This is a genomic window from Sabulibacter ruber, from assembly GCF_017355955.1.
GTDB classification, from domain to species: Bacteria; Bacteroidota; Bacteroidia; order Cytophagales; family Hymenobacteraceae; genus Nibribacter; species Nibribacter ruber_A.
In genome coordinates this window covers 2591740-2707082 of sequence record NZ_JAFFID010000001.1, presented here as the reverse complement: position 1 = coordinate 2707082, position 115343 = coordinate 2591740, and the positions used below count along the sequence as shown (strand labels likewise).

The window sequence follows — 115343 nt, the reverse complement described above, 5'->3', positions numbered from 1 at the left end:
TCTGATGGGGTGGTGCCTAAAATGCGGTAAATTTCATCAGACCAGACATCGGTCTGGTCTTCCAGGTTGAATTCCCAGCTGCCCAGGTGTGACAAGGTTTGGGCCTCTTTGAGGCGGGCTTCGCTTTTTTCCAGTTTTTCCACGGCAAGCAACAAGGCTTCCTGGCTGTCTTTCTTGGCAGTGATATCCCACCTGATCACCAGGAACTGGTAAGGCGTTCCGGCCTCGTCCAGAATAGGGACAATGGTGGTTTCGGTCCAGTAGTAAGTGCCGCTTTTTGCTTTACTCTTGATTTCGCCTTTCCAGATTTTTCCTCTGGAGACGGTTTGCCATATCTCATGGAAGAATGCTTCTGAATGGAAGTCTGGCCGGGTGATGCGGTAGTTTTGGCCTATGAGCTCTTCCTTGCTGTATTCAGAGATAGTGCAGAAGTTATCGTTGGCATAGATGATGTAGCCCTCTTTGTCTGTGATGGCCACAATGGAGGATTGGTCCAGGGCATACTTGTAGTCAGAGATCTCCTTGATTCTTTCGGCCACGCTTTTCTCCAGTGAGAGGTTGAGGCTTTTGATCAGTTCGTCGGCTTTCTTTTTCTCGGTGATATCTATAAAGGCAGCCACCAGGCGCTCTTGTCCGTCCAGGTTCACCAACTCGGCATGAACGGAAATGTGGCGTATCTCGCCGGTTACGGTTCTGGCTTCTATTTCAAAAGATCTAACGGTTCCCTGGTTTTGCAGGTCTTTGATAAGGGTGGCACGTGCTTCCGGGCTCTTCCATAGGTTCAGCTCAGTGCTGGTTTTGCCAATGACTTCTTCTTTCGTGTAACCAAAGAACCGGGTGCAGTTTTCATTCACGTCCAGGAAGATGCCCGTGTTGGCCTCTGAGATGGACTTCATGATGGGGCTCTTGTAGAAAATGGTTGAAAACAGAGCCTCGCTTTCTCTCAGTTTTTTCTCTGCCAGTTTACGTTGGGTGATGTCTTCAAACGCCAATAGCAGGCATTCAGAACCGTTCAGAAGAACCTTGTCAATGTTATAGGCAACATGCTTGATGCCCTTGGCGCTTCTAACCTGCGTCTCAAACCCCCTCACCATCTTTTCCTGGGCTGCCTGTTCCATCATGCGCTCCCTGGCGGTAGGATCAAGAAACATTTCTAAGTCTTCGGCGGTGCTGCCAATGACTTGGTCCCGCGTGTGTCCAAAGAAGTTCAGGGCATGTTCATTGGTGTCCAGGACTCTGCCCGATGGAACATCCACTATAGCCAGCATAATGGGGCTTTTGTAGAACAGGTTGGAGTAGAGTTGTTCTTTTTCCTTAAGAATGGCGGCTGCCTTGTTTCTGCTCTGTAGGTTTTTATAGATAAACCAGTAAGTGCTCAGGAAGAAGATGAACATAAACCCAGAGAAGGTCACAAAGGTGCCCAGCATCTCCTCTGACTGGTTTGTAGAGGTGTCATCGGTGAGGTGAAGATTATCCCTTTCCTTTTCTTCCACCAGATGCACCAGTGTCTTGATGGTATCTAGCCTGCTTCTCAGTTTGGCCTTGTTTGTAGATATAGCAGCAGTGTCCCTGGAGTTTTCTCTTGTACTGGAAACAAGCTCTTCTGCCGTTGGTACAAGGTTCTGGGCCAGTTGTGATACTTTATTGATGTAGCTGATCTGGGTGCGGTCAGTGACCTGAGCCTGTTGCAAGCTTTGCAGGTGCTTGGGGTAAAGCGCCAATGCCTGCGTGTACTGCTGTAAGGCACTCGTTTGTTTGTCTTCAGAATAGGTGATAGCCCCCTGCTCCATGTCCTGCAGGTTGTTATACAGTTCTTCAACAGACTTTAAAACCTGTAAGGAAATCTTCTCCTGGGCATTGCGGGTATGGTTTTCCTTTAGGTTCAGGTACGCAAGCGTGGTTAGAAATACCAGGCTCAGAAAAGCAGTAAGGAAAGCCCCAAAAAGTATACGCTGGATATGCATGGGTAAGTAAGCGAAAAGAGACAGGATAAGGGTAGGACTTATCTTTTACTTGTCTGTGGCGAAGTTTCCTGTAAATTATTGGTTGAAGTGAGGGATCTTCTTGAGTTACTGTAGCTTGTTTGATAATTCTACAAAGTTAAACTTATAAAGTACAACAAACTAACTTTGTCATTATTGTTATAAGTAGTATAAATTCTTTCTTCAGGAGAAAATTTAAGCTGTAAACTCCATGACACTGGTAAACAGACTTGGGGTAAACTTATTTAAGGGGAAGAAACGTTCCGTTACTGACTGATCTTAATTTACTTGGTATATTCATGGGGCAATCTCAGATGAATGCACAGTTTTGGTTTTTCTATGCCGTTTTGGCTGCCCGGTACTTGTTTATTGCGGGAGCGGCGTACCTCATTTTCTACACCTTCTTGCCGCAGCGGTTTGCCAGCCGGAAGATTCAGGCGCTTTTCCCTAAGCAGAAGGACTATGCCCGGGAAGTGGGGTATTCCTTTTTCACTTTCCTGGTTTTTGCCTTGTACGGAGTGGTGCTTTCCTCCAATTGGGTGAAGCCTTATACCAGAATTTATACAGATATTTCAGAGTTTGGCCTGGCGTATTTTGGGCTGAGTGTGGTAATGGCGCTGGTGATCCATGATGCGTATTTCTACTGGACCCATCGGTTCATGCACCATCCCCGCTTTTTTAAGTTGTTTCACTTAACGCACCATAAATCAGTGAATCCTTCACCGTGGGCGGCTTTCTCTTTCAGCCCATTGGAGGCGATTGTGGAGGGAGGGATCATCTTTGTGGTGGCGATGCTCATTCCCATTCATCCCTTGGCCATTGTACTGTTTCTGTTTTTCATGACCGTGTACAATGTGTATGGCCATCTAGGGTATGAGATTTATCCGCAATGGTTGGTCAACAGCCGCCTGGGGAAATGGCTGAACACTTCCACTAACCATAACATGCACCACAAGTTCTTCAAAGGGAATTACGGCCTGTACTTCCGGTGCTGGGACGAATGGATGGGCACCACCCACGCTAAATATGAGGAGACGCTCAACAAGCTGGTAAGTAAGAAAAAAGAAAAGAAGCCTTTGGAAATGGCAGATGCCCCCTGACAATCCAGGGCATCATGCCAAAGCCTCTGAAATGAAACAGCCTCGCAGATAATACCTGCGAGGCTGTTTTTTTGCCCTTTCCTGAAAATCAGGTCAGAAACGGATCTATGTTTACTGGTGCTTGGGCTTATTTGACGGGCTTAATCCCTTCAGAAGTCATGACCACGCGCTTCATGGTGCCGTCTTTGTTGTAATCAAGTCTGTCAATGCAAACCGATCGCCGGAAGCTTCCACCCTCAGGCTGAATAGCGCCGTTATGGTAGATAAAATAGCTTTTCCCTTTGAAATCAATGATGGCCTGGTGATTGGTGTTGGAGTTGCCGACCAGTTCGTTCAGGATGCCTTTGTATTCCCAGGGGCCTTCAATGCTCTTGCTCATGGCGTAGGCGGTTTTCTCCGGGAACTGGTAGGCATAAGATAAATAGTAATTGCCATTGCGCTTGTGCACCCAGGGTGCCTCCGTGAAATGGGGCAGTTTAATGGTTTTGATGGGGCCATCCAGCTCAATCATGTTCTTCTTGAGCTTGGCGTAATGCAGCGTGGTGTTTCCCCAGAAGATGTATGCTTTGCCATTGTCATCAATAAACACCGCAGGGTCAATGTCATCCCAGCCAATGGAGACATCGGTGGTCATGTTGTTGGTGATGAGTGCTGACCCAAGGGCATCCTTGAAAGGACCAGTCGGGCTGTCAGACACGGCCACACCAATGGCTTTGCCGGGTATGGTAGCGTGTTCTACCGTGGAAAACCAATAAAATTTGCCATCCCGCTCCACCACGTGAGAAGCCCATGCCTCACCTTTGGCCCAGGCAAAGTCTTTGGCCCGCAACGGTACTTTGTGTTCTGTCCAGGTGACCAGGTCTGGGGAGGAAAATACCAGCCATTCGTTCATGACGTAGCCTTCCCGTCTGGCAGGGGCCTCATCATGCCCGGCATACAGATAAACCTTGTCTTTGTACACCAGGGCAGCCGGGTCTGCGGTATACTTATGCGTGATAATAGGATTGCTGGTAGCCTTGAACACCGTGTCTGCGGGAGTAAAAGGGTTAGCTGCCGCGGAGCTCATTCCCAGGAGAGCGCCAACCCCGGCAGCCAGCATGCTTTTAGGTAGGTTATTCAAAAGATATGCAAGTGTGCTCATGCTTCAAAGGATAAAGAAAGAATAGCTTTTGCTGTGAGGTGCTCCGGAGTGGAGGAAGAATCCCGCTAATTAGGTAGAAAAGCTGTTTTGGGCCTGTTTTTAGGAAGACAGGCCCAAAACAGCTTATTAATTCATCTGCTTAAAACCAGGAAGCCTGGTGAGCAGGGTAGGTGGCCTTTGGGTTAGATACGGAAACGATTACTTCATTTCCAGCACCACCACCGAGAATGGAGGAAGCTCTACATTCAGGGTTTTACCTTTCAGTTTGGCTCCTTTGAAAGCGACTGGCTGAATGAGGTTTGGTTTGTCAAAGGTATTGTGGTCCTGCAAGGTCTTGGAGGTAAGAATCCGTCCGGATACCGACTTGTAGTTTGCCCCTTCAATATTCACTGAAACCTCCTGCTTTTTCTTGCTGTCAATGTTCACCAGAGAAACGTGGGTAACGCCATTCTTGTCTTTAGAGGCAGAACCGTTCACGGCGGTAAGTTTCTCATTGCCCAAGGTGTAGTCTGTGCTTTTCACCGTAAGTGGTAGGTAAGTAGCGTCCTGGTGCACATTGTACATCTCCATGACGTGGTAAGTAGGCGTGAGCAGCATTTTTTCTTCTTCGGTTAAGATAACGGCCTGCAGCACGTTCACCATCTGGGCCAGGTTGGCCATGCGTACGCGGTCTGAGTGGTTGTTGAAGATGTTCAGGGTAGAGCCGGCAATCATGGCATCGCGCATGGTGTTCTGCTGGTACAGGAAACCTGGGTTGGTGCCTGGCTCCACTTCATACCATCCGCCCCACTCGTCAACAACCAAGGCAATCTTCTTCTCTGGGTCATATTTATCCATGATGGCAGAATGCTTCTGGATAAGCTCATCCATGAACAGCGCCTGCTTCATGGTGGAGAAATACTGCTGCTCATCAAATTTCACCGATGGTCCCTTCTTATCCCAGTTGATCACAGAGTAATGGTGGAGAGCCACGCCCTCAATCAGGTTTTTAGGGATGATCTTCATGAGGGCCTCGGTCCAGTTGTAGTCCGCGGAGTTAGCGCCGGAGGCAATCCTGAACAGGCCGCCTGAGTTACCCCAGTCTGAGACAAAGGTGGCGTACTTGCGGTACTCGTTGGCGTAGTACTCAGCGGTCATGTTGCCGCCGCAGCCCCAGGCCTCGTTGCCAATGCCCCAGTACTTCACTTTCCAGGGTTTCTCCCGGCCGTTTTTCTTGCGCAGGGCAGACATAGGGCTCACGCCGGCAAAGTTGACGTACTGCACCCAGTCGGCTAGTTCCTGTACTGCGCCGCTGCCCATGTTGCCGGCCAGGTAAGGCTCGGTGCCCAGCAGTTCGCACATGTTCAAAAAGTCGTGCGTCCCGAAACTGTTATTCTCGGTTACGCCTCCCCACCAGGTGTTCACAATAGTAGGGCGCTGGTCTTTAGGCCCGATGCCATCCTTCCAGTGGTAGGTATCGGCAAAGCATCCGCCGGGCCAGCGCAGGTTAGGTATTTTCAATTTTTTCAAAGCGTCTACCACATCGTTTCTTACCCCGGCCGTGTTGGGGATTTTGGTGTTGCTTTCCCCCACGTAGATTCCGCCATAAATACAGCGGCCTAAATGCTCGGCAAAATGCCCGTAAATGTGCCGGCTAATGGTTCTGGTAGAGGTGGCAGGTACCGTGAGGGTGGCAGTACTTTGCCCATAAGACCCTAAGGCAATTAAAAAGAGCAAGGAACTTAAGATTGCGTTCTTCATACTTATGGTTGGTTTTATAGGTGTTCTGCTAGAAGAATTTGAAAGTGAAAGATATTTTTTGAAAAACTTTGCAATAAATATAAGTGTATTTATTACATTTATACAACCAAATTTTAACTTTAAGAAAAGAAACAGTCAAAGAGTTGAAAAATGGGGCTGCAGAAGAGGCTCAGACCTGTCTGGCCAACACAGCAGATACTAAACCACCAACTGGCCCTGAGCGTCAGAGCCAACAGACAGCTCCCCGGTGGGGTGGAAGATAAAACCCGGAGAAAGTAGGACACCTGATTTCTCTATATAATATAAGGTGTGAACCGATGAATCTGCCACAACCCAGATAAGGCTATAGCAGAGGTGATTTGACAAAGCTTCAGCAGAGGCTATTGTAATAGAAAGGAGTTTCTTTCTGAAGGCGTTTGCCCTCATGATTTACCAGGCACACATGCCCCCTGTGCCTGAACAGAGAGCCTATGTAAAGACCAATTGCTGGTTTTTTAACAAAATGATTCTGTAGAAATTTTTTACCCCTTGTTTGTTGCTAAAAAAATAAAACAGGGATACATTTATGAAAAATTGATAAATGTAAATTTAACACTTAATATTGCGCTCTACTCTTCTTGAGTCCTGGTGATCTAAGTTGAACACACAATCTTTATCTATAATCATAATCCTATGCAGCAAGTATTACTAATTAAGAAAGGGTGGATAGTGGTGCTCTTTCTATTGTATGCCTCAGTAACGCAGGTGGCAGCGCAAGGCCTAACCATTAAGGGGAAGGTCTCTGATGCGAGTGGGGCAGGATTGCCAGGAGCTTCCGTTGTGCTGAAAGGTACCAATATTGCTTCCGCTACAGACGTGGATGGTAACTACAGTTTAAGTGTGCAAAGTGGTACAGGAACTCTGGTAGTGTCTTACATAGGTTTTCTGCCCAAAGAAGTGGCTATCAACAACCAGACGGCCATCAACATAACTCTGGAGGCAGACGCCAAATCTTTAGATGAAGTAGTAGTGGTAGGCTACGGTACCCAGCGCAGAGCAGATATTACGGGTTCTGTTGCCGTGGTAGATGTAGCCGATATGAAGAAAGTATCCACTAATGATGTGGGTAACATGCTTCAAGGCAGAGTAGCCGGGGTAAGTGTAAACACCGATGGGCAACCAGGGGCCTTTCCTCAGGTTAGAATCAGAGGGTTAGGCACGTTTGGTAACTCAGATCCTCTTTATGTGATTGACGGGGTGCCAATTACGGGTGTTCCCCGCGATTTCAACCCAAATGATATTGAGTCAATGCAGGTGCTGAAAGATGCTTCTGCCGGGGCTATCTATGGGTCACGGGCTGCCAACGGAGTAGTCATCATTACTACCCGTCAGGGTAAGAAAGAAACCCCGCTGCAGGTAGAATATAACGGATATTATGGAATAGACCAGGTATGGCAGAAAATGCCGGTAACTAATCGGGCTAACTATCAGACCTTGAACAATGAGTCTCGTCTGAGATCAGGAACCAAACCGCTTGCTCCAGCCAATGACCCTAATAATTCCAGGTATGTCAACAATATTGACACAGACTGGCAGGAAGAGGGGCTGAAAACCGGAAATCGGCAGAACCACAACATCAACTTATCGGGTGGTGGTACTTCCAGTACCTATAATATCTCACTGGACTACTTCGGGAACGAAGGTACCTATGTAGGGAACGGCCCAAGCTATGAGCGGTACACGGCCCGGGTAAATACCACTTTAGAGAAAGGTATTTTCAAGTTCGGTCAGTCTTTGTTCTATGCCAGATCACACGAAAATGGATTAGTAACGGCCGATGGGGTTTTGGCCGGTGGCAGACCCCCGTTGATCAATGATTTAGTGATTGCCATCCCAACCATGGCGGTGTACGATCCGGCCAATGAAGGGGGCTTTGGCGGTACTTTGCAGGAAAGAGAAGATGCTATCTCTCTTAACGGTATTGGCTACAATAGCTTGATCAAAAGCACCACCGATGTAGACCGCATCTTTGCCAGTGGCTACGGAGAATTGCAATTGCTGAAGAAAGCAAACCATAACCTGAAATACAGGTTGAACCTGAGCCACGACGTGGTGACTGCCCGGGATAAGTCCTTCATCCCTACCTTCAACTTGGGTTACTTCTTCCCCAACGCCATTGCCCGCCTGAATGACAACTCAAGAAGATACCAAAGCACTTTGATTGAGAATACCCTGAACTATGAGGCTACTCTGGGCAGAAGCACTCTGGCGGTATTGGTAGGCCAGATGTACCAAACCGAAAACGGAGTATTCAGACAAGGCTATGCCGAAGGGTTCACCAAGCCTTATTACCCAGTGCTGAGCAACGGTGCTGTAAGTACCTCTTCGGGCACAGAAGACGCGCACGTGCTTTCTTCTTACTTAGGTAGAGTGAACTACAGTTTTGATGACAGATACCTGTTAACGGCTACCATGAGAAGAGATGGTTCATCGCGCTTCTCTCCGGTAAACAGATACGGGTACTTCCCTTCACTGGCCCTTGGCTGGAAATTAACCAACGAATCTTTCTTCACGTTGCCCAAGACCATTATCTCTGATCTGAAAATCAGAGCAAGCTGGGGTAAACTAGGAAATGAGAACATTGGTAACTACCGCTATCTGCCTGCCATCAACTCCAATGTGGTGTACACTTTCAACAATGGAGAGAGAGTTTTGGGTGGCTTGCAGACAAGTGTGGTAGATGAATCCATCAAATGGGAAGAAAAAACCACCTCTAACGTAGGGTTTGATGCCGTTCTCTTTGAAGGTAAAATAGATTTCTCTGCCGAGTACTACTACAGCAAGAGTGAAGACGTGTTGGTGGATATTCCAATCCCGGCTTCAGTAGGTTCTGTAAATTCGAGCTTGTTGGTAAACGCCGGAACGCTGGTGAACAAAGGATTTGAATTTACCGCGGGTTATAACCAAACCATTGGCGACTTCCAGTTTGGGGTTTCAGCTAACTTCACCACCCTCAAAAACGAGGTATTGAGCTTGGGAACCAATGTGAACTCAAGATTGGGCGTGGGTTCTATCACCGAGATTGGTGGTGAGGTAGGGCGCCATTACGGCTGGTTGGTAGACGGTATCTTCCAGTCTCAGGAAGAGATTGACAACCATGCTTTCCAAAAGCCAGGTACCTCTCTTGGCGACTTGAAATTCCGTGATATCAGCGGACCAGAAGGTACGCCAGATGGCATCATTGATACCTATGACCGCACATACCTGGGCAGCGGTATTCCTAAATACACTTACGGCTTAAACTTCAACGCTTCTTACAAGGGCTTTGACTTGACCATTTTCGCCTCCGGTAAAGGTGGTTACCTGATCAACAGCAGACTGTACAGAACCTTGATGCACACCGGTGGCGATGACAACTGGCACGAGGATATCCTGGACCGTTGGACTTCCACCAATACCGATACCAACATCCCGCGCCTGATCTGGACAGACCCTAATGAAAACGGTAGAGATTCTAACAGAGAAGGCTGGTTGCAGGATGGTACGCACCTGCGCATCAACACGGTTTCTCTGGGATACAACTTCAAGCCAGGCTTTGTAAAAGGGATTGACAAGGCGCGGGTGTATCTAACAGGCCAAAACCTCTACACTTTCCAGAAATACAAAGGCTACAATCCAGATTTCACGGCTGGAGTGTTTGAGCCTGGCTTTGACAATGGCTCTTTCCCAAGACCTAGGACTGTCATGTTGGGTGTTCAAGTTGGCTTCTAGTCCTAGCAATTCAGGTTTGTTAAACGCAAAAGAGGTTTAAAATGAAAAAGATAAAATACTATGTTATCGCATTGATGCTCCTGTCTAGCTGCGATGATGAATTAGAAATCACCAACCCTAACCAGCAAACTGCAGATGCATACTGGGCCACAGAAGCCCAGGCCTTTGCCGGAGTAAACGCTGTATATAACGCCTTAATCACAGACGGTACCTACCAGAGAACATTTCCCAGCTTCAATGACAGCCGCGGAGATGACATGTACGGCGACAGCCCGGCCGTTTACCTGGAGCTAGGCGGTCAGTTCACACTTCCTACTAATGCCGCAGAAACGCAATGGATCTGGAGAGACCATTACATGCTCATCTTCCGGGCAAACCAAGTGATTGCCAACGTAGGTAAAATGGATGCCAGCGTTATCAACGAAGAGGCTAAAAGAAGGATCTTAGGACAAGCGTACTTCCTGCGCGGATTGGCCTACTATAACCTAGCCACCACCTATAAAGCGGTTCCGGTGATCACCGAGCCTCCTTTTGACAAAACAGAATACTACCCTGCAACTGCTACCGAGGAGGAACTCTGGAACCAGGTTTTCTCTGACCTGAGAAACGGAGAAGAGATGCTGCCTGTCAACTTTGATGCCGTAGTTGGCCCAGACAGAGGCCAGAAAGGACGGGCCACCAAAGGAGCCGCCGCCGGATTGCTGGGTAAGGCATACCTGTACCGGAAAATGTATACCGAAGCCGAGGCTCAGTTTGCCAAGTTCTTCTCTGGTCCTTTACAGGGAGTATACTCATTGGTGCCTAATTACCGAGACAATTTCACCACCACCAACGAGAACAACGCCGAGTCTTTGTTTGAAGTGCAGTTCAGCGCTACCGGCGGCTCGGTAGGAAACTGGACCGGGGAGCCAAGCGCCAACTGGAGACAATTCATTGCCTTGCCGGTAGCCTACGGTATGCAGGGAAAGGCCTGGTCAGACTATCAGCCTACCCAGTGGATCTATAATGAATACAGACAGGAAAGAACGGTTGATAATCAGGTTGACCCAAGATTACCGGCCACCATTCTTTATTACAATGAGGCAGAAGGAAACACAACTGCTTACGGAGCACCCTGGCCAGATAACATCCGCAACCAGATCTATCCTAGAAAATACACCATGGAAGGCCAGGGTGTGCCTTTTGAAACGCCGGAAACGGGCGGTATGAACTACCGGGTGCTGCGCTACGCCGACATCCTGTTGATGTATGCCGAGGTTCTCAACGAACTGGGCCGTACGGCAGAGGCTTACCCTTACATTCAGCAAGTAAGATCAAGAGCTAAATTGCCTGACTTGGCCACGGTAAGACCTAACATGACCATAGAGCAGATGCGGGATCAGATTGCCCACGAACGCGCCCTGGAGTTTGCCATTGAAGGCCAGAGAATCCATGACATCATCCGGTGGGGTTGGTTGTACGATCCGGCTAAACTGGCCATGTTGAAAGAGCACGATGATGATTTCAACACCTGGACACCTGGCAATGAATACCTGCCAATTCCACAGTCAGAGTTGGACAACAACGCAAACCTGCTTCCAAATCCGGCTAACAAATAAGTAGAACATTAACTCCGCCGCTGCCTTGTGTTTATCTTGAGGCAAACTCAAGGTAGCGGCGGGTTAAGGCTTAGTTGAACTATCTTAATCAAGGGGCATTATGATGAACATCTTCAAAAAAATATTCACCTATACGCTGCTATCAGCTACCATTTTCACGTCAGCCTGTCAAGACGACGAGGAAGCTCTGACCGAAGTAGACCCGGAGATTTTTGCTCCCAAACCGTTTACGCTAGATGGGCTTAATGATACGTACGCGCCAATCGCTTCCAACGCCTTCTTCATGCAGTGGGGGCCCTACAATCTCCACGACCCTTCCATTGTAAAACACGGAGAATGGTTCTACGCTTACAGCACAGACGTTGCGTACGGCTCGGCTCCCAGAGTGGGTATTATGGTGCGTAGGTCTAAGGATTTGGTAGACTGGCAATATGTAGGCTGGGCTGTGAATGCCTTACCCGCTCTGGGAGTACAGCATATCACTTCTAACGGCGCCACGCCGGTGCAAGGCTTGTGGGCTCCGTTTATCATGAAGGTAGGAAACGAGTTCAGGTTGTACTACTCTCTGGCTGCTACAGAGGGACGGGTAAGCGCCATCGGGTTGCTTACGTCCAGCTCTCCTGAAGGTCCCTGGACCGAGAAAGGCCTGGTAGTGACTTCTGTGAACGAGGGGCCGGGTACTAACGCCATTGACCCGTCTGTGGTAGTGACTCCTGGCGGACAGCACTGGATGGTGTACGGCTCCTCCTGGGATGGCCTTTTTGAGTTACAGCTAAACCCTGCCACAGGTTTGCCTTTAGCCTCCGGCGACAAAGGAGTGCGCATTGCCAGAAGAGGAAGAACGGGCAACATGCCAAACGGAAACCTGGAAGGACCAGAGATTATCTACAATCCGCAGACCAACATGTACTACCTGTTTGTAGCGTATGACTGGCTTTCTACCAAATACAACGTGCGGGTGTTCCGCTCCACCAGCCCCAACGGACCTTTCCTGGACTGGAACGGCGTAAACGTGGATAACCTGGAAGACAACGGCCCAATGATCTTATCGCCTTACAAATTCATGAACCATGGCGGTTGGCAGGGAGTGTCGCACCCGGCGGTATTTCAGGACAACGGACAGTACTACATGGCTCACCAGGGAAGACCCGGCGTGAACCCAGGTTTTATGGTGATGCACGTGCGCAAAATCATCTGGACTCCGGAAGGTTGGCCCATGGTTTCGCCGGAGCGATACGCCAACGTAGAGCAGACCCCGGTAACCACCGCTGAACTGGCCGGGGAGTACGAGCAGATTGTGCTTACCCAAACCGTGGTGCCTGGTTATGCAAACGAGCAAACCGATCCTAACTTCTCAACAGCCTTCAACACCACGCTGGCAGCCAACGGAACCATCAACAATGACCCTAATAACACCTGGGTGTACAATGCGCCGTGGCTTGAGCTAAGATGGGGAGGAGGAGCGTTCATTGATAAACTGCACGTGTCCAGAGAAAGAGATTGGGAGAATAAAAAAGCTTCTACCATTGTCATGACTGGTTTAAACGGCGGCGGATTAGCCATCTGGCTGAAAAAGAAACAATAGGTGAGTTAGTTTGGACAAGCAGGTGTACGGAGAGGAAACCCTTCTTCAGTGCACCTGCACCTTTTCTTTCTTCCCTGTTTTAAGGCAGTTTTCTGGAAAGCAGGCACAAAACAATTGATCTTGCTGTAAAGAGACACCCCCAACTTTTTATCTCTATTTTCAAGAGTTCCTATGATACACAAAGCTTTACGGTTCTTAGCGGTTGCGCTGCTTCCTGTGCTGGGATATGCCCAGACAAGCAAGCTGCAAACCTTTCCTTTGTCTTCTGTGCGCCTTTTGGAGAGCCCTTTCCGGCAGGCGCAGCAAACAGACCTGTCTTACATTCTAGCCCTGGACGTGGACCGTTTATTGGCTCCTTTTCAGAAAGAAGCCGGAATTCGGCCCAAGGCAGAAAACTACGGCAACTGGGAGAATACTGGGTTAGACGGCCACATTGGCGGACATTACCTCTCGGCCATGGCCCTGATGTATGCCTCCACCCAGAATCCTGAACTTTTGCGCCGCATCAATTACATGGTAGACCAACTGGAAGCCTGTCAGCAGAAAAGCGGCAACGGCTACCTGGGAGGAACGCCCGGCGGAAAACAGATGTGGCAGGACATCAAAGCCGGAAAGATAGACGCCGGCAGCTTCTCCCTGAACAAGAAATGGGTGCCCTGGTACAACATCCATAAAACCTATGCTGGCTTGCGCGATGCCTACTGGTTTGCCGGGAACGAGAAAGCGAAAGACATGCTCATCAAGCTCTCAGATTGGTGCCTGGACCTGACCGCGAACCTCACCGATGCCCAAATCCAGGACATGCTTCGCAGCGAGCACGGTGGCATGAACGAGGTGTTTGCCGATGTAGCTGAGATCACGGGTGACCAGAAATACCTGAACCTGGCCCGTCGGTTTTCCCAGACATCGGTGTTGAATCCCTTGCTGCAGGGGAAAGACCAGCTCAATGGCATGCACGCCAACACCCAAATCCCGAAGGTGATTGGCTACCAGCGGGTGGCCGAAGTATCCGGGGATAACACCTGGACCAAGGCGGCTGATTTTTTCTGGAACACCGTGGTGAACAACCGGACGGTCTCTATTGGCGGCAACAGTGTGCGCGAGCACTTCCACCCGTCACAGGACTTCACGTCCATGCTTGAAAGCAATGAAGGCCCCGAGACCTGTAACACCTACAACATGCTAAAGCTCACAAAGCAGTTGTATCTGAACAAGGCCTCGGCAGATTACCTCAATTACTATGAGCGGGCGTTGTACAACCACATCCTCTCCTCGCAGCACCCCACCAGGGGCGGATTTGTGTATTTTACGTCTATGCGCCCCCGCCATTACCGGGTGTACTCCAGCCCGCAGGAAAGCTTCTGGTGCTGCGTGGGCTCAGGCCTGGAGAACCATGGCAAATACGGGGAACTCATTTACGCCCATGCAGACCAAGGTCTTTACCTGAACCTGTTCATTCCTTCTGAACTGGAGTGGAAAGAGAAAGGTCTCACCTTAACTCAAACCACGGCTTTCCCTTTTGAGGAAAAATCAGAAATAAAGCTGAAATTGAAGAAAGCCCAGAAGTTCACCTTCTACATCAGGCAACCAGAATGGGTGCGGGAAAACCAGTTCAAAGTACTGGTGAACGGCAAAGAAACCAAGGTGGCTTCTTCTGCCAACGGGTACGCCGGCATTGAGCGCAAATGGAAGTCTGGTGATGTAGTAACCGTGGTGCTGCCCATGCAAACCAAAGCAGAGTACCTGCCAGACAAATCACCCTGGGTGTCCTTTGTGCATGGCCCGATGGTTCTGGCAGCGGTAACCGGCAAATCAGACATGCCCAATCTGCTGGCAGATGATAGCCGCATGGGGCATATAGCCAATGGGCCGTTGTATCCACTGGAAGAAGCTCCTTTGCTGGTTTCCTCCGGCAAAGATCTGACAACTCATGTCATGCCGCTGCCTGGCAAACCATTTACCTTTACTTTGACCGGGTTGGTGGGGCAGAACCCAGAGCAGGCCCTGGAACTGGTGCCTTTCTACCAGATCCATGATGCCCGCTACATGGTCTACTGGCCGGTGACCACCCCAGAAGGGCTGGAGGCCAGAAAAGCAGCCATCAAAGAAAAGGAAAGAGAAAAACTGGCCTTGGCCCAGAGAACAGTAGACCTGGTATTGCCCGGTGAACAGCAGCCCGAGTCTGATCATGGCTTCCAGGGAGAGCGCACCGAGACCGGCGTGTTCAAAGACCGGCACTGGCGCCATGCCCGGGGCTGGTTCAGTTATAACCTGAAAAACAAAGGCCAGGGTGCCCGCAAGCTGCGCGTCACTTACTACGGCCTTGACCGTGACCGCAACTTTCAGATTCTGGTGAATGACAAGTTGTTGACAACGGTAGCCGCAGACGGCTCCGGGGGCGACAAGTTTGTGGACGTGGAATATGATATTCCCGCAGAAATAGTGAATAAAGCTTTTGATAATACCCTTAAAATAAAGTTTATGGCGAAAGAAGGCTCTTCCACGGCCGGCATCTACGAGGTGCGGTTGCTGAAGTAACCTTGTTTCCCATTGAGAATACAGGCTGGCGGGTGAACAGTCCTGAACCGAAAAAATAGATAGTACCTTTTTATTTGAACACCATGACGCACAAAACCTTTTCCTTTGCTGCCCTAGCTACCGGCTGTATGCTGGCGCTTAATGTGTCGGCGCAGACTCCTTCCACTAAGACCTTCCAGGTGAAAGCAGATCAGGTGTACGGCGAGATAGCCCCCACCATGTACGGCATTTTCTTTGAAGACATCAACCTGGGTGCCGATGGTGGTATCTACGCCGAGTTGGTTAAGAACCGTTCCTTTGAATTTGATACGCCCATGATGGGCTGGCAGGAGAAAAAGCAGCCGAATACGGAAGGCAGCCTGCTGGTACATAACCGCGGCGGAGTAAACCCTACCAACCCAAGGTTCCTGCGCCTTACTTCCAAGGCTGGCCAGGGCTATGGTCTGGTGAACGAGGGTTTCCGGGGCATGGGCCTCAAGAAAGGCGAGCAGTACAACTTCTCTGTTTGGGCAAGGCAGCAGCCTGGCAGCACCATGCCCATTACCGTTGAACTGCTGAACTCAAAAGGCGAGAAAATTGGGTCTGCCACCGTAACGCCCGCCGGCCAGGAATGGAAGAAATACACCGCCAGTTTAACGGCTACCGCTACAGATCCCAAAGGCCGTTTGCAGGTGTTGGCCCAAGGCCCGGGAGCGGTGGACCTGGACATGATTTCCCTGTTCCCGAAGAATACTTGGAAGCAGCGCCCTAACGGCCTCCGCGCCGACATGGTGCAGTTGTTAGCCGATATGAAACCAGGTTTCCTGCGTTTCCCCGGAGGCTGTATTGTGGAAGGACGTACTCTGGATGAGCGTTTCCAGTGGAAAAAAACCATTGGCGATGTGGAGAACCGTGCCACCCTGGTGAACCGCTGGAACACTGAGTTCAAGCACCGGCACACGCCAGATTATTTCCAGACCTTTGGGTTAGGTTTCTTTGAGTACTTCCAATTGTCTGAGGACATTGGGGCAGAACCGCTTCCCATCCTGAACTGCGGAATGGCTTGCCAGTTCAACACCGGCGAGGTAGTGCCGCTGGACCAGTTAGATCCTTACATCCAGGATGCCCTGGACCTGATTGAGTTTGCCAACGGGCCGGTTACTTCTGAGTGGGGCAAAATCCGCGCGCAGATGGGCCACCCGGCTCCGTTCAACCTGAAATACCTGGGGGTGGGCAATGAGCAGTGGGGCGAGCAGTACATTGATCGGTATAAACTGTTTGTGAAGGCCCTGAAAGCCAAATACCCGGAGGTGAAGCTGATTACTACCACCGGGCCTTTCCCAGATGGTCCTGAGTTTGAGTACCTGGACAAAACCCTGCGCGGCCTCAACGCCGAAATCATTGACGAGCACTATTACCGCGCGCCGGAGTGGTTTCAGCAAAATGCTACCCGCTATGATAAATATGACCGCAAAGGACCTAAAATCTTTGCCGGAGAGTATGCTTCCCAAACCGTAGCCATCGCCAGCCCGGATAACAAAAACAACTGGCGCGGAGCATTGTCAGAAGCCGCTTTTATGACCGGCCTGGAGCGCAACGCCGATGTGGTGGTAATGGCCTCTTACGCGCCGTTGTTCGCGCATGAAGAAGGCTGGCAGTGGACCCCAGACATGATCTGGGTGAACAACCTGCAAGCCTTCGGGACACCTAATTACTACGTGCAGAAACTGTTCTCTACCAACGTGGGTACGCACCTGGTGCCTATCCAGCGCAACAACGCCAACGTAACCGGCCAGGACAGTCTGTTTGCCTCGGCCAGTATGGATAGAAAAACAAACGAAGTGATCCTGAAAGTGGTGAACACCTCTGGTAAGGCGCAGGAAGGCGAGTTCCTGATTGACGGAGTGAAAAGCACCCAAAGCAAAGGAACCCTGCAGAAACTGAGAAGCAGCAACCTGGAGCAGATGAACACCTTCGCCAACCCAACGGCCATCAGTCCGGTGCAACAGCAGGTGCAGGTGAAAAACAAACGCGTGAAACTGGCGCTGGAGCCTTACTCAGTGAACGTGATCAGGGTGAAAGTTTCTCCAAACGCGGGCCAATACTCACAGAATACCAAGTAAAGAGAAGGGAGCGGTTTAAGGCTTGTGGTTTCGTTTTCGGGCTGTTTTGGGGGATTCAGCCTGGAAACACCCGCTCCTGCGCTCCCTTTCTCTCTTTACTTATGAATACCCGGCGGGCTGTTTTAAGGCTGATTTCTGAAGACCAAGCCGAAAACGGTGCCCCTTGTGTCTGTTGATTTCTATTTCTAAGCGGTTAAACTGCACCCATAGGATGACAATCTTTGTGAATAGATTTACTGGTCTCCTGCTGCTGGGGCTGTTCCTGCTCAGTGCCTGCACTCAAAAAGGGACCACTGGTTTCAGCGCTGCGCTGGAGAAGGAGTATCTGGTGGAGAGCCCGGATAAAAGCATTGCCGTTCGGTTCAGCCTTACGCCAGACCAACAGGCTACCTACTCGGTTTCCCGCGGCGGAGCTCCGGTGTTGCAGGACTCCAGATTGGGCGTGCTCATGGAAGACACCGATTTCACCAAAGGCCTGGCGCTGGAGTCTGTGTCTGACGTGGAAAAGGTGCAGGACACCTATGAAATCCTCACGGCTAAACGCAGGCGAAATTCCTACAAAGCCAACAAACGCACTTTCCGCCTCAAGAATGCCAGCGGCCAAAAGATGGAGGTCATTTTTCAGGTCTCTGATGACGGCGTGGCCTTTAGGTACTATTTCCCCGGCCAGACCTCGGGGGAAAAGAAAATCAGCCAGGAGATCACCAGTTTCAGGTTTCCGGAGAGCGCCAAAGGGTGGCTGCAGCCTATGTCAGAGGCCAAGACCGGCTGGAGCCAGACCAACCCGTCTTATGAGGAATATTATCTGAAGGGCATCCCGGTGGGCACGCCTTCGCCGCTCAAGGCAGGGTGGGTGTTTCCGGCGCTTTTCCAGAGCGGAGAGAACTGGGCTTTGATCACGGAGTCTGCCCCGGAAGGCGATTATTGTGCCTCCAGGTTGGCGCAGAACGCACCGGGCGGCGAGTACCTCATCGCGTTTCCGCAGGAGCCAGAGAAACACCCCGGCGGTATCTTGAACCCCCAATCTTCTTTGCCCTGGTACACGCCGTGGCGCATCATTGCCGTAGGCTCCCTGAAAACCATTGCGGAGTCTACCCTGGGAACGGACCTGGCGAAACCGGCCATCAAACTAGACCCCTCGTTCATCAAACCCGGAAAAGCAGCCTGGAGCTGGGGACTTCTGAAAGATGACTCCACCGTGTACGATGTGCAGAAACGCTTCATTGACTACGCCAGCCGCATGAAATGGAGTTACTGCCTCATTGACGCCGATTGGGACCGGAAAATTGGTTACGCCAAAATGAAAGAACTAGCCGATTACGCCAAAACCAAAAACGTAGGCCTGCTGCTGTGGTACAACTCCGCCGGAGACTGGAACACTACGCCCTATACGCCCAAAGACAGAATGCTGACCCACGAAAGCCGCATGCAGGAATTCAAACGGCTGCGCGAGATGGGCATCAAAGGCGTGAAGGTGGATTTCTTTGGCGGCGATGGGCAAAGTGTGATGCAGTACTACACTGATATTCTGAAGGACGCCGCCGAAAACCAGATACTGGTCAATTTCCACGGCTGTACGTTGCCCCGCGGCTGGCAGCGCACCTATCCTAACCTCATGACCATGGAGTCTATCAAAGGCTTTGAGTTTATCACCTTTGAGCAGCAGAACGCCAATGAGGAACCGGCCCACGCCACGGTGATTCCGTTTACCCGCAACGCCTTTGACCCCATGGATTTCACGCCCGTGAACTTGGACAAAATCCCTAACATAGACCGCAAAACCACCAAAGGCTTTGAACTGGCCCTGTCGGTGTTGTTCATTTCAGGCATTCAGCACTACGTGGAGACTCCCTCGGGCATGGCCAAAATGCCCGCCTACGTGCGGGAATACATGCGCCAGGTGCCCACCGTGTGGGAAGACTCTAAGTTTGTTGAAGGTTACCCCGGGAAAGAGGTAGTGATGGCCCGGCAGGCGAACGGCAGATGGTACGTGGCCGGCATCAACGGCGAGAATACCGCCAAACAACTGCAACTGGATTTGTCTTTCCTGCCCCGGAAAAAAGGTGACCTGATCACAGACGGGCAAGATGCATCGGGTTTTCAGCAGCAGAGTGCAGAGGTGCCAGCCAGTGGCAAATACACCGTGAACCTGAAACCCAATGGCGGCTTCGTGCTGGTGTTCCCGGGCCTGGAGACGGCAAGCCCAGGGAAATAGTCTTGCTTGCGATGCTAGGAGTAGTGCCAGGATTGCTTAACTCAGGTGTGGGTATCAGCCATGGGTGTAGAAGTTGATGAAAAGTAATAGATATGATTTAGGCCAGTTTTCCCCAAAAGAGGCTGTAAACAAACAGAGAAAGTATGAAAAAGATCATCAGACAAGTTTGCGTATCGCTGCTTTTTGTGGCAGGAATGGGATGCGCGCAGGCAAGGCAGGTGGCCACAGCACCGGCGGCATCCACGCCCGCGGCAGATACGAAACCCATCAGTGACATTACGGTGCATGACCCCGTGATGGCCAAACAAGGCAAAACGTATTACCTGTTCTGTACCGGTCCGGGTATCTCGGTGCTGTCCTCTACAGATATGCAGAACTGGAAACGGGAGAAACCGGTGTTTGCCACCGCGCCTGAATGGGCTACCAAAGCGGTAGCCGGCTTTAAAGACAACCACATCTGGGCTCCGGACATCAGTTTTTACAACGGGAAATATTACCTGTATTACTCCATCTCGGCGTTCGGGAAAAACACCTCGGCCATTGGCCTGGCCACTAACGTTACCCTGGACCCCTCTGACAAGGATTTCAAGTGGGTAGACCACGGCAAGGTCATAGAATCTATTCCGGGGCAAACGAACTGGAATGCCATTGACCCTAACCTGGTCACCGATGAGAAAGGTACTCCCTGGCTCTCGTTTGGCTCTTTCTGGGGCGGGCTGCAGCTGGTGAAAATGAACAAAGACCGTATGTCGGTGGCTGAGGAACCCAGCAAATTCGCTACCATCGCCAGCCGCAAAAAAGGGCTCACAATACAGACAAATCCGGCCCCTATACCAGGCAATCCGCCAGAAGCCGGTGGAAATGCGATAGAGGCCCCTTTTATTTTCAAGAAAAACGGTTATTATTACCTGTTCGCTTCCATTGACTATTGCTGCAAAGGAGCGAAAAGTGATTACAAGATGATTGTGGGAAGGTCTAAAAAGGTACAAGGACCTTATCTGGACAAGAACGGCGTAGCCATGGATGCGGGGGGCGGCACTATTTTGCTGGAGGGCAATGCGCAATGGAATGGGGTAGGGCACAACTCCGTGTACACGTTTGACAACACAGATTATCTTATTTTTCACGGCTACAGCGCTGCTGAGAACGGCCGGCCCAAACTGCGCATTGAGAAGTTGACCTGGGATAAAGAGCAGTGGCCGGTGGTTGCCTTGGCGCAGTAATCCGCGTTTTTTCACCGTTATTTAGCTCAGTTTTAGAAAAAAATCCCTAAAAACTCATAACTAACCCATGAAATACGTACTAAGACCAGTTTCCGCGTTGCTGTTAAGTGCCATGCTACTCGCCAGCGCCTGTAACCAGAACTCCGGAAACCAGGAATCTAAAGAAACCCAAACGCAAACTACTACTGCCAAAGAAGTGAAACTACCTGCCCGCGCTAACTTCCAGAAAACCATAGACGGTAAGCAAACCGATCTGTATGTGCTCAAAAACAAGAACAATGTACAAGTGGCCATTACCAATTACGGGGGCCGTTTGGTAAGCCTGTTGGTACCAGACAAAAACGGCAACCTCACCGATGTATCCATCGGGTTTGACAACGTGGAAGATTACACCGAAGGCGCCGATACCTTCTTCGGGGCTACTATTGGGCGTTATGGCAACCGCATCGCCAAAGGCAAGTTCAAGCTGGAAGGCAAGGAGTACACCCTGGCTACCAACAACGGCGCCAACCACCTGCACGGCGGTAACAAAGGGTTCTCCCGCGTGATTTGGGATGCCAAACAGGTAGACGATAAAACCCTGGAGCTGACCTACGTGTCTAAAGATATGGAGGAAGGATACCCCGGTACGTTGACCACCAAAGTCACCTACACCCTCACCGATGAAAACGAGCTGAAAATCAACTACCAGGCTTCTACTGATAAAACCACCCATGTGAACCTCACCAACCACACCTACTTCAACCTGAACGGCGAAGGCAGCGGTGACATATTGGGCCATACCCTGCAGATCAACGCAGACAGATACAATCCGGTAGACTCTACTTTAATTCCTACGGGCATTACACCGGTAGAGGGTACTCCTTTTGATTTCCGCCAGGCTACAGCCATTGGGTCCAGAATCAAAGACCAGAATGAGCAATTGAAGCACGGCAACGGCTATGACCACAACTATGTCCTGAACGGAAGCGCCGGCTCTGAAATGGAGAAAGTGGCCACCATAACCGGAGAGAAGAGCGGTATCACCATGGAAGTACACACCCAGGAGCCAGGCCTGCAGTTCTACAGCGGCAACTTCATGGATGCCAGCCACACGCTGAAGAACGGTACCAAAGATGAGTTCCGGTCGGCCTTCTGCCTGGAGACCCAGCACTTCCCAGACACGCCAAACCAGCCTGATTTCCCTAGCACCGTTCTGAAACCAGGACAGACCTATAACACCACCACCGTGTACAAATTCTCTGCGAAGTAATCCCTCGCATTGATAACACCTTCAGGCTCCCCGGAAATTATTGCTCAGGATAGTTTCCGGGGATTTTTGCAATTAAACCTTTCCCTGAAATCTTGCTCTAAGTACCAGAACTCACAAAGACGGGCGTTTTACGGCTGGTTTGGTTTAAACAGGCGCAAAACGGAAACACGCAGGACGTCCGCTTAAGGTGCGTTTTTGTGAAAAAGGTACTTACTCTTTAATTGCAAAGGTTCTGATCACCGTACAGGCGGTGCACTGCTCCTTATTTCCTTACTTGCGATGCGTTGGCGCAGAAAGCCCCGTGAAGAATAGCAAAATCAAATAGAGATAAATAGGCAGAATGAATTAGGTAAGTAACATGGAAAGCAATTTTATAGAAGATTTAGTATCTCTGCCTGCATTTGATACTGACGAAAAAAGTACAAGCGAAATGATGAAATATGCAGGGCAAACAAGGGTTCTTGTTGCCGTTGACTGTATCATCTTTGGGTTTGACGGCGAGAATTTCAAGCTGTTGTTGATCCAGAGAGGATTTGCCCCCGAGAAAAATAAGTGGAGCTTGATGGGCGGGTTCGTTCAGCCCCATGAGAGCCTGGAAGTAGGTGCCCAGCGGGTTCTAAAGCAACTGACCGGGCTGGAAGGAGTGTACCTGGAGCAGATTTCGGCTTTCAGTGAGCCTAACCGTGATCCTGTGGAGCGTACCATTGTGGTGCCGTATTTCGCCCTTATTGATATTCAGAAGTACCAGGCCCAGCTGAGCTCAGATTACCACGCAGAGTGGTTTCTGCTCAACGAGAAGCCCAAACTCATCTTTGACCACGAGCAGATGGTAGAGATGGCCAAAATGCGCCTGCGCTACAAAGCGGCGCTGCACCCCATCCTGTTTGAACTGTTGCCTGAGAAGTTCACCCTGCCGCAGCTACAGACCCTCTACGAGAAACTCTACGACACCACGTTTGACAAGCGTAACTTCAGCCGGAAGGTGCTTTCTACGGGGTTGCTGGTAAAGCAGGAAGAAAAAGACAAGGAGAATTCCCGCAAAGGAGCCTTCTACTTCAAACTGGATAAAGAGAAATACTATGACAACTTCCAGGCGTTTCTGAAGTTCATTCCCAACCCTGAGAAGTTCCTTATCTAACCATTGGTAGCCGGAGCGAAGAGAACTCTTTCAAGTTGCTTCCGGTGCTTTGGCAAGGCTCCCGTTTTAAAGGCAGTTTCTATAAAACAGCCCTAAAACGGGAGCCTTGCGCCTTTTATCAGTAAGTTTCAGGGAGTCTTTCGTATACCTTTTCCAGCAAATGAAAGAGGTTGGGAGTGGTTAAAGAAAAATTAAGTGTCATAATAACAATTTATAAATCTAAATTATTATAATTGTAAAATGATGCTTTGGTGAAGGAGATTTATTTATAAATCGGTAACCGCAGGGTCTCCTGCCAGACCAGAGCCAAATAACTTTACATCAATAACTTGGGATATGGGACAAGAGACATATGTAATTGGGGTGGACTACGGATCAGATTCGGTACGTTCTGTCTTGGTTGATGCGCGCAACGGCAAAGAAGTGGCGTCTTCCGTTTTCAACTACCCGCGCTGGAACCAGGGCCTGTTTTGTGAGCCGGCCGCCAACCAGTGGCGCCAGCACCCTTTAGATTATGTAGAGGGGTTGGAGAAAACCATCAAAGACTGCATTGAGCAGGCCGGAGGTGAGGCGGTGGCTAAGGCCGTGAGAGGCATTTCCGTGGATACTACCGGTTCTACTCCGGTGGCCGTTGACAAAAACGGTACTCCGCTGGCGTTGCTGCCCGGCTTTGAGAATAATCCCAATGCCATGTTTGTGCTGTGGAAAGATCATACCGCCGTAAACGAGGCGGCGGAGATCAACGCGCACGCCACCAGGTTTGATGTGAATTACCTGCAATACGTAGGCGGAATCTATTCCTCTGAGTGGTTCTGGGCCAAGCTCTTGCACGTGCTTAGACAAGATGAGCAAGTGCGGGAAGCTACTTACTCCTGGGTAGAACACTGTGACTGGATTCCGTTTCTGTTAACCGGCGGATCAGACATAACCGCTATGAAGCGCAGTGTTTGCGCAGCCGGTCATAAATCTTTATGGGCCGAAGACTTTGGTGGGTTGCCCCCAGAAGAATTCTTCGCCTCCCTGGATCCAGTGTTGAGCGGCTTTACTTCCCGCCTGTTCACCGAGACCTACCCCTCAGACCAGGCCGTGGGCACCATCAGCGCAGAGTGGGCCGAACTTTTAGGCCTACCATCCGATGTAGTGATTGGCGTAGGAGCCTTTGACTGCCACATGGGCGCCGTAGGTGGCCAGATAGAGCCGTACCACCTGAGCAAAGTAATGGGAACCTCTACCTGCGACATGCTGGTAGCCCCCATGGACGAGGTAAAAGATGTGCTGGTGAAAGGCATCTGCGGCCAGGTGCCAGGTTCTATCATCCCTGGTATGATGGGGATGGAAGCCGGGCAGTCGGCTTTCGGAGATACGTACGCCTGGTTCAAGCGCCTGCTCATGTGGCCTTTGCAGAACCTGCTGAAAGACTCCAAAGTGCTGGATGCCACTACCGCCGAAGCTCTGGTAGAGGAAGCCTCTTCCAGATTGATTCCAGAACTTAGCAAAGCCGCCGACCTTATTCCTCTATCAGAAAACAACGAATTTGCCATTGACTGGTTCAACGGCCGCCGTACGCCAGATGCGAATCAATTACTGAAAGGCGCTATTGCCGGCCTTGGTTTGGGTAGCGATGCGCCACGCGTGTTCCGGGCGCTGGTAGAGGCCACCTGCTTTGGCGCGAAGAAAATAGTAGACCGTTTTGAAGAGCAAGGCGTGCCGGTGAAAGGCTTAATTGGCTTAGGCGGCGTGGCCAAGAAATCACCGTTCATCATGCAGATGATGGCCGATGTCATGAACATGCCTATTCGGGTGCATAAGTCTGAGCAAACCTGCGCCGTAGGTGCAGCTATGTTTGCCGCCACGGCAGCCGGTCTCTACGAGAAAGTAGAAGATGCCATGGCCGCCATGGGACAAGGCTTTGACGCCGAGTATTTCCCTAACCAGGAGCGGGCAGAGATTTATGCCAAACGCTACGCCAAATATAATGAACTGGGCAGTTCCATTGAAGAGCATATCACCAGTGGCAGCCTGGCCGCTAAATCTGATTTGGTGGAAACCGGCACCAAAGCCCAACCCGGCCATACAGAAGAAGAGAACCAAAAAGAAGATGCCTTGGAAGAGGCTTCTACCACGCGCTAATTCATGAGTCAATACCAGCATATCAGACAAGAGGCTTACGAAGCCAACATGCAGTTGCCCAAACTGGGTTTAGTGCTTTTTACCTTCGGAAACGTGAGCGCCGCTGACCGTGATCTGGGAGTGTTCGCCATTAAACCCAGCGGCGTTCCTTACGAAGACCTATCGCCGGAAAAGATGGTGATTGTAGACTTTGACGGCAACACCGTAGAAGGAGCCTTGCGTCCGTCCTCAGACACGCTTACCCATGCGGTGCTGTATAAGCATTGGGAGAAAATCGGGGGTATTGTGCACACGCACTCTACCTACGCAACAGCCTGGGCCCAGGCCCAACGCGACATCCCCATCTACGGCACCACCCACGCAGACCATACCACCGCTGACATCCCCTGTGCCCCGCCCATGTCTGACGAGATGATCCAGGGCGATTATGAGTACCAGACCGGTTTCCAGATTATGGATTACCTGGAGATCAAAGGCATCAGCTATGAAGAGGTGGAAATGGTGTTGGTGGGCAACCACGCGCCGTTCACCTGGGGCAAAGACGCCAAAAAAGCCGTGTACAACAGTGCCGTGGTAGAGGAGATAGCCAGAATGGCGTTCCTCACGGAGCAGATCAGGCAAGACGTGCCTCGTCTGAAAGATTCCCTCATCCGGAAACACTACGAGCGTAAGCACGGACCACATTCCTACTACGGTCAATAACAGAACTATCAACCCTATACATAACCAGACGGTGCTTTTCAGTCCCTCACAGAAGAGAACCGCCTAAAAGAAGAATAAAATGATTGATTTAAAACAGTTTGAGGTTTGGTTTGTCACCGGAAGCCAACACCTGTACGGCGAAGAAACGCTGAACCAAGTAGCAGCGCATTCCCAGGAAATAGTGAAAGGTTTAGACGGAGCGACTCAGGTTCCGGTTCGGGTGGTTTTCAAGCCAACCGTTAAAACCACCGAGGAAATCTTCCGGATCTGCCAGGAGGCAAACGTAGCAGAAAACTGTATTGGAGTCATCACCTGGATGCACACGTTCTCCCCGGCCAAAATGTGGATAAGAGGGTTGAACGTGCTGCAAAAGCCTTTGCTGCACCTGCACACCCAATTCAACCGTGACATTCCGTGGAATTCCATTGACATGGACTTCATGAACCTGAACCAGAGCGCCCACGGCGACCGCGAGTTTGGGTTCATGGTATCTCGCATGCGCATCAACCGCAAAGTGGTAGTAGGCCATTGGCAAGACCCCGAGGTGCTGGAGCAGCTAGGCAGATGGTGCCGCGTGGCTGCCGGTTGGTTTGACTGGCAGGGCGCTAAGTTCGTGCGCTTTGGCGATAACATGCGCTACGTAGCCGTAACGGAGGGCGACAAAGTAGAGGCCGAGCTGAAATTCGGGTTTGCGGTGAACACCCACGGCATAGGCGACCTGGTGCAAGTGATCAATGAAGTAAGCAACGAGGCCATTGAAGCCCTGATGCAGGAGTACGAGACGCAGTACAACGTGGCGGATGCCCTGAAAGAAGGCGGTGCCCAGCGCGAGTCGCTGCGCGAGGCGGCCAAAATAGAGCTGGGCTTGCGCAAATTCCTAGAAGACGGCGGCTACAAAGGCTTCTCAGATACTTTTGAAGACCTGCACGGCATGATTCAATTGCCGGGCATTGCAGTGCAGCGCCTAATGGCCGATGGTTACGGGTTCGCCGGGGAAGGTGACTGGAAAACAGCAGCCCTGGTGCGCGCCATGAAAGTAATGGGCAGCGGTCTGGAAGGTGCTAACGCCTTCATGGAAGACTATACTTACCATTTTGACCCCAACAACTCGTTGGTGTTAGGTTCGCACATGCTAGAGGTAGACGCGGCCTTGGCCTCAGAGAAACCTTCCTGCGAGATTCACCCGCTGGGCATTGGCGGCAAGGCTGATCCGGTACGTCTGGTATTCAATGTATCTGGTGGAGCTGCCTTAAATGCTTCTATCATAGACATGGGCAACCGTTTCCGCTTGATCGTGAATGAGGTGGAAGGCGTAGAGCCACAGGCCGAGCTGCCTAACCTGCCAGTAGCCCGCGTGCTATGGAAACCGCTTCCAGATATGAAAACCGGTTGCGCCGCCTGGATTCTGGCCGGAGGTGCCCACCATACCTGCTATAGCCAGAACATTTCTTCTGAGATGCTGCAAGACTTCGCAGAAATTGCGGGTATTGAGTGCGTAGTAATTGACAGAGACACCAAACTGGCTCAGTTCAAGAATGAGTTACGCTGGAGCGAAGCCTATTATCAGGTAAATCGCTAATTTTCAAAAAATGACTTAAAAACAGGCCTTGGGTATATCGCAAGGCCTGTTTTCTATCAGGGCATCTCCCTTCATTAGAACGGTTTTCTGCCGTTCGTTTTCCCGTTTCATCTTCTTATGAGCAAATTTGCTACAATAGACTATGTCATTTTCATAGTCTACTTCATCATTGTGTCTGGTTATGGGTATTGGATCTACCGCAAAAAGCAAAGCGCCCAGACCGACAGTAAAGACTATTTCCTGGCCGAAGGCTCCCTGACCTGGTGGGCCATTGGGGCCTCTCTTATTGCCTCCAACATTTCCGCTGAGCAGTTCATTGGGATGTCTGGCAACGGGTTTGTGGTAGGGGTGGCCGTAGCGGCGTATGAGTGGATCGCCGCCGTGGCGCTCATCATTGTGGCGGTGTGGTTTATTCCGGTGTATCTGAAGAACAAGATCTTCACCATGCCGCAGTTCCTGGAGAGTAGGTATAACCAGACTACCAGTTTGGTGATGGCTGTTTTCTGGTTGTTTTTGTACGTGTTCGTAAACCTTACCTCTATCTTGTTCCTGGGAGCGTTGGCTATCAGTAACCTGGCAGGCGGGGAGAACTTCCACCTGATCATGGTGGCGCTGGCGGTGTTTGCCGTGGTTATCACGCTGGGCGGCATGAAAGTAATTGGTTTCACCGATGTGATTCAGGTAACGGTCCTGATTCTGGGAGGTTTGGCCACTACCTATACCGCCCTGGTGTTGGTGAGTGAGCATTTTGGCCTGGGCACTGATATGATTGCCGGCTTCAACAAACTGTTGCAAGACTCGCCAGACCACTTCCATATGGTATTTGATAAACCGGGCCCCGGTGCTACGCAGCAGGAAATAAACAAGTACCTGATGGTGCCGGGCATAGGCATGTATTTTGCCGGCATCTGGATTGTGAACCTGAACTACTGGGGCTGTAACCAGTACATCACCCAAAGAGCCTTGGGCGCAGATCTGCACACTGCCCGTACCGGTATTTTGTTTGCCGGTCTGCTGAAGCTCATGATGCCTATCATTGTAATGCTGCCGGGTATTGCGGCGTACGTACTTTACAAAAACGGCGCCTTACAGGAAGAAATGGCTCCCGGCGGGCACTTCAATGCAGATAACGCTTACTCCGCCATCCTGGGCTTCTTGCCAACCGGTATGAAAGGCTTATCTCTGGCAGCGTTGACGGCGGCCATTGTGGCTTCTCTGGCGGGGAAAGCCAACAGTATTTCCACCATCTTCACCCTTGACATCTACAAGAAGTATATCAACAAAGACGCGAGTGAGCAAAAGCTGGTATCGGTGGGTAAGCTGACCATTGTGGCTGCCATGTTGCTTTCCATCTTCCTGACCTGGGAAGATTTGCTGGGCATTGGCGGCGAAGGCGGATTTACCTTTATCCAGAAGTACACCGGTTTCATTAGTCCCGGGGTATTTGCCATGTTCTTGCTGGGAATGTTCTGGAAACGCACCACTGGTGCCGCTGCCATTGCCGGTTTGTTCACGGGTTTCCTGTTATCAGTGGTGTTCAACAATTATGCGCCGGCCTGGTTTGGGAATGAGACGTTCCTGTACACGGCTTATCCAAACGGGAAGGGTGGTTATGAGATCCCGTTCCTCATCTGTATGGGTTTGGCCTTCCTGTTCACCATGATTGTGATGATTGCGCTGAGTTTGTTAGGGCCTAGAATTAACCCGAAAGCGTTTGAACTGGATACTTCCATGTTCCGGGTGTCTAATTCAACCCTGATCCTGATCATCGTCACTATGTTGCTGGTGAGTGCGCTTTACGTCAGATTCTGGTAAAACAGCACAGAAATGCAAAAGAAAGCGGGTGAAGAATGCCCGCTTTTTTTGTGCCCTTTGCCTGGGGCAGACTGCGAGGCAACTTAGCCGGCAGTAGAAATCTACTCAGAAAATTGCCTCCCGTTTTAACGTGCTTTCCTGCAGTAAATCATAGATTATGGAACCGTTTCCGTAAGTTTAACTGTACGTTTCCAAAGGGGCATTAACGCCATTCAACATCCACGCGTGAAAGATCACCTGCTGTTCATAGACATTGAATCTTCTGGGTTGCCGCAGAACTGGGAGGCTCCGTACTCAGATGAAAATAGCTGGCCCCATACCGTACAGGTAGCCTGGATTGTCTACACCAAAGAAGGGCAGGAGGTGAAGCGGGAAGACCATTACATCCGCCCCGAGGGATTTGAGGTCCAGCCTTCTTCCATTGCCGTGCACCATCTCATCCCGGAGTTCCTGAACGCCAACGGAAAGAGTAGGGGCGAGGTGCTGGCCCTTTTGCAAACCGATCTGCAGCATTACCAACCCATGGTGGTGGGGCACTTCATGGAGTTTGACTATCACGTGCTCAGCGCCGATTTTTTCCGCGAAGGGCTGCCCAGTCCGTTCACAGGACTGCCTAGTTTCTGCACCATGGCGGCATCGTCTGAGTTGATCCGGTTGCCGCACCGCAAGTACCTTCGCCTGGGCGAGCTGTACACGTATCTGTTTCATAGAGCCCTGCAAGACCAGCACAACGCCGTAGTGGATGCCAGTGCAACCGCCGAGTGTTATTTTGAGTTAAGGAAACGACGGGTAATTACAGATGGCGTAGTAAACAGGCAGCAGAAAAACCGGAAAACTACCCCCAAAACGCAAACCAAACCTAAACGGGCCCTGTGGCTTCTTTGGGTATTGGGAGCATTAATCACGTTTCTACTACTTTTTTATTGGCTATGAACCGTCTACAATTTCTGAAGAGCGTAAAGCCATTCCATTTGCTAGGTGACGATGTACTGTTAGGAGTGACTGACCTTCTGGAAGAAGTCACCTATTCCAAAGACACCGTGATCTACCATCAGGAAGCCACCAAACTACGAGGGGTGGACATGATTGTGGAAGGAGAATATGAATCGTTTTTCTACGATAGCGCCCAAAACAAACGGGTGCTGGAGCATCACGGGCCCGGCTATTGCTACGGCGGCGTTTCCATGCTGCTCAACCGCAAGAAATCACTGCGCACCGTCATCGCCAAGAAAGGAACGGTGGTGTACCATCTGCCCAAGAAAGACTTCAGGGCGCTGGCGAAGGCAAACGAGAACTTCCTGCACTACTTCACGCACGAGTTTGCCATTAGAATGCTCAACGAGGAGTTCGCGCATTTTGTGAAGCGGCCCACTTCGTTTGAAGAAAACTACATTGCCACCGACCAGTTGTATTCCCGCCGCATTGAAAGCGTGGAGTACCGTGACATTGTGACCTGTGCCAGTACGGCCCCCATCTACACCGCGGCTCGCCTCATGGCCGAAAACAAGACCAGCTGCATCTTCGTGAAGAACGAAGTGGGGCAGATTGTGGGTTACATCACAGACATTACTCTGCGCGACAACGTGGTGGCCGCCCAGGAAGACGTGCGCGGGCAGGTGCGCGAGATCATGGACAACCCCATTGTGTCCATCCGGAAAGACGCCTACGTGTATGAGGCCATTCTACTCATGTTCCGTACCAAGACGCGCTATCTGCTCATTGAGGAAGACGGCGAGTACGTGGGCATGATTAGCCGGAGCAAGCTGTTGAGCGACCAGGCGCAGTCGCCGTTCGTGTTCATCCAGTCCGTGAAATTGGCGCGGTCGGTGAACGAGCTGCGGAGCAAATGGCAACAGGTCCCCGAGATTGTGATGCAGTTGCTCCTGCGTGGGGCCAAGCCCGAGATCATCAACCAGGTCATCACCACCGTGGCCGATACCATTGCGCAGAAAGTGATTGAGGAAGCGATTGCCATCTGCGGGCCGGCCCCGGCCAAGTTCGTGTTCATGGTGCTGGGCAGCGAGGGCCGCAAAGAACAAACCCTCAAAACCGACCAGGACAACGCCATCGTCTACGAAGACAAAGCCAACGAGCAGCGCGAACTGGTGCGCGAGTACTTCCTGAAATTTGCGGAGATGGTTTCTGAGAAGCTGGATTACATTGGCTTCAGTTATTGCACCGGCGGGTACATGGCCAAAAACCCCAAGTGGACGCACTCGCTCTCGCACTGGAAACGCAATTACCACGAGTGGATGCAGGAGATTGTGCCAGAGACGGCCATCAAGTTCTCCACCTTCTTTGACTGCCGCTACATTTACGGCGATGAAAGCATTATGCAGGAACTGGTGTCTTTCCTGGACGAGGAACTCCAGAAACCCATGCCGCGCCTGTTCTTTCACATGGCCAAAAACGCCCTGCAATATGAGCCACCGCTCACCTTCTTCAAAAACATAAAAACGTTTACTAAGGGCTCGCAGCAGGTGATTGACATCAAGAAAGCCATGACACCCATTGTGGATCTGGTGCGGGTGTACGCCCTGCAGAACCGCATCTTCAAAACCAACACCGGTGAGCGCATCCAGGCCCTGGCCGAGCTGGGCGTCTTCTCAGAAACGCAGTGGCAGGAGTTGCAGCAGTCTTACTATTACCTCATGGGACTTCGGCTGAGGAAACAGGCCAGCCAGATCATGCACGATAAGAGCGAACCAGACAACTACCTGGACCTGAACAGCCTCACCAAAATTGAGCAGGTCACCCTCAAAGAGATCTTCCGGACCATCAGCGACTTCCAGTTGGGTATCAAGGTGCAGTTCACCAACAGCCTGTTTGGGTAAGAAAGCAAAAAGCGATTCGGGCCTATTTTCTGGGAAACAGGCCCGAATCGCTTTATTGTTTTTCTATCTGCGCTGCTCCTAATCTGCCCTCCGCTGGCGCGAGCGTCCCGCTCGTGTCCGCACGCATTGCCGCTCTCTATATCTCCTCTATGACACATGCGATCAAAGTTCCCTCTATGGCGCGGAAGTTACTTCCGTGACTTGCGATCAAAGGTCACGGGAGTAAATCCACGTCATAGTGGTAGTAACGTTGGGGCATCCATAACAAGTAATTTACTCCCCTATTGTCATCCTGAAAGGATCTTGAGCACTAACAGTAAAACCGCTTCCTCAACGCTTTTCTAGTTCGCCAACAAGATCTTTCCAAGATGACAGGGCTGGCTGGTGAGCGATGGGAGAAGAGCCAGAAGGCTGAAGTTCAGAAAAGAGAAGCGAAGACTGCTCAGCAATGCGTGCGGACACGAGCGGGACGCTCGCGCCAGCGACAGTAGTGCTTAAGCCTCCTCCCCAACGAAAGTGCTGCTGAAATCTCCGTCAGTAACAAAACTCCGGATTTAGCCTGGTTTTCAGAAAACAGGCTCTAAACAGCTTAGCTCTTAATCTTTTCTTTTCTGGTGAATAGCTTATCCAGTTCAGGGGCGGTGTAGTCTTCCACAAAACCCACAATGTTGTCATAGTCCGGAAATTCATCCCGCGCGTGCATGGTGGTGATGACCAGGCAGTCCATGCCGGCGTTAAGTGCCGCCTCTACACCTTTGGGCGCATCTTCAAACACCAGGCAATCTTCTGGGGCAATGTCTAGTTCTTCGGCGGCTTTCAGGAAGGTCTCGGGGTGGGGTTTGCTTTTGGTCACGTCATCGGCGCTGATCAGGGCGTCAAAGTAGTGCCTGATGTCCAGGTTATCCACCGTGAAATCTATGTTGAAGGTAATAGCCGCCGTGGCAATGGCCATTTTGATGTTGTGCTCCTTCGCTTTCGCCAGGAAATCATCCAGGCCGTTGATGAGCCTGAGGTGCGAGATATATTCTTTCTGGTAGGCTTTCTCTTTTTCCATGGAAATGCAGTCAGCCTCTTCCGGCGAGAAATGGCCTTCCCCGAAGAGGCGGTCCAGCACCTCGCTGTTCTTGCCGTACATCTGGGCCTTTACCTCGTCCCAGGTGAAAGAGGCTTTCAGGTCATTATTGAGGATGTGGTGCCAGGCCTTGGTGTGAAATTCCATGTCGTTGATCATGGTGCCGTTCATGTCAAACAGAAAGGCTTTGTAAGAGGAAGTAGTCATGTACTGAAGCGTTTACGTCAAGGTGTTACATACGAGGCTTTGCCCTGAATGCGGCGGTAAGTTAAGGTTTAATTTTTAAGGCAATTGTGCAGATAGGTTCCTCCTAGGTAGGCACGAAGGTGAAAACCGAGTTAAAGATTGGTGCTTTGGCCCGGAACCTCTAGTTTCGCGGCATTATGGAGTTTACCATCATCACCAAGGCGTTTGAGGAGCTCAAGCCCCAGGAACTATATGATTTGTTGCAGTTGAGAAGTGCCGTTTTTGTGGTGGAGCAGAACTGTGTGTTCCTGGACCCCGATGGCCTGGATAACCAATGCCAGCATCTCCTGTTTTACCGGGGCACCACGCTGGAGGCCTACGCGCGCCTGGTGCCGGCCGGAGTGTCTTACCCAGAGCTTTCCATTGGTCGCATCATTACCAGCGCCGCCTCCCGCGGTACCGGGCTGGGACACAAACTGGTGCAGAAAGCCATTGAAGAAACGCATCGCATCTTTGGGCCGGGAGCCATCAAGATTGGGGCGCAGCTGTACGCCAAGAAATTCTATGAGCGTTTCGGGTTTGTGCAGTCCAGCGACGTGTATGACGAAGACGGCATTGACCACATCAAAATGATCAGAGCGGCGGAAGAGCCTGCGTAACCATTGTAATCACAGGAAGGTGTTTTAGGACTGTTTTTACGGAAGCAGGCCTAAAACACCTTTTTGCTTTGCTGCGCTTCGGCCGTGTAAGGCAAACGGTTCTTCTATCTATTTCTGTTTCCGGCTTGTTTCAGCAAAATCAGGCTTAAAAGGGAAGATGCTTTCTCTGGCTAAATCCACCGGAAAGCTCTTCTCATCCAGTTGAATTTGCTGGCGTACGGCGGATACCGCAAAGGCATGTCTGGTTTAGACGGCTTTTGCAGCACACTTTTCTGGTGCGAGAACGCTTCAAAACTGGCTTTGCCGTGGTAATTGCCGTAGCCGCTGGTGCCCACCCCACCAAACGGCAGATACGGATTGGCCAGGTGCGAGACGGTGTCATTGATACAAGCCCCACCCGAGGAGGTCTGCGTCAGGACCATTTCCTTGGCGTTTTTGTCATTGGTGAAGAAATACAGAGCCAACGGTTTGGGACGCGCGTTCACCTGCTGGATAGCTTCCGGCAGAAACCGGTAGGTCAAAACCGGTAACAGCGGCCCGAAAATCTCTTCCTGCATGATGGGCTGGTCCCAGGTAATGTTAGAAAGCAGGGTAGGGGCAATGTAACGGGAGCTGGCATCGGTTTCCCCGCCGACGTAAACGGTAACGCCCTCCAGTAAGCCTTTAAGCCGCTGAAAGTGACGGTCATTAATGATGCGGGCAAAATCTGGGCTTTGGGCCGGGTTGGTGCCGTAAAATTCCTTAATGGTAGAAGCCAGCTGTTCCAGCAAGGGAGCTTCCACCGTTTCCTGCACCAGAAGGTAATCTGGCGCTACGCAGGTTTGGCCTGCGTTGATGAACTTGCCCCAGACAATGCGCTTGGCCACCACTGCCAGATCAGCTGTTTCATCAATAATACAGGGGCTTTTCCCGCCCAGTTCCAGCGTGACCGGAATCAGTTGCTTGGCCGCCGCCTGCGCCACAATCTTACCCACCGGTACGCTGCCCGTGAAAAAGATCTTGTCAAGCGGCTGTTCCAGCAAGGCCTGGCTCACCTCGGGGCCGCCTTGTACCACGGTGATGTACTCAGGCGGGAAATGTTCCTGCAGCAGACGGGCCGTGAGTTGGCTGGTGGCCGGTGTCAGTTCAGAGGGTTTCAGAATGGCGCAGCAACCCGCGGCAATGGCTCCCAGCATAGGCGACAGGGTTAACTGAAACGGGTAATTCCAGGCGCCAATGACCAGTGCCACGCCGTACGGCTCAGGGTAGATGTAGTCTTTAGACGGAAAGTTCAGGAAGCTTGACTTCACCTTCTTGGGCTTCACCCACTTGCGCAGGTGCTTGGTCAGGAACTTGATCTCAGACAGCAGAATGGCAATCTCTGTAGCGAAGGTCTCAAACGGCGGCTTCCCAAAATCGGCTGCCAGAGCCGCTATAATGGCTTTTTCTTCTTTCTGGATGGCTTTCTGCAGGCGGTGCAGCATCCGCAACCGGAACTCCAGCGGGCGGGTTTGCCCCGTTGCGAAAAAAGCCTTCTGTTGCTGAACCAGTTGATCCGGTGGCGGTGGTGTGGTCATTGGAGTCTCTGTTTTATCTCTTTCCACTTGTATACTCCTGTCGGTCTAAAAAGGCTAAGACGCAGGCAGCAGCAAGAAACTTGTTGCAGGTAATGGGGCCTTTAAACCCAAAGAATAGTAAAAACTAGTTTTTAGGCTATTTTTGCCAAACCGGCCCAAGACGCAAAATAACCTTTAAAGTTTCTCTTTTTTACTGTGCACTTTTTGAAACTGACACGTAAAAAGGAAACTATAAAATTTGGGCAAACAGCTTTTTTAGACAGTATTTAAAACAAAACAGGCATGGCACCACGCGGCAGTTACGACGACGAATATGGTTATGATGACGATGATTTCAACAATAACCATTTTGATGATGAATTCTCTTTAGACGACGATGACGATTTCAACGATGATGACGTCTTAGGAGGAAGAAGAGGCTTTGGCGCAGATGACGACGAGGAAGTGAACCTACCGTACGAAGGGGAGCTTTTCAATGAGATGCTGAGCAAGCTGCACGGCACGCTCATCATGTACGGCGAGGATGATCCGGCGCTGATGGACCTGCAGGCGGAACTTCTGCAAATTGACACTGACAAGATGGGCTCGTCTACCGATGACATGTTCTACTTGGAGGAGGCCAGTCAGATTGCCAAGGTCCTGAAGAGTCATATCAACGCATCACCCAAAATCAAAGAGATCCACGACAACTTCATGAAGGACATCACCCGTTTCAGCGATGAGTCCGCCGAAGGGCACGCAGGGGATTATTACCTGGACGAGGAATAGAAAAACACACCCTATAGTTGGGAGAAAAAAGAGGAGGCTTTCTGTCAAAGCCTCCTCTTTTTTTGCCTGTTTTTCCAGAAATACTTCCAAAACACAGAAGGAGATGGGCAAGTGGTTAAAACAAAGAAGCGGCTCCAAAAGGGGCCGCTTCTTTGTTTTGTATGGTAAGCAAAGATTACCGTTTCACTACTCTGGTTACCGTTTCAGCGTCGGCGGTTTTGATCTTCACCAGGTAGGTGCCGGCTGCCACGTTGGTCAGGTCCAGGGTCTGTACTGAGCCTCCTTCCGCTTCCTGGGTTTTCACCAGGCGACCGTCCAGGGCAAACACCGTGATGGTTACCTTTGAGGCCGTGAGCGAAGTCAGATCCAGGTTCACCACATCAGTGGTTGGGTTAGGATAGGCTTTCACTGTCACAGTTGGAGCGGAGACTGCTTTTGTCTGTACTGCCACGGTTTTGCTGTACTCAGACTTGCCGTCAAAGTCTACCTGTTTCAGGCGGTAGTAGATGGTGCCCGCCGGAGTTTTGCTGTCCAGGAAGCTGTAGTCCAGGCGCACGCTGCTGTTGCCGTTTCCTTTCACCTGCCCGATGGTCCCGAAGTTCTTGCCGTCTGTGCTGCGCTCTACCTGAAAGTAGGCATTGTCTTTCTCAGAGGCCGTGGCCCAGGCCAGCAATACGCCGTCTTTCTGCGTCTTGGCGGTGAAGCTTATCAAGGTCACCGGAAGCGGAGTTGCCAGGTCGTTCATACGGGCCGCATACTCATAGGTGTCTTTGCTGCCTGGTTTCAGAACCAACTGTTGCGTCACCGGCGAGCCTCCGCCTTCATAGTCAAACAAATCCACCAGGCCGTCAAGGTCAGAGTCTTTGTAATATTGGTTGCCAGGAATCAGGAAGGCAAACGTGCCGTTCACTCTTTCCAGCCAGTTCGGGATACCGTTGTTGTTGCTGTCAACCGTGGTGTAGTAACCTTTACCGGTTTTGGCCTCAAACGCCGCGGCCCGGGTTTTGTAGTCACTCAGAGTAACGCCATCCTGGTTATCGTCCAGAGCCTCCACAAAGTCTTCGTATTGGTCATTGTCGCTGTTGGTGTCACGGTAATCTGGCAGGTCGGTGCCGTCTGTGTTCACAATTGCCACCGCCGTTCCGTTAGTGCCGCAGCCGCAGGAAACATCATATGCGTTGTCTAAACCGTCATGGTCGCTGTCTGAGCCGGTGCGGGCCGTAAACCCGTGGGTAGACTGGGCTTCCACGTTATCCAGAAGACCGTCGTTGTCTGAATCTGTGTCCTGGAAGTCTTTGTAGCCGTCACCGTCGGTGTCTGGGTTCGGGAGTTTCACCTTTCCGTCACTGCCCAGTACCGCCAGCGGAATACCAAACTCGTTTACATCTCCGGTGAAGGTTCCGGTGGCTGGGTTGTACCCGGCCGGGGCTACGCCGCCGTTGGCCTCAATGGCATTCGGGATTCCGTCTCCGTCAATATCAATGTCATATCCTCTGATAAGGCCGTCCAGATCAATATCGAACGCGTCATGGATGTCATCATTGTTCACATCTTTGAAAGCTCCGTATACCGGGTGCACGAAGTCTCTGTCCAGGAAGTTGTAGATGCCATCACGGTCATCGTCGCCGGTTGGGTTCACCGCGCCGGGCTCTGTGATGATGCCGTCATTGTTGTCGTCCAGGTCATCTACATCGGCCACGCGGTCATTGTCCCAGTCGCCGGATATCACATAGGCGATAGGAGTTTCGCTTACCCCGCCGGTCGCATCGGTGGTTTTGATGGTCAGGTTATACGTGCCTGGTATCAGTCTGAATTTGTTGTCTACCTCTAACGTTCCGTTACTTTCCAGACGCATACCGGCAGGTAGGGTGCCGTTGCTGATCACAGCGCTTTGGATCGGGCCGTCCGGGTCGGTGATCTCGGCAATGTGGTCACCTGTGTTGAAGAAGAACATGTGCTTGTTGGTGAGCAGCACCTGCGCTGTTGCCTCTCTGTCCTGCACCTCAAAAATCACCGCCGTGCTGTTGTTGCCATCCTTTGTATTGCCGCCGTTGGGGTCGAATTCATTTCCGGCTGTTTTGAAACCATAGCTGTTCAGGATACCCGAAGTAATTGGTTGGGCTTTGAATGTAAGTGTCTTGGTCTCGTTCACCTTGATGGTGTCTATGGTCCAGGTACCGGTGGAAGGATCAATAGTTCCGGCAGATGCTTGGCCGCTGCCTGGCACCAAGGTTACCCCAGGAGCAACATGCGCCGACACCACTACTCTGGTTGCTGGGTCTGGTCCATTGTTGGTGGCCGTGATGGTCACCATGTATTGACCGTTTACATAGTAAGGTCCTGCTTCAATAAAACTTGCTATGGCCACATCGGCGGTTTTCTGAACGGAGATCTGGGCAGTGGCGCTGTTGTTGGCCGCGTTGCTGTCATATTCATTGGCCGCTTTCACAGAGGCTGTGGTGGTGTAAGTGGCACCGTTGGTAGGTTTCACGGTCAGCACCATGGATTGGGTTGCGCCCGCTAAAAGGTCTGTGCCCAAAGTCCAGATACCAGTGGCTGGGTCATAGTTCCCCACCGATGGAGTCGCACTTACTAGGGTCAGACCGGCCGGCAGTACATCCTCAATCTTCACCCCGGTAGCCGCGTCTGTGCTATTATTTTTCACGGTAACGGTGAAGGTGGTTTTCTGACCGTTGTAGTAAGGGCCCTCGGCAACGGTATTGGTTACCTGCAGATCTGCCACAGGAACTACGTTCAATAAGGCTACTGCTTTGTTGTTCTCCAGATTGAGGTCGGTTTGGTCAAGGGAAGCGATGCGACCTCCCAGGTTAAGGCGGCCGGTAGTGTTAGGAGTCCCTTTCACCACTAAGGTCACAGACTGACCTGGATCCAGGACAGGGATGATCCATTTGCCGGTTTTGGGGTCATATTCCTTGTCCTGCTCTGCGGAGGTGATGTCAATGGTTCCGGTGCGGGTGTCAAAACCTACCAGGTTAGTGGCTCTGTCCGGGCCGTTATTGGCCACGGTCAAGGTGAAGGTAGCCTGTGTAATTCCTTTGTAGAAGACACCGTTTACATCTCCGGTCACAGCCACGCTAACCGAAGGGTCTGCTGCCTTTTGCACGGTGAAGGTAGAAGAAGCGGTGTTATTACCTGTATTGGAATCAACCTCAACTCCTGTTCTCTTAGAAGCCGTAAAGGTGTATTCTTTGCTGCCAGTCACCGTATGATCAGCGTTTGGCACTACTACCAGGTTCATGCCGGTAAAGCTGCCGGAAGCCAGGCTACCCAGCGTCCAGATGCCGGTGGCCGCGTCATAGGTTCCTACTTTAGGGGTCGCGCTCACCAAGGTGAAACCGGCAGGTATAAGTGAGTTGATAGACACTCCTGTGGCTGCATCAGGACCTACGTTGTCTACCCGTACTCCCAAGGTAATCGGTTTACCCGTGTAGTATGGGCCATCGGATATGCCGGTGGTTACCTTAATGTCAGCGGTAATGGTGCCAGAGCCGGAGGTGATGGAGTTTGAGGCGCTGTTGTTTCCGTTGGTATTGTCGTACTCAGTGTGGGTCTGGGTAGCCGTAGTCGTGATAATGGCGCTTTGGTTTATCTTACCCACCAAAGTGAGGGTGGCAGAAGCTCCGCTGGCCAGGGTTCCCACAGACCAGGTTCCTTTATCGGCATCATAGGTGCCGGTGCCGCTGGAATTAGTTGCTCTTACGAACGTCAATGAAGCCGGGAGCTTGTCTGTAATAGAAACGTTGGTGGCAGTGCTCGGTCCGTTGTTGGTAACCGTTACGGTATAGGTCACTTCTTCGCCGTTGCTGTAGCTGGTTTTAATTGGAGAGGTAACCACGTTGGTCACGGCAACATCGGCGGTAGGCTTCACCGTGATGGTACTGCTGGCTGTGTTGTTGCTGGCCTGGGCATCATACTCAGTATGGGTCTGGGACGAAGTTACCGTTACAGAGCCGGTTACGGTAGGCCGCGCCGTGATGGTGAGTGTCTGAGACCCGCTTGTGACAATGGATCCCACATTCCAGGTGCCGGTAGCAGCATTAAACGTTCCTGCACTGGCAGTATGTCCTGTGATGGTTAAACCTGCTGGTAATTGGTTGGCCACAGAAACATTGGTGGCATTGTTAGGACCGTTGTTGATTGCTGTGATGGTGTACGTGATGGCATCTCCCTGCCCAGGGTTAGGATTGGAAACCACGTTGTTGACCGCTACATCAGCCGAAGGCAGGACGGTAATAGTATTGGACATGGTGTTGTTGCTGCTGTTCAGGTCCAGTTCACTGCTGGTTCTGCTGCCCAAAGTTGCTGTAGTGGTATGCGTTCCCTGCAGGGAGGCTCTGGCGGTCAGGATCAAGGTTTTCGTCTCGTTCAAAGCCAGATTGCCTACGGTCCAGACACCGGTAGAAGCGTCATATCCGGCTGGGGCGGTTCCTTCCAGGGTTAGCCCAGAGGGAAGTTTATCCAGGACAGTCACTCCCGTGGCAGCATTAGGACCAAGGTTCTGAGCCGTGATAGTATAAGTAACCAACTCTCCGTTATAGTAGCTGGTTTTTGGGACCGTGTTGGTTACCGCAATATCAGCGGCGGGCTGTACCGTGATAGTAGCCGATGCACTGTTGTTGGAGGCAATATTGTCTGCCTCGGTGTGGGTTTGAGAAGCTGTGGAAGTAATTGCTCCTATTACCAATGGCTTGGCAGTGATAGTTAAGGTCCTAGACGCGCCGTTAGCCAGGGTTCCTACGGTCCAGATACCGGTGCTGCTGTTGTAAACGGCGTCAGAAGAGCTAACGAACTGTAATTTGGAGGCGTCTAGTTTGTCTGTCACTACAATGTTTGTAGCTGGTAGGGGACCGTTGTTGGTAACGGTAACGGTGTAGGTGAATTCTTTCCCGATGGCGTACGGAGCCGTAGCCGCGGTATTGGTCACGGCCACGTCTGCGCTACAGTCATAGTTGAAAGTAGTGGTTTGCTGGCTGGAGCCCGTGTAACCGTAGGTCCAGGTATTAACGGTCTTCAAGTCACCGGCGGTAGTGGTAGAAGTTCCCCAACGGTGCACTCCATTGGTAGAAACAACCCCGAACAACTCAGTTTGAGGGGTTGGGAAGGTAGAAGTAGGGAGGTTGGAGTCATCCCAGAAAAGGAGTCCGTCATAGTTAGATCCTGCAAGTGGTCTTACATCCTGCACCCTGAAACCATCCAGGTTTTTCTCTGCGTCCCATACCGGAAAATGCACCGGGGCGCTACCGTTCCGGAAGTAGTAATTCAATGTGGTGTTTTTGGCTACTACCTGACCTAAGCCGTTCAGGCCGTTCCATTCCACCGCACGCGTTCCTCTGGCTCCCGACGATTGCAGCAAAACGTCGGCGGTTCCTGGTTGGTAACCATCTACTCCGTTCAGGTTGATCAGCACGATAAAGGTGCTGCTCTCAGAGGTGTTGAGGTTGAAAATGGCTTTACCGCCGTTGGTGCTGGTATTGCAGCTGTTGTTGATGGAAACGGTGAAGGTTGGAGCAGCGGCGCTGGGCCAGATGCTTTCATCTGGATTGTTCACGAAGTTGAAAAGCTCCGGGTAGTCTAATTGGCTGGTCTGGCTTTTCCTTCTTTCCTCTGCGGTTGCACCGGCAGCGGTAGTGGAGCCGAAACGGTTGGTCACAAACCGGAAGAAGTTCTGCGGGGCAATACCGGCCAGTTCAATCTTCTTCACAAAGAATTTACCTGTCTGATCCTCACTCGGAATAAGGGGGTACATGTTGAAGTCTCTGGAGAAAACGTTGTCTGTGCCGCCGGCCGAGAAAGACCACAGCTTGCTGCGCATACGACCCTGTCTTTCTGCCCCGTTAGCATCAATCACCGTGAAATCCCACAGGTCATAGACGGAGAAACGGCGGCCGTCATCTGTCCAGCTAGATTCCCCTGCCTGGGTGAATTCAACATAGTAGTCCTGGTCTACTCCGGTGGTGTTGGTGATGCTCAAGGGAGTGTAGCCGTTCGTGACCGCTGCATATGTTCCTTTAGCGGGTCTGTTTGGGCCATTGTTAACCTCGGTGGCATTGTTAATCACCCCAGTTTGATTGGCTACTAAAAGCATGCTCCTGGTAGAGCTGGTATTGGCTCTTAAGGTATTGGATTGCGAGTAGGAAGCATCATCTACGCCATCTAAACCGGTGCGCCGAAGGGTAATGGTTAAATCAGTCTGGTTAGCAGAAGTTTGGTCATGTACAGCCCGGCGTACCCCGTAATAAAGCGTTTCGCCAGCTTTTACTCTAATGTAAAGCCGGTGATCTTTGGAATACGTAGCGCCGTTCCGGCTGAATCCAGCCGGTTTCAGGAAGCTAAGGGAGGTGATGGCTACTCCTGAAGCACTAGGAAAGTTAGCATCATGGGCTAGATACCCGGCCTTATCGTTGTTGGCACTGGTAAGGGGATCTGAAGACCTGTTTGGTGTCAACTGCTTTGATCCTTCCCCATACATGGTGAATGGGAGCAGGATCAGGGCAAGTAACAAGAATCGTAACTTCTGGACCATAAACTTTAGTTTTGATTAATCTTTCATGCCTGCCAGCTTTTTCCAGAAACGACATTGGCTGAAACTGCACTTAAGTCAGCCCTTGTCTATTCTTTAATCATCTGACAGTGCAAAATTCTGATCTATCGTTCTTGTAAAATGAATATTTCGGTGGAGCTGGAATTGTAGTCGGTGAAATAAAGAGGCCGTAGATGAATAGGGCTATTCACCGGTTGAATTGCGTATTTCAACAGTTTAAATAAACTACTATAAATCTGATTAACTGACTGTTAGAGAAAGAAGGTGAGCCGTTAGAGCTTTGTGTTTGAATTTATTTAAGAATAATTATAAAACAGGTTGTTAGCTAACTCAAAAGCCTTGGAAGTTGGATTGGTAATTAGTTGGAGTTGAGTACCTTGCTTGCGTGGGTGCACAGGGTGTTAAGTCTTTTGAGGAGAGTTATATTTGTGTTTACCTCTATACAGATATGAAATCATTTTACACCATCTTTTTGCTCTGCCTTTCTAACCTGTTCATGACGTTTGCCTGGTACGGGCACCTGCAATTCAAAAAGATAAGTGCGTTACAGAAACTGGGATTGGTAAGCGTTATACTGATTAGTTGGGGATTGGCGTTCTTTGAGTATATTTTTCAGGTACCAGCCAATAAAATTGGCTTCAGGGAGAACGGAGGACCCTTTTCTTTGTTTGAACTGAAAATACTGCAAGAGGTAATCTCTCTTATGGTCTTCACGCTGGTAACAGTGTATGTCTTCAGGACAGAGAGATTCGCCTGGAACCATTTGGTGGGATTCGGCCTATTGGTGCTGGCGGTTTTCTTTGTGTTTAAGAAATGGTAGACCCAGAGTATGCAAGAGAATGGTTACCTTAGCCAATTCGTAACGAAAGAATAGATGCAAACGGAAGAACTCTCCTATCAGGAAAAGATACGCGAGCACCAGTTGAAGATAAAGCAGGTGTTCAGAGAGATGAGTAAAGTGGTAGTAGGGCAGCAGTACATGGTGAACCGCTTGCTTATTGGCCTGTTTACCAACGGGCATATACTATTGGAAGGTGTTCCTGGTCTGGCCAAGACGTTGACCATTAATACCTTGGCCAAAGTGCTGCACCTGAATTTTCAACGGATACAGTTTACCCCAGACTTGTTGCCCTCAGACTTGATTGGCACCATGATCTACAATCAAAGCTCCTCTGCCTTTGAAGTAAAGAAAGGTCCTATCTTCGCCAATCTGGTGCTAGCCGATGAGGTGAACCGCTCGCCGGCCAAGGTACAGTCTGCGCTTTTGGAGGCCATGCAGGAAAAACAGGTAACCATTGGGGAGAAGACCTATCGGCTGGATTTGCCCTTCTTAGTACTGGCAACTCAGAACCCGGTAGAGCAGGAGGGAACCTATCCGTTGCCAGAGGCCCAGGTAGACCGTTTCATGATGAAGGTTTACGTAGACTATCTGTCCAAGACCGATGAACTGGAGGTGATGCGACGCATGTCCAATCTGTCTTACAGCAGCACCGTGAACACCATCCTGACCAAACAGGATATCTTTGACATCAGGAACGAGATAAACCAGGTGCAGATCTCCGAGACGTTGGAGCGCTATATCATTGAGCTGGTCTTCGCCACCCGCCGCCCGGCGGATTATGAGTTGACTGATTTTGCGCAGTACCTGCAGTTTGGCGTGTCGCCAAGGGCCAGCATTGCCCTGAACCTGGCCGCCAAGGCAGTCGCTTTCTTTGACGAGCGCGACTATGTTTTGCCGGAGGATATCAAAGAGATCGCCTCAGACGTGCTGAGCCACCGGGTTATCCTGAACTATGAGGCCGAGGCAGACAACGTGCAGACCAAGGACTTTGTGGAAGCCATCCTCCGGAAAGTGCCCATCAGTTAAGAAGATACTTAAGTAAGTATGAAAGAAGGCAACCTGAAGAAGGTTGCCTTTTTGTTTTCGGTCGTTTTTCAGAAAAGCTGCCCAAAAATGAACCTAAGCTCATCTAACCTTCTATGCGGGCATTCAACCGGCATTTTGCTGTTTCTACGAACGGCCGGGAAAGCTTTATCGGGGAAAATTGAATCTTGGGCTACTGAATTATATAGTTTGTCTAATATAAAATTCTGGCCTGCTCTGGAGCCCTACCTTTGCATCAGAATTACAAACAACTGTACTTTACAAATGAAAAATCTTACTCTTGCTCTCGCCTTCTCGTTGTCTTTTGTTGGAATGTCTACAGCGTACGCGTCTCAACCTACAGAAAGAAATTCAGGCAAGGCAGAGGCAAGATCTCTGTACCAGGTGTTGCAACTAAGCGAAACCCAGTTTGTGAAACTGAGAGGCCTGGAGAGAGAAAGACTACAGGAATTAAATGTGGTGCATAACATAGCGCCGGCTGACCGGCTGGAATCTTTGGTGGCAGAGATCAGCGCCCGTTACGAAAACGCGGTCCTGCAACACTTAAACCCAGCGCAACAGAAATTATACACCGCTTACCAGGCAACCTCTAAAAGACACTAATCCTTTATACTCTCACCCTTTATTAACTTTTCCAATAAAACAGAAACAAAACGGGCCTCCATTGGAGGCCCGTTTTGTTTCTGTTTTTCTCATGAAAGATAAAGCCCGCCATCTCTGGCGGGCCCCCTGCGCATGGGAGACTAAGCCATGCGCAAAGTGATTGTGCCATCGTTATTTCTCACCCATATTGACGGCCAATCTTGTCTTTGATATTGTAGATTAATAGTCAGTGTTCTGTGGATCCCAGTTGGTCCAGCCGGTGGTCCAGTCAGTAGTACCGAAGGCTCCGATGAAGGTAGTGTTCTCAAAGCCGGTGGTGCCGGTGAAAGAAGCCCCGCTCAGCGCCATAGAGCCAGTCTGTGGTAAGTAAGGAGCAGTTGTTGCCAGGCCAAGCTCATTCATGGCTTTGATGCTGTTGCCGTTACCAGCTGTGCTAAACCAGGTTGCCGCGTTGAAGGCTGAGGTAGACGAGGAAGCTTTGTTAATGGCACTGTTTTCGCCAGCGCCTGCCACTACGGTGTTCATGATTTTGATGCCGCCGTTCTGCGCATATCCCTCCACTACGGAGCCATCAAGGGTGATGCCTTTGGCGAAACCGCTGATGATAGAGTTGCGGATAGAAAGGCTGGTGCCTTTTTTCAGGTGAGCACCCTGGCCAAACTGAGCACCAGAAGGCAAGTTGTTGCCTGGGCCAATGATGGTCACGTTAGAGAAAGTAGCGGTGGTCAATGGAGTTCTGGTAGAACCGGCACCGTCGTTGTCAGACTCAAAACCGTTGGAAGCACCACCGGTGGCCACGTCCCACATGTTAGGGTCGCTGATACCTAAAGCATACTGTACTCTTCCGTTGTATCCATAATCAGTGTCAAACATGTCATCGGTGGTTCTGTAGGCCACCAGGTGCGTGGCGTTCACTGTTCCGCCAAACCACTCAAAAGCATCGTCACCGCCAAAAGAAACCTGTACGTGGTCAATCTTGGTGCCTGAGCCTACAGAGCCTAAGGTAAGGCCGTTCAATTCTTTGTTAGGCTGCAGGGGGTAACCGGCAAACTCAATGCGCACGTAGCTGAAAACCCCGGAATTGTCGGCGTCATTGGTTCCGCCGTAATAGGCTACTGGTCCACCTTCTACAATTGGGTCCTCGGCCTGGTTGTGTCTTGCTTTCCCTAAGATCACTACCCCACCCCAGTCACCGGGAGCACGGTTACCTTTGGGTTGGTTAGAAGTAAACACAATGGGTTTTTCGGCGGTACCCTGCGCCATGATTCTGGCGCCACGCTGAATCAATAAAGTGCCCTGCGTAGCTTTTTCGCCTTTGATGATGGTACCTGGTTCTATGGTGAGGGTTGCGTTGTTGTCTACATACACAAAGCCTTTCAAGGTATAAACGGTATCTGCGTCAAGGGTTCTGTTTGCGGAGATAGTGCCTTGCAGGTTTGCGTTGCCTTTCACGGTTGGGGTGGGCGTGTTGCCGTCTTCCTCGCTGTCATTGCACGAGGTGAAGCCCAAAGCCAGACCTGCCAAAAGCATAAGTGATAATTTACCTAAGTCTTTCATACTTGTTTTCTGAAAAGTGTTTAGTTGGAATAATTGAAAGGTAAGTCGTTGATTAGAAGGTGTACCCTAAGGTGATGGTGCTGTACATGCCTCTGTTGAAGAGATAGATAGGCAGGTCTGCTGACCCGATTTCGCCATCTTGGTTGGTGTCTTCCTTGAAGCGGAATTTCTGGTTGAACAGATCGGTCACGCCAGCCTTCAACTGCATTCTGTTTTTGAAGTTCTTGGTAACCGTCAGGTCCACCACGTGGCGCGGCAATTCATAGATGGTTGGGTTCTGCTCATCGCCCACGCGGTAGATTCTGGTGCCCAGCACATTGTACATGATGGAGTACTGCCAGCCGGTTTCCTCATCTTGGTAGTACAAGCCGGTGTTCACGATGTAGGGTGATTGACCCATCAAAGGACGCTCCAGGACTTCTCTGGAAGACTCACCGCCCAGGTTCACGCGGCTGTGGATCAATGAGGCATTCAGCACCAGGGAGTGGTTTTGGAGGAATTTGCTGCCGAACAGATCTCTGAACGATTTGCGGGCTTCGGCCTCAATTCCCACGCTGTTAGCGTAGTCACCATTCACGAACGTGTAGTTGGTACCGGTACCGGCTTCCAGTTTGGTTTCAATGGGGTTGATGAACCGCTTGTAGAAAACACCCAGGGAAAGAAGCTCGGCCGGAGAGGGGTAGAATTCATACCGCATGTCCACGTTGTGGATGGTAGCGGTCTTCAGTTCGTTGTTACCGCGCACCGAGGCGTTCTCGTTGAAATCATAGAAGCTGAAACGGGCCTGTTCTCTGAATTCGGGGCGGTTTACTGTCATGCCGTAAGCCAGGCGCAACAGGGAACGGATGCTGAAGTTGTAGGCCACGTTCACTGAAGGCAGCACGTAAAGTTTCTTATCGTCTACTTCGTAAGTGCCCGATTGGTCGGCGGTGGTTACCTGGCGCCAGTTGTACTCAGCCCGAGCCCCTCCGTAGAAGTTCACCCGGCCAAAGAACTGCTTGGCAATACCGGCATACCCGGCGGCAAGGGTGTTAGAGGCATCGTATTTGTCAGCGATGGTGGTTCCTTCGTCAAAAATCAGCCCGTTCGGGAAGGCGATGTTCTGCGGGGCGAAGATTTGCTCCAGCGGTAGGTTCAGGATGTTTTCATCGGTTCTGCCTCCGCCAATTCCGGCGTTACGCTTATAGTTGAGCGTGCGGGCGTTGAAGTCGCGGTCTTTTCTTTCGGCGTAGAACCCGATGTTCAGTTTAGGGGCATTCTCCACGTCGGCAGAATCGGCGGCGTTGAAGAGGTGCTGCCACTGACCTTCGGCGATGTAGGCGCTCTCGTTCAGGTCAGAGAAGAAACGGGCGGCATCGTACGGGGTAGACAAGGTGGAAACCTGTACCCGGTATGGGCCTTCAGAGCCGGCATCACGCTGGGTGCGCACCCGGCGCAAATCCGGTTCCTGACGGTTGATGAAGTTGTAACCCGCCGACCAGGTGAAGGTGTTCTTTTGATCTGCGGTAGAGTGCGTGCCCTGTAACTGACCAGTGTAGATGCTGCGGCTCTCGTAACGCAGGGCGTAGTTCTGCTCTTCTTTCACGGTACCGGTCTCATAGTTGAAGCCTTGGCGAACCGTGGTCTGAGAGATGCCTATCTGGTTGAAGAGGTTGCGGAATTCTATCTTGTTGTTCTCATTCAAGCGCATGGAGAAGTTCTGCAACAAGCCCACCCGCACAGTGTTACCCGAAAGTTGGTCTGTGTAGCTCCAGTTGGTGTCTACATTGCCGTTAGCCTGTTGCTGCTGGTAGTCATTGCGGATAGTGTTCTGGCGCAGGCGGGCGTTAGTGTAAGTCAAGGCCGTGATGCTGGAAACCCGGTTACCGGCCACATCAAAGACCCGGTTCAAGCCTACGTTCAGGCGAAGGTCTGGAGCCGCGGTGGCTTTCTCTGGTCTCCAGGTATTTGGCAGATCCAGGTTCTGGCCGTACTGGGCACGCTCAGCGTAACTCAGGTTCTGGAATTGCGCGGTAGTTGGGAAGTTGCCGGGTAATTGTCTGGTGCCGCTGTCAAATCCTAAGAAATCGGTTTTGCTGCCTTTGTAAGAATAGTAGTTGTTGTTGAAAGTGGTGCCGGTACGGTAGCCGGTTCCAATGTTGAAAGTGGTGCTGTTCTCGGTTACCGCGTTTCTGGTAGTGACCTTAATGGCCCCGCCCGCAAAATCGCCGGGTAATTCGGGGGCCGGTGATTTATAAATCAGAATTCGGTCTATGACGCTGGTAGGCAGTACATCAAAGGAGAAGGCGCGTACGTCTACTTCAGAAGAAGGCGTGAGCACGTTGTTCAGCATCACGGAGTTGTAACGCTCGCTTAAGCCCCGCACAATGATGAAGCGGTTATCCTGGATGGTTACCCCAGGGATTCTGCGTACGGCCTCAGCGGCATCGCGGTCCTGGGCTTTTACAATCTGCTCATTAGACATCCCGCTCACCACAATATTGCTTTGCTTGATGTCTTTGATGAGCGAAATATCATTGTTAACCTGCCGCTCGGCTACCACCGTTACTTCGCCCAGACTGTGGGCATCGTCTTCCAAAGAAGGGTTTAAGGTGGTGGTTTTGCCGGCCTCAATCTTAATGCCTTCAAACGTAAGCGGTTTGTAAGACACGTAGGTCACCGTTACTTTGTAGGTGCCCGGGGCTAATTTAAGGGCGTAATTTCCGTCTATGTCGGTGGCTGCCACGTTAGAGGTGGTGGCAGAAACAGTGGCTCCAATAATGGCTTCGCCGGTCTTTTTGTCTTTGACTTTACCAGCGAGCGTTCCCTGCTGGGCATAACTAATACCCGCGCTTATCAGGAGGGAGAGGGTGAGTAGAAAAGATTTCATTTGGTAATGATTAGTCTCGCTGCAAAACTAGACCCACCACTTTACCCCATGATTAACCCCTTTTTAAGCTATTGTTAAGTTGAGAAAGCAAATGTTAACCTGATGTTACCAGGGCATTCAACCTCTTGTTGGAAGGCTGAAATAGCAGGTTAAAAGCTGTTTTTAAGGCTGATTTTGTGAAAAGACCATTGAAACGCATGGCTTCTGGAAGCATGCAGAAGACTTTAGAAAAGAGAAAGACAGGTAGGATTTGTTTTCAATCGGAACTGCTTTAATCTCTGAATGTACCTGTTGAGGCTAGGGCCTCACGGCAGTTGCAAACTGCCATCATAGTAGGTCCAAGTCACAGACTTGAACCATGGAAGGAAATGCGTGAAAGAGTCAAGGCAGTGCCTTGTCTCTACGGTTCCACCATCACCATCACTGCTTCTGCCTCTTTCTTTGATTCCAGTCTTTCGGGCGAGCGCCTTAGCAGGTTCCGGTGCCGCAGGCATTGCGACTGAAAGGAGCAAAGGAAGCTGATACAGCGCGAGCGCGGAAGACGGGGCCCCGCGGCCGTGAGCGCAGAAAGCTAGCTATGAAACAACAAAGCTCATGAGTCACTGGATCAGCAGCACTTCGCCCTCAAAAGCAAACTACGTGCACAAGACGCTACAAGATATCATCAATATCCTCCAATTCTCTTCCATATTCCCGCTACTTTCCAGAAAGTAACCCTAAAACAAATCACCCCCGGCGGGAATAATGACGGAAATCATCCATCAGCATTCATTTGTGTTGTACCTTTGCGGAAAAGTTAGAAGAAGTGCTGCTGAAAGAGGTTATCTACCTGATGCAAAAGGATTTTGTGCTGGAATGGCGGCAGAAGTATGCGTTCAACGGCATGCTTCTGTACGTGGGCAGCACGGTTTTCATCTGTTACCTAAGCTTCAGTTTGCGCTTCGGAGGACTGGAGGTGCCGGTCTGGAATGCCTTGTACTGGATCATTTTGCTGTTCACGGCGGTGAACGCCATTGCTAAGGGATTTGCCCAGGAAAGCCGTGGCCGTTTGCTCTATTATTATAGTGTGGTGAGTCCGCAGGGCGTGATTCTGGCCAAGATGATCTACAACGCGGCGCTCATGCTGGTACTTTCCCTGCTGTGTTTTACGTTCTACGCAGTAGTGATTGGCAACCCGGTGCAGGACGTGGGCATGTTCCTGGTCACCATTGTGCTGGGCGCGGTTGGGTTTGCCACGTCCCTGACCATGATCTCGGGCATCGCGGCCAAAGCGGCCAATACCGGCACGCTGATGGCGGTGCTCAGTTTCCCGGTGATGGTGCCCATGCTGCTCATGCTCATGAAGATGTCCAAGAACGCCATTGACGGGCTGGACCCTTCGGTGAGTCTGGACGAGGCGCTGGTGCTGCTGGCCATCAATATGATTGTGGTCACCGTGTCTTATATCCTGTTCCCGTATTTGTGGCGCAGTTGATAGTTGATTGAAAAATAGAAGCTTGTTTCCTTGGAAGGAAATTGTAGATGAACGCTGCTGCTTGCTGTGATCAGGAGCTGTCCAGGAAAATAAAAAGAAGAAGGGTGTTTTAAGCCCGAAAACAGAAAATTAAGTTAAAAACGAATGAAGCTTTCTTGGTGGAAATGGCTGACCATAGTATTGCTGTTGTATACAGTTATTATGGGTATGCTCAGTGAGGTGCCTCGTTTGGCCATCCTGAACGAGACCATCCGCAACCTGTACTTCCACGTGCCCATGTGGTTCGGGATGATCCTGATCCTGCTGGTGTCGGTGGTGTACTCTATCAAATACCTGCGTAATCCGCTTACCCGCAACGATATTATTGCCTATGAGTCGGCGAAGGTGGGTATCCTGTTTGGTGTGCTGGGCATTATCACCGGCATGGAGTGGGCACGTTTCACGTGGGGCGAGTTCTGGAGCAATGACCCCAAGCAGAACGCCTCAGCCATTGGCCTGTTGATTTACTTCGCGTACCTCATTCTGCGCGGTTCCTTCCAGGACCATCAGCAGCGCGCCCGCATCAGTGCGGTGTACAACATCTTCGCGTTTGCGGCGCTTATTCCGCTTTTATTCATCCTGCCGCGCATGACCGATTCTCTGCACCCGGGCAACGGCGGGAACCCCGGTTTCAACTCCTATGACCTGGACAGCCGCCTGCGTGCCGTGTTCTATCCGGCCGTGATTGGTTGGACCCTGCTGGGAGTTTGGGTGGTGCACCTGCGCACCCGTTTGGAAGTTTTAAAGCAACGATTCTATGAAAATGCATAAATGGCTCCTGATGCTGCTCCTGACCTGGGCAGCGGCTTTTTCGGCCCCGGTTTACGCCCAGAACGCTCCTGAGCAAGGCTCCACCATTGAATACACTTCGGCAGATAAAGCAGCCGCTGACCCAGAGATGGCCGATGTACTGCGCCGCGACGGAAAGATCTACATTGTGGTGGCCGTGCTGGTAAGTGTGCTGCTGGGGGTTCTGCTGTATCTCATCAGCTTAGATAAAAAGATTGGCCGGTTAGAGCGCGAGCTTCGGCAATAAAACCCGTTTTGGGGCAGTTTTCCTTTAAACTGCTCTAAAACGGTAATTGCTTACCGGATGCAGAAAAAGCGCCGGCAAGCGGATTTAATTTAAAGTAAGTGTTGTTAGAGAAGCGGAGTATTCCGCCAATGCTTGAATAACCATGAAAAGAATACACATTATCGGGATTCTGATTATTGCCGTGGCCATCGGCATCATCATGTCTACTGCTAGTGATGCCAGCGTGTACGTGCCTTTCAATGAAGCCAAAGCCAGAGCTCAGGAAGGCGATGACACCAAGGTACATGTGGTAGGCCGGCTGAAGAAAGATGCCAAAGGCCACATTGTAGGAATGAAGTATGACCCCATGCTGGACCCCAATTACTTTTCCTTTGTGTTGGTAGATACCAACCGGGTGGAGCAGCAGGTGGTGTACTACAACCCTAAACCGCAGGATTTTGACCGATCTGAGCAGGTGGTGATCACCGGAAACATGCAGGGTAACACCTTCGTGGCCGATAAGATTTTGCTTAAATGCCCTTCTAAGTACACCGAGAACGAGGTGAAGGTAGAAACGGCAAGCCTATAGTGCAGTTCTGAGTCTTGAGTTCTGAGTCTTGAGTTATTCAAGGCAAAGCCAATTCTCCCTTAGTTATTGTCATTTATAAGAGTTTTAGGGTTGTTGTTTTGAGTTTCTGACTCAAGACTCAGAACTCAAGACTCATAACTATTTAAAATGGTTAATACTTTAATTGGTGATTTGGGTCACTACAGTGTCATCATCGCGTTTGTGACGGCGCTGGTCTCTTCATTTTCTTTCTCTTTTGCTGCCAACGGCAATGCGCTGGATGGTGAGCAAGCCTCTTGGAAAAAACTAGCCCGCGTTGCCTTCTTTGTGCACGTGCTGGCGGTTTTCGGGATAATTTTCTGTCTTTTCAACATTATTTACGAGCACCGCTACGAGTACCACTACGCGTGGAGCCACTCTAGTAACCACTTGCCGGTGCATTACATGATTTCCTGCTTCTGGGAAGGCCAGGAAGGATCTTTCCTTCTGTGGATCTTCTGGCACGCTTTGCTGGGCCTGGTGCTCATCAAGTTTGCCGGCAAAAAGTGGGAAAGCCCGGTAATGGCGGTGTTCTCGTTTGTGCAGTTGTTCCTGACCTCTATGATCTTGGGTGTGGTGATTGGGGACCTGAAAATCGGGTCTTCACCGTTCATCCTGATGCGGGACTTCATGACCGATGCCCCGGTGTTCCAGATGGACCCGAACTTCGTACCGAAAGATGGTACCGGTCTTAACCCACTGTTGCAGAACTATTGGATGGTGATTCACCCGCCGGTGCTGTTCCTGGGCTTCGCTGCTACCCTGGTGCCGTTTGCCTTCGCTATTGCCGGTCTCTGGAAAAAAGACTTCTCTTCCTGGACCAAGCCAGCCTTGCCTTGGGGCTTGTTCGCTGCCGTAGTATTAGGCGTGGGAATCATGATGGGTGCCTACTGGGCCTATGAAACCCTGAACTTTGGTGGTTACTGGAACTGGGACCCGGTAGAAAACGCGGTGTACATTCCGTGGCTGGTGCTGGTGGGAGCTATCCATACCTTGCTGGCCTACCGCAAAAGCAGAACCGCTTTACGTGCTACGTTCATTTTGTTCATTACCTCGTTCCTGCTGGTGTTGTATGCTACCTTCTTAACGCGGAGCGGTATCTTGGGGAACGCCTCGGTGCACTCGTTTACTGACCTTGGTTTGTCTGGTCAGTTGTTCACGTACTTGGCAGCTTTCGTGGTACTGGCCATTGGTCTGTTGGTGGTTCGCTGGAAAAACATCCCGGCCACTGAGAAAGAGATCGCTACTTATTCTGGTGAATTCTGGGTATTCATTGGCGCCGCGGTGCTGTGTTTGGGAGCCTTCCAGGTGCTGGTTACTACGTCAATTCCGGTGTACAATGCGTTCATGGGCTTCATTGGTGTGAAAACCAACGTGGCGCTTCCCGCCGATCAGATTGCGCACTATACCAAGTTCCAGATGTGGATGGGGATTGCCATTGCCATTCTTTCCGGAACGGGGCAGTTGCTGTGGTGGCGGAAGCAAAACAGCGGCACCAAATTATCTGAAGTGTTCATGCTCCCGCTCATCTTCACGGGTCTGTTTACCTGCTTGATCTTGTTGGTCAGCAAAATGGGCTACTTTGAGCGCATTGATAATCCTGCTTATATTCTGTTGTTGGCTACGGCCCTATATGCGGTGTTCAGTAACCTGGCTATTCTGTTGGGGGTGCTGCGGAAGAACGTCTCCATTGCCGGTGGTGCCGTGGCGCACATTGGCGTGGCCCTGATGCTGATTGGTATCTTGTTCTCTGCCGGTTACTCTAACATCATCTCCACCAACATGTCTGGCATGGTGTACGCCCGCGAGTTTGGCGATGAGATCAACCGTGACAACGTACTCTTGTGGAGAAATGCTGCCACGGATATGGGACCGTACAAAGTAACCTATAAAGGTCAGTACCTGGAGGTGAAAGGCTTGCCAGATTACGTAAACAAGCAGCAGCTCTTCAGAATTGAAGACGAGTTCAAGGCTATTGCCCGTGGTCCGCTGAAAGACGGCGACAAAGTGGTGTATACCTCCGGCGATACCGTGGAGATCTATCCAGAGAACACGTACTACGAGGTAGAATTCAAGAACCGCGAAACCAATAAAGTATTTACCTTGTACCCTCGGGCGCAGGTGAATCCGCAGATGGGCTTACTGGCCTCACCGGATATCAAGATGTTCGGGACCAAAGACCTGTACACGCACGTTTCCACTATCCCGGATTTCAACGAAGAGAAGGAGTGGGGCGAGCTGAAAGAGTACCAGGTGAAGATTGGCGATACGCTGTTCGTGAATGACTACGTAGCCGTGCTGCACGGTATTGAGCCCGCCAAAGACACCCTGCTCCTGAACCTGAAACCTGGCGACGTAGCCGTACAGGCCGATATGCAGGTACTTGGTGAGCGCCGTACCTACCACGCACACCCTATCTATGCCATCAGAGACCGTATGGTAGGCCGCGTTCCTGAGGAGATTGAAGACCTGGGTCTGCGCATCATGCTCCTGAACATTGATCCGGAGAAAGGTCAATTTACCATTGGTATCAACACCACGCAGAAAGATTACATCATCCTGAAAGCGATGGAAAAACCGTTCATTAGCATTCTGTGGATTGGTACTATCATTATGAGTGCGGGCTTTGTGATGGCTATTGTGCGCCACTACAAAGACGGAAAAGGAGGCAGCAGCAAGGGCCCTAAAGGTCCGGCCGGAAAAGTAGCCGTAAAACGCGAAAAGCAGTTGGCCTAACTTAGTTATCTGATAGATTCAAAGCCGTTTGTTTGAGAAACCTCAGGCAAACGGCTTTTTGTTTTTGCCTTGCTTTCCTGATAACAGCCCTGAAACGAAGCTTAAGGGCTGGTTCCTTTACTTCCGTGGGGGCTTAAGGAAAGAAAGCAGTTACTTTATCCTCCAGAACAAGTACACAATATAATGAAAGTAGGAATTGTGGGGGCTGGCAACGTAGCCACGCACCTGGTGAAAGGGCTTGCAAAGATTGGGGTAGAGATACCGGTGATTTATAGTAGAACCTTAGCCTCGGCCCAAAGGCTTGTGGAGCATGCTCCAACCGCTATTCCCACAGGAGCAACAAACTTCCGGGAATTGCCCCACGCAGATATTTACCTGTTGGCTGTGCCCGATCAAGCCTTACCAGAGTTGGTTCAGAAGGCGAGTTTCCCGGAAGGGGCAGTAGTGGCCCATACATCCGGTGCTCAGCCATTGGCTTTGTTGGCTTCGCTGACAGAAGTCACAACAGGCGTGTTCTATCCGCTGCAAACGTTCAGCAAAGAAAAGGATCTCAATTGGGCCCAAATTCCTATCTGCGTGGAGGCCTCTACACCAACCGCCGAAGAAGCCCTTCTTACCTTAGGCAAAAGACTCAGCCATCAGGTAGTGTTGATGAAAGGGGAGGAAAGACGGCAATTGCACGTGGCGGCGGTGTTTGCCTGTAATTTCACCAACCATCTATGGGGCGTGGCCCAGGAAATCCTGAAAAAGGCCGATCTGCCGGTAAATCTGGTGGCGCCGCTGGTGCAGGAGACTGTACAGAAAGCCTTTCAGTTTCCGCCGTTCACGGTTCAGACCGGACCTGCCCAGCGGGGAGACGTAAATACCATTGAGGCGCACCTGCAACTGCTCAGTTCTGAACCACAGTACCAGCATCTTTACCAGGTACTGACCCAAAGCATCCAAACGGTGGCTGAAAAGGGGTTAGTTTCCGGAAAACAGGCCTAAAACAGGCGGTTTAAAGGAAGGAACTGGTTACAACAGGACCGAGTTTTGATTAGGGCCGTTGTATGCCTACCTTTGCACCTTTAAACAGTCATACGCATGAAAGTCGTTAATATTACATATAAGTTCGAGGACGGGAAGCCAGACGAAACCCACATGGGGGCAGAAGGCGAATCTGTGTTAGACGTGGCCCTGAACAACGGAATTCAGTTGCAGCATAACTGCGGCGGGGTTTGCGGTTGCAGCACGTGCCATGTTTACGTGGAAAGCGGGATGGATGACCTGCCTGAGATCTCAGACAAAGAAGAGGATTACATTGACCGTGCCGTTAACCCTCGTATCAATTCCCGCCTGGCTTGCCAATGCGTGGTGCAGGGCGGGCAAGACTTAGTTATCACCGTTCCTAGACAAGACTTCCTGGGACACTAAAATTATCCACTGGTTTTAAGGGTGTAAAGAAGCTAAACTCTAACTGATGGGGTAAATCAGTTAGCAAAACTCCTTTGTTTAAAACCTTTCGGTCTCTAGTTCACTATTAAGTAGTAATCAGCAATTTTTAAGCTAATAAGAGTATGAGCAAATCATATGAACCACCAATGAAGTGGAACGACTACGAAGACATTGCCATGGCCCTATACGAGAAATTTGGCGATGAATTCGGGGAGAACAAAATCTACCGTATCCGGTTCACTGATTTATTGGAGTGGGTATTGAGCCTTCCCAATTTTGAAGGCAAGCGCGAAGAAGCCAACGAGGGTCATTTGGAGCAAATCCAGGCCAAGTGGGTGTACGAGTGGCGCGATAACCAATAGTCTTCTTTTTTAGCTGCTGCTTTCAATTCCTAGGCCAAAATCCCTGATCAGTCATGCAAGCACTTCCTGATTTCAAGAATATCACCACGTTCATTTTTGATGTGGATGGCGTTTTGACAGATGGCACCCTGCTGTGCTTCTCTACCGGAGAGCAGGCACGGGCCTTCAACATCAAGGACGGGTACGCCATCAGGCATGCCCTCAAGAAAGGATACCGGGTTGCCATTATCTCGGGGCGCAATGAGCCTGGGGTGCGCAAGCGTTTGGAGTCTTTGGATATCAAAGACATTTACCTGGGCGTTGAGAATAAGCTTGATACCTTCCAGAATTATGTCTATTATTATGGAATTGACCCAGAAACAGTAGTGTTCATGGGCGATGATATGCCTGATATGGAAGTGATGCAGCACTGCGGAATCTCCGCTTGTCCCGCCGATGCCGCTATTGATATCTGTGACATCTCGCAGTACGTAGCCACTGCCGAGGGCGGCAAAGGAGCAGTACGTGAACTCATTGAGATGGTCATGAAACTACAGAAACGCTGGTAGTTACTTTTAAGCAGTTTTCCTTGTTTTTAATTTTTTTATAAATAAAGTTTGGATTTTGTATAATAATCCTATATTTACACAATCATTCATTATTTCAATTTTTAAATTTTTATGAAAACAGGAACTGTTAAATTCTTCAACGAGTCTAAAGGCTACGGCTTTATCACAGAAGAAGCCACCAACGAGGATTTCTTTGTACACATTACAGGCCTCAATGGTATCCAGATCCAACAGCACGACAAAGTGGAGTTCGACACCAAAGAAGGTAAAAAAGGCATTAACGCGGTTAACGTGAAGAAAATCTAAACTTCTACGCATCATACTCATTTTGTAAAAGCATCAAAAAGCCCCTGTTGAAGGGGCTTTTTTCATAGGTAAGAATTAAACCGTAACTTCCGTTCTCTTAAGTTTTACCTGTGAAGCAGTTTCTGGCCCTCATTCGGTTTCCTAATCTGATCATTATGCTGTTGGCGCAGCTGCTGGTGCGGAAATTCCTGGTGTTTCCAGAGCATTCGCTGTGGCAGACGCTTACCTGGCAGTTCGGGCTCTTGGTGGTGGCAACCATCTGTGTGGCCGCCGCCGGGTACATCATCAATGATTACTATGACATCAAGATAGACCGCATCAACAAACCAGAGAGGGTAGTGGTGGGGCGGTTCCTTACCCGGCGCAAGGCCATGATGATTCATATGTACCTGTCGGCGGTGGGGGTTCTGCTGGGGCTGTTGTTGGGCGTACGCATTGGGTTGGTGCTTTTGGGAGTGGCTTTGCTCTTGTGGGGCTATTCTGCCCAGTTCAAAAAGCAGCCGTTTATTGGTAATCTTACCATTGCTTTGCTGTCGGCGGCTATGGTGCTGGTAGTGCCGTTGCAGGCAGGTCAGCCCTCGTTGGCGGCCTGGGCCTACGGAGTATTTGCTTTTCTGATTTCTTTGGTACGGGAAATCATCAAAGACATAGAAGATGTTCAGGGCGATGCCTCTTTCAGATGCCGCACGCTGCCCATCATTCTGGGCCTCCCCAGAACCAAATGGGTGTTGTACTTGCTCATTTTCCTGTTCTTGCTGTTCACCGGGTTCATTATGCTTAAGCGCTGGCATGAGCCGTTGTTTGTGGTGTACTTGTTTGTGGGCGTGGTGCTGCCTACCCTTATTTTGGTAAGACAGATCTTCTTTGCCGATAGGAAAAGGGAGTTTACGCACCTGAGTTGGCTGTGTAAGGCCATTATGCTCACCGGAATCTGCTCTATGCTGGTGCTGCACTAAAAAGGATGAAGCACCACCAGAAATAAGAAAGTAAGTACAATCGTTTTACGTGTGTTTAAACCAAAGTAAGCCTAAAACGGCTTGAATCTGTGTAACTTTGGGTATGGCGTCTTCAAGTTTGCTTCGTTTCATCACCATCCTTTGTAGCTTTTTGGGGGTACTCACGGTCAGTGCCCAAACGTCCAGCTTGCCAATTGGTTCCTGGCAGATCCACGTGCCAAATAACCGCGCAAAAGCAGTTGCCGAAACCCCCTCTTCCATTTACTGCGCCACAGAGGATGGGTTCTTTCGCTATATCAAAGAAGAAAACACGCTGCAAACCCTATCCCGTACCGATGGGTTCAGTGATGTAAACCTCAGCACGCTCCGGTATGACTCAACCACGGCCACGTTGGTGATTGCCTATGAGAATACCAACCTGGACTTACTCATGAACGGCAAGGTGCACAACCTAACGGAGTTATTGCGCAAGACCATGCCAAGTGCCAAGATCATCCACCATCTGTACACACATAACAAGAAAGCGTATGTATCCACGTCTTTTGGGTTGGTGGTAGTAGATCTGGTAAAGCTTGAAATCAAAGATACCTACAGCAACCTCGGCGCACAGGGAGAGGCAGTGCAGGTTTACTCCTCTGTGGTGTTGCGTGACAGCCTGTACATTGCTTCCTCCGGCGGAGTGATGGGAGCCAGCCTGAACAATGCCAATCTGCTTGACTTTAGAAGCTGGAAGCGATTTGGCGCTGCTGATGGGCTGCCGGCAGGTTTGGGAACCGAAGCAGTGAAAACCATCTCGGCGTTTAGGGGAGAAGTACTGGTAGGCGTCACGAACGATGGCATCTATAAATACAACGGAACTGGCTGGAGCAAAGCACCTTTTTCTACCTCCGGAAATCAGTTCAGGGCCATGGAAACAAACGGTCGCAGGCTGGTGATTTCGGGCGTAGATGAAGTGCTGGAGATAAACGCCACAGGCCAGGCTACAATCAAAACGGATCCTTTGCTGCTGAACGTGCGCATGGCTATCCCGGCAAGAGCTGGAGGAATCTGGGCTGCCAGCTATGAAAAGGGATTAGTGCAAATGACTAATGCCGGGGCCTTAGGGTACGTGCCCAACGGACCAGCCTCGGTAGACGTGTTCAGCGTGTATGCAGAGCCCGGGCTATTCACGGTATTAGGCGGCGGTTACAGCCAAGGTTATTTGCAACGCGGTTCAGCCGCGGGTTTCTACCAGTACCAGAACGGCCAGTGGGTGAGCTACAATTTTGCCAGTGGTGGCGGGTTCCCGGCTCATGCGCGAGATTTGGTCATGGCCCGCCGCAACCCGGTGAATGGCAAACTCTACATCGCCAGTTATGGAGCGGGTTTGATTGAGTGGAACGGTTTGGATGATGTCACGTTGTACAATAATACCAACAGCCCTTTGCTCAGCTCCCTGGATGTGAATGACCGCAATTACATCAGGGTGCCGGGCATTGCCATTGATGCCGCCGGAAGCGTCTGGGTCACCAACCGGAACCAATTTGCCAACTCTCCCGGGTTATATGAATTGAAACTGGATGGTACCTGGAAGTCGCATCCTTTTCCGGGCTACGGATTGGGCAGCGGCTTAGACAAAGTGGTGGTAGATGATAATGGCTATAAATGGGTAACCATTAGTACCAACGGGAACGATGCCGGCATGATTGTGTACGATGACCTGGAAAGCCGGTACGCCTACATTGGCGGAGAAGGACAGGGAGGCTTACCCGGCAAGCAGGTGTTTGCCTTAGCGGTAGACCTGCAAGGTGAGGTTTGGGCCGGTACCAACAACGGAGTGGCTGTGTTCACCAGTTCACCAGATTTATTCTCTTCTTCCTCCGCAGGGGCTTACTTGCCTATCTATGAAAGACGTCCACTGCTGCAGGGGCAAGTGATCAGGAGCATTGCCGTAGACGGCGGCAACCGGAAATGGATTGGCACCGATACCGGGATCTGGCTTTTCAATGAAACCGGTGAAGAAATGATTCATCACTTCACTACCCGGAACAGCCCATTGCCTTCAGACAAAATCAGAGACATCTCAATCAATCCTACTACCGGAGAAGTATTGATAGGCACCGAAGGGGGGATTGCGGTATATCGGGGCACCGCTACCCGTACCGAGAAAGTAAACCAAAACTGTCTTCAGGTATTTCCTAACCCGGTTAGGGCAGGTTTCACAGGCACCATTGGTATCTCAGGCTTGCCGGATAACGGCTCTGTGAAGATCACCGATGCAGCCGGGTTCCTGGTGTTTGAGGGGAAATCTGCCGGGGGCACGTTTGCCTGGCACGGTAGAGACTACAACGGCCGCAAAGCAAAAGCGGGCGTGTATCTGGTGCTGGCCTCCTCCGCCGATGGTACCCAGACCTGCATGACCAAGATTGCCATTCAGTAGCCTTTATTCGGGTACTGATTCCGCAAGGTCCGTCCTTTATCTATTGACAGAATCCTGCCGGTTTTCGTAGGATAAGTCAGAAACTACATCATTTCTATGCTGGTAAAAACCCGTGGTATTGTTCTCAACTTCATCAAGTTCAAAGAATCTTCCATCATTGTCCGCATTTACACCGAGGAGTTAGGCCTGCAGAGTTACATTGTCAATAGTGTCCGGAAGAAGGGAAGTGCCTCGCGTATTGCCCTGTTCCAGCCTTTTACTTTGCTGGACATGGTAGTGTACCCTTCCGCGAAAGGCGGGCTTACCAGAATCTCTGAATACAAATGCAGCCATCCTTTCGCTACCGTGCCCTATGATATCAGGAAGAGCAGTATCTTGCTTTTCTTGTCTGAGATAGTGGCCAGAACAGTAAGGGAAGAGGAGGAAAACCGGTCTTTGTTTGAGTTCCTGCATACGTCTATCCTTCATTTCGACCAAATGGAGACCGGGTTTGAGAACTTCCACCTGGCTTTCCTGCTGAACCTGGCCGCCTATCTGGGGTTTGCCGTGTCATCGGCCGAAGAGGTTATCACACAGGTAGCATTTGAAGCGGGCGGTGCAGGCACCACCGGCAACAATAACCTGATGCAGCTTCATCAGTTAGAACCTTTTTTGGCTGAAGTAATCCAAAATCAGGAAAGTGCGCATTTGCCCAACGGAAAAGTACGCCGGGAGCTGCTCTACCTTTTGGTTAGGTACTTTCAATTACACGTGGAACAGTTAGGCGAAATCAAATCCCTGCCGGTACTTTCTGAAGTGCTGAGTGAATAGATCAGCTGTTATCCTCAGACAAGTTGATTTGGAACAACGTTGTTTTAGGCCTATTTTCTGAAAAATAGGCTTAAAAAAGAAGAGGCCTCCTTTCAAAAGGAGGCCTCTTCTTTTTTAAGCTATAACTGTGCAACAGTTAGAAGCTGATCAGGTGAACATCAAACATGATAGGGGCATTTGGCGGGATTCTGCCTGAACCGGTTAAGCCGTAAGCCAAACGGGAAGGGATAAGAAGCAACGCTTTTTCTCCTTCTTGCATCAAGGTCATTCCTTCATCCATACCAGGAATCACTTCTTTGTTCCCAATCACAAACTCCAGGTTTTTGGCCCGGTCATAGGAAGAATCAAATTTCTGCCCTCCCTGGATGAGCCGGCCAATGTAACCAATGGTTACTTTAGTGCCTGTTGTTGGTTTGTCACCAGTACCTGCCTCTTTCTTTACATAGTAGAGTCCAGAAGCGGTGCGGGTAAAGTCTGTGATGTTGTTCTGCGTCAGGTACGCTTTGATAACCTCCTCCTCGTAAGCCGCTTGGGCTGCGTGGTCAAAATTGGCATACGGATCATACGGATCTGTATCGCTGCAGGAGTTGAAAACAAAAAGGGTACAAACTGCCAGCAACAACTGCCACAAACCGCTTCTTTTCACTAACTGTTGCATATTGTTTTAGATTATAGACCTGGACCGGCAGGACCAGCAGGGGCTGCTGGAGCTGCTGGAGCATCTTTGATGTCAACCAACTCCACATCAAAACGCAGGATAGAGTTAGCTGGCAGTTCTGCTCCACGAGCCACAGAACCGTAGCCTTGCGGAGAAGGAATCAACAAGATGCCTTTGCTGCCTTTGTTGAATTGCTTGATGCCTTCTTCCCATCCTTTGATTACCTGGTTTTGGCCCAGCGGGAATTCAATAGGGTTACCACCGTTAGATTTGTCAGAAGAATCAAACTCTTTGCCGTTGAGCAACGTGCCTTTGTATTTCACGCTTACTACTTTACCGTCTGTGGCATTAGCACCAGATCCTTTTTGGGTAACGGCGTAGTAAACACCAGACGGAGTTTTTTGCATGGTCAGGTTTTCCTTCTTGATGTACTCCTGGATAAGTTTGTCATCAACCGGACCTTGTTTAGCAGCGCGGGCTTCCAGTTCTTTCTGCTGACGCTCCATCAGTTTAGGATAGTCGGCCATGGCCTCCTGCTCGGTCTGTAAGTTGGTTGCTTTCACGAAGAAAGTCAAGTAGCTGCCTTTCTCAATGAACGGAGGAAGCGGGCTTCTGAAGGTTTTCGCGAAAAGGGTATCAGCGTTGATCTTGAACACGGCGCTATCACCTTTGTCCAGCATCAGGAATGCTTCTTCAATGCTGCCTTTGTTTGGAGACTCCACCATTTTGATCTGGATAGGCATGGCGTTGTCTTTGGTGCTGAACAACAAAGAGTCTTTGGCGTTACGGTATTCCATCTCAAAGCTCATTACTTTGTCAAGCTTGGCTTTGTAGGCAGCAGAGTCAACTTTGGCTTCTTTCAATTCATACTTGCCGTCTTTCTGGGTGTAGAGTTTATACTCCAGACCAGAAGGAGTCTTCATGAACTTGTCCTCGCCCAGATTCTTGCAAGAAGAAGCTAACAAGGCCACTGCCAAAGCTGGCAGCAGGTAAAATGATTTTTTGAACATTGGTTTTTGGTTAAATAAGCGTCTTTAAGGGTTTAGTTTACCAGTTGTTCCGCGTACTGCGGTAATAGATTCACAAATTTTTCAACGGTTTCGTTCAGAGGCAGATGCGAGATACCGCCTGCTGCGTTCTTGTGACCGCCACCGTTAAAGTGCGCCCGCGCAAACTCATTCACCGAGATATCACCCACTGATCGGAAAGAGATTTTCACGGCCTCTGAGCGGTCAATGAACAGGGCGGCAAAGCGTACGCCTTCAATGGAAAGCGCAAAGTTCACCAGGCCTTCGGTATCGCCGGTTTGGGAGTTGTATTGCTTCAGTTCCTCGGCAGTTACGGCAATGTAAGCGGTGTTGAATTCCCGTACTACCGTAAGCTTGTCTTTCAAAACATAGCCCAGAAACCGTAGCCGCGACTCTGAGTAGCTGTCATAAATATTGCGGTGCACCTTGCAGATGTCAATGCCGTTGTGCAACAGATCGGCAATGATCATGTGCACGTTGCGGGTGGTGCTGGAGTGACGGAAAGAACCCGTATCGGTCATAATACCGGCGTACAGACATTCCCCAATAGCCACATCAATCAAGGACTCATCGCCCATGGCTCTGATCACTTCATACACCAGTTCTGCGGTTGCGGCGGCGTTGGTGTCAGAGAAGGTGATGTCAGTGAAGTCCTCGGGCTGCAGATGGTGGTCAATGAGTACTTTGGTACCGGTAGCCCGCTGAATGTAGGGCCCCAGTTCATTGATCCGGCTGAGGGCACTGAAGTCAAGGCAGAATATCACCTCGGCTCCCTTGATGATTTCCTGGGCCAGGGCATCTGTCTGGGCACTGTATACCAAAACCTCTTCGTTCCCGCTCATCCAGTTCAGGAAAGAAGGATAATCTGAAGGGGTGATAACCTTTACCTGGTGCCCCTTTTTCTTAAGGTAGCCTGCCAATCCTAACGAAGAACCCAGGGCATCCGCATCGGGTTTGTGATGCGTGGTGATCATGATCTTCTTAGGAGTCTGCAAGAGCTCCTTTAGCGCGTTAATTTGCTGCATTGTAAACTCACGATCCGCTTGAAAAAAGCGGATACAAGATGCAAAATTCTAAAGAATTCGGGTACAAAACAAATAAAATCAAGGAGGTGCGTGCCAGATGGGGTTTTTTCCCGTATAAGGTGAATTTTGCCCTAAAGTGTGTTACTTTTGCCGGCGAAAACTCTAATAAACCCAATAAAGGATAAGAAAAATGGCTGGAAACATAACCTTCACCATGATCAAACCAGATGCCGTACAGGACAACCACATTGGCGGTATCACTAAAATGATAGAAGAGGCTGGCTTCAGAATTGTAGCCATGAAAAAAACACGCTTAAATGAGGAGCGTGCCGGTAAATTCTACGAAGTTCACAAAGAGCGTCCTTTCTATGGTGACCTGGTGAAATACATGAGTTCTGGCCCTATCGTAGCCATGATTCTGGAGAAAGACAATGCCGTGTTGGATTTCCGTACCCTGATCGGTGCTACCAACCCAGCCCAGGCGGCCGAAGGAACTATCCGTAAAATCTATGCCAAGTCTGTAGAGGCCAACGCCGTACACGGTTCTGACTCTGACGAGAACGCCCAGATTGAAGGCGATTTCTTCTTCTCTGCCGACGAGCGTTTCTAAGCTCTTTCCAGGAAAACATACCAAAAACGCCTGACTGCAAAGTCAGGCGTTTTTTTTTGTGCCGCTGAATTTCCCCGTTCTATAGAAAACAGGGCTGAATACAGATGTTCTTAGTTTGGCTTATTGGTTAGGTGTCTATGGCCGGTGGTGGGTGTTGCCATGCTGCCTCCAGAATTGTCAAAGGCCATCATGAGAATGTAGCCGGTCATGGCGCCCACCGCGGTGCCCAGTATCACAACGGAGCCCAGCACCATCATTAGTGGCAAGCTAACGCCAAAGTAATCTTGGTTTTCAAGCACACCGGCGTAGCCCGGATTGATAAAGATAGCGTGAAAGAGAATGAAAGCCGCGTACAGCCCTGAGCCTATCAAGCCTACCAGAAACCCAATGGCCAGCCCAGGTAGGTAAGGAGTCTCCCTATTCATGGCATCATGTCTCTTCTTGAGAGTGCCAATAGCCAGAATCACGGCTATCAGGATGAAGATGTTGCTGGCAAAACGGATTATTTCGCTGTCTTGCAAGCCAAGGGAAATAATTACCAAAAAGTAGACGATCATTGCAACGGCGGAGATGATGCCATACCGGACACCAATGCCCTGGATTGAGGTAGTTGCCATAGATTCCATAGTTTGAGTTTGCTAGTACTACATTGTTTAATATGCGTTTTTGGGGTTTGAAACAGTGAAGTGGTTAGTAATCAATACGTAAACATTTGTGTTTTGTCCATTGTACTTACCCATTCACTTGATAATAACCGAGGCTGAACGGAAAGGTTTTGGAGGTCTTACAAACTTTATATGGTGTAATCAGAAGTATTGAGTAGGTAGCGGGTTGTTGTCAGGATGAGGCAATAGGCAGTACAAGAATAGAGTACAATGTGCAGTTAAGTTTCATTCGCTAGAGCCTATTTGTCTTTAAGGAAGAATTCAAGAGGTAAAGTAGTGGCAGAAAGACGAGTGCTCTTAAATGAGCAACGGAAAGTGGCTTGTCTCTTTGTTATCAACTAGCTGGGGCGTACATCTTTCATGGTTCATTTCCTGTCTGAATCACTATGAACCTGAATGAAGGGAGGTAAATTCTTTTGTTGAATGCCGAAGGTTCTGGAAATCTGCTTCAGAGCATACTTCCTTTTTATTAATTTTAATACCTGTTTATTGAAAAAAACTGATTCCATTTTTAATTAAATACAAGTATTGCATGCTATTACTAGAAAAAGATTTTAAAAATGTTGTTACAAGCCTAGTTGTGGTATTTCTAAGCGTGTTTTTCTCTGGTCCTAGCTTTGGGCAAATGGATGGTTCCCACCTACAAATACAAGGGGTATATGCAGATATGAGGGAGGTTGCCGTAGAGAGAGGTCCTAAAGGGGTAAAGAAAATGAGGACTTTTGTGAGCAGTGAAGGTTTGTTCAGCATGAAGCCTTTTGTACTGAAGCAGGAGTTGCTATTTGATGAGAAAGCACGCCTGAAAAGAAAAGTTGACTACACCTTTGGTGAGTCCATCTTCGGGAAGGATACTACACTAGCTATGAAAGAATACGAGTATTATAAAGAGATAGATAAAACCTTCTCAATTCGAAACACACTTCTGAAGACAGTTGAGCAAAAACGCTACAAACGCGAAGATGGGCATATATATGCCACAGATGGAAGAATCAGCAAAGTATTTGTGCACCAATCTAACAGCAAAGTGGATACTTTTTACCTTGGCCAAGGGGAGAAATTTACACACCCAGAGCCACAAGTACGCCAATATTCTGCTTATGACTCTTTGAGTAATGGTGGGTATTCTGGAATCGTACCAAGGGGAAGATCATTCAATAATTTAAACACAATTATTGATTATGATACAATAGCAAATGGTTTTATTGTGAAAGAGTCTACACCTGAAGGATTTTTGTTGTCTGAGAAAAAAGTGCTCTTAGATGAAAATAAGCAAGTCTCTCACATTATTAACCTGGGGGGAAAAACCGGCCTTGGGATAGACAGAGATGTCTCCATCACAAAGTTCTTGTACGATGAGGAAGGAAATGAAATAGAGAAGATAGTGTTAGATAGAAAAGGTAAAGTATTAGATAAATTCAGTTATACATACAACCAAAGGGGGGATTTAGAGCAAACTGTTTGGAGCGGCAAAAGGGGAAAGGTGAAGAGGAGAACTAAATATGAATACGAGTACTTCTAAGAATTCCCTCCTATTATCATAAAAGCAATTCAATAATCTTGGAATGAAATCCTTTTTAGTAATTCTTTGCCTTTTGTTTCCCTTTCTATCAAATGCGCAGGAACTTGCAACTTTTGAACAGGAAATAGCAAAGCATAGGGCAAAGCAAGACAGCACGTTCAGGTTTGACGATCATTCTCCACTTTCACCTGAGGAAAAGGAAGCGTTTAAGGGTTTAGTTTATTACCCAATAAACAATGCCTATCAAATAAAGGCCAAATTTGTGCGCACTCCGCAAGAGGCTATTTTCAAGATGCCGACTACTGGGAAAAGAACTCCTGACTATGTGAAGTATGGAGAACTGCACTTCCTGTTGCACGGTCAAGCGTTGAAGCTGAATTTGTACCAAAGTCAGGATTTGATGAAGCAGGTTAAATACAAAGATTACCTGTTTATTCCTTTTACCGATGCGACCACCGGAGGAGAAACCTATGCTACAGGGCGGTACCTGGATTTCTCCATTCCTGAGGGGACAGATAGTGTATTACTGGACTTCAACAAAGCTTATAATCCCTATTGCGCCTATAGTGCGGGCTATTCTTGTCCTATCCCTCCAAAAGAAAACAAATTGCCTGTACGGATAGAAGCCGGAGAAAAGACCTATGAGAAGTAAGCTATAAGCAGTGAGGTAATTCCTTTGTTGCGGAGAGAAACGAGGCAGAAAGTAGTAGTGGGAACCTTGTTTCTCTGCACGCAGAATCGTTTGCCGAGGCTTTACAGGTCTGGTCAATCCTAATCTGAGACACTAAACGGTGAATAAATCTAGATGAGATACAAGGTTCCTCTTGAGCCCAGTCCAAGAAAATAGGTCAATGATTCACTTTTACAACAAAAAAGGGCCGGCTATATAAAAGCCGGCCCTTTCCTTAAAGGTTACTTTTGTTAGTATCTGGGTTTTGCGTCCCTTTTCTCAGAAACGGAGCTTAAACGTAGGTTTTCTTCGTCCTCATCGTCTTCAGGATGTTCGCCAAACACGCGCAGTACCCAACGAGGCAGGAAGAAAGAGCCCAAAATCAGGTACAGGTAATAGGTTACCACGCGGTACAGTAACACAATAACGGTAGTGAAACGGCCCAGGAACTGCCCGAAGAATGTGGGGAAAGCAACCTCGGCTATGCCGGCGCCACCGGGTGTAACGGCTACCAACAGCACAATCTTGTAGATCATGTTGCGGGAAAAGATAAGTACGTGGTCATGGAAACTGATGTCGGTGAAGGCCGCAATCAAGCAGTTGATCACAAAATAACGGGCGGTCCAAACGAAGGCGGTACTAAGGGCGGCATTGGCCCAGTAGCCAAAAGTGCTGCCTTTCAGTTGTTGGGAGGCCCATACCAGTTCGTTGCCGTTCTTATAGGCACCCGGGCGCCAGCGGCGCGTCAGTTTGTAAGAAGTAGCCCGCAAGAAAAGGCGCTTTACAGCCGTAGGATTGATCAAAAGCCCATAGGCCATTAAGAAGGCATAAAACGCAATAAGAATGTAGCTGATGGCAAAGGCAATTTCAAGGCTGGCCGTTACGGAGAACTCCATGGCTGATACCTCCGGGAAAATATCTCCGGCAGTAATCAGGAACACCAGCGGCACGGCAATGATGAAGTACAGGTTGTCCATCATGGCCGTTACCATTACGTAAGCCAGTGATTTTCCTAAGCTTAGGCCTTCTTTGTTCAGCATAAAGGCTGCCACGGTAGAGCCGCCTACCACAGAGGGCATCACGCAGGAGGCAAACTCCCAGAGCATGATCACGTCAACGCTTTTGCGCCAGCTCAGGTATTTCTCGGTCACGTACCGGATGCGGTAAATGTACCCAAAGTCGCGCACCACCAACACCAGAAAAGTCATCACCAGCCAGAAAGGTTTGGCGTTGTAGAGAGGTGAGAAATCCATCTCGGCGCTGTCTCGGTAGAACATGTACCCAATCACGCCCAACCCAATCGCCACGGGAATGAGAATACGCTGCGGAGTGAAGTATGAGAGTAATTTCTTACGATTCAGATCCATGGTCAATGATGGTCAGGTGCTGGTTTTCAGAATAAGGCACAATACGGAAGTTATTAAACCCATCCGCAATCTCCAAGCCAATCTCGTTTAGTTGAAGCAAGTCTAAGATGGCCAGGAAGTTAAAAATTAATCCTATTTTGTCTGGGAAGGCCTCCAGCAGATCAGTGAAATTGACTGCTCCTTGTGCCCGCACCCGGTTTTTAATGTAGACGCGCTGCTGATCAATGGTGTAAGGGTAGGTAACTACCGTGTGCTTGGGTCGGTTTTGCTCTTCCTCATACCGTTGCATGGCCTTGTGGAACGCATGCATGAGGCTGTAGAGGTTGAGGTCTTTAAGCTCGTACTCCAGTTGGTGCTTGGCGGCTACCTTACTGAGTTCTTCGTCAATGTTGCCTCGGTTTTCCTGCTGCAGGCGCACATCTTCCAGCAAACTAAGATCGCCCAAAACCTCTTTGTAGCGCTTGTACTCCAGCAGGTGCTGCACCAACTCCTGGCGCGGGTCAATCTCGTTGCCTTCCTCGTCTTTCTCAAAACGGGGCAGCAGCATCTTGGCTTTGATGCGCATGAGCGTGGCGGCAATGAGGATGAACTCACTGGCCACTTCCATGTTCAGCGTCTCCAGTTCCCGGATGTAGCCCACGAAATCGTTCGTGATCCGGAAGATGGGAATATCATGGATGTCCAGCTCGTCGCGTTCAATGAAGAAAAGCAACAGATCAAACGGGCCTTCAAAGAGGGGCAGCTTTATTTCGAAACTCACAGACGGACGTTACAACTATGGTTGAACCCCAAAATTACGCATAAGATACGCTAACCGCTAATTTTAGCGCCGGAAGAAGCTGTTTTTGAGGTGTTTTCCTGAAATCTTGTCTAATCTGGAGGTGTGGCAAGAGATTTGATGACCTTCCCTGAAGGAAACCAACTTAAGCAGGCTTTGAAAAAGTCAAGTTTACTCCTGGTGCAAACCCTTGGGAATAAATAAGTTTTTCCTGTATTTTTATAAAAAGAAGCGCAAAATGAGTGTCACCAGACGGAGGCAGAAAGAACACCTCTCAGAAAAAATCTGTATTTTTGCTATTTGTCTGGGTGCTACTACGTATATGGCTAAACTTTCTGTTCCTTACGTTGTTGCATCTATGTCCACCCAAACACACCCCTATGATAATTGAACCCGGAGAACTGCTGGCCAAAATTGACTCGCCAGCTGATTTGCGCCAACTGTCTGAAGACCAGTTGCTGCAGGTATGCCAGGAATTACGGCAATTCATCATTGACAACGTGTCTATTTACGGGGGGCACTTCGGGGCTAGTTTAGGGGTGGTGGAAATGACCGTGGCGCTGCATTACGTGTTCAACACGCCATATGACCAGTTGGTCTGGGACGTGGGGCACCAGGCCTACGGACATAAGATCTTAACCGGCCGCCGCGATGTTTTCCATACCAACCGTAAGCTAAATGGTATCTCGGGTTTCCCCAAGCGAAAAGAAAGCGAGTACGATGCCTTTGGCGTAGGACACTCCAGCACATCTATCTCGGCGGCGCTGGGAATGGCCGTGGCCTCCCAATACAAGAAAGAATTTGACCGGCACCACATTGCCGTGATTGGTGATGGCTCCATGACCGCCGGTATGGCGTTTGAAGCCCTGAACCACGCCGGTGCTACCGATGCCGACCTGCTGGTGGTCCTCAATGATAACTGCATGAGCATTGACCCCAACGTGGGTGCGCTCAAAGAATACCTCACAGACATTACCACCTCCCGCGTCTACAACAAAGTGCGTGATGAGATCTGGAACATTCTGGGCAAAATCAGCAAGTTTGGGCCTAACGCCCAGCAGATTGCCTCTAAGGTGGAAAGCGCCATTAAAGCCTCTCTGCTGAAACAGAGCAACCTGTTTGAGAGCCTCAAGTTCCGGTACTTCGGCCCCATTGATGGGCATGACGTGAACCATCTGGCCCTGGTGCTCAAAGACCTGAAGAAAATCCCCGGTCCTAAGATCCTGCACTGCGTGACGGTGAAAGGCAAAGGCTTTGCCCTGGCCGAGAAAGAACAAACCAAGTGGCACGCGCCCGGTTTGTTTGACAAAGTCACCGGTGAGATCTACAAAGTACACCACACCACGCCGCAGCCGCCCAAGTACCAGGATGTTTTTGGGCATACGCTGCTGGAAATGGCAGAGCAGAACCCCAAGATTTTTGGCGTGACACCGGCAATGCCAAGCGGTTCCAGCATGAACATTATGATGGCGGCCATGCCAGACCGTGCGCTGGACGTAGGAATTGCCGAGCAACACGCCGTGACCTTCTCGGCGGGTTTGGCTACCCAAGGCCTGGTGCCGTTCTGTAACATCTACTCCAGTTTCATGCAGCGAGGCTATGACCAGGTAGTGCATGACGTGTGTCTGCAGAACCTGCACGTAGTTTTCTGCTTAGACAGAGCCGGTTTTGCGGGAGCCGATGGTCAGACGCACCACGGAAACTATGACATTGCCTATATGCGCTGCATTCCTAACATGGTGGTGTCTTCCCCCATGAACGAGCAGGAACTGCGCAACCTCATGTACACCGCCAGCCAGGACGGCATGGGACCGTTTACCATCCGTTACCCACGCGGCGAAGGCGTTATGCCGGAGTGGCGCACCCCGCTGGAGGTGATTGAAGTAGGCAAGGGCCGCGTGATTCAGGAAGGCGAGGAAGTGGCCATTCTTACCATTGGGCACATCGGGAACTATGCTGTGGAGGTTTGCAAGAACCTGAAACTGGATGGTCTGCGCCCAGGGCACTATGATATGCGTTTCGCCAAGCCTCTGGATGAGAAAATGCTGCACCACATCTTCCGGAAGTACGACAAAGTAGTTACCATAGAAGACGGCTGTTTGCAGGGCGGATTCGGGAGTGCCGTGCTGGAGTTTATGGTAGACAACGGCTACCAGGCCCAGGTAAAACGCCTCGGAATCCCTGACATGATCATTGAGCACGGCTCGCAACTGGAACTGCATCGCCTTTGTGGTTTTGATCCGGAGGGCATTGAGCGCACCGTACGTGAACTGATGGATGTTGCCGTACGCGTGTAAAGATCCTAGAAAAGATAGAATCAGCCCTCACAGGTTTCATAACTTGTGAGGGCTTTTTGTTTGCCAATTATTTCTATCTTTCTTTCAGAAACCATCTGCTAATGAAAGGATATTTGCTCCCCTTGCTCTTGTTTGTGCTTGCCTCGTGTAGCGGCTCTTCCGCCCAGGAACAAGTCACAAGTACTCCTATGGTGACAGAACCCAAGGCTTCTGAGCCTCAACCGGTACCATCTGTTGAAAAAGGGAGTCCCCAACAAGACAATGTAGAGGCAGGAGACGATATGTCTGACGAAGACGTGGCAAATGAATTCGGGACTTACTACGTCACCATCGCCGATACCGGGCAGGCTTATTATCCCCTCAGAAATGAGATGATGCGGCTGCACCAGGCGTTGGCGCAACCCATTGACACCATGGGGTGGTACTTTGATGCCAAGAAAAACAGGATTGTGTTGCCCGAGGATGACGAAGACGAGATGTTTGTCGGGGACTATTACCCCATAAGAGGCCCAGATGCCCATCTGAGCCTGGAGTATTTGAGTTTGTACCAGAGACAAGCCAGGGAGAATACCATTGCCTTGGTTACCGGTATTTATGAACAGCAAGCCAGCGCCGATTCTGCCTTAGCCATTCTACGGAAGAAAGCCCCGCAGGCATTCTCCGTGAAAGCTGAAATTTACGAAGGCTGTATTCATTAACTCCATCAGGTTGAAAAGGAACTATCAACACGGTGGAATGCCATTTTTAGCCAGATTTTCGTAAAATAAGCTCTAAACGCACCCCTTCCTATGGCAACTACGCATACCTTATCTCATACCGTATCGGGTTCAGGCCCTACACTCGTTTTCCTGCACGGTTTCTGTGAAAGCAAAGCGCTCTGGACCGACTTCGTGAAGTCGCTGGCAGATCTGTACCGCATCATCCTCATTGATTTGCCGGGTCACGGCGAGAGCGCTATGCCTACGGATTTCTCCATGGAAAGCCAGGCCGAGCAGGTGCATGAGACCTTACAGGCCTTGAATGTGAACAAGTGCCTGCTGGTGGGGCACTCCATGGGTGGCTATGTTTCCTTGGCCTTTGCCGAAAAGTATCCCGAAAAACTGCGCGGCTTGTGTCTTTTCCATTCCAGTGCGTTGCCTGATTCTGAGGAGAAAAAGGAAAACCGGAACAAAACCATGGAGTTTGTGCAGAAACACGGCGTGGAGAAGTTCATGGACAGCTTTGTAGCCCCCTTATTCGCCGAAAAGAACCGCCAAAACTGCCAGCGTGCCATTGAGAAAATGCAGAGCATCGGCAAGGCTACTCCCATGGAAACAATCATGGGCTGCCTCCAGGCCATGCGCGACCGCGAAGACCGGACGTTGGTGCTGAGAAATGCCACCTTCCCAATCCTGTTTCTGGTAGGGAAAGAAGACCCGGCCGTGCCATTGGTGGCCACCTTACAGCAGTGCCATCTGCCAGAGCAAAGCATGACGTATTTCATTGGCGGCGTGGGCCACATGGGCATGTTTGAGAAAAGCTTGGCTACCCGGCAGACGCTGCTAAAATTCGCCGAAACTATTTCGCCGGTAGGGGCTTAGAAGTGCAGATCAGGCCTGGTTCTATAGTCCGAATGAGAAACTTTGGGAATCCGTTTTAAGGCTGTTTGTCTAAAAGTAGCCTCAAAACAGATTTTTAATGCCGATCATGTTAGGCAGCAAAACCTGGCTAAGACCGGATTGCTGTTTCTGAGCCATTATTTCCAGAACTGCTAGATTTCCTCTATTTTCAAGGCAGGGCTGAAAAGCTCTGGCACAATCTAACCAAACTACTTCATCTCTTGCCTTCTATGATCCCCAAACCCTTTTACCCGCTGGTGCTGGCGGGGCTTTTGAGTCTGCCGGCCATGGCCCAGAAAAAAGAAAAGCAGCCTCCTTTCACGCCGGCCAAAGCGCGGCTGGAAGGGTACCAGCAGCGGCTACAGCTCCAGAAAAACTCCCTTGCCAGTAATTTGCCTTTCCGCAATGTGGGACCAACCGTGATGAGCGGGCGCGTGGTAGACCTGGACGTGAACCCCGATGATCCCACCAATTTCTACGTGGCCTATGCCTCAGGCGGATTGTGGCACACCACCGATAACGGCATCTCCTTTGAGCCGCTTTTCAGCAATGAGACAGTCATCACCATCGGGGACATTGCCGTGGATTGGAAAAGCAACACCATTTGGGTGGGCACCGGCGAGGCCAACTCCAGCCGTTCCTCTTACTCGGGCGTGGGCATCTACAAAAGCACCGATGGCGGCAAAACCTGGCAGTACAAAGGCTTGCCGGAGTCGCACCACATTGGGCGCATTATCCTGAACCCTTCAGACCCCAACACGGCTTGGGTGGCGGTGCTGGGGCACTTATATTCTCCTAACCCCGAGCGTGGTGTGTATAAGACCTCTGATGGGGGCAACACCTGGAAGCACGTCCTGAAAGGCGGGAACGATAACACCGGAGCCATAGACCTGGTCATTGACCCGTCTAATCACAATACTTTGTATGCCAGCATGTGGCACCGTGAGCGCCGTGCCTGGAATTTCGTGGAAAGCGGCGGCACTTCGGGCATCTTCAAAAGCACCAATGGCGGCGAGACCTGGCAACGGGTCACCGGCGGCAATAGCGGCTTCCCGGCCACTGAAGGCATCGGGCGGATTGGCCTGAGCATCTACCCCAAGAACCCCAACATCCTCTACGCCAGCGTTGACAACCAGGACCTGCGCCCGGATGTGAAACCCGCGGTAGCTACCGGCAACCGGCTGCGCAAAGAGCAGTTCAGAGATTTCTCCAAAGAAGATTTCCTGAAGCTGGATGATGCCACCCTCAACACGTTCCTGGAAGAGAATAACTTCCCGCGCCAATACACCGCCAGAGCCGTGAAGGAAATGGTGGCCTCGGAGAGAATCAGGCCGGTGGCTTTGTCAGACTTCCTGGTAGATGCCAACTCGCTTATGGTGGAAACCCCCGTGACCGGAGCGCAGGTGTACCGCTCAGACGATGGCGGCCAGTCCTGGAAGAAAACCCACGAAGGTTACATTGATGACCTGTACTACACCTACGGCTATTATTTTGGGGTTATCCGCGTGTCGCCGTTGAACCCAGACCATGTGTACGTGCTGGGCGTGCCGTTGCTGAAATCAGAAGATGCGGGTAAAACCTGGCGGGAGATTGGCGGTGATAACGTGCACTCAGACCATCAGGACCTTTGGGTGAGCCCCGCCCGCCCCGGCCATCTAGTAAGCGGCAACGATGGGGGCGTGAACGTCACCTTTGATGACGGGAAATCCTGGTTCAAGGCCAACTCGCCGGCCGTGGGGCAGTTCTATTCCGTAACGGTAGACATGGCGCAGCCTTACAACGTGTACGGTGGCTTGCAGGACAACGGCGTGTGGGGCGGCCCCAGCACCTACCAGGCCAGCTCCGCCTGGACCGACAACGGCCGCTACCCGTACCAGCGTCTGGGCGGCGGTGATGGCATGATGGTGCAGGTTGACTTTAGAGACAACAACACCGTGTACACCGGCTCGCAGTACGGTGCGTATTACCGCCTGAACAAAGCCACCGGCCAAAGGCTTTCCATCCAACCCAAACACCAACTGGGCGAACGGCCGCTACGCTTCAACTGGGAAAGCCCCATTCTGCTGTCGCGCCACAACCAGGATGTGCTGTATTTCGGGTCCAACAGATTCCACCGCTCCTTGAACAAAGGCGAGAACATGGAAGCCCTGTCCGGGGATCTCACCAAAGGCGGTCGCAAAGGCGATGTGGGATACGGAACCCTCACCACCATTGAGGAATCGCCTAAACGGTTTGGCTTGCTGTACACCGGCTCAGACGATGGGCTCATCCACGTTAGCCGCGATGGAGGTTACACCTGGACCAAGATCTCAGACAAACTGCCACAGGACATGTGGATCAGTGGGTTGGCGGCCTCGGCGCAGAACGAAGGAACCGTCTATGCCACGCTCAACGGCTACCGCTGGGATGATTTCACGCCTTACCTGTACGTGTCGCAGGACTACGGCAAAACCTGGAAGCGTTTAGGCACAGATTTGCCAAAAGAGCCGCTAAACGTAGTGAAGGAAGATCCTAAGAACCCCAACATTGTGTACGTAGGCTCAGACAATGGCTTGTACGTGTCTCTGGACAAAGGCCAGACTTTTCAGGCTTTGGGCGGTGATGTGCTGCCCTCGGTAGCAGTCCATGATCTGGCCATTCATCCGCGCGAGAATGATCTGGTGGTGGCTACGCACGGGCGTTCTATCTACATTGGCAACGTGGCCCATTTGCAACAGCTAACGCCCGAGGTGCAGAAAAAAGCAGTGCATGCCTTTGCGCTGAACGTGCCGCCCTACTCAGAGCGGTGGGGGCAGAAATTCGGGGCTTGGAGCGAGCCCTACACGCCTACGTTGACCGTGCCCTATTACGTGAATGCCGCCGGAACCACCACCGTGCGGGTTAAAACCGAGAAAGGTCAGGTGCTGAAAGAGCTGAAAGACCAAAGCGAGCGAGGGTTAAACTACGTAGCCTATGACCTTACCCTGGATCCCCTGAATACCGGCGCCTATGAGCAGGCTCTGAACGAAGGCCGCAAAGCCGGTAATCCCGTAAAGGTAACGCCAGCCGCCAACCAGCAGCTGTACCTGCGCCCCGGCAAGTACGTGGTGGAGGTGGAAACCAACGGAAACAAAACCGTTCAGGAATTCACCTTGAAAGCGCCGGAGCGCCGCGGCAGGGAATAATCTGGGTTGCGCTGGAAGTAGAAAGCTCCGGCTCCGTTTCAGGCCTGTTTTACAGAAAACGGGCCTGAAACGGAGCCGGGGCTTTTGTTTGGTTAAAAGAATGCTTCGGTAAGCCGAACCGTGGCAGGTAGTTTAACCCAGATCATCCTGCCCGGGAAGGGAAGCCACGCCGCTGGCCGAATCCTCTGACCCGAAGAAATGCTCCTTGATCAAGGCCAGAGCATCGGCTTGGGTGAGCGGCTTAGACAAATGCCCGTTTACGTCCGGGAACTCCTTCAACCGGTGCAGGTCATAAAAACTGGCCGATGAAGACAAAGCAAATAGTTTCCTGGCTTTTTGCGTATGTGGCAGGTGCTGGTAACGCTCCAGAAAGTCAAAGCCGTCCATGCCAGACATCTTGATGTCTACCAGTATCAAATCCAGGGGTAAATCGGCTTGCAGGTGCTCGGGGCTGTTTAAGTAGGTGAGGGCCGCTTGGCCATCGGTTACCACGTCAATTTTTTGCGCAATCTCGGCTTTATTGAGTACGCGCTGGTTCATATAATTAGTAATCTCGTCGTCGTCTATCAACAATACACGGTTGATTCTTTCCATGGGTGGAGAGCTTAGTTTCCGGTAAAGTTACAGTATACGCAAAAGAATAGCGTAAGAACTAAGATTTAAGCAGGGCAGAAGCGCAATTTTAGCCAAAAAAACCGGTCTGATCGACTTGAAATTTTCTTGCAAATAAGAGAAAGAGATTTTGTAACCGAAGGGTGCTGCGGTGCGTGTTTCAGGAAGAAGATTCCCTTAAAGCGGACCTTTCCTATGGCGAAGCAACCTAAAAAGAGTATCTTCCAGACGATATAGCGGGAAACTGCCCATTTGATTAACCCACTTACAGTTACATGAATTCAAAACTAATGAAAGGCCACCTGGGTCTTCGGCTCCTTTTTGTCCTGGGAATTGCTTTCCTGAGCGCCTGCAGTTCTGAGGGCCAGCAGGCAGAAAACAATGGAGCAAAGGCCGCCGCGGCTCCTTCTACCGCCCATATTTCAGACTCTTCCAAAACCAGATCAGATTCTACCAAGGCAGTTGCCGCCAAACCTGGCAAGGATTCCACCGCTACCGCAGACTCTGCTGCCAGGGAACCTGAGTTTGTGGTGAAAGACGAGGCCGCCAGCAAGCCCGGCGCTATTCTGCCCCATAAACGAATTGTGGCGTATTACGGAAATCCGCTCTCAAAACGCATGGGCATTCTGGGCGAGATTGCCCCCGAGAAAATGCTGAACCGCCTGGACGGGGAAGTGAAAGCCTGGCAGGCCGCAGATCCCTCTACGCCGGTGCAACCGGCCCTGCATTTGATCTTTGTGACCGCGCAGGGTTCTCCCGGCAAAGGCGGCATGTATCGCCTGCGCATGAGCGACCACGTAGCCGATACCGTAATTGCCTGGGCCGCCAGAAGAAACGCCATTGTGTTCCTTGACATTCAGATTGGTCGCAGCACCGTGGAAGCTGAATTACCACGTTTAGAGCAATGGCTGAAACTGCCTCAGGTGCATTTAGGCATTGACCCCGAGTTCGCGATGAAGAACGGAGCCATTCCGGGCCGCAAAATAGGTACCCTGGATGCGAGTGAAATCAACTATGCGACCCAGTTCCTGAACGATATCGCCGTGAAGTATAACCTGCCGCCAAAGATTCTGGTGGTGCACCGTTTTACCCAGCGCATGGTCACCAACTACAAAAACATCAAGCTGCGGCCCAACGTGCAATTTGTGATGCACATGGATGGCTGGGGCGACCGCGTCCTGAAGAAAAGCACCTATAACACCTACATCAAGCGGGAACCAGTGCAGTACACAGGCTTTAAGATCTTCTACTACAACGATACCAAAAAGAAAGGCTCTAAGCTGTACACGCCAAAAGAGGTATTGGCCCTCTCGCCTAAGCCGATGTACATTCAATATCAGTAATTCCTTTGCTTAACTAAAACTGCTGATCTTCTGTTTTAGGCCCTTTTTTGGATAAACTAGGTGAAAACAGAAAGGCGGCAGAAAGCCAGTTCTTTTTACAGAAAGCTGTAGCAGTTTGCAGAAGAGGTGTCTGAATAAGGCACCTCTTTTTTTTGTGCAGGTAGATGGAGCAAAGAGCAGTTTATCAGCTAGTAAGAGTGGAGAGGCAGAAAACAGGGTTAATATTTAGTAAGGTATTTACACTTTGTGAGAAATATTAAAAAATGATTGCTGTTTAACGCAATTACTTCTACATTTCCTTTATCAGTTCTTAGCCAAGAAAAGAAAGAAGAAGAGAAAGAAAAGAGAGAAAGCCGCGCAGAAGCCAGGTAGATGAGCTGGTTAGTTAGAGAAGTTAATGCTTTGATAAAAGCCTGTTGACTAACAGGTAATACCCGAGTTTCAACTTTACCCCCTATAACTTAACCTAATCGTCCATGAAGAAAAACGTACTCCTCCCCATCCGGGTGGTGCTTCTGGCGTGGCTGCTCCTGTGGGTACAGCCGCTCTTCGCACAGTATACCTGGACCCAGCCCGCTCACCTCAACGCCGGGCTTCCCCCTTCCATCAAAGTATTCTACTCTGAGACTCCCGCCGCTCCCGGAGTAACCCCACTCAGGATGTATTACGCCCTAATAGACCTGAACGATCCTAACATGGAATTCAAAGCGGTTTATGGCGGTGGTACTGGGGTCAGTTCGGCCAAAACCCCCGATGCCTGGGCTGCCCTGGAGAAAGAACCGGTGTATGCCGTCATCAACGGAGGTTTTTTCAATACCACCACGTATGAAGCCTTAGGTACCGCGGTGCAGGAGGGCAATGTTCTGGCCATCAATGCTAAGTCTACCGGTGGCAGTTACCCTACCCGTAGTGCTTTTGGCGTGCTGCCCGGCAACATCGCAGACATTGCCTGGATTTACCACGTGGGCGCTGCCAACACCATGTACCAATACCCCAACCCTAATCCGGTAGACCAACTCACCAAGCAGCCCACCGCAACTTACCCAGAAGGAGCTGCCCTGTGGCCGGCTTCTACAGCCATTGGTGCCGGACCGGTGCTGGTGCACAATGGCGTAAAACGGATGACCAAAGACGAAGAGCTCATGTGGGCCAGCGGCGATAACCGCGAACCCCGCTCTGCCATTGGCCGCACCGCTGACAACAAAGTTATCCTGATGGTGGTGGAAGGCCGCAACGACGGGATCAGTGCCGGACTCACCCTGCCTCAAATGGCCGATGTGCTGGTGAGTATTGGTGCCCAGGAAGCCATGAACCTGGACGGCGGCGGTTCCTCGGCCCTCACCATTAAGGGAAAGAACACCATCCGCCCCTCCGATGCCGGTTTGCAGCGGGCCGTACCCACGGCCTTGATCCTGAAACGCCGCACGCACGTCTATGACACTGATAACACTGCTCTTTACGCTGAACGCGGTGCCTGGTCTGAGTCTTCCAATACTGGCTTCTACGGCACCTCCAAAGCCAGAGTCTTAGCCACTGGAGACGGTTCAAGTTACGCCTCTTACAAATTGAAAGGCATATCGGCGGGCCGGTATGAGCTGAGTGCCTGGTGGGTAGCCGCCAGCAATAGAAGCACCAACACGCCTTACATCATTTACCGTACCGGCGGAGCAGCGCCAGACACCGTGCGCGTGAACCAAACCTTGAATGGAAGCAAATTCAACGTGCTAGGTACGTTTGACCTGGGCCCCAATGACTCCGTGGTCATCAGCAACCAGGCCTCGGGACAGTTTGTTTCCGCCGATGCCATTTCTCTGGTGAAAGTAGAGGAGAGCATGCCCGCCATTGCGTTCTCTAACGGAACCGAGCTGGAGGAAGTAGTACAAGACCGCACCAGCTCTTTTGACCTACTGCTCACTAGCCCTAACTCTGGGTTTACAGTGCAGAAACTGCGTATTTTCAAGAAAGTAGGCGATAATCCAGAGCAACAGGTGGGCGGTGATATTCCGCTGAACGGCAGTTTTAGTCATACCTATTCCTTCAGCTACGCAGCCTCTGACCCGCTGGGGCCGGTACATTTCCGGTTTGAGCTGGAAGACAGCTTCGGCCGAACTGTGTCAAAGAACTTTGAATACCGCGTGGTGTCGCTCACGCAGGTGGTATTCAAAGGCGGTAAAGAATCTGGTCGGCATGCTTTTGGGCAGCCGCTCAATTTGGATCTTAGCCTGGAGACCCGCGTGCAGGACATCAACCTGAAAGAGCTGAAGGTGTTTAAATCGGTGGATGGTGGTTCTGAGCAGCAGTTGGGCAGCACCATCGCCCTGAACGCCCAGCCGCAGCAAGACTATACCTTCACCCACAAATTGGAAGATGCAGTCAACAGCAACGTGAACTTCCGGTTTGAGGTGACCGATGTGCGCAACACCAGCGCCAGCCGTACCTACCAGGTGAAAGTGATGCCTGCCCGCGGCGATTTCCGCTTGGCTGTGATCAGTGATCTGAACTCCGGCTTTGGGTCGGTGACCTATGAGTGGCAGGTAGACAGCATCATGCAACGGATTCCGCGCCTGTGGCAACCCGACATGGTTGTAGCCGGCGGAGATATGATTGCCGGGCAATCGGCCTCTTTGAACGCCACGCAGGTGGCCAACATGTGGAACGGCTTTGACAACAAAGTAGCCAAACCGTTGCGTGAAGCTGGTATTCCGTTCGCGTTCACCATGGGCAACCATGACGCGGCGGCTGGTATGCCCGTTGACCGCCAGGAAGCCCTCAACTACTGGAGAAAGCCTGGTAATTTTCCTAACTGGCACCCGGTAGACACTACCAATTATCCGTTCTACTTCTCCTACAAACCTACGGCTGACTCAGACATTTTCTTTGTGTCCTGGGAAGCCAGCAGTGCCAACATCAGTAATGAGCAGCTGGCGTGGGTGCGGGCGCAGTTCAGCAGTCCGGCTGCTAAAGCCGCTAAGTTCCGCTTCCTGGTGGGCCACTTGCCGCTGTATGGCGTGGCGCAGGAGTACAACTCTGCCGGCAACATCCTGAACAACGCGGCCGCCTTGCAGGCCATGATGGAAGAACTGGATGTGCATACCTACATCAGCGGTCACCACCACGCGTATTATCCGGGCAAGCACGGAGGTGTGGAGTTCATGAACGCCGGAGCCGCCGGTTCGGGTCCGCGCAAGTACCTGGGGTATGATGCCGTGGCACCTAACACTGTAACCTTGATGGATGTTTTCCTGGAGCAGGACACCATCATCTACACTACCTTTGAGATCAAACACCCCGATGCCGACGCTATGCCGGTGTTCAATGAGAAGAGTCTGCCAGAGGTGATTGTAGGCGCCAATGGCCACCTGATCCGGCGCGACGTGCCCATCAGCGGAGCCGCCGCAGGAACACTTTCCTCTTACAACAAGCGCAAGGCCACGGTTGGGCAAGCCACCGGCACGGTAGAAGCCGTAGAAGTAGGCAACGATATCAGGTTTGTAGGTTCGTTCAGCGGCTTAAAAGGCGCAATCCTTCCGGAGAAAACCGCGGTAGCCCTGTATCAGGGACTGTATCCCGAGGAAGGTACTATGAAGCTGGCCTTGAAGGTAGAATCTAAAGATGGGCGCAACGGCACCTTCACCGGCAGCCTGCCCGCAGATTATGCCGTGAAAGAACTCATGAGCATGGGTGCGTTCTACGTGCTCATCAAAACCGATTCCCTGCCCGAGGGCGAGGTGCGTACCCAACTCTACAAACCTGCTAACGCCGCTCCGGCGATGGCCGTGATTACCTCGCATGATGCCAATACAGTGTATCCGGTGCGGAATATCAAAGGCTTCTTCTCTGTGAAATGGAACGCTGAGGCAGATGCCGAACGGAACACCGTGACCTACACCTACCAATTGGCCAAAGATGCTCAGTTCAACCAACTGCTGCTGCATCAACCGGTAGGCCTCAACGCAGAGTACAGCGTGCCGCAGGAAGAATGGTTTGCCTTGTTAGGCGATGCCCCGGCCAACCAGGCCGTGACGTTCTACCACCGCGTGATTGCCTCAGACGGGAAAAACGTGAGTATAAGTGCTCCCGTGGCGCTGCAACTGACCAAGAGCGATGCGCCAATCACCGGTCCAGTGGAGATTCCGGCTGCCGGCTTTGTGTATGACTGCCGCGTGAAAGACCCAGACGGGAACTGTATTGCGGCATTTGCTCCGGCCCCAACCACCAACGGTCACGGCGTAACGGTAGACCGCAAAGGCAAAGTCTGGTCTGTGGGCTATAGCCGAGGCGTGCGGGTGAACAACCCAGACGGTACTCCGTGGGAGTTCACCAGTGACAAACTGGAGTTCTACCAGGGCAACAAATCGTACTTGCACTTCATCAACTTCAAAGGCTTGAGAGAAGAAGTGAGATTGGTAACCGGTATTGGCCTGGCCCATGACGGCAACATTCTGGTGGCGTTCAATACCATTCTGTACAAACTGGACGTGAACACCGGAGAGCCGCTAGCCCGCGTGGATACCGATATTTCCCTGACCAACCCTACCTCCGATGACAAAGGAAACATCTTCGTGACTTCGGTAACCGGTAACAAGAGCTACATCTTCAAACAAAGCGCAACGGATTCCACTGCGTTTGAAACCGTGGTGACCCTAGCCGATGCGACCGCGTTATCGGCTCGTACGTCTGGTTCAGTGGCCAGGGCTTCGGCTATTTCGCCGGAAGGAAATACCCTGTACGTACCGTACATCTCGGGAAACAAGATTGATAAATACACCAGCACCAACGGCACTACCTGGAAGCTGGAGGAAACCATCCGGATTGTCTCTAACTCCAAATCCATCTTCGCGGCCAGCAATAACCGCATGTACGCGGTGGTAGACGCCAGCGGTGACCAGCCCGCCAAGCTTATCTTCCGCGATGACAGCAATCCGGCCCAGAAACTTTCCTGGACCCTGCCGCTGCCTGAAATCCACGGCACTGACCTGCGTGGCCTCACTTTGAGTCCTGGCTTGGATACGGCTTACATTATCTCCTCTGCGGTTGGAAATGTGTACCGCTACGTACTGCCAAGCGGTGGAAACACCGGCGACGAGCCTCGTGAACTGCGGGAGTACACCATTGCCCAGGCCAGAGAGAAAGACGCAGCTGGTAAGGAAATCCACGTGGGAGAATATGTGCTGCTGCGAGGCGTAGTGGCCAGCCCGAACCTGTCTAGTGCCCATTTAGATCTGTCGTTGATGAGCGGCGGCAAGGCGGTACAACTCTATCGGGCCACGAAGGGGGCAAGAACCTTCACGCCGCAGCCGAAAGACAGCGTAGCCGCCATTGGCATGCTGCGCAACTACAACGGACTGCTGCGCGTGGAGGTAGATTCTCTGTTCCTGCTGCAGGCCAACAGCACGCTGCCAACCCGCGCCACGGTGACTTCCATCGGTGAGGAACTGGAATCGGTGCCGGTGACTATTCACCAGGCCTTCCCGGTAGATAAGAGTCAGTGGACCACCGGCGTGGGCTACCATGGTTTCGAAGTGACGCTGGAGTCTACCGCCGGTATCATCAATATGCTGGTGCCCAGTACTTCCTCTGTCTACAACCTGCCTGCCCCAAGTGGCATGCTGAAACTGGAAGGGGTAGTGCGGCAGTATAAAGACACGCCGCCGTATACCACCGGTTATTACCTGGTTCCTTTGCAGTTCAAATCAGAAATAGGGCCCAGAAAAGACAAAGACGCACTATCGGTGAAAGTATATCCGGTGCCCACCACAACCGGCACCGTGTACGTGGAACTGCCGCAATCGGTGCTGAAAGGTGCTTCTATTCAGGTGATGAATATGTTTGGCCGAGTGCTCCTGACCAAGGGTGATTTCACTGATAACAAGGTGGCGCTTGATCTTTCCAGGCAGCAGCCCGGCACTTATCTGGTGGTAGTGAATACCGTGGATGGTAGAACCGTGCACCGCGTCATGAAAGAGTAGCGCCAATTTGAGTTGTAATAGCGTTTTTGAGCTGTTTTGCTCTAAGTACCCCCAAAACGCACCTAAACAAAAGAGGCTTCTGTTGGGAGCCTCTTTTGCATTAATAAAACTCAAGAAGTTTCTCCGCAGGTAAGCCAACAGCATCGGGTTTTCGTATGGGGGTAAGGCTACCAGGCTAAAGGAGGGATTTTCTGGCAGGAGAAAAAAAGATGGGGGCCTAAGCATCCTTTTGACCTAATGGAGCATCTTCTAAGTATAGCCCCCAGATTGATTCCTTATGAAAACCCTGTACGCCTTTTGTCTGCTCTGCCTTGTGGCATTTACTTCCTGCGAAGAAGAGCAGGTGAACCGGACGTGCTTAGTGGAAAACCCGGTGCAGAACATTGGTTGGTTGCGTACGCGGGTGCTGGACTTGCAGAAATCTGAGTACTGCCAGTTTGTGAAGACCGGAACGCTGCGCGGCAATACTGTTTTTGTGCTGGGGAACTGCGCGCCGGGCATCAACTCCATTGACTCGGTGTACGATTGTGACGGGAACCTGCTCTGTTATGGCGGCGATGAAACCTGCCCCAACTTTTTTGAAGAAGTGAAAAACCTGAAAACCATCTGGACGAACGGTAAGTGACTCCGAGCTTCACCCGAAGCCATATTCATATATAAGTAAAAAGGCCACCCGCAAAGGTGGCCTTTCTGTTTATGGGCTGAATTGGCTAAAACTAAACTAAACCAGTTTGTTCTCTACCAGGTACTCGGCGATTTGAACGGCGTTGGTGGCGGCACCTTTGCGCAGGTTGTCGGCCACGATCCACATGTTCAGGGTTCTGTCCTGGGTTTCGTCGCGGCGGATACGACCTACCAGTACCTCATCTTTGCCGTGGGCGTCCTTCGGCATAGGGTATTTCAGGTTGGCTACGTCGTCAACCACCACTACACCCGGCGTCTCGTTCAAGATACGGTACACATCCTCCAGGGAGAAGTCTTTCTCAAATTCCACGTTCACAGACTCTGAGTGCCCGCCAATCACCGGAATACGCACGGTGGTAGCCGTTACCCTGATGGTATCATCGCCCATGATTTTCTTGGTCTCGTTCACCATCTTCATCTCCTCTTTGGTGTACCCGTTCTCGGTGAACACATCGATGTGCGGGATCACGTTCAGGTCAATGGAGTAGGCATAGGCTTTCTCGCCATCCACGCCGGCACGTTCGTTCATGAGCTGGTCCACGGCTTTCTTACCAGTGCCAGTTACCGACTGATAGGTGCTCACCACAATGCGTTTGATCTTGAGCGCCTTGTGCAGGTTGTTCAAAGCCACCACCATCTGGATGGTCGAGCAGTTGGGGTTGGCGATGATTTTATCTTCAGGGGTCAGTTCAGAGGCATTGATTTCAGGGACCACCAGTTTCTTGGTAGGGTCCATGCGCCAGGCAGAAGAGTTGTCTACTACGGTAGTGCCCGCCTCAGCAAACTTAGGGGCCATCTCCTTGCTCACGCCTCCGCCCGCCGAGAAAATGGCGATCTGCGGCTTCTGGGCAATGGCGTCTTCCATCCCGATCACGGTATATTCCTTGCCTTGGAAGCTCATCTTCTGGCCCACCGATTTTTCAGAGGCCACTAACAACAATTCGTCTACTGGGAAGTTACGCTCCGCCAGGACCTTCAGCATTTCGCCACCCACTAGGCCGGTGGCGCCTACTACAGCTACTTTCATGTAAAGGTTAATAAATGATGTATGTATGGTGCCCCGAAGAAGAACGGGTGGGGTTGCTTTCTCCGGAGCGGTGGTCGGGCCGGTTTTTTACTTGTTTTCTGAGAATCAGGCAGAAAACGGGCGAGACTATCTGCAAAGTAAGCCAACTTTTCACGATAATTAAAGTACAGGCTAAATATGAGGCAATTCTTTCTTGTCTTTCTTCTACTCTTCTCGGTTTTTCAGGCTTTACAGGCGCAAGTTCATGAGACTTTCTCGGACGGAGACTTCACGCATGCCCCTGTCTGGACGGGCGATACCGATTTTTTCCAGGTAAACGCCGCCCAACAACTGCAGAGCCGCGGACCCGCCGTGACCGGCACCACGTTGCATCTGGCAACCGCCAGCGCTTTGGCAGTTGGAGCGCAGTGGGAGTACTACGTGCAACTGAATTTTGCCACCTCCTCCGGTAACTACGCCGAAGTGCATTTAATTTCTGACGAACCTGATCTGAAAGGCGCTTCCAAAGGCTACTTCGTGCGGATGGGCGGCACGGAGGACGAAGTAAGTCTCTTCCGGAAAAATGGCAGCGCGTCCACCAAGATCATTGACGGGCCAGACAAAACCATTGCCGCCGCTGACAACAAGTTCTGGGTGCGGGTAACGCGCACCTCCGCCCACAACTGGACCCTGGAGCTGGATGTGTCTGGCACCAGGCAGAACTACACAGTACAAGGGGAGGTGCAGGATTCCCGCTACACTGCCTCAGCTTATGCCGGCGTACTTTTCCGGTATTCCCAGGCCAATGCCCAACGATTCTATTTCGATGATTTCACCATCAAAGACATTGGAGCACCAGGTTTAGTAAGCACCAAAGCTACCGGGCCAAGCACCTTGGAGCTGACCTTTTCTGAACCAATTCTGGAAGCCGATGCTACCAACCCAGCTAACTTTGTGCTGAACGGAGCCATCACGCCAAACAACCTGGAGTGGAGTGCCACAAACCCGCAGGTAGTGAAACTGCAGTTCCAGCAGGAGTTTGAGACAGGAAACAACCAGATACGAGTACTCAGACTGGCTGATGCTGATGGCAATGTAGCCCAAAACCAGACCAGTACGTTCGCTTACTCTCCGGTGGCGCAGCCCGGTGACGTGAGGATTACCGAAATCTACGCAGACCTGAATCCCTTGCAGGATTTACCCAAGGCCGAATACATTGAGCTTTACAACCGCAGCGATAAAACGTTCAATCTGCAAGGGTGGCAATATTCAGATGCTACGTCCAATGCGGGTGTTTTTCCTCCTTATCTATTAAAGCCCGGCGCCTATCTGATTGTCTGTGCCGCCACTGACACCGCACTTTTCCAGCCATTTGGTCCGGTGCTTGGCCTTTCCACATTCCCATCGCTCAATGATTCCGGCGATGCCGTGGAGCTGTTAAATGCCGAAAACCAATTAATCGATGTGGTGCGCTACAGCAATTCCTGGTACCGGGACAACAACAAAAGAGAGGGCGGCTGGAGTTTGGAGTTACTAGATGTGAACAGCAATTGTACCGGAGCTTCGCAGTGGACGGCCTCAGAAAACGCTAAAGGCGGCACGCCGGGACAGCCCAATTCAGTGCAGCGGGTAGACCAAACCGCGCCAGTCCTGCAACAGGTTCTCGCGCTCTCGCCTACAAAAGTGGTGCTGCAGTTTGATGAGCCGGTAGACAGCGCTGAGGCCGTGCAGGTGAACAGGTACACGGTTTCCTCTAGCATCACCGTGCAACAGGTGCGCCTTCTGGCCGCGGATTTAACCGAAGTGGAGTTAACCCTTGCCGCGCCTTTGCAGGAAAACCACCGGTATACCGTCACCGTGCACGGCGTGAAGGATTGTGCAGGGAATGTAGCTGCAGGGCAACAACAAACGGTGCTCTTGCCCGCTGCTCCTAAGAAAGGAGACGTGGTCATCAATGAGATTCTGTTCAACCCAAGTCCGGGAGGAGTAGACTTTGTGGAGGTAGTCAATCGGTCTTCCAACTACCTGAATCTGCAGGGTTGGAAGATAGCTAATCGTAATACTACTAATGAGATAGCCAGCGCCCGAGTGATCACGAGCGAGCATCGTTTATTAGCTCCCGGCGAGTACCTGGTGCTCACGGAAGACGCAGCGCTTCTGCCCAGAGAATATCCGCAGGGGAAATCAGAGAAGTTTATGGAGGTGGTTTCTTTGCCGTCTTTCCCAGACGAGGCGGGAACGGTGGTGTTGCTCTTACCCAACGACAGCATCATGGACGAGGTGAGTTATCAAAGCAGTCAGCACTTCAGACTCATTTCAGATGCCGAGGGCGTTTCCCTGGAGCGAATCACGTTGGCAGGGCCGTCTACCACGGCCAACTTCCATTCGGCGGCTACCAACGTGAAAGCCACGCCCGGTTATGAGAATTCGCAGGCGCAGGAAACTATACCATCCGCCAGTAAACTTACCTTGCAGCCCAGGATCATCACCCCAGACGGCGATGGTGTGGATGATGCCTTGCTTTTGCAGTTCAGGTTGCCCCAGCAGGGCTTTGTGGCCAACGTGACCATCTTTGATGCCAAGGGCAGGCACATCCGGAAACTCTCAGCCAACACTTTACTGGGCGCGGAGAGCGTGCTGCAGTGGGACGGACTGACCGATGCCGGTTCCAAAGCCGCCATTGGGTATTATGTGGTACTGGTGGATCTGTTCAACCTGCAGGGCACGCGGGAGGTGCTGAAGGAAACGGTGGTGGTGGGCGGTCGTTTTTAGCTTGTTTCAAGAAAAGGAGCCTTAAAACAAAACCTCTAGTCAAGAACGCTTTGGTTAGGCCACACATTTTCAGAATCTTTGCGGTTTCATTAGCGGCGGTGTCGGCTTAATTCTAAGAAGTTGGAAATTGTGTTTTTGTGCCTGTTTGCGTTTCTGTCAGGCTTGATTGATTCTGTAGTGGGCGGAGGTGGACTCATTCAGCTTCCTGCCCTGTTTGTTTTTTTGCCGGGTATTCCCGTGCCGGCGGTGTTTGGAACCGGTAAGCTCTCCAGTATTGCGGGTACTTCGGTTTCTATGTGGCGCTACGCCCGCAATGTGGAAATCAATTGGCGGGCGCTTTTGCCGGCAGCGTTTTCGGCGTTCGTGTTTTCTTTTCTGGGTGCCCGGGCGGTGAGCCATTTTGATACCTCGCTGCTCAGACCCTTGATTCTGGTGCTGCTGATTTCGGTGGCGGTGTACACGTTCTTCCGGAAAGATTTCGGTTCCATCCATGCCCCGCGGTTGGCGCATTCCAAAGAAGTTTGGTACGGCGTAGCAGTGGGTTTGGTGATTGGGTTCTATGACGGGTTCTTCGGGCCCGGCACCGGTTCTTTCCTCATGTTCATCTTCGTGGGCATCTTCGGGTTCAACTTTCTCACCGCCTCAGCCTCGGCCAAAGTGGTGAACGTGGCTACCAACCTCTCGGCGCTGCTGTACTTCGGGTACAAAGGGTACATTTTATATCATATAGGCATCCCGATGGCGATCAGCAGTGTTTTGGGTTCTATGGTGGGCACCCGCATAGCGTTGGCCAAAGGTTCTGGTTTCGTCCGGAAGCTGTTTTTGGTGGTAGTCACCGGCATTATCCTCAAATTTGCCTACGATACTTTTCAGTAAAGGCGTTTAAGCCAGTTTCCTGAAAACCAGGTTCAGAACAGCTACTAAAAATTAGGTATTGTAAGATTGTCCTATTTGAAAGTTGCTGTTATTTAATGAAGTTCGCACTCTAAAAAGTATTGTACAAACAGCTACTGAACCAATTAAAAGAAGTGTGAAATGAAGAAATGTCTACGTAGAATCTCTTTTCTGGCAATGCCAGTGCTGGGCTTTTTTCTGGCGGCAACACCTGCCCAGGCCCAGGACGAAGTAGGGGAGTTTATCAGGTCTGGCAAGGAGGATGCGAATAAGTTGGTGAGAGCTTACATAGAGCCTGCCAGCAAAGCGTTTGGGCACGGGTTGAACGGTGGTTGGTTTAACTCTGGCAAAGCCATGAAGTTGGGTCGTTTTGACGTACGCGTGTTTGCTACTGCAGCTTTTGCCCCTGACGAGGACAAATCGTTTGACTTGTCTAAACTAGGCTTGACCACGGTTAGAGACGCAAACGGCAGAAAATTTGATCCCAATACCCCGGTGCTTACGCCTACTATCTTTGGGGCGGATGAAGAAGGCCCGGAGTTGACCCTTTATGCCAAGGGCCGCAGAACTGTGGGTGGCCAAGTAATAGAGTTTGAAGAGGAAGTTGGCTCAATTAACGCCCCTCAAGGGACTGGCTATAGTTTCCTGCCTGTTCCAATGGCTCAGGTGAGCTTGGGGTTGATCAAAGACACGGAGATAGCTGTCAGGTATTCCCCTAAAGTAAAACAAGATGACTTTGAAGGTCAGCTTTGGGGCGTGGGCGTGAAGCACGGCATCAAACAGTGGATTCCGGTGATCAGCATGATTCCCGGGTTTGACATTACTGTCTTCGGTGGATATACCAAGTTAAAGAGTTCCTATGCCGGGATAGACGTGCCTTTGTCCGAAGAGGATCGTCCGTACGCGACTGCTCAGCAGCGCGAAGCCTCTTACTATGCTGGGCAGGCACTCACTCTTAATACCAAAGCCTGGACTGCCAGTCTGGTCGCCTCCAAGACCTTTAGTGTGATCACCGGATATGCCGGTATCCGCTACAGCAATGTAGAGACTGATCTAAACGTGGAAGGCAGATACCCTGTGATTGCTTACCGAACTACTGCTCCTTTTAATAAGTATGTAGAAGACATCACGGATCCGGTTCTGCTGAACATGAAAGATACCCAGTGGGGCGTTACCGGTGGTCTCCGCCTGAAACTGGCTTTCTTCTCCTTATATGGAGAGTATACCCTGGCTAAGTATCCTACCGCAACAGCGGGTATTGGTCTGGGTTTCAACTAAGGTCTACTTACTTATGCAAAAAGCCTCTGCCGGGTAACTGGCAGAGGCTTTTTGTTTGAAATTATTATGTTAATCATTGGCCTTCTTTGTTTTGTGGTTTGATAACAAAGAAGAAGCTTGTTCAAATCCTGATAAAAGGTAGGTGTTTAACATGTAAAATTTATTGGAATTTTTAAAGAACATTTATCTGATTGTTATTTGAGGATTTTCAAAGGATGAAGCGATGTTTATAGAAAATTCATAAATAGATACAAAGGATAAACCGTCTCTTTTATCATATTGCCTTCATGGATCTCCCTCAAGAAGAAGCCTTATACGATATTGTTCTATTCTGGTTTTAAAACTGAGTTTAAAATTGATGTTAAGGATTTGTTACTATTGAAAGAGTCGGTAAATTGGCCGATCAAAACAAATCATAGCTTAACAAACAACTCAAAAACAAATGAAGAAAACTTTACTTTTCAGTTTGGTTTTGCTGTTAGCGCTTGTGGGACAAGCGTGGGCACAGAGCCGAACTGTGACAGGACGAGTAACTGATGGAGCGACTGGAGAAGGAATGCCTGGTGTTACCGTTCAGCTAAAAGGATCTACTGTTGCTGCGCCAACTGATGTAGAAGGTAATTACTCTATCAGTGTTCCAAATGGTGGAGGAACATTGGTCTTTTCCTTTATTGGTTATACAAACCAAGAAGTTGCCATTGGAACTCAGTCAACCATCAACGTTCGCTTGGTTTCCGATGCCCGTGCATTGAATGAAGTAATTGTAACTGGTTACCAATCTCTGACTAAGGATGAAATGACTGGTTCTGTGTCAACTGTATCTGCTGATAAAATTGCAGACAGACCATTACCTTCCGTAGATCAGATCTTACAAGGTCAGGTAGCAGGTTTGCAGTCTGTAGGTTTCTCTGGCCAGCCAGGTGCTAACCAGCAAATCAGAATCAGAGGTATTGGTTCTATCAACGCTGGTTCTAACCCACTTTATGTAGTAGATGGTGTGATCTTGAATACAGGTGACGTTTCCAGATTGACTCCCACTTCAAACCAATTAGCTGGTCTCAACCCTAATGACATTGAAAGTGTAAGCGTGTTGAAAGATGCTGCTTCCACTGCTATCTACGGATCTAGAGGAGCTAACGGGGTAATTTTAATTACTACCAAGAAAGGCCGTTCAGGTCAAACCAAATTCAATGCATCTGCTGAGTATGGCTATACAGACATTGCTAAGTTACCAGAGGCAGGCCAATTGCTGAACGCAGACGAGTGGTTAACACTCACCAGAGAAGGCTTGGTTAACAATGGAGGTTTCACAACTGCTGAAATTGATACTAGAATTGCTGCTCTTGGTGCTGGTTCAGGCGTTGATACTGATTGGTATGATCTGGTTACAAGAAGAGGTAACCAACAAACCTACAATCTTTCTGCTTCAGGTGGTGATGCCAAAACACAGTTTTATGTGTCTGGAGGTTACTTCAAGCAAGAAGCGCCAGTAATTGGCTCTGACATGCAGAGAGTGTCTGGAACGTTGAACTTGAATCATACTATCAATAGTAAGCTTTCCTTCTTCAATACCCTGAATGTGTCCAACGTAAACCAACATACTCCAGCAAACGGAGGTGGGTTTGCTAACCCAATTGGGTCCGCGGGCTTTTTGTTGCCTACTCAAAACCCTTATAATGAGGATGGTACTTTGAATATCAGCAGAGCTGGTTCTTTAGGCTATACTGGTAACTTCAACCCTTTGTATTTGGTTGAGAATGATAAACGTGAGCTTAGAAACGCAAAGGCTATTGGGTCTATTGGAGCTACCTGGAATATCCTTCAAAATCTGAAATTCACCTCAAAAGTAGGTATTGACTATACTAGCTTGGAGGAGGAGATGTTCTGGAACCCATTCCACGGAGATGGTAGAACCGTTACCGGACGTGGTTACAACTACTATACCCGTATCTTCAACTGGATCACAACAAATCAATTGAACTACAGATTCAATGTGCCAGGTGTTGAAAAACTAACCGGAGACGCTACTTTAGGTTACGAGGCGCAAAAGTCTGCTCAGTACAACATCACTACAAACACAACTGGCTATCCTTTAACTAACGATCTGCCTTCTTCTGCTGTTGCTGCAACTCCTGTAGCCGCTAGTGGTAGCGGAAGTGATTATACCTTCAACTCAATTATCTCTGCCCTGAATTTAACTTATGAAGGTAAGTATGTGCTGAGTGGTACCTTCCGGAGAGATGGTTCTTCCAGATTTGGTTCTAGCAACCGGTATGGTAACTTCTGGTCTGTAGGTGCAAGCTGGAATGTGCACGAAGAAGAATTCATGAGTAACCTTGAATTCTTATCAACCTTAAAGGTTAGATCTTCTTACGGAGTGAATGGTAACGGAGATATCGGGAACTACACTTGGCGTCCAACTTTCGGGTATGGCTTAAACTATAACAGCACCCCAGGTGGAGCCTTTAACAACTTAGGTAATACTGAGTTGACTTGGGAGCAAAACAAACCATTCGATGCTGGTATTGACTTAGGTTTCTTCCAGGACAGATTGAATATCACAGTTGATTATTATGAAAGAACAACCAGTGATATGTTGTTGAACAGACAAATCTCTAGAACAACCGGCTTTAGCTCAGTTCTTCAGAACATCGGGGAAATGAAGAACAGAGGTGTTGAAGTTACCATTAGCGGATATCCTATTGATGGTGCCTTCAAATGGAACACGAACTTCAACATCGCTTTCAATAAGAACAAAGTAACCAAACTGGTAGACGGTGCTGATATCATTGACGGAGCTTACCTGATCAGAGAAGGATATGATTACCGTACGTACTACGTTCGCCAATGGGCTGGAGTAGACCCGGCAACTGGTAACCCTCAGTGGTGGAGAGATGCTGAAAAAACAGAGAAAACAACTTCTTACAGCCAGGCAGCGCGTGTGCCGTATAAGAGCGGTTCTCCAAAATTCTTTGGTGGATTTAACAATACCTTCTCTTTTGCAGGTTTCACTTTAGATGCCTTGATCGTGTACAACTTCGGTAACTATGTGAGAGACAGTTGGGAATTTTACATGATGGATGGTGCAAGTCCATTGAACAACAAATACAGAAAAGCCTTGGATAGATGGCAAAAGCCTGGTGATGTTACTGATGTGCCTAAGTATGTCTATAACTCCGCTAATAACTCTAGCTCTCTTTCTACAAGATTCTTATACAAAGGAGATTTCATCAGATTGAGAAACCTGTCTTTAGGGTACGACCTGAAGAGAGAGTGGATCTCTGGCCTGGGCTTGTCTAAAGTGAACGTGTATGTGAGGGGAACGAACCTTCTTACAAAGACATTTGACGAAAATCTTCCTATGGATCCAGAAGCAGGGGTGAATAGTGCGGCCAACGCAGATATTCCAATGTCTAAATCAGTGACTTTTGGATTAAACGTTAATTTTTAAGTAAATAGAAATGTTTAAAAAGTATTTATATACGTCTGTTCTCTCAGCATCTTTACTGTTGAGCGGATGTGGTGATGAATTCCTGAATCAGGAGCCGTACACTTCTTTGCCTGTAGGTTCGGCTATTGTTACTACTAATGATTTGCAGGCAGCAGCTAATGGTATGTATAATTCCTTGCGTGCTGTTGGTGCCTTTGGTAGAAGCATTCCGATCATGGGCGACTTAATGGCTGACAATGTTTACATTGCGCCAAGTAACTCCGGAAGGTATCTAACCCAGAACAACTTTTCTACAACAGTGGCTACTGCCGAGCCGAGTGATATGTGGAGTGCCCTGTATACCTCCATCTTGCGGGCTAATACGGTGATTTTTGCTGAGCTTCCATCTGTTACCCAGGCAGATCAAGCTACGGTCAACCAATTGAAAGGCGAGGCATTAGCAGTAAGGGCTTTGTGCCACTTTGAACTGGTTAAGTTTTTCGCTAAGCCTTACACCGTTGATCCAAATGCTCCTGGTGTTCCTATTGTTGCTGAATTTAGCACGAGTAATCCAACGGAGTATTACACTAATTTCAAACCAACCAGAAGTACTGTTCAGCAGGTTTACGCGCAAATCATTTCTGATTTAGATCAAGCTTACAACCTGATGACCGTAAGCAAAAGCTCAGCTTTCTTTACGAAATATGCCGCCAAGGCCTTGCAAGCGAGAGCATATCAATACATGGGTGATTTTGTGAAGGCAAAGGCCGCCGCTTTGGATGTTGTAAACAACTCAGGGTATAAGTTGGTGCCTGCTGCTGATTTTGCTTCTTATTGGGCATCTGGAGCCGCAAGGACTAATAAAGTGGAAACTTTGTTTGAGATAGGGTTGGATGGTGTAAACAACAATGGAACCAATGCATTAGCTTACCTATATGACCTGAACGGTTATGGAGATATGCTAGCTACTACTGACCTTTATAACACGTATACTACTGGTGATGTCCGTAAAGGGCTTATAGTAGTTGGAAAGAAAGGTACAGTAGATCCAGCCTATGTTGTAAATAAGTACCCTAACACGTCTAATGCTGCTGATAAAGACGATATCAAAGTTATCAGATACGCAGAAGTTGTGTTGATTTTGGCTGAAGCCCAAGCCAGAACAGGAGAAGAGGCCGCCGCATTATTAACGTTGAACGGACTTGCTGCTACCAGAAACGGAGCTCCTTATGTGTCTGCTGGAGATCAACTGATAGAAGATATCCTTAAAGAAAGAAGGAAAGAACTTGCTTTTGAAGGCCACAGATACTGGGACTTCATGCGTTTGAATAGACCAATCCAACGCACAAGCGAGCATCCTGCCACTGCAAGATTGATTGAGGTAGATAATCCAAAAAGAATTCAACCAATTCCGCAAGGAGAGCGTGATGCTAACCCAAATATTGAGCAAAACACAGGTTATTAATAAACCGCTTGCTAACTAACAATGAAAAAGCCTTCTACTAAATTGTAGAGGGCTTTTTTTATTGTCTACGACATGTAGAATGGGTAAGTACAAGTGCGTGCAATAAAAGTATATTCTATAGGAAAAGCTTATTTCCTTTTGGAACAAAAGAAAAGGACTAACAATCAAATTGTTTTCACTGCAGTCTTCAACCTCTAATTATTTAACAATGATATAAGCTAATGTTAACTAGTGGGTTATGTATTTGTTGACTTTTGCTTTCCTCATATCTTGCTCTATTATGCATTTCTCCAATTTGTCTTATTTAACTTCAAACTTTCTTTGGACCATGAAATAATAATGTTTGTGGTCTATATTTTTATATTTAAAATAAATATTTAAAAAGAATGAGTATTTTGTTTTGGTGATAAAAATTTTCTGCGTTTAATATTAAAATGGGAAAATATTTTGGTTTGTCTTAGTACGTAGAGTTATGAAACTAAAAAATGTTTCTAAAAATGATATGTTAAGGATTTGTTAATGTTGATAAATTCTATATATTAGAATATCAAACAAATCATATCTCTACAAACAAACCAAAAAACACATGAAGAAAACTTTACTATTCAGCTTCGTTTTGTTGCTGACGCTTGTGGGGCAGGCGTGGGCGCAAAATCGAACTGTGACAGGACGAGTGACGGATGCCACATCAGGAGAGGGAATGCCTGGTGTGACTGTCCAACTCAAAGGGAGCACAACCGCTTCACCAACGGATGTGAACGGCTCTTACACAATTGGGGTGCCTAACGCTGGAGGAACCCTTGTCTTTTCTTTTATTGGTTATCAAAACCAGGAAGTAGCCATTGGGAACCAATCTACTGTAAACGTGCGCTTGGTTTCTGATTCTCGCCAGATTTCAGAGATCGTAGTTACCGGTTATGGTGTTCAGGAAAAACGCGAAGTAACAGGTGCGATTGCTCAGGTAAGCGGAGCATCCATCCAAAACCAGCCTATTCCGTCTTTGGACAAAGCATTGCAAGGAAGAGCAGCTGGTGTAATTGTACAAGCAAACAATGGTTTGCCAGGAGGTGCTATTAATGTGCAGATCCGTGGTATTGGTTCTGTTAACGCAAGTACTCAGCCGCTCTACATTGTAGATGGTGTGCAAATCAGCACAGGGGGTGGCCGGGTATCTTATACAGAATCTAACCCTTTGGCTTCTATCAATACAAATGATATTGAGTCAATAGAAGTTATCAAAGATGCTGCAACAGCTGCGGTCTATGGTTCACAGGCTGCAAATGGTGTAGTAATCATTACAACTAAAAGAGGTAAAGCTGGCAGAACTAGATTTACAGCCAACTACTACACTGGTTTTTCTGAGGCGCTCAGAAAATACGATGTATTAAATACACAGGATTATTACCAGATGAGGTACGAGGCAAGAGTTAACTCTGGGAGCTCTGCTGCATCTGCAAGAACCAATACACTGACCGAAGTAGGGCTTCCTTCTACTGCCACTGATGCACAATTAGCAGCATTGCCAACTTATGACTGGCAAAACGAATTGTTCCAACGCGGGAAGGTGAATAACTATGAAGTTTCAGCGAGTGGAGGAAACGAGAAAACATCGTTCTTCATTTCTGGAGGTTACAACCAGGTGGAGGCTATTGTAACTGCTGCTGACTTTAGAAGAGGAACTCTACGCCTGAACCTTGATCACAGCGCTACTGATAAATTGAGCTTTGAAACCAGATTAAACTTAAGCTCATTCCATCAGACTGCTCCTTATGTAACAAGTGGTTCTACTATTGGTAGCCCAACATTTGCAGGTAGCTTAATCCTCCCAAGTAACCCATTCAGAAATGAAAACGGTACGTATTATGGTTTAACAGGAAGCGGCCAGGTATTTGCCGGTATCTTGAACCAAAACGTATTGGCGGTAAACGAGTGGTCTGGCGGTACTCAAAGAACGAATTCAGTAATCGGTTCAATTGCTGCTGTCTACAAGATTGTTCCTGGCTTGTCTTTCCGCTCATCTTATAGCTTAGACTACAGCAACATCCAGTCAGATTTCTATTATGACCCAAGAACTGCTGATGGTTTCAACGTTAGAGGGTACGGGTTTGCTGCTGCAGACTGGAACACCAACTTCCAGACAGTGCAGTTGTTGAACTTCACTAAAACTTTTAATGAAATCCACAAGGTTGATGCCCAGGCTGGTTTTGAGTGGAGAACCGAGCAGCGCAGAAACATGTCATCTAGCGGTACTGGTTTCCCTTCTCCAGAGTTCAGACTTTTGAGTGCAGCTGCTAACCCGGTAAGCTTAAGCTCAGGCTACACTGGCTATAAGAGAAATGCTGTATTTGGTTCTATCAACTATTTGTTCAATGGGAAATACTCCCTAAGAGGTGTTGTTTCTTATAACGGTTCTTCTCGTTTTGGTATCAACAACCGTTGGGGTGTATTCCCAGGTGTTGCCGCGGCGTGGAACATCTCTGAGGAAAATTTCTTGAAAGATATCGAGTGGATCAACTCTTTAAAGTTGAGAGCTAGCTGGGGGAAAAACGGTCGTGATGGTATTGACAACTTCTTGGCCCGTCCGCTTTATGGAACCGCTGGTATTTACCGCAGTGCTCCAGGTATTGCCCCAACCGGCCTTGCTAATGAAGACCTGAAGTGGGAAGTACGTACCATGTTGGACATGGGTATTGACTTCGCCTTCCTGAAAAACAGAGTGACTGGTACTTTGGGTGCCTTCATTGAAGAGAATGATGACCTTTTATTTGAGCAGCCACTTCAGTCTACCACTGGTTTTACCAGCGTATGGACAAACGTAGGTGCTATGGAGCAGAGAGGTTTGGAGGTTGAACTGAACACAGTAAACCTTGACCTTGGAGGGTTCCAGTGGAGAACAAACTTCAACTATACCTATATTCATAATGAGGTAACCAGATTATACGGTGGTAACGAAGTGCTGCCTGGCAGACCTGGTATCCGGGTTGGTGAAGACATAGGAACTATCTGGTCTTATGAGTACGCCGGTGTAAACCCTGCAACAGGTAGACCAATGTGGTACGATGGTAATGGTAACATCACTTATACCTTGAATGCGTCAACAGACAGAAGAAACATTGGTACTACTCGTCCTAAGCACACAGGTGGCGTAGAAAACACCTTTTCTTACAAAGGATTTGACTTCACTTTCTTATTCCAGTACCAATACGGGAGAAAAGAACTTGATCAGCAGTATGCGTTCTTGATGGAGAATGGTAACAGATCATTCAACGGCTTGCAAGAGCTTTATGATCGTAGATGGACAACTCCTGGCCAAATCACTGATGTGCCAAGACCATATGTGAATGGTGCAGAGGCTCAAGGAAACAACCACGTTACAGCCTCTTCTCGCAACTATTTGAAAACAGATTATATCAGATTGAAAAACGTTCAGATTGGCTATAACCTATCTGAAAGTCTGATCTCAAGAGTTAGATTCTTAACAAGCGGCAGAGTGTATGTACAAGGTACGAACCTGTACACCTACACAGATTTCCCTGGGTACGATCCGGAATTTTATTCTACCGCTTTAGGGATCATCCCTAATGGTAAAAACGTCACCGTTGGTGTTCAATTAGGATTCTAATATTTCTTCAAATGAAAAAAAGTTTTTTATATAAAATAAATACGATTGCTCTTGCTGCGTGTATTTCTTTCTCTTCCATCTCTTGCGATGAGTTGATCGAAATCAATCCAGAAACAGCAATCGACGCCAGTACTGCGCTTACCACAAGAGAAAACGTAGAAGCGGCTATCATTGGCGTATATGTGCCACTAAAAGGCTTAACTGAGTACGGTAACAGACTAGTTACTTTGCCTGAAGCACTAGCTGATAATGGAATGGCTACTGGTAAGTCTGGCCGTTTGGTAAACGAAGCTGCTAACATTAGAGGAGCAGCCAACCATTTTACCCATTGGACAACTTCCTACAACGCTATTGCCAGAATTAACTATATTCTGGATGCTATCCCAACTTTGCAAGGAGCTACCGTTACAGAAGATCTGAAGAACAGTTACATAGCTGAACTTAAGTTTTTGAGAGCCTTGTATCACTTTGACTTGGTAAGAGCTTATGCTTACATTCCTGGAGCAGTTGTAGATGCTAAAAACAGAGGAGGCGTTCCTGTTGTTACTACTGCCTTCAAAACTCCAGCAGCGGCATTGGAATTCAAACCAAGCAGACCAGCTATTGAGGATGTATATACTGCCATCTATGCTGACTTGGATGATGCTATTGCCAAATATGGTACTGGCGGTGCTTTTTCTACACCAGGCAGAGCTTCTAAAGTGGCGGTTCAGGCATTGTACTCACGGGTAGCCTTGTACAGAAAGGATTATCCTAAGGTAATTGAAATGTCTACTGCGGCAATTGATACGAGAGGTGCTTCTCTGACCAATGCTGGAAACTATGTTGCTGCCTGGGGTGGTGCTGTGCATCCAGAATCCATCTTTGAAATCCAGTTTTCTGCTCAAGCAGAAAGCAATGGGGTGAACGAGTCTCTGCAGACTGCTTTCACTACCTTGGTTCAAAGAGGAAACCGTAACCAGACTGGTGGATTTGGTGACCTAGTTCCTACTCCATCTCTTTTATCTGCTTTAGGTATCACTGTTACTGGTAACGGTACTGCTAACGCGGCCATCACAGCTCGTTCTTCCGATGTTAGGAATCTACTGTTTGAGTTAGGAACTGCGGGTAGAGGTGCTCCATACGTGGAGACTACCAAGTTCTTAGGAAAAAGTGGGTTCATCAACGTGGATAACATTCCAGTGATTCGCATTGCAGAGATGTATTTAAACAGAGCTGAGGCTTATGCGAATACTGCTGGCGGTGACGTAAATGCCCTGCTAGACGTCAACAGAATTAGAACTAACAGAGGGCTGGAGCCGTCTCTTGCCTTAGGTCAGGATCTGAAAAATGAGATTCTCCTGCAGCGCAGATTAGAATTCGCGTTTGAAGGACACAGATTCTTTGACCTGAAGAGATTAGGATTGGATATTCTGAAGCCTGCTACTGGTGCAACAGTTGCCTTCACTGAAGATGTGATTCTGCCAGCAGTACCTCAGGCTGATGTTGACGGGAATCCTAATTTGAAGCAAAACAGCGGTTATTAATTGTTATTAAAAATGAAGAACCTACTTTATATATTTGCCTTAGCAGTATTTTTCCTGAACTCTTGCATAGAAAACGATGACATTGTTTATGAAAAAGCTGTTGTAGAATTTGATGCTGCTACTTACAATGCCAAATCAGTGGTGGATGGTGTGGCTAAAAACTATACTCTGCTGACTCGAGTACCGGCTTACGGTGCTGCTGTTACAACTTCCAGACCCGCTATCACACGCGCTTCTGGTGCAATCAGGTTGCGCGTTAATCTGGTTGGAGCGCAAAGAAGCACTGCTCAGGAGATCAACTACAAATTGCTGACCTCAGAGACTACTGCCGTTGCAGGTACTCACTATGCACCTTTGAGTGGTAAAGTAACCATTCCGGCTAACTCAAGCTTTGGTGAACTGGAAATTCAGATTCTGGATCCAGGTGTATCTTCAGCAACGCCTGTTGATTTAGTTTTAGAACTTGATGGAAATGAAGAAATAGGTCCAAATGAAAATTACAGAAGAATTGGTGTTAGAATTAGCCAGCTGTAATTTAGAAAGCCTTAACTTAGAGAAAAGCCCCAGAAATATTCTGGGGCTTTTTAGTTCAATGCAGTTCTAAAAATAATTTGGTTGACTAATATGATTTCAAAACAAACAAAAAGAATTCTAACCCTTGCCTCTTCCGGCGCGCTGATATTCGTTTCTGGGGCGTTTTTCGGAAAACAGGCGCAAATGGATAAAATTACTGTCCCGCTTGTGCAGAGTGCGCAGAAATTGCTGGGTCTTAATTTTACCAATTCCCAACTAGATACAGCGCTGTTTGAACTGACTGATTTACGCAATAGCTACGCAAGGCTAAGAGAAGTAAAGCTGGAGAACAGTGTACCACTAGCCCTGCTGTTTAACCCAATACCCGTAGGCTTTTCGTTTGAGCGGAAGAAAGAGGAGTTCAAGCCATCGGCTGGCAAGAAAGTAGAACTTCCGGCCAACAAAGAAGATCTGGCGTTTTATTCGGTAAGGGAATTGGCTGAGCTTCTGAGAACGAAGAAAATCACTTCTGTTGAATTAACACAGTTCTACCTGGAGCGCCTGAAGAAGTATAACAGCAAGTTGCTATGTGTTACCTCCTTTACAGAGGAACTGGCCATGCAACAAGCCAGGCAAGCAGACGCCGAGATCAAAGCAGGCAAATACAAAGGCCTTTTGCACGGTATTCCTTATGGGGTGAAGGACTTGTTAAGTACTAAGGGCTACAAAACCACCTGGGGATCGGTGACCTACAAAGATCAGGTGATTGATGAAGATGCCACAGTGGTAGTAAAGTTGAGAGAGGCTGGAGCGGTACTGGTAGCAAAGTTGACCTTAGGCGAGTTGGCCATGGGCGATGTATGGTACGGTGGGAAAACCCGCACGCCATGGGACCTCACAAGAGGCTCTAGCGGATCATCGGCTGGCTCGGCTTCTGCGGTGGCAGCAGGGTTGCTTCCGTTCGCCATCGGGACGGAGACTTTGGGGTCTATCGTGTCACCTTCAACTGCGTGTGGCACCACAGGCTTGCGACCTACTTACGGGCGGGTGAGCCGTCATGGAGCGATGGCTTTGAGCTGGTCCATGGATAAGATCGGGCCTATTGCCAGAACGGTAGAAGATTGTGCCATTGTGTTCAATGCTATCTACGGACCAGACGGCAAAGACCAATCGGTGTATGATGCGCCTTTTAATTATGATGCGAAACTGAACCTGAAAAAGCTTAAAATAGGATACCTGAAAACAGATTTTGAGCGCAACTATCCTACCAAGCCACAAGATCAGGCTACTTTAGAAGCCCTGCGCAAAGCGGGACATGAACTCATCCCTATTGAATTGCCAAAACTACCGGTCAATGATCTGGTCATGACTATCTCGGTGGAAGGGGCGGCCGCTTTTGACGAGATCACCCGCAATGGCAAGGTAGACCTAATGGTGAACCAAGACCGGAACGCCTGGCCTAACACGTTCCGTAGCGCCAGGTTCATCCCGGCAGTGGAATATATACAGGCGCAGCGGGTGCGCTATTTGCTGATCCAGGAGATGCAAAAGGTCATGCAGCAGGTAGATGTGTATGTGTCGCCTTCCTTTGCCAGCAGCAATTTGGTGGTGACCAATCTAACAGGCCATCCATGTGTGGTGGTACCCAACGGATTCAATAACCGAAACTTGCCCACTACCATCACCTTCATCGGGAAGTTATTTGGCGAAGCGGAGTTGCTGGCCTTTGTAAAAGAGTATCAGGACGGTACTGATTTCCACAAAAAGCACCCATCTTTGTCTCTTTGACCTTATTCAGTTTTAGACCTATTTCCCCGAAAACAAGCCTAAAATGCATTTCAGTACAAAAGCACTGCTTTCCGCAGCAATGGCGTTGCTGCCATTCTGTTATAGCCACGCCCAAACCAAGCCTACGCTTACCGTAGAGAAAATCATGCAGGACCCAGCCAAATGGATTGGGACCTCGCCCAGCAACATTTACTGGTCTGATGACAGCAAACAGGTGTATTTCCAGTGGAATCCTGAGAAAGCACGAAGAGACTCGCTGTACACAGTGCAGGCTGGCAGTAAAAAGGTGAGCAAAGTATCGGCGGCGGAGCGCAGAACACTTTTCACGCCCGGTGGCACATACAACCAAAAGAGAACCCACCGAGTGTATGAGCGCGGGGGAGATATTTTTCTGGTGGAAGTGAAATCCAATAAATTAAGGCAGCTCACCAAGACTGTTGAAAGAGAGTCTTCGCCAGCCTTCACCTTTGATGAGCAGGAGATCACCTTTCTGAAAGACGGGAATCTGTACGCATGGAACATCGCCAACGGCCAGACGAAACAACTCACCGATTTCCGGAGAGGGAGAAAGCCCGCTGACCCTGATGCGGTAAATGACAAACAAGACCGCTTTTTGCGGGACCAGCAAGTAGAATTGCTGCAGATTATCCAGAAGCGGGAAGAAGAGAGAAAACAGCAGCGACTGGCGCAGAAAGAAGCGCAACGAAACCGGCCGAAGGAAATCTACATTGAGGACAGGAGTGTGGACAACATTATCCTGAGCCCCGATGAACGTTATATTACCTATCGGTTGGTGTCCAGACCAGCGAACAGCAAGATTGCGCAAGTGCCCAACTATGTTACGGCCTCCGGCTACACAGAAGAGATCCCAACCAGAACCAAGGTGGGAGATGCCCAAGCATCGTATGAGTTGGGCCTCTATGATACTAAACAGGACACCACTTATCTGATCTCCTTCAAAAGTTTGCCCGGCATTCAGGACAAGCCCACCTATTTGCAGGAAAACCAAAAGAAAAGCGGGGCAGAGGCAGGAAGTGCAGCCTCCGAAACCAGAAAGATCACCATGTTTGGGCCTTTCTATTCCGGAGACGGAAAGAAAGCCGTGTTGGTGGCCCGCTCAAATGACAACAAAGACCGTTGGATCATGAGTTTCGATCCGGCTACCCGTGTCATCAACGTGCTGGACCGTCAGCATGACGAGGCCTGGATTAACGGGTACGGCGCCGGCGATATTGGCTGGATGCCCGATAACCAGAACGTGTGGTTTGTATCTGAAAAAAGCGGCTACGCGCACTTGTACACCGTTCATGCAGGTTCTGGGCAGAAAACCACCCTTACCAGCGGAAAGTTTGAGGTACAGAATGTGCAGATGTCTAAAGACAAGAAGTACTGGTACCTCATCACCAACCAGGTACACCCTGGGGAGCAGCACTTCTACCGAATGTCTCTGAACGGCAGTAGAACGGAGCAAATCACCAAAATGACCGGGGCGCATGAAGTCACTATGTCTCCGGATGAGAAAACCCTGGCCGTTCGGTATTCCTACTCTAACAAACCATGGGAACTGTACCTCATGGACAACAAACCCGGGGCCAAGGCGGTGCAAATCACCCAATCTACCACTGCTGAGTTCAATGCATATCCATGGCGCGAGCCCGAAGTGATCACTTATAAAGCCGCCGACGGGGCCGATGTCCATGCCCGGTTATACAAACCAGCCAATGCTGCTCCCGGCGGACCAGCCGTCATCTTTGTGCATGGCGCGGGCTATCTTCAGAATGCCCATAAGTGGTGGAGCACCTATTTCAGAGAATACATGTTCCACAACCTATTAGTTGATAAAGGCTATACCGTGCTGGACATTGACTACCGTGGCAGCGCCGGGTATGGTCGCGACTGGAGAACCGGAATTTACCGGCACATGGGTGGCAAAGACCTGAGCGACCATGTAGACGGAGCTAAGATGCTAGTGGAAAAACACGGCATTGATCCCAAGCGCATCGGGATTTATGGAGGGTCGTACGGCGGCTTTATCACGCTCATGGCCATGTTCACGCAGCCAGATGTTTTTGCGGCAGGCGCAGCCCTGCGTTCCGTGACCGATTGGGCGCATTACAACCACGGCTACACGTCTAATATCCTGAACGAACCACAAACCGATAGCCTGGCCTACGTGCGCAGCTCGCCTATTTACTTTGCCGAGGGGCTGAAAGGTGCGCTGCTGATGTGCCACGGCATGGTAGACACCAACGTGCACTTCCAGGACATTGTGCGGTTGTCACAGCGGCTGATTGAGTTGGGGAAAGAGAATTGGGAACTGGCCGTGTACCCAGTGGAAGATCACGGTTTTGTGGAGCCCAGCAGCTGGACCGATGAGTACAAACGCATCCTCAAGCTCTTTGAGACAAATCTGAACAATACGGCTAGAAAGTAAAAAGCAGCCCTAAAACAGAAGCGCGAACCAGTTATGGCTCGCGCTTCTGTTTTAGGGCTGCTTTATTAAAAAGAGGTTAAAATCGTTTGGTCAAGGCAACGCCTTGTAGCATCTCTCCTTGTAGCTGTTCAGCTGCCGGAACAACGCGCCAGCCAAGTTCATTGCTTCGCTTATGCAGCTCAGGAACCAGAATCCCGATGCTGGCGCCTACGGCGTAGCCTACAATGTTATCGCTCAGGAAGTGCTTGCCGGCCCTTAGCCGAAGGTAACCCACCGTGGCCGGAAACGCCGCCGCCGCTCCCCATACCACCGGTCGCCAGGGGGAGTCTGGGTGCAGATCATGGAAGACCTTGGCGGTGAAAAACGTCACGCTGGCCGTGGCGGCAGTATGTCCCGCGAAGAAGGAGTTTTCGGCGTATTTATGCAATCTTTCCTCTAAAGGAGCATCTGTGGCGTAGACGTTAGGCCGCTTGCGGTTGGTAAGTCCGGCGGTTAAGGCGTAGATTCCGCCTGCCAGAGAAATAGTCTCGGCATAGAGAAAATAGATGTCCTTGGCGTGCGGAGTGGCTGCTTTATCGGCTAAAAACAGCAGAGGCAACCCGTAAGAGGTGTAAAAAAACACATCGCTGGCGTCTTTGGCTTTCTTGCTGTAGTTGCCGGCCGCCCATCGGTCAAATTTGTTTACCTGGTTCTTGTTGATGGACGCCAGGTCAGCCTCGGTTAATTGCCTTTTGTTTGTCAGCAGCGTGGAGCCGGTTACGGCCATGGTCACTCCGCCGGCAGTTATCAGTCCATCGCGCAGGAGATCTGTGTGGTACAGGCGTTGCGTATCCTGGGCGGCTACGGGTTGCAGAGAGAACTGAAACAGCACCGCAAAAAGCAACAGCCACCGAGACGATTTCTTGAAGCAGTTCATCAGAACTTATATTGAAGGGTTACGCCATCTAAATTCTGGCCAAGCACCGGGATCACGCTAGGTGAGATGGAGAAACCTGTCATATTGCTTTTCTTGTGCAGCTGCGGAACCAGAATACCAACGGCGGCACCAACTCCGTAGCCTACAAGGTTGTCGCTGAGGAAGTGCTTACCGGCCTCTAAACGCAGATAGCCTACTGCAGCGGGCACCAGCGCCGCACCTGCCCAAACGAACGGACGAGCCGGTGAATCTGGGTTGTAGTCATGGAACACTTTGGCGGTAAAGAACGCCATGGTAGAAACCGCCGCCGTATGGCCCGCAAAGAAGGAGTTCTGGGAATTTGCCCGGGTTTTCTCGCCAATCTCTACCTCTGGGCTATAGGTCAACGGCCTTGCTCTGGGGAAAGCCGCCGAACTCAGCGTGAAGATGGTTCCGGTTACCGCCATGGTTTCCACGTAAAGGGCCAGAAGTTGACCCGTATTGTCGTTGATCTTGGAATCAAAGAGCAGCAGCGCAGGGGCAGCAATGGAGCTATACAACATCACATCGCTTACTTTTTTAGCGCTTTCGCTGTGGTTACCGGCCGCAAAACGGTCAAAGCTGTTGACATCAGACTTCCGCAAAGCCAGCGCTTCTTCCTGCGTGTAAGGGTCTTTTTGCTGCATCAGGTATAAACCTAACCCGCTGAGGCCCATTCCAGCCACGGTAATGGGGGCATCTACCTTAAAAGAGGTCTTGTAAGGCGACTCAGATTGCGCGAAAGATTGCGTGAAGGCATAAAGACTTATGACAAGGGTACAAATGTATTTTTTCATAGTTTGTAGGTAAAATTGCAGAACGGTTAAAGTTGTTTTTGAAACGGCCGAAGGTTTAAAAGGTTGCTGCTGAGCACTACAGGAAGCTTTTTCCTGCTGTAAGAGAACGCTTTAAACGTTTTTGGGGTGGTTTACAGAAATTGACCTAAAAACAGGAAGCGGTAAAAAGACTTAGTTAGAAGAAAAGAGCGTGAGGCCTTTTCTTTGAAGGGCAAGTTTTTGCAAATCCGGCTTTTAAACTAATTTTGTCTGTTGCGGCACCAAAGGCGGAGCCGCCTTAACGTTGTAATAAAATTTCAGATAATGCCTTATCTTTTTACATCTGAATCGGTATCGGAGGGACATCCGGATAAAGTAGCCGATCAAATCTCTGACGCGCTGTTAGATGAGTTCCTGAAACAAGATCCTCAGTCTAAAGTGGCGTGCGAAACCTTGGTAACTACCGGTCTGGTGGTACTAAGTGGCGAGGTAAAGTCAGACGCCTATGTTGACGTGCAGAAAGTAGCCCGCGAGGTGATCCGCCGCATTGGCTATACCAAATCAGAGTATAAGTTTGATGCCGAGGCCTGCGGAGTTATCTCCACCATCCATGAACAGTCCGGTGATATCAACCAGGGTGTAGAGCGCGAGAACCCAGAAGACCAGGGAGCCGGTGATCAAGGAATGATGTTTGGCTACGCCACCAACGAGACCGATAGCTACATGCCATTGGCGTTGGAGATTTCGCATTTGTTGCTGAAAGAATTGGCGGCTATCCGCAAAGAAGGCAAGGAAATGACTTACCTGCGTCCGGATGCCAAGTCTCAGGTGACCATCCGTTACTCAGACAACCACGTGCCGGAGAAGATTGATACCATTGTGATCTCTACCCAGCACGATGAGTTTGAAAGTTCAGATGCCAATGACCGCGCTGCCTCCAAGCAAGCCGAGGAGAAGATGGTGGCTAAAATCAAAGAAGATGTTCTGAACATTCTGTTGCCCCGCGTGAAAAGCAAATTGCCACAGCGTACCGCAGATCTGTTTGCTGATGATATCACTTACCACATCAACCCGACTGGTAAATTCGTGATTGGTGGACCACACGGAGACACCGGTTTGACGGGCCGTAAAATCATTGTAGATACGTACGGTGGTAAAGGTGCTCACGGTGGGGGAGCATTCTCTGGTAAAGATTCTTCTAAAGTAGACCGTTCTGCTGCCTATGCCGCTCGCCACATTGCCAAAAACCTGGTTGCCGCCGGAGTTGCTGATCAAGCTTTGGTGCAGGTTGCGTATGCCATTGGCGTAGCCGAGCCAGTTGGTTTATACGTGACTACTTACGGTACCACTAACGTGAAAGGTGCCAACGGTGACGTGATGACCGATGGTGAGATCGCTGAGAAAGTAAACCAACTGTTTGAAATGCGTCCTTATGACATAGTGAAGCGTTTCGGGCTGCAGAACCCTATTTTCTCAGATACTGCCGCTTACGGACACATGGGCCGTGAGTCTGGCGTGAAGAAAGTGGAGTACCAGTTGAACGGAAAATCTGAAGTAAGAGAGTTTGAGACCTTTACCTGGGAGAAGTTAGACTACGTAGACAAAATCAAAGCAGCCTTCAATCTGTAGTAGGCCTGTTTCTGATCTGTTTTAACGAAAAGAGCCCCAAAACGGGGCTCTTTTTTTATAGTCTATGGTGATTAGTGCGTGGTCAGTTTGTCTTTGTACCTGATCAACTGCTTCTTCATGTCTTCTACGGCTTTATCTGTAGCCGTTTCAAACGTATTTGCTTCTTCACTACAAAAAAGAGTAGCGCCTGGCACAAACAGCTTCAATTCTACCAATTTGTTGTCATGGGTTTCAGGCCTTTCAACACGCAGTACTACCTCACCGCTCACTATTCGGTCAAAAAAAGTATCTAGCTTGTCTACTTTTCTTTGAAGGAAGTCTAACAGGCTTTGGTCTGCGGTGAAGTGTACAGATCGGATTTGCAGTTTCATAGTTTACTTCTTTAAGGGTGATACGAATTACGCTTTGGGATGAGCTTTCTCAAAGACCGCTTTGAGTTTCTCAATAGAATTATGGGTGTAGACCTGCGTGGCCGCCAAACTGGAGTGGCCCAGCAAATCTTTGATCGCTCCCAAATCTGCACCTCGGTTGAGCAAATGCGTGGCAAAAGAATGCCTAAGCACGTGCGGACTGTTTTTCATGGCAGTAGACACGGTGCTTATGTATTTTTTCACCACTCTATACACATACTTAGGGTAGAGGGGAGCCCCTTTTTCCGTAACGAAGAGAAAAGAAGAATTGTTATTGCTGAAAACTGTTCCTCGCTTCTGTAGGTAATCAGACAGCGCATTGACCAGTGATGTATTCAAAGGAAGGATTCTTTCCTTATTGCCTTTGCCCAGTACCTTCAACGTCTTGGCTGAGAGACTGATGTCTTCAATTTTGATGTTGGTGAGTTCTGCCAGACGCATGCCGGTTCCGTACAGCAACTCTAAGATCAATCTTTCGCGCTGACCTTTTAAATTGTCCGGGAATTCGCTTTGGTCTAAAAGTTGGGTGAAAGCATCCTCGGGGATAAAGGCAGGAAGTTTCTTGGCTAGTTTGGGCGCTTTGATTCTTACCGTGGGGTTGGTATCCAAAATTCCGCGTTGCACCAAAAAGCGGAAATAAGAACGAAGAGAGGCTATTTTCCGGTGGATAGTACGGGTGTCCAGGTCTTTCTGAACCAACGTGACCACCCATGACCGAATGATGGCATGGTCTGCTGCCTTGAGGTCCTCAAGTTCATAAACCTCCTGCAGGTATTCTTGGAATTGCTGCAGATCGGTCTGGTACGAAACAATGGTATGCGGACTGAAGCGCTTTTCGTACTGGAGGTATTTAAAGAATAATTCCATAAATTAATGATTACCGCCGAAAAGCGGAGAACCACTAATTTATGGAATTACCACGTAAATTCTATGGATGGAGACTAGTAGTTGTCGTTGGCGAACAATTGCTGCTTGTAGATAGCTCTTTCTTTCTGCTTTCTCTTAGTTACAGAAGGCTTCTGGAAGAAAGTTCTGGCACGCAATTGCTTCAACACACCGGTTCTCTCAAATTTCTTCTTGAATCTTTTAAGGGCTTTGTCTACAGACTCGTTATCCTTTACGTTGATGATGATCATATAATAGATTGATTTTAAAGTCAGTTGTTTTAAGGAGTGCAAAGATATTAACAAATAATTTGTGTGTCAATATCTTATTCCCAATTATTTTAATACTGCTCTGGAAATAACAAGTTTCTGAATTTCTGAAGTTCCTTCGCCAATGGTGCACAACTTGGCATCGCGGTAATATTTTTCAGCCGGGTAATCCTTGGTGTAGCCGTATCCGCCAAAGATTTGGACAGCTTCATTGGCTGCCCGCACGCTTACTTCAGAGGCATAGAGTTTAGCCATGGCAGATTCTTTGTTCACGTTTTCTCCTCTGTCTTTCATGGCTGCAGCTCTGTAGGTTAATAAGGCAGCAGCTTCAATTTCAGTGGCCATGTCCGCCAGTTTGAAAGCAATTCCCTGGAACTGTGAAATAGGTTTGTTGAATTGCTGTCGCTCTTTTGAATAGGCAACCGCTGCCTCATAGGCTCCCTGTGCAATTCCTAAACTCAGGGCCGCGATGGAAATTCTACCTCCGTCCAACACTTTCATTGCCTGGATGAATCCTTCACCTACTTCTCCTAAGATATTTTCATGGGGAACCCGGCAATCCTGGAAGATGAGTTCTGTGGTTTCAGAGGCACGCATACCTAACTTGTCTTCTTTGCGGCCAGCCGAGAATCCTTCTGTTGGTTTCTCGATCACAAAGGTCGTCATTCCGTGAGAGTCACCTACTTCTCCTGTACGGGCAATTACCACGGCTATATTGCTGGATTTGCCATGAGTGATAAAGTTCTTTGCTCCGTTTAGTATCCAGTGATCTCCGTCTCTTACAGCTACCGTTCGCATGTTTCCCGCATCAGAACCAGTATTAGGTTCCGTAAGGCCCCAAGCTCCTATCCATTCTGCAGTAGCAAGTTTAGGGAGCCATTTCCGCTTTTGTTCTTCGCTCCCGAATTGTAGAATATGCCCCGTGCACAATGAGTTATGCGCCGCCATGGATAGACCAATAGAGCCATCGATTTTGGCTAGTTCAGAGATAGCAGTCACGTATTCCAAGTATCCGAAACCTGACCCACCGTATACCTGAGGCACTAAAACACCCATTAACCCCAATTCTCCTAGTTGTTTGAATACCTGAACCGGGAACTCCTGTGATTCATCCCATTTCATCATGTCAGGTTTAATAAACTTTACACCAAAATCACGTATCATGTCCGCGATCATCTGCTGGTTTTCATTGTAACTAAGTTGCATAGGAGATTGCTGAGTAGAGCTTTGTTCTTTTTCAGAATAAATATACAAAAGTTATGGTAGCTAGCCTAACGTATGTTAGTTAAATAGGTTAGTAGAATATTTTCTTCGTTTATTTTTTTGCCTCTTTTTCTGAATACACTTTAATTCAACCGGAATAGCAGTAAGTAAGTTGGACAATTTGGCGCGCCCATTACTTTTAGTTTACTTTGTGATTGGCTTTAAGTGTACAATAGATAAATAAGTGTTAGCCAATCTCTGAAGAGTTAAAGATTTAATATGTTCCAATCTAGGAAGTTGCAGTGCATCACCAAGGCTTCATTTTGTGCTTTGTTGATATGGTTAAGCTCTTGTAATGTTTACCGGCAGAATATAATGTTCCGCACAGAAGGAGACGTAAATGCAGATTTGCTCCGTGCGTCAGTAGCAGAAGTTGGACGTAACTACAAAATTCAGCCAAATGATATATTGAGTATCAGAATTTATACAAACAAGGGAGAAGTTTTGGTTGATCCAAATAATTTTTTACGTCGCGAGTTGACACAAGGTGCAGGTAGAAGTAGCGGTGGTAGTTCAGGAAACCAGCAAATCGGTCAACAACAGGAGCGGCAAGATTATACTGTCTTGCCCAATGGAGAGGTAAAAGTTCCTATGATTGGATTTGTGCAGGTGCAAGGATATACTCTCAACCAAGCAGATAGCATGTTCCAGAGCAGGTTTGAAACTTATTATAGAGACACCTATGTTTATTCCCAAGTAGTAAGTCGCAGAGTAGTCGTCCTTGGAGCAACAGGAGGGAGTGTTATTCCTCTTACCAATGAAAACATGAATTTGATTGAAGTTCTGGCTCTAGCAGGAGGCATGCCTGAAAATGGAAAAGCCCAGAACATAAGATTGATAAGGAACATCGCTTCTGATAAGCCCATTGTTCAAGTGGTAGACCTTACGACCATAGGCGGTTTGCAGAAGGCAAATTTGAGGATTCAGCCAAACGACGTAGTTTATGTTGAGCCGGTGAGAAGGGTATTCAACGAATCTTTGAGAGACGTGCTTACTGTGTTAGGGGCTGTTACTAATGTATTAACCTCTTACGTTGTAATTAGAAATTTAGTCAATTAGTCCGAATAAGTTCATGAGTGTAAAAACAGCCAATGATCTGGATGAACTGGATCATCGTTTGGGGAGCGGTGAAGAGGAAGAAGAGGATGGCGGAACAAGTATAGATTTTGTTACTCTTTTACATGTAGTACGCAGGAGCATCATCTGGATCATATTGCTTCTTCTCTTAGGAGGGGCAGGAGCTTATCTGTATCTAAGATACACTAAGAAAGTTTATGAGTCTTCTTCAACTATAAAACTAGATGAACAGTCTGAAGCTGGCGTTCTTGGATTAGAAAATAATGGACTCAAAGTAGAGTCTGGTATTGGAAAGCTGCAAGGAGAGGTTGATTTAATCAAGTCAGACATTGTATTCGAAAGGCTTAAGAATACAATGCCTTTACAGATAAGCTATTTTGTAAAAGCACGGGTGCTAGATGCTGAGCTTTATAAAAATAGCCCATTTACTGTGAGTTATGATACGGCGGCTTTTCATCATTATGATCAAAAAATCTTTGTTAAGTTTACCACTCCCACCAAAGCAGATATCTATATTGGTGAAAACGGTAATCCTTCT

Annotated in this window: 79 protein-coding genes (2 of these 79 only partly in view); 57 read left to right on the top strand and 22 right to left on the bottom strand. The window is 49.7% G+C overall.

The features are described 5' to 3' along the window. Positions 1-1964: the 5' portion of a PAS domain S-box protein gene (locus tag JT719_RS11045; RefSeq protein WP_207433107.1), read on the bottom strand. It extends 1003 nt beyond the left edge of the window; only the first 1964 of its 2967 coding nucleotides appear in the window; its start codon is at positions 1962-1964; its stop codon lies beyond the left edge, outside the window. 332 nt (positions 1965-2296) lie between these two features. Between JT719_RS11045 and JT719_RS11040 the strand changes: the two genes are divergently transcribed. Beyond that, on the top strand, positions 2297-3082 hold the full coding sequence (locus tag JT719_RS11040; protein WP_207433106.1) for a sterol desaturase family protein: 786 nt from the start codon (positions 2297-2299) through the stop codon (positions 3080-3082). Between the two features lie 127 nt (positions 3083-3209). Here JT719_RS11040 and JT719_RS11035 read toward each other — a convergent pair whose 3' ends face one another. Next, the gene (locus JT719_RS11035) at positions 3210-4223 is read right to left on the bottom strand and encodes a glycoside hydrolase family 43 protein (RefSeq protein ID WP_242693138.1); all 1014 of its coding nucleotides are present in this window, start codon (positions 4221-4223) and stop codon (positions 3210-3212) included. A gap of 198 nt (positions 4224-4421) precedes the next feature. After that, a complete protein-coding gene (locus JT719_RS11030; RefSeq protein WP_207433104.1) occupies positions 4422-5963 on the bottom strand; it encodes an alpha-N-arabinofuranosidase in 1542 nt (513 codons plus the stop codon). 672 nt (positions 5964-6635) lie between these two features. On the opposite strand from JT719_RS11030, the gene JT719_RS11025 reads away from it, so the two are divergent. From JT719_RS11025 to JT719_RS10955, 15 genes are all read left to right on the top strand, one after another. Then, complete coding sequence (locus JT719_RS11025; RefSeq protein ID WP_207433103.1) at positions 6636-9713, top strand: SusC/RagA family TonB-linked outer membrane protein; 3078 nt, start codon at positions 6636-6638, stop codon at positions 9711-9713. 41 nt (positions 9714-9754) lie between these two features. Then, entirely contained in the window at positions 9755-11311 is a 1557-nt protein-coding gene (locus tag JT719_RS11020) for a RagB/SusD family nutrient uptake outer membrane protein (RefSeq protein ID WP_207433102.1), read from the top strand. 100 nt (positions 11312-11411) lie between these two features. Beyond that, positions 11412-12896 carry an arabinan endo-1,5-alpha-L-arabinosidase gene (locus tag JT719_RS11015; protein WP_207433101.1) on the top strand — a complete coding sequence of 495 codons (1485 nt, stop codon included), beginning with the start codon at positions 11412-11414 and terminating at the stop codon, positions 12894-12896. Between the two features lie 171 nt (positions 12897-13067). Next, a complete protein-coding gene (locus JT719_RS11010) occupies positions 13068-15434 on the top strand; it encodes a glycoside hydrolase family 127 protein (protein WP_207433100.1) in 2367 nt (788 codons plus the stop codon). An 83-nt stretch (positions 15435-15517) separates the two neighbouring features. Beyond that, on the top strand, positions 15518-17536 hold the full coding sequence (locus JT719_RS11005; RefSeq protein ID WP_242693137.1) for an alpha-L-arabinofuranosidase C-terminal domain-containing protein: 2019 nt from the start codon (positions 15518-15520) through the stop codon (positions 17534-17536). Between the two features lie 211 nt (positions 17537-17747). Beyond that, entirely contained in the window at positions 17748-19751 is a 2004-nt protein-coding gene (locus tag JT719_RS11000; protein ID WP_207433099.1) for a glycoside hydrolase family 97 protein, read from the top strand. A 143-nt stretch (positions 19752-19894) separates the two neighbouring features. Then, the gene (locus JT719_RS10995; RefSeq protein ID WP_242693136.1) at positions 19895-20974 is read left to right on the top strand and encodes an arabinan endo-1,5-alpha-L-arabinosidase; all 1080 of its coding nucleotides are present in this window, start codon (positions 19895-19897) and stop codon (positions 20972-20974) included. 67 nt (positions 20975-21041) lie between these two features. Further along, positions 21042-22226, top strand: a complete 1185-nt coding sequence (locus JT719_RS10990) for an aldose epimerase family protein (RefSeq protein ID WP_207433098.1) — start codon at positions 21042-21044, stop codon at positions 22224-22226. A gap of 430 nt (positions 22227-22656) precedes the next feature. Then, a complete protein-coding gene (locus tag JT719_RS10985) occupies positions 22657-23364 on the top strand; it encodes an NUDIX hydrolase (protein ID WP_207433096.1) in 708 nt (235 codons plus the stop codon). Between the two features lie 336 nt (positions 23365-23700). Continuing rightward, the gene (locus JT719_RS10980) at positions 23701-25494 is read left to right on the top strand and encodes a ribulokinase (protein WP_207433094.1); all 1794 of its coding nucleotides are present in this window, start codon (positions 23701-23703) and stop codon (positions 25492-25494) included. Between the two features lie 3 nt (positions 25495-25497). Beyond that, entirely contained in the window at positions 25498-26196 is a 699-nt protein-coding gene (locus JT719_RS10975) for an L-ribulose-5-phosphate 4-epimerase (protein WP_207433092.1), read from the top strand. A gap of 79 nt (positions 26197-26275) precedes the next feature. Next, on the top strand, positions 26276-27775 hold the full coding sequence (araA, locus tag JT719_RS10970) for an L-arabinose isomerase (RefSeq protein ID WP_207433091.1): 1500 nt from the start codon (positions 26276-26278) through the stop codon (positions 27773-27775). Between the two features lie 117 nt (positions 27776-27892). Beyond that, positions 27893-29590: a sodium:solute symporter family transporter gene (locus tag JT719_RS10965; protein ID WP_207433089.1), complete on the top strand. Its 1698-nt coding sequence runs from the start codon at positions 27893-27895 to the stop codon at positions 29588-29590. A 225-nt stretch (positions 29591-29815) separates the two neighbouring features. Then, complete coding sequence (locus JT719_RS10960) at positions 29816-30523, top strand: exonuclease domain-containing protein (RefSeq protein ID WP_207433088.1); 708 nt, start codon at positions 29816-29818, stop codon at positions 30521-30523. After that, positions 30520-32424, top strand: a complete 1905-nt coding sequence (locus JT719_RS10955) for a DUF294 nucleotidyltransferase-like domain-containing protein (RefSeq protein ID WP_207433086.1) — start codon at positions 30520-30522, stop codon at positions 32422-32424. Before JT719_RS10960 ends, JT719_RS10955 begins: the two co-directional genes overlap by 4 nt. A 589-nt stretch (positions 32425-33013) precedes the next feature. On the opposite strand, the gene JT719_RS10950 is transcribed toward JT719_RS10955, so the two are convergent. Beyond that, positions 33014-33703 carry an HAD family hydrolase gene (locus tag JT719_RS10950; protein WP_207433079.1) on the bottom strand — a complete coding sequence of 230 codons (690 nt, stop codon included), beginning with the start codon at positions 33701-33703 and terminating at the stop codon, positions 33014-33016. 176 nt (positions 33704-33879) lie between these two features. Here JT719_RS10950 and JT719_RS10945 point away from each other — a divergent pair, with 176 nt between their 5' ends. Then, positions 33880-34341 carry a GNAT family N-acetyltransferase gene (locus JT719_RS10945; RefSeq protein ID WP_207433078.1) on the top strand — a complete coding sequence of 154 codons (462 nt, stop codon included), beginning with the start codon at positions 33880-33882 and terminating at the stop codon, positions 34339-34341. Between the two features lie 170 nt (positions 34342-34511). Here JT719_RS10945 and JT719_RS10940 read toward each other — a convergent pair whose 3' ends face one another. Further along, complete coding sequence (locus JT719_RS10940; protein WP_207433076.1) at positions 34512-35897, bottom strand: aldehyde dehydrogenase; 1386 nt, start codon at positions 35895-35897, stop codon at positions 34512-34514. A gap of 282 nt (positions 35898-36179) precedes the next feature. On the opposite strand from JT719_RS10940, the gene JT719_RS10935 reads away from it, so the two are divergent. Further along, positions 36180-36665, top strand: a complete 486-nt coding sequence (locus JT719_RS10935; protein ID WP_207433075.1) for a hypothetical protein — start codon at positions 36180-36182, stop codon at positions 36663-36665. 175 nt (positions 36666-36840) lie between these two features. Here the strand turns inward: JT719_RS10935 and JT719_RS10930 are convergent, their stop codons facing one another. After that, the gene (locus JT719_RS10930; RefSeq protein ID WP_207433074.1) at positions 36841-43209 is read right to left on the bottom strand and encodes a T9SS type A sorting domain-containing protein; all 6369 of its coding nucleotides are present in this window, start codon (positions 43207-43209) and stop codon (positions 36841-36843) included. Positions 43210-43675: 466 nt separating this feature from the next. Between JT719_RS10930 and JT719_RS10925 the strand changes: the two genes are divergently transcribed. The 3 genes from JT719_RS10925 to JT719_RS10915 are packed head-to-tail and all read left to right on the top strand — an operon-like array spanning position 43676 to position 45715. Then, positions 43676-44047 (top strand): DMT family protein, encoded by a 372-nt coding sequence (locus JT719_RS10925; protein WP_207433073.1) that lies wholly within the window; start codon positions 43676-43678, stop codon positions 44045-44047. 54 nt (positions 44048-44101) lie between these two features. Continuing rightward, on the top strand, positions 44102-45094 hold the full coding sequence (locus JT719_RS10920; protein WP_207433072.1) for an AAA family ATPase: 993 nt from the start codon (positions 44102-44104) through the stop codon (positions 45092-45094). An 18-nt stretch (positions 45095-45112) separates the two neighbouring features. Then, entirely contained in the window at positions 45113-45715 is a 603-nt protein-coding gene (locus JT719_RS10915; protein ID WP_207433071.1) for a hypothetical protein, read from the top strand. 219 nt (positions 45716-45934) lie between these two features. Here JT719_RS10915 and JT719_RS10910 read toward each other — a convergent pair whose 3' ends face one another. Together JT719_RS10910 and JT719_RS10905 are read right to left on the bottom strand one after the other, a co-directional pair. After that, positions 45935-47272: a T9SS C-terminal target domain-containing protein gene (locus JT719_RS10910; RefSeq protein ID WP_207433069.1), complete on the bottom strand. Its 1338-nt coding sequence runs from the start codon at positions 47270-47272 to the stop codon at positions 45935-45937. A 52-nt stretch (positions 47273-47324) separates the two neighbouring features. Further along, complete coding sequence (locus JT719_RS10905) at positions 47325-50141, bottom strand: TonB-dependent receptor (RefSeq protein ID WP_207433067.1); 2817 nt, start codon at positions 50139-50141, stop codon at positions 47325-47327. Positions 50142-50973: 832 nt separating this feature from the next. On the opposite strand from JT719_RS10905, the gene JT719_RS10900 reads away from it, so the two are divergent. The 13 genes from JT719_RS10900 to recO all read left to right on the top strand — a co-directional run bounded on the left by JT719_RS10900 (position 50974) and on the right by recO (position 62847). Continuing rightward, entirely contained in the window at positions 50974-51615 is a 642-nt protein-coding gene (locus JT719_RS10900) for a heme exporter protein CcmB (protein WP_207433065.1), read from the top strand. Positions 51616-51759: 144 nt separating this feature from the next. Further along, positions 51760-52425, top strand: a complete 666-nt coding sequence (ccsA, locus tag JT719_RS10895; protein ID WP_207433063.1) for a cytochrome c biogenesis protein CcsA — start codon at positions 51760-51762, stop codon at positions 52423-52425. Next, on the top strand, positions 52412-52690 hold the full coding sequence (locus JT719_RS10890; RefSeq protein ID WP_242693135.1) for a CcmD family protein: 279 nt from the start codon (positions 52412-52414) through the stop codon (positions 52688-52690). The genes ccsA (JT719_RS10895) and JT719_RS10890 overlap by 14 nt, the downstream gene beginning before the upstream one ends. A 142-nt stretch (positions 52691-52832) precedes the next feature. Beyond that, positions 52833-53258 carry a cytochrome c maturation protein CcmE domain-containing protein gene (locus JT719_RS10885; protein WP_207433060.1) on the top strand — a complete coding sequence of 142 codons (426 nt, stop codon included), beginning with the start codon at positions 52833-52835 and terminating at the stop codon, positions 53256-53258. 147 nt (positions 53259-53405) lie between these two features. Next, positions 53406-56012 carry a cytochrome c biogenesis protein CcsA gene (gene ccsA, locus JT719_RS10880; protein ID WP_207433059.1) on the top strand — a complete coding sequence of 869 codons (2607 nt, stop codon included), beginning with the start codon at positions 53406-53408 and terminating at the stop codon, positions 56010-56012. Between the two features lie 183 nt (positions 56013-56195). After that, positions 56196-56999: a Rossmann-like and DUF2520 domain-containing protein gene (locus JT719_RS10875; protein WP_207433057.1), complete on the top strand. Its 804-nt coding sequence runs from the start codon at positions 56196-56198 to the stop codon at positions 56997-56999. A 96-nt stretch (positions 57000-57095) separates the two neighbouring features. Further along, positions 57096-57425, top strand: a complete 330-nt coding sequence (locus JT719_RS10870; protein ID WP_207433056.1) for a 2Fe-2S iron-sulfur cluster-binding protein — start codon at positions 57096-57098, stop codon at positions 57423-57425. 143 nt (positions 57426-57568) lie between these two features. Next, a complete protein-coding gene (gene iscX, locus JT719_RS10865; RefSeq protein ID WP_207433054.1) occupies positions 57569-57808 on the top strand; it encodes a Fe-S cluster assembly protein IscX in 240 nt (79 codons plus the stop codon). A 53-nt stretch (positions 57809-57861) separates the two neighbouring features. Next, entirely contained in the window at positions 57862-58356 is a 495-nt protein-coding gene (locus JT719_RS10860; protein ID WP_207433052.1) for a KdsC family phosphatase, read from the top strand. Positions 58357-58467: 111 nt separating this feature from the next. Next, positions 58468-58662: a cold-shock protein gene (locus JT719_RS10855; protein ID WP_062543874.1), complete on the top strand. Its 195-nt coding sequence runs from the start codon at positions 58468-58470 to the stop codon at positions 58660-58662. Between the two features lie 110 nt (positions 58663-58772). Then, entirely contained in the window at positions 58773-59618 is an 846-nt protein-coding gene (locus JT719_RS10850) for a UbiA family prenyltransferase (RefSeq protein WP_207433050.1), read from the top strand. A gap of 103 nt (positions 59619-59721) precedes the next feature. Then, positions 59722-62037, top strand: a complete 2316-nt coding sequence (porZ, locus tag JT719_RS10845) for a type IX secretion system anionic LPS delivery protein PorZ (protein ID WP_207433048.1) — start codon at positions 59722-59724, stop codon at positions 62035-62037. A gap of 96 nt (positions 62038-62133) precedes the next feature. Further along, entirely contained in the window at positions 62134-62847 is a 714-nt protein-coding gene (gene recO / locus JT719_RS10840; protein WP_207433047.1) for a DNA repair protein RecO, read from the top strand. A 136-nt stretch (positions 62848-62983) separates the two neighbouring features. On the opposite strand, the gene JT719_RS10835 is transcribed toward recO, so the two are convergent. Genes JT719_RS10835 through JT719_RS10825 form a run of 3 tightly spaced genes read right to left on the bottom strand, consistent with a single transcriptional unit; the run spans position 62984 to position 65558 of the window. Then, a complete protein-coding gene (locus JT719_RS10835; protein WP_207433046.1) occupies positions 62984-63505 on the bottom strand; it encodes an FKBP-type peptidyl-prolyl cis-trans isomerase in 522 nt (173 codons plus the stop codon). A gap of 11 nt (positions 63506-63516) precedes the next feature. Then, positions 63517-64515, bottom strand: a complete 999-nt coding sequence (locus JT719_RS10830; RefSeq protein WP_207433045.1) for an FKBP-type peptidyl-prolyl cis-trans isomerase — start codon at positions 64513-64515, stop codon at positions 63517-63519. A gap of 32 nt (positions 64516-64547) precedes the next feature. Beyond that, the gene (locus JT719_RS10825; RefSeq protein WP_207433044.1) at positions 64548-65558 is read right to left on the bottom strand and encodes a DHH family phosphoesterase; all 1011 of its coding nucleotides are present in this window, start codon (positions 65556-65558) and stop codon (positions 64548-64550) included. A gap of 190 nt (positions 65559-65748) precedes the next feature. Between JT719_RS10825 and JT719_RS10820 the strand changes: the two genes are divergently transcribed. After that, a complete protein-coding gene (locus JT719_RS10820; protein ID WP_207433043.1) occupies positions 65749-66168 on the top strand; it encodes a nucleoside-diphosphate kinase in 420 nt (139 codons plus the stop codon). Positions 66169-66278: 110 nt separating this feature from the next. On the opposite strand, the gene JT719_RS10815 is transcribed toward JT719_RS10820, so the two are convergent. Continuing rightward, positions 66279-66785 carry a DUF4199 domain-containing protein gene (locus JT719_RS10815; RefSeq protein WP_207433042.1) on the bottom strand — a complete coding sequence of 169 codons (507 nt, stop codon included), beginning with the start codon at positions 66783-66785 and terminating at the stop codon, positions 66279-66281. 580 nt (positions 66786-67365) lie between these two features. Here JT719_RS10815 and JT719_RS10810 point away from each other — a divergent pair. Then, positions 67366-68352: a hypothetical protein gene (locus JT719_RS10810; RefSeq protein ID WP_207433041.1), complete on the top strand. Its 987-nt coding sequence runs from the start codon at positions 67366-67368 to the stop codon at positions 68350-68352. A 43-nt stretch (positions 68353-68395) separates the two neighbouring features. Continuing rightward, positions 68396-69004: a DUF1684 domain-containing protein gene (locus tag JT719_RS10805; RefSeq protein ID WP_207433039.1), complete on the top strand. Its 609-nt coding sequence runs from the start codon at positions 68396-68398 to the stop codon at positions 69002-69004. A 269-nt stretch (positions 69005-69273) separates the two neighbouring features. Here the strand turns inward: JT719_RS10805 and JT719_RS10800 are convergent, their stop codons facing one another. After that, complete coding sequence (locus JT719_RS10800; RefSeq protein WP_207433038.1) at positions 69274-70389, bottom strand: lysylphosphatidylglycerol synthase transmembrane domain-containing protein; 1116 nt, start codon at positions 70387-70389, stop codon at positions 69274-69276. Further along, positions 70373-71149, bottom strand: coding sequence for a segregation/condensation protein A (locus tag JT719_RS10795; RefSeq protein WP_207433036.1), 777 nt, complete (start codon positions 71147-71149; stop codon positions 70373-70375). Before JT719_RS10795 ends, JT719_RS10800 begins: the two co-directional genes overlap by 17 nt. A 398-nt stretch (positions 71150-71547) precedes the next feature. Here JT719_RS10795 and dxs point away from each other — a divergent pair, with 398 nt between their 5' ends. The 4 genes from dxs to JT719_RS10775 all read left to right on the top strand — a co-directional run bounded on the left by dxs (position 71548) and on the right by JT719_RS10775 (position 78226). Next, positions 71548-73464: a 1-deoxy-D-xylulose-5-phosphate synthase gene (dxs, locus tag JT719_RS10790; protein WP_207433035.1), complete on the top strand. Its 1917-nt coding sequence runs from the start codon at positions 71548-71550 to the stop codon at positions 73462-73464. A gap of 101 nt (positions 73465-73565) precedes the next feature. Beyond that, on the top strand, positions 73566-74162 hold the full coding sequence (locus JT719_RS10785) for a hypothetical protein (RefSeq protein WP_207433034.1): 597 nt from the start codon (positions 73566-73568) through the stop codon (positions 74160-74162). Positions 74163-74252: 90 nt separating this feature from the next. Continuing rightward, positions 74253-75044 carry an alpha/beta fold hydrolase gene (locus JT719_RS10780; protein WP_207433033.1) on the top strand — a complete coding sequence of 264 codons (792 nt, stop codon included), beginning with the start codon at positions 74253-74255 and terminating at the stop codon, positions 75042-75044. Positions 75045-75292: 248 nt separating this feature from the next. Then, a complete protein-coding gene (locus JT719_RS10775) occupies positions 75293-78226 on the top strand; it encodes a WD40/YVTN/BNR-like repeat-containing protein (RefSeq protein WP_207433032.1) in 2934 nt (977 codons plus the stop codon). A 132-nt stretch (positions 78227-78358) separates the two neighbouring features. Here JT719_RS10775 and JT719_RS10770 read toward each other — a convergent pair whose 3' ends face one another. After that, positions 78359-78820 (bottom strand): response regulator, encoded by a 462-nt coding sequence (locus JT719_RS10770; RefSeq protein WP_207433031.1) that lies wholly within the window; start codon positions 78818-78820, stop codon positions 78359-78361. 293 nt (positions 78821-79113) lie between these two features. Here JT719_RS10770 and JT719_RS10765 point away from each other — a divergent pair, with 293 nt between their 5' ends. The 3 genes from JT719_RS10765 to JT719_RS10755 all read left to right on the top strand — a co-directional run bounded on the left by JT719_RS10765 (position 79114) and on the right by JT719_RS10755 (position 86775). Then, a complete protein-coding gene (locus JT719_RS10765) occupies positions 79114-80181 on the top strand; it encodes a hypothetical protein (protein WP_242693134.1) in 1068 nt (355 codons plus the stop codon). A 476-nt stretch (positions 80182-80657) separates the two neighbouring features. Continuing rightward, complete coding sequence (locus JT719_RS10760; RefSeq protein ID WP_207433030.1) at positions 80658-86150, top strand: phosphodiester glycosidase family protein; 5493 nt, start codon at positions 80658-80660, stop codon at positions 86148-86150. A 277-nt stretch (positions 86151-86427) separates the two neighbouring features. After that, entirely contained in the window at positions 86428-86775 is a 348-nt protein-coding gene (locus JT719_RS10755; protein ID WP_207433024.1) for a DUF6970 domain-containing protein, read from the top strand. 96 nt (positions 86776-86871) lie between these two features. On the opposite strand, the gene JT719_RS10750 is transcribed toward JT719_RS10755, so the two are convergent. Beyond that, positions 86872-87861, bottom strand: a complete 990-nt coding sequence (locus JT719_RS10750) for an aspartate-semialdehyde dehydrogenase (protein WP_207433023.1) — start codon at positions 87859-87861, stop codon at positions 86872-86874. A gap of 177 nt (positions 87862-88038) precedes the next feature. On the opposite strand from JT719_RS10750, the gene JT719_RS10745 reads away from it, so the two are divergent. The 10 genes from JT719_RS10745 to JT719_RS10700 all read left to right on the top strand — a co-directional run bounded on the left by JT719_RS10745 (position 88039) and on the right by JT719_RS10700 (position 107562). Beyond that, positions 88039-90612, top strand: a complete 2574-nt coding sequence (locus JT719_RS10745) for a lamin tail domain-containing protein (RefSeq protein ID WP_207433016.1) — start codon at positions 88039-88041, stop codon at positions 90610-90612. Between the two features lie 129 nt (positions 90613-90741). Then, the gene (locus JT719_RS10740) at positions 90742-91488 is read left to right on the top strand and encodes a sulfite exporter TauE/SafE family protein (RefSeq protein WP_341350759.1); all 747 of its coding nucleotides are present in this window, start codon (positions 90742-90744) and stop codon (positions 91486-91488) included. A 159-nt stretch (positions 91489-91647) separates the two neighbouring features. After that, complete coding sequence (locus JT719_RS10735; RefSeq protein ID WP_207433012.1) at positions 91648-92784, top strand: DUF6588 family protein; 1137 nt, start codon at positions 91648-91650, stop codon at positions 92782-92784. A gap of 442 nt (positions 92785-93226) precedes the next feature. Next, positions 93227-96235 carry a SusC/RagA family TonB-linked outer membrane protein gene (locus tag JT719_RS10730; protein ID WP_207433010.1) on the top strand — a complete coding sequence of 1003 codons (3009 nt, stop codon included), beginning with the start codon at positions 93227-93229 and terminating at the stop codon, positions 96233-96235. 10 nt (positions 96236-96245) lie between these two features. Next, on the top strand, positions 96246-97679 hold the full coding sequence (locus tag JT719_RS10725; RefSeq protein ID WP_207433008.1) for a RagB/SusD family nutrient uptake outer membrane protein: 1434 nt from the start codon (positions 96246-96248) through the stop codon (positions 97677-97679). A gap of 586 nt (positions 97680-98265) precedes the next feature. Further along, the gene (locus JT719_RS10720; protein WP_207433006.1) at positions 98266-101301 is read left to right on the top strand and encodes a SusC/RagA family TonB-linked outer membrane protein; all 3036 of its coding nucleotides are present in this window, start codon (positions 98266-98268) and stop codon (positions 101299-101301) included. Positions 101302-101312: 11 nt separating this feature from the next. Next, positions 101313-102827, top strand: coding sequence for a RagB/SusD family nutrient uptake outer membrane protein (locus JT719_RS10715; protein WP_207433005.1), 1515 nt, complete (start codon positions 101313-101315; stop codon positions 102825-102827). 12 nt (positions 102828-102839) lie between these two features. Beyond that, on the top strand, positions 102840-103361 hold the full coding sequence (locus tag JT719_RS10710) for a DUF4843 domain-containing protein (protein ID WP_207433004.1): 522 nt from the start codon (positions 102840-102842) through the stop codon (positions 103359-103361). 90 nt (positions 103362-103451) lie between these two features. After that, positions 103452-105128, top strand: a complete 1677-nt coding sequence (locus tag JT719_RS10705) for an amidase (RefSeq protein ID WP_207433002.1) — start codon at positions 103452-103454, stop codon at positions 105126-105128. A 43-nt stretch (positions 105129-105171) separates the two neighbouring features. Beyond that, a complete protein-coding gene (locus tag JT719_RS10700) occupies positions 105172-107562 on the top strand; it encodes a S9 family peptidase (RefSeq protein WP_207433001.1) in 2391 nt (796 codons plus the stop codon). Positions 107563-107638: 76 nt separating this feature from the next. Here JT719_RS10700 and JT719_RS10695 read toward each other — a convergent pair whose 3' ends face one another. Both JT719_RS10695 and JT719_RS10690 read right to left on the bottom strand, forming a co-directional pair. Further along, a complete protein-coding gene (locus JT719_RS10695) occupies positions 107639-108478 on the bottom strand; it encodes a phosphatase PAP2 family protein (RefSeq protein WP_207433000.1) in 840 nt (279 codons plus the stop codon). Then, complete coding sequence (locus JT719_RS10690; protein WP_207432998.1) at positions 108478-109293, bottom strand: phosphatase PAP2 family protein; 816 nt, start codon at positions 109291-109293, stop codon at positions 108478-108480. The genes JT719_RS10695 and JT719_RS10690 overlap by 1 nt, the downstream gene beginning before the upstream one ends. A 303-nt stretch (positions 109294-109596) precedes the next feature. On the opposite strand from JT719_RS10690, the gene metK reads away from it, so the two are divergent. Beyond that, entirely contained in the window at positions 109597-110901 is a 1305-nt protein-coding gene (gene metK / locus JT719_RS10685; protein WP_207432997.1) for a methionine adenosyltransferase, read from the top strand. A gap of 71 nt (positions 110902-110972) precedes the next feature. Here metK and hpf read toward each other — a convergent pair whose 3' ends face one another. The 4 genes from hpf to JT719_RS10665 form a co-directional block, all read right to left on the bottom strand. Then, on the bottom strand, positions 110973-111272 hold the full coding sequence (hpf, locus tag JT719_RS10680) for a ribosome hibernation-promoting factor, HPF/YfiA family (RefSeq protein WP_207432996.1): 300 nt from the start codon (positions 111270-111272) through the stop codon (positions 110973-110975). A 27-nt stretch (positions 111273-111299) separates the two neighbouring features. Next, positions 111300-112178, bottom strand: a complete 879-nt coding sequence (locus JT719_RS10675; RefSeq protein WP_207432995.1) for a tyrosine-type recombinase/integrase — start codon at positions 112176-112178, stop codon at positions 111300-111302. A gap of 74 nt (positions 112179-112252) precedes the next feature. Further along, positions 112253-112447: a 30S ribosomal protein S21 gene (rpsU, locus tag JT719_RS10670; RefSeq protein ID WP_123131349.1), complete on the bottom strand. Its 195-nt coding sequence runs from the start codon at positions 112445-112447 to the stop codon at positions 112253-112255. An 84-nt stretch (positions 112448-112531) separates the two neighbouring features. Beyond that, positions 112532-113671 (bottom strand): acyl-CoA dehydrogenase, encoded by a 1140-nt coding sequence (locus tag JT719_RS10665; protein WP_207433358.1) that lies wholly within the window; start codon positions 113669-113671, stop codon positions 112532-112534. Positions 113672-114043: 372 nt separating this feature from the next. Between JT719_RS10665 and JT719_RS10660 the strand changes: the two genes are divergently transcribed. Next, the gene (locus tag JT719_RS10660; RefSeq protein WP_242693132.1) at positions 114044-114787 is read left to right on the top strand and encodes a polysaccharide biosynthesis/export family protein; all 744 of its coding nucleotides are present in this window, start codon (positions 114044-114046) and stop codon (positions 114785-114787) included. A gap of 13 nt (positions 114788-114800) precedes the next feature. After that, positions 114801-115343 carry the 5' portion of a GumC family protein gene (locus JT719_RS10655; protein ID WP_207432992.1) on the top strand. Its footprint extends 1896 nt past the window's final position, so only the first 543 of its 2439 coding nucleotides appear in the window; its start codon is at positions 114801-114803; its stop codon lies beyond the right edge, outside the window.

Coding starts and splice junctions, on each gene's coding strand:
- JT719_RS11040 (WP_207433106.1), top strand. CDS start 2,297: ATGAATGCACAGTTTTGGTTTTTCTATGCCGTTTTGGCTGCCCGGTAC.
- JT719_RS11035 (WP_242693138.1), bottom strand. CDS start 4,223: ATGAGCACACTTGCATATCTTTTGAATAACCTACCTAAAAGCATGCTG.
- JT719_RS11030 (WP_207433104.1), bottom strand. CDS start 5,963: ATGAAGAACGCAATCTTAAGTTCCTTGCTCTTTTTAATTGCCTTAGGG.
- JT719_RS11025 (WP_207433103.1), top strand. CDS start 6,636: ATGCAGCAAGTATTACTAATTAAGAAAGGGTGGATAGTGGTGCTCTTT.
- JT719_RS11020 (WP_207433102.1), top strand. CDS start 9,755: ATGAAAAAGATAAAATACTATGTTATCGCATTGATGCTCCTGTCTAGC.
- JT719_RS11015 (WP_207433101.1), top strand. CDS start 11,412: ATGATGAACATCTTCAAAAAAATATTCACCTATACGCTGCTATCAGCT.
- JT719_RS11010 (WP_207433100.1), top strand. CDS start 13,068: ATGATACACAAAGCTTTACGGTTCTTAGCGGTTGCGCTGCTTCCTGTG.
- JT719_RS11005 (WP_242693137.1), top strand. CDS start 15,518: ATGACGCACAAAACCTTTTCCTTTGCTGCCCTAGCTACCGGCTGTATG.
- JT719_RS11000 (WP_207433099.1), top strand. CDS start 17,748: ATGACAATCTTTGTGAATAGATTTACTGGTCTCCTGCTGCTGGGGCTG.
- JT719_RS10995 (WP_242693136.1), top strand. CDS start 19,895: ATGAAAAAGATCATCAGACAAGTTTGCGTATCGCTGCTTTTTGTGGCA.
- JT719_RS10990 (WP_207433098.1), top strand. CDS start 21,042: ATGAAATACGTACTAAGACCAGTTTCCGCGTTGCTGTTAAGTGCCATG.
- JT719_RS10985 (WP_207433096.1), top strand. CDS start 22,657: ATGATGAAATATGCAGGGCAAACAAGGGTTCTTGTTGCCGTTGACTGT.
- JT719_RS10980 (WP_207433094.1), top strand. CDS start 23,701: ATGGGACAAGAGACATATGTAATTGGGGTGGACTACGGATCAGATTCG.
- JT719_RS10975 (WP_207433092.1), top strand. CDS start 25,498: ATGAGTCAATACCAGCATATCAGACAAGAGGCTTACGAAGCCAACATG.
- araA (WP_207433091.1), top strand. CDS start 26,276: ATGATTGATTTAAAACAGTTTGAGGTTTGGTTTGTCACCGGAAGCCAA.
- JT719_RS10965 (WP_207433089.1), top strand. CDS start 27,893: ATGAGCAAATTTGCTACAATAGACTATGTCATTTTCATAGTCTACTTC.
- JT719_RS10955 (WP_207433086.1), top strand. CDS start 30,520: ATGAACCGTCTACAATTTCTGAAGAGCGTAAAGCCATTCCATTTGCTA.
- JT719_RS10950 (WP_207433079.1), bottom strand. CDS start 33,703: ATGACTACTTCCTCTTACAAAGCCTTTCTGTTTGACATGAACGGCACC.
- JT719_RS10945 (WP_207433078.1), top strand. CDS start 33,880: ATGGAGTTTACCATCATCACCAAGGCGTTTGAGGAGCTCAAGCCCCAG.
- JT719_RS10940 (WP_207433076.1), bottom strand. CDS start 35,897: ATGACCACACCACCGCCACCGGATCAACTGGTTCAGCAACAGAAGGCT.
- JT719_RS10935 (WP_207433075.1), top strand. CDS start 36,180: ATGGCACCACGCGGCAGTTACGACGACGAATATGGTTATGATGACGAT.
- JT719_RS10930 (WP_207433074.1), bottom strand. CDS start 43,209: ATGGTCCAGAAGTTACGATTCTTGTTACTTGCCCTGATCCTGCTCCCA.
- JT719_RS10925 (WP_207433073.1), top strand. CDS start 43,676: ATGAAATCATTTTACACCATCTTTTTGCTCTGCCTTTCTAACCTGTTC.
- JT719_RS10920 (WP_207433072.1), top strand. CDS start 44,102: ATGCAAACGGAAGAACTCTCCTATCAGGAAAAGATACGCGAGCACCAG.
- JT719_RS10915 (WP_207433071.1), top strand. CDS start 45,113: ATGAAAGAAGGCAACCTGAAGAAGGTTGCCTTTTTGTTTTCGGTCGTT.
- JT719_RS10910 (WP_207433069.1), bottom strand. CDS start 47,272: ATGAAAGACTTAGGTAAATTATCACTTATGCTTTTGGCAGGTCTGGCT.
- JT719_RS10905 (WP_207433067.1), bottom strand. CDS start 50,141: ATGAAATCTTTTCTACTCACCCTCTCCCTCCTGATAAGCGCGGGTATT.
- JT719_RS10900 (WP_207433065.1), top strand. CDS start 50,974: ATGCAAAAGGATTTTGTGCTGGAATGGCGGCAGAAGTATGCGTTCAAC.
- ccsA (WP_207433063.1), top strand. CDS start 51,760: ATGAAGCTTTCTTGGTGGAAATGGCTGACCATAGTATTGCTGTTGTAT.
- JT719_RS10890 (WP_242693135.1), top strand. CDS start 52,412: ATGAAAATGCATAAATGGCTCCTGATGCTGCTCCTGACCTGGGCAGCG.
- JT719_RS10885 (WP_207433060.1), top strand. CDS start 52,833: ATGAAAAGAATACACATTATCGGGATTCTGATTATTGCCGTGGCCATC.
- ccsA (WP_207433059.1), top strand. CDS start 53,406: ATGGTTAATACTTTAATTGGTGATTTGGGTCACTACAGTGTCATCATC.
- JT719_RS10875 (WP_207433057.1), top strand. CDS start 56,196: ATGAAAGTAGGAATTGTGGGGGCTGGCAACGTAGCCACGCACCTGGTG.
- JT719_RS10870 (WP_207433056.1), top strand. CDS start 57,096: ATGAAAGTCGTTAATATTACATATAAGTTCGAGGACGGGAAGCCAGAC.
- iscX (WP_207433054.1), top strand. CDS start 57,569: ATGAGCAAATCATATGAACCACCAATGAAGTGGAACGACTACGAAGAC.
- JT719_RS10860 (WP_207433052.1), top strand. CDS start 57,862: ATGCAAGCACTTCCTGATTTCAAGAATATCACCACGTTCATTTTTGAT.
- JT719_RS10855 (WP_062543874.1), top strand. CDS start 58,468: ATGAAAACAGGAACTGTTAAATTCTTCAACGAGTCTAAAGGCTACGGC.
- porZ (WP_207433048.1), top strand. CDS start 59,722: ATGGCGTCTTCAAGTTTGCTTCGTTTCATCACCATCCTTTGTAGCTTT.
- recO (WP_207433047.1), top strand. CDS start 62,134: ATGCTGGTAAAAACCCGTGGTATTGTTCTCAACTTCATCAAGTTCAAA.
- JT719_RS10835 (WP_207433046.1), bottom strand. CDS start 63,505: ATGCAACAGTTAGTGAAAAGAAGCGGTTTGTGGCAGTTGTTGCTGGCA.
- JT719_RS10830 (WP_207433045.1), bottom strand. CDS start 64,515: ATGTTCAAAAAATCATTTTACCTGCTGCCAGCTTTGGCAGTGGCCTTG.
- JT719_RS10825 (WP_207433044.1), bottom strand. CDS start 65,558: ATGCAGCAAATTAACGCGCTAAAGGAGCTCTTGCAGACTCCTAAGAAG.
- JT719_RS10820 (WP_207433043.1), top strand. CDS start 65,749: ATGGCTGGAAACATAACCTTCACCATGATCAAACCAGATGCCGTACAG.
- JT719_RS10815 (WP_207433042.1), bottom strand. CDS start 66,785: ATGGCAACTACCTCAATCCAGGGCATTGGTGTCCGGTATGGCATCATC.
- JT719_RS10810 (WP_207433041.1), top strand. CDS start 67,366: ATGCTATTACTAGAAAAAGATTTTAAAAATGTTGTTACAAGCCTAGTT.
- JT719_RS10805 (WP_207433039.1), top strand. CDS start 68,396: ATGAAATCCTTTTTAGTAATTCTTTGCCTTTTGTTTCCCTTTCTATCA.
- JT719_RS10800 (WP_207433038.1), bottom strand. CDS start 70,389: ATGGATCTGAATCGTAAGAAATTACTCTCATACTTCACTCCGCAGCGT.
- dxs (WP_207433035.1), top strand. CDS start 71,548: ATGATAATTGAACCCGGAGAACTGCTGGCCAAAATTGACTCGCCAGCT.
- JT719_RS10785 (WP_207433034.1), top strand. CDS start 73,566: ATGAAAGGATATTTGCTCCCCTTGCTCTTGTTTGTGCTTGCCTCGTGT.
- JT719_RS10780 (WP_207433033.1), top strand. CDS start 74,253: ATGGCAACTACGCATACCTTATCTCATACCGTATCGGGTTCAGGCCCT.
- JT719_RS10775 (WP_207433032.1), top strand. CDS start 75,293: ATGATCCCCAAACCCTTTTACCCGCTGGTGCTGGCGGGGCTTTTGAGT.
- JT719_RS10770 (WP_207433031.1), bottom strand. CDS start 78,820: ATGGAAAGAATCAACCGTGTATTGTTGATAGACGACGACGAGATTACT.
- JT719_RS10765 (WP_242693134.1), top strand. CDS start 79,114: ATGAATTCAAAACTAATGAAAGGCCACCTGGGTCTTCGGCTCCTTTTT.
- JT719_RS10760 (WP_207433030.1), top strand. CDS start 80,658: ATGAAGAAAAACGTACTCCTCCCCATCCGGGTGGTGCTTCTGGCGTGG.
- JT719_RS10755 (WP_207433024.1), top strand. CDS start 86,428: ATGAAAACCCTGTACGCCTTTTGTCTGCTCTGCCTTGTGGCATTTACT.
- JT719_RS10750 (WP_207433023.1), bottom strand. CDS start 87,861: ATGAAAGTAGCTGTAGTAGGCGCCACCGGCCTAGTGGGTGGCGAAATG.
- JT719_RS10745 (WP_207433016.1), top strand. CDS start 88,039: ATGAGGCAATTCTTTCTTGTCTTTCTTCTACTCTTCTCGGTTTTTCAG.
- JT719_RS10735 (WP_207433012.1), top strand. CDS start 91,648: ATGAAGAAATGTCTACGTAGAATCTCTTTTCTGGCAATGCCAGTGCTG.
- JT719_RS10730 (WP_207433010.1), top strand. CDS start 93,227: ATGAAGAAAACTTTACTTTTCAGTTTGGTTTTGCTGTTAGCGCTTGTG.
- JT719_RS10725 (WP_207433008.1), top strand. CDS start 96,246: ATGTTTAAAAAGTATTTATATACGTCTGTTCTCTCAGCATCTTTACTG.
- JT719_RS10720 (WP_207433006.1), top strand. CDS start 98,266: ATGAAGAAAACTTTACTATTCAGCTTCGTTTTGTTGCTGACGCTTGTG.
- JT719_RS10715 (WP_207433005.1), top strand. CDS start 101,313: ATGAAAAAAAGTTTTTTATATAAAATAAATACGATTGCTCTTGCTGCG.
- JT719_RS10710 (WP_207433004.1), top strand. CDS start 102,840: ATGAAGAACCTACTTTATATATTTGCCTTAGCAGTATTTTTCCTGAAC.
- JT719_RS10705 (WP_207433002.1), top strand. CDS start 103,452: ATGATTTCAAAACAAACAAAAAGAATTCTAACCCTTGCCTCTTCCGGC.
- JT719_RS10700 (WP_207433001.1), top strand. CDS start 105,172: ATGCATTTCAGTACAAAAGCACTGCTTTCCGCAGCAATGGCGTTGCTG.
- JT719_RS10695 (WP_207433000.1), bottom strand. CDS start 108,478: ATGAACTGCTTCAAGAAATCGTCTCGGTGGCTGTTGCTTTTTGCGGTG.
- JT719_RS10690 (WP_207432998.1), bottom strand. CDS start 109,293: ATGAAAAAATACATTTGTACCCTTGTCATAAGTCTTTATGCCTTCACG.
- metK (WP_207432997.1), top strand. CDS start 109,597: ATGCCTTATCTTTTTACATCTGAATCGGTATCGGAGGGACATCCGGAT.
- hpf (WP_207432996.1), bottom strand. CDS start 111,272: ATGAAACTGCAAATCCGATCTGTACACTTCACCGCAGACCAAAGCCTG.
- JT719_RS10675 (WP_207432995.1), bottom strand. CDS start 112,178: ATGGAATTATTCTTTAAATACCTCCAGTACGAAAAGCGCTTCAGTCCG.
- rpsU (WP_123131349.1), bottom strand. CDS start 112,447: ATGATCATCATCAACGTAAAGGATAACGAGTCTGTAGACAAAGCCCTT.
- JT719_RS10665 (WP_207433358.1), bottom strand. CDS start 113,671: ATGCAACTTAGTTACAATGAAAACCAGCAGATGATCGCGGACATGATA.
- JT719_RS10660 (WP_242693132.1), top strand. CDS start 114,044: ATGTTCCGCACAGAAGGAGACGTAAATGCAGATTTGCTCCGTGCGTCA.